This is a genomic window from Chryseobacterium sp. KACC 21268 (assembly GCA_028736075.1).
GTDB lineage: Bacteria > Bacteroidota > Bacteroidia > Flavobacteriales > Weeksellaceae > Epilithonimonas.
The window spans coordinates 3,056,591-3,171,933 of record CP117875.1; the positions used below are offsets into that span (position 1 = coordinate 3,056,591).

Sequence of the window (115,343 nt, forward strand, 5' to 3'; positions counted from 1 at the left end):
TAATTCGCAGAATAAATTTTAAAAAAAGGTTTATATCGATTTGAGCTAGCAAAAATACTCACAAAATGTCAAAAAAAATTATTTAGATAATAAACCTGCATAAACATATAAGCTGACTATGGAAACAATAATATACTAAGGTGGAGTCATATAATTAATATGTGTAAAAGCTTTTATTAACTTTAACCTGATTAACCCCACTAGTTAAAAAGGTTTTGTCTGATGATTAATCGGTAAGGACAATGAGAAAGAACATTGATGAAAGTTTAAACCAAGTATAAAAGAGACTACAAAAATTTGTCAGGCATTGGTATCTTACTTTTCTTCATAAACTCAACTAGTTCCTTATATTTGGTCTCATAATGGCCGCCACCGCATTGGCCATTGATACTGCATACATCCGATGGTTTAATTCTCAATATCGTAGAAATTTTATTCAAAATATCAAGGTTGATTTTGACCTTTGAATTCTCTATATCCGAATATGCTTTCTGGGAGATTCCCATTTCAAAAGCCATATATTCCTGGGTAAAATCTTTTTCCCTTCTAATTTTCCTGATGCTTTTGCCACATGAGTTCATTATCTGCGTTTTAGTAGTTTTCAGTATACTTTAGAACTTTATCTAATAGTATCAGACAAAGTTACCAAATACCTTTGTAAAAACATAGAAACCGACTACGATATTTAATACACTTTGGAAACCTTTAATCTGGTATATTCCATTGAGACAATATCATTTTTCAAGTTTTAAGAAAAAGGAATTATGGAGACACAAAAATTTAATTACGACAATCAAATTGTCAGGGCATTTCTCTATGCGACTGTTACATTTGGGATCATTGGTTTTATCTTGGGGCTTACCGCTGCTCTGATGCTGTTCTATCCGGAATTACCAGAATTTTTATTCGGGACAGATGACACGACCATTCAAAGTTTAAAAAGCGGCAATATACAAGGATTAATCAACTCGCAGGGAGCTATGGGCTTTGGCAGGATAAGAATGCTTCACACCAGTGCTGTGATTTTTGCATTTGTCTGCAATTCTTTTTTCTGTGGTGTGTACTACAGCATGCAGAGGCTGCTGAAAACCAGAATGTACAGCGACACGCTTTCCTGGATACATTTCTGGAGCTGGCAATTAATGATCATCGCTGTGGTGATAACATTTCTTATGGGTATCAATACTTCAAAAGAATATGCGGAACACGAATGGCCGATCGACATTCTGATTACTGTTTCTTGGGTTATCTTCGGGATCAATATGTTCGGAACGATTATGAAACGGCGTGTAAGACATCTGTATGTCGCCATTTGGTTCTACATTGCGACCTGGATCGCGGTGGCAATGCTTCATATTTTCAATAATCTGGAAGTTCCGCTTTCCTTCACCGGCTGGAAATCATATTCTGCTTACTCAGGTGTCAAAGATGCGCTGGTACAATGGTGGTACGGTCATAATGCGGTTGCATTTGTTCTTACAACACCGGTTTTAGGGCTAATGTATTATTTCCTTCCAAAAGCTGCGAATCGTCCCGTGTTTTCATATAAACTGTCCATCATCCATTTCTGGTCCTTGATCTTTGTTTATCTTTGGGCAGGGCCTCACCATCTGCAATATACCGCGTTGCCAGCTTGGGCGCAGGCCGTGGGAACCGGATTCTCGATTATGCTGATCGCGCCGTCCTGGGGTGGAATGCTCAACGGCCTGCTGACCTTGAGAGGTGCATGGGACAAAGTGCGGGAAGATCCTATCCTCAAATTTTTTGTTGTAGCAGTTACATGCTACGGTATGGCAACTTTTGAAGGTCCTTTGCTCGCCACAAAATCCCTGAACAAGATCGGACATTACACCGATTGGGTGATCGGCCACGTTCACCTGGGAGCACTTGGATGGAATGGTTTGATGGCATTTGGAGTTATTTACTACTTAGTTCCTGTAATGTGGAGAACAAAAATATGGTCCATCAAACTTGCAAACTGGCACTTCTGGCTGGGAACTATGGGAATTATCTTTTATGCCGTACCGATGTACATTGCAGGCTTTACCCAAGGACTGATGTGGAAGCAGTTCAACGCGGATGGAACATTGGTCTACAAAAACTGGCTGGATACGGTTACTGCCATTCTACCCTACTTCAAAATGCGGTTCTTAGGTGGATTATTCTATCTTAGTGGTGCCATAATTATGGTAGTCAACATTTATAAAACGATCAAGGCCGGTTCTTTTCAAAAAGATGTTCCTGCCGAGGCTGTGGCTTTAGCCAACGTCGGAAACTCCAGAAGACAGGGAGAAGGATGGCATATTTGGCTGGAAAGAACACCACACCTTTTATCTGCCCTTGCATTTGTTGCAATAGCAATCGGCGGATTTGTAGAGATTGTTCCTACACTGACCATAAAAAGCAATGTAACTCAGCTGGCATCTGTGAAACCCTATTCGCCCTTAGAGTTGGAAGGCAGAGACCTTTACATAAGAGAGGGATGTAATTCCTGCCATTCACAGATGATCCGCCCTTTCCGGGATGAAGTAATGAGGTTTGACAGTAAGAACGGGCAATACTCCAAAGCTGGAGAATTTATTTATGACCGGCCTTTCCTTTGGGGTTCAAAAAGAACCGGGCCCGATCTTCAGCGGGAAGGCCAAAAGAATCCCGATTCCTGGCATTTCAAACATATGTACAACCCAAGGATCACTTCCGCAGGATCCATAATGCCCCGTTTTCCGTGGTTGATAGCGAACACATTGAATCGCAGTCAAATGGTTGAAAAGGTCAAATTGATGAAAAATACTTTTGATATGCCTTACACAAAATCAGAAATTGATTCTGCTGATCAGTGGGCAAACAATCAATCAAAAGCCATTGTTAAAAGGATTTATTCTGAAGCCGCAGACCTGAAAGATCAGATGGAAAAAGAAAAAATCTCAAAAGGAAACGCTTTTGTTCCACTTGAGAAACGGGAGATCATTGCTTTGATTGCCTATCTGCAAAGACTTGGTACAGATATCAGAACGACAGAAATTAAAACTGCTTCCATCAAATAATTAACCTTGAAATCTCAACAGAAAAATGAAAACGAGAACACCGATTTCAATTTACATTACCCTTACTGTGGTATTAATGTTTGCCAGCTTCCAGATGTTCGCTGCTGAAGGCTACTTAAAAACCCCATTTTTCTAGGGACTGCTTGTAGTCGTCTCCCTTCTTCTGCTCATCATGAATTCCATCGGAGACTTAGTGGAAAACGCCAAATTCAAACTTTTGTCTGCCGAGGAGAAACAGTCTTATTTGAATGACAAAGCCATTCCCTATTTCCAGAAATTGTGGAATTCCGCTTTCAGAAAACAGTCACCTACCGAGGAAAAGCAACTGCTGATAGACCATGGTTTCGATGGCATCACGGAACTGGACAATGCTTTGCCGAAATGGTGGCTCGGATTGTTTTATTTCACGATCGGTTCCTGCGCATTGTATCTGATTGCCTTCGCTTTTACAGATTATGCGCATCCTGAAGCGGAATATCAGAACGAAAGCAGAATGCAATTAGCATCAATTAAGGATTATGAAAAGACCGCACCACCAATAGATCTGGAAACAGCTACCTACAATTCTGAAAACATTGCAGAGGGTGAGCAGATCTTTAAAACCAACTGTATCTCATGCCATTCTGAATCTGGAAAGGGCGGAATCGGTCCGAATCTGACAGATAAGCAGTGGATCAACATCAAACAAAAAACACTTTTTAAAAACGTTTTCTGGATGTTGGAAAACGGATCTCCAAACAATCCCGCTATGCGCCCGTTTATTAAGGAAGGTACAATTTCCGGCAGAGAAGCAGAGAAAGTAGCAGCCTACATTTATCATATCAATCAGGAAAAAGCTACCATCACAGAGGCGCAAGGTGGTGCTGCACCTCAGGGTGAGACAGCAAATTGGCAACAGTAATCCATAATAATACATTGACCCATATAATTCTAATAGAATGAACAATAGATCTATACACAATTTTCATATCCCCGTAATGGGCATCGCTTTTACGATAGATACTCCTATCCGTGTGGCGCAGTTTGGAATTTCCTCGGTCATATCAATCATAGATGACGAGATCACTGAAAAGATGCGGAAATTCTACAGCCAGAAATTCAGTTTGAGCTTTACAGAAATCTCAATTAAAGCTGAGGACCATCGCGCAAAAAGAATCACGGCATATCTGAATATGGTAGACGATATCGTCTCTGAAAAATTTAAAGCATTCAAGGAAGAACTTGTTAGTCAGAAGCAGTCTTTGATCGATTTTACAGACATGCTTCCAAATACTTCAAAACTGAGATCCGAACTGAAGAATTTTCTTTCTGCCAGACAAAATACAGAATTAAGTTTGCCAGATTATCTTGACCGCCACCTATCGCCGGGGAACATTGATGTCAATATAATGACCAAGATTGATAAAGATAATTATAGGAATAAGGAAAAATTACCTATCATTTACAACGATGCCCACGCATCCCTGCGCGGATTTGCACAAAGTAAACTTTCCTCCTCCGTCGTACTTTCTGCAGGTATGAATCCCAGATTATACAGCTACATTGAGCAGTTTGAAGATTTCTATCCTGATTCCGAAAATCAACTTAAGAAGAAGATTATTCTAAAGGTCAGCGACTTTCGTTCTGCGATGATCCAAGGTCAGTTTTTGGCTAAAAAAGGGCTTTGGGTTTCGGAATACAGAATCGAGTCCGGTTTGAATTGCGGAGGACATGCTTTCGCCACAGAAGGACATCTGTTGGGACCTATCTTAGAAGAATTCAAAAGAAGAAAAAATGAATTGACAGACAGTGCCCATGATCTTATGATTGCTGCTTTAAAAAAGAGGTTGAGAACTGTTCCATTAAAACCATATGAAATCAAGATCACAGTTCAGGGCGGCGTCGGAACATCTGAGGAACATCAGTTTCTTATAAGTCGTTATGGTATAGATAGTGTTGGATGGGGATCACCTTTCCTGCTGGTTCCCGAAGCAACATCCTTAGATCCAGAAACAAGGCAATTGCTCGCAGGATCTGAAGAATCAGATTTTTATTTGAGCAACCTATCACCATTGGGTACGCTATTCAATACGATCAAAGGAACTTCCAATGAAAGAATTAGGAGATCAAAGCCAGACGACAAGCACTCCGGGAGCTCCTGTCCTAAAAAGTTTTTGGCATTGAACAAAGAATTTTCTTCTGATGGCCTATGTACAGCATCTGCAAAATACCAGACTTTGAAGTTCGAAAAATTAACCAAGGATAAAATGGCATTGGGTTCTTCCCAATCAAGGACAAAAGAAAATGTGATCAGCGAAAAAGCTTGTTTGTGCGTGGGATTGGCAAATTCAGCTTATATTGAAAACAAAATAGAGGTCAAAGGAGTGGATCAGGGTGTCATTATTTGTCCAGGACCAAATCTTGCGTATTTCGACAAGGAGATATCGTTATCAAAAATGGTGAAACATATTTATGGATATATAAATGTGCTCTCAAATAGCTACCGACCAAATATGTTCATCAATGAACTTAAAATGTACGTAGAGTTTCTTAAAACGGGTATGTTAGAATCCCATAAAGATACGACGGTCGCCAACCAGAAAAAATGGGAAGTATTCCGACAAAATCTCGTGAACGGGATAGCCTACTACGAGGATCTTTTTATGGAGCCATCATTTCCTCAACTAAATATTTTAAAAAATAGTCATAACCTTCAACGATCTAAGTCGTCATTGATATTATAATTTTCTTTAAAGAAAAGATTGATGGAAGTTTTTTGAATCTTTACTAATAATTCTGTAGTAACTAAAATAAAAGGTTTGCAAGATCCTATATTTGTAAAAGAAGATGCATTGAGATCTTTTAGAAAAAATATGAAGGAAATGAGGTTGATTAGGTCATCGACCACGTTAGAAAAAAGAGCAAAATATTAACTCATTGATCAATACTAATCTGATCTTAACGATCGCATACCAATATTGTAGCTAATAATCATCAGAAACAGGATCTGTAAATCCTCACACTTACTATTCATCTATTCTTGAATAGTTGGAATGCTTATAACTACAAATTCTACTATCACTAAACATCCGTTTCCACTACGTAGAGAGCACATAATATCAGCTTTAGCAAGCATCATTAATATAGTATTACTTGACTTTTGATAAAAGAATATTCATTAAAACATAATGCTAATCTAACACAAAGTTTTGTTTCAATGCTTTCGTCATCCACTAATAAAAAAGGTGATAAGAATTCATTCAATTTTTGAATAAAAAAGTTGCCTAACTTGTTGTTGAGCAACGCATATGAAAAAGTAAATTTCACTAGCAAAATTACTTTTTATGTTAAATGATAAGATTAAACTTTTACTTTATCACACTTTTTATGCTTGAAAGTAAGCTATCCAGATCAAAAGGCTTTGGAATAAGCTCGTCCGGCTGGCATTGATCTGCCAGCGTCTGTAAATTGGCGTGCGCACTCATTATGATCACAGGGATATCTTCACTTTTGGTATCTTTTTTTATCTGATTGCATAATTCAACACCTGACCCGTCAGGGAGGTTGACATCAAATAAATATATGTCAGGTGTGACATTTCTATCTCTTTCTCCGAACTGTTTTATGGATAAAAAAGAATACACCTCAAAATTTTCAAGATTGAGAAAAATCTCAAGAACTTCCATAATATTATTATCGTCTTCAACTATGTAAATCTTTCGCATATATACGTTTAGCAATTATAGCACCAACTTTCAGTCAGTTCATTGTTATTTTTATGACTCAAAAAAAATCTTTACAATGGAAGGGTAAACCAGAATGCAGTACCAATTCCCAATTCACTGTCTACACCGATCTTTCCTCCGTGATTCTTTATAATATCGGAACTTATGTAAAGCCCAAGCCCAAGTCCAGTGAACTTCTGTCCCTGATAGTTTGTGCGATAGTAGCGGTCGAACAGATGAGTAAGCTTGTCCTTGGGAATTCCAGGGCCTGAATCGTGGACGCTGATCATCATTTCATTACCATCTGTCTTCTTAGCTTCTATCCTGATGTCTGAATCCGGAGCGTATTTTATGGCATTGGTGATGAAGTTGACCATCACCTGCCCGATCTGCATATTGTCAGCCTCAACGATCTGACCGGTATCACCTTCGAAGATAATTCTCTTTCCTGAAGGGTGTGTCAGGCTTGAACAGCAGTCGTCAAAAAGTTCAGCAACAGAAAATGTGCTTTTCTCGATCTTCAGCTGCCCCTGTTCCAGTCTGCTGGTATCCAAGAGGTCGTTGATCAGACGGGTAAGTTTGTCGAGGGTGCCGACAGATTGGTCCAGCAGTCTGTTCCTGGTCTCGTTCGTCAACCTGTCGCTTGACCTTTGGAGGAGTTGCAATGTTGCCTTGAGAGATGTTACAGGCGTCTTTAATTCGTGACTTGCGATACTAATGAAGTCATCCTTGCCTTGGGAGATCATCCTTCTGGCGGTCACGTCCATAAATGTACCGATGCCCCCGGACAGATTTCCATCATCATCGAAAAGAGGTGCTGCGTTGATCGATATATACATCCTATCCCTGCCAGGTGGTTGCACGCCTATCTCGCGGTCGAAGACTGGCTTTTGGGTTGTCATCATTATAGACATCGGGTGTTCCTCGGAAGGAAGTGGTGAGCCATCCAATCGAAGGTTCTGCCATTGAGGATCATCGTATGTCCTGTCCTTTATCCTACTCTCGCTGAGGCCAAGTATTTGCTGTGCCATAGGGTTTGCATAGACCAGGTTCCCCTCTGCATCCGTTACGCCGACACCCTCTGCCATCGTTTCAAGGATACTGCGCAGACGCTGTTCACTGTTCCGGATGGTCTTTTCCAACTCGCTTTTTTCTATAATGGTCTCTTCTTTTTCCTGGATCGCCAAGACCTGGGATGTGACCTCCACTGCAATATCGATGACCCCTACCACTTTTCCGTCTTCAATGTAGGGAGTATAGCTGAAGTTGAAAAATCCTTTTTCCAGATTTCCGTTGCGATTGAGCGTAACCGGGTTGGAAAGATCAGAGTTGAATTTTCCCTTCTCATAGGTCTCGATGAGCAGATCAGCAGCATTTTGTCCCCTTAGTTCAGGGATCTCCTCGAACAGAGGCTTACCAATTACGCTCTCATCCTTGCCGAGAAGTTCCAGCATCGATGAATTGATCATACTAATAATAAAATCATCGCCTTTGACCAACAACATCGCTACAGGCGACTGCGAAACGATATTGCTGAAGCTAACCTCCCTGTCGTACAATTTTCCATTGAGCCGGGTTATGGTGTCATTAAGTTCCTTTAATTCCGTGTTGCGTGATTCAAGATCTTTATTCGAGCTGGTCAGGCCTCTAATATCGCCTTTGAATCCACTATTTTCAGAATTTAATTGTGCATTGTCCTTATTAAGCTGCTCATTGAGAAGGTCTATCTTTTGATTCGCCGTCTCTAAATAATCATTGGTGGCTGAATACTCTTCGTTGAGCGCTCCCAGTTCTTCATTGGCACTTTGGATCTCCTCATTGAGTGCCGTCAGCTCCTCGGAGTATTCTTGCGCTCTTTTTTCACTGGCCTCCAGGGCTTTTCTGGAATTGACATTCTCTGTCACATCCACAGTAGTTGCCATCACCGCATCAACATTTCCTTCATTATTTAGTAAAGCGTGGAAATTGATATCAATGTATTTGTCAATGATCTGTCCGTCAAGATATGATCTGAATGATACGGACTCAAAATTAACCGTCTTTCCAGAATCAAATACCTGATCGAGCTGATCTGAAAATACCTGTCCCTTTAAAAGTGGGAAGACCTCCAACAGTGGTCTGCCTTGAGCGCTGTCCTCACTTTCTCCCCATATCTCCAACATCTCGGGATTGGCGGTCTCAACGATCATATCAGCACCTCTCAGGAGTGATAATCCTATAGGGGTTGTCCTGAGCACCTCATGCATCCTGCTCTCTGTCATTTCCAGTTTTTGGAAAGTTTTTGTCAGAAGAGAATTTGTCTCGTTCAATTCTTCATTCGTTGCCCTGTACTCTTCATTTGCGGCCGCAAGCTCCTCATTGATCTTTTGTTCAAGTGCTTCCTTTTCACGGATAAGTTCCCAGGCCTTTACCTTTTCAGTCACGTCGGTCGCAGTGTGGAGAATGCAATATATCTTACCATCTGCGTCAATGATGGGTCTGTAGATGAAATCAAAATAGGAGGTGACCATTTCCCCATCGATCTCCAAGGTTGCCTGAGTGTTTGTGGCCTCATAGACCTTTCCTGTTGTCCAAACATCCTTGAGAAGCTGTGTAAATGGCTGGCCTTTCATCTCAGGCAGTGCATCCTCAAATCTCCATCCCTTGATCGAGTCATCTTTGCCCCATATCTTGAGCATTGCATCGTTGACAAATTGGATATTCAGGTCAGGTCCGGTATAGATGGCTGTAGCATCACTGGATTGTTTAAGGATCCCGAAGATGGCCTCAGTACCTAATGCCGAAAAGTAATTGATCATATTGTAAAAGCTGATTAAATGTGATCATCCGCTCATAGGAAAGAGAAATACTGACAGCCAGCTTAATATTTACTATAGCAACAGATCTAGAGTATATTGTTGTTGGAGTTTAAAAAACTAAATTATTTTAAAATAACCGGAATGATCTACAGGACATATCTATTGATGGTAGACACAAGCTCGTCAAGATCGAACGGTTTCTTGATGTGATCTTCAGCTTCACAATCATTTTGCAATGAAGCAATATGATTGCTGGCGCTGATCAGGAGAACGGGTATGTTCTTAAATTCTCCGTTGTCCTTTAGCAATTTGATTGCAGCAACACCGCCGATATCAGGAATTTGATTGTCCATTAAAATAAGATCGGGCAGAAAAACTGAAACCCTCTCTAAGATATCGTGTGAGGTCTTTGAGATCTCAATATCGAAACCACTATCGATGAGGATGATCTGGATAACTTCAAGTATCGCTTCATCGTCATCGAAGATCAAGATTTTTTTCTTTGGCATTAATTATTTATCATTCAAAATTATACGAGATACTTTTTGACAATTGCCATAATCAGATCCATTAAATGATGATGCAAATATACTATATTTTAATTACTAATTACGATGAAAATCTGTCCTCTAAGATACCTATCCGGTCAGCAGCTATCCTTTAATAATACAACCTTAAAATCTGAATCCAATGTGTCTAAAAATCTTCAATATTAGTTTTTGTACATGTGTAAAAAAATGATCTTCTGATCACAATATTTTTGAAGTTTACATTACCTAAAATATTGTTATACGGAATATGCACCATACTACATTTTGAACGTGTAAATAATATTAATAATAATAATAATAATATATTTCATATCAAAATGACGGATTAATATCAATTCATCTTCTAATGAATCAGAGAGCAGTACATTTATTTTAATTATAAAGATTAAAAATTTTTGTATTATGAAACAACCCAAATATCACAGGTGGATAAAAATTATTCTCCATGACAATAGAATAAGTATAGATGCAACAAAAAGATAGATATTGGTGCACTTATAAATATTTTTATTCCTTCTGTTAAGATGTTGTAACATAAGAACAATAACAGAACTTACAATTATATTGATATTGTGGTCCCTTAACAAAATAACATTTACATTAGCACTTGGGTTAAATATTAATCCCTTTAAAAAAAATAGAAGGTAAATAATCCACGAGGAAAAGAATATATTCAGATATTTAATCAGATCTAATTCTCCGAATATTGACGTTTTTTGTTGGAGGAACATCAAAATTAAAAAATTCAGACAAAAACCGATAACGATTATTGTAAATCCTACAAAAGGAGTTTTGCCCAATAAAATTTTATTCAACAAAAAATTAGTGGCAATAACAAAAGTTGCAACTGCAAGCAACTGTGAGATGGAAATGATGAAATTTCTCATTTTGGGATTAGTTTTTTTGTTAAAATACATCTTGATCAATACTCTTTGAAGTAGAACACATAGCAGGATCAAAGATTATGACAATTTACTAATAATATTTCAATATTTTTTATGATTTGAATCACATACTATATTTTTGTTGAAAATTTAATAATGATTAAACCATAAAAAATAAAAAAAATCGCTTACAATAAGTGTTTAAAAAAAACAGTTGCTGTCGTCTGAATGTAGAAATTCTAAGGATGATATTCTTTGAATTGGTGTCTATAATAATTATAATATCGTAAAAATAAACTTTTAAAACGGCGATCTAATTAATTTTTAATATTAATTACTTTAATTATCAGATTAACAAAAAAGAGTTTTAAATATTTTTTTAATATAAAGATTATGACTGCAAGTAATAAATAAAAACTTGCAACAATTAGAAAACCAAAGGATAATTTATTCAACTCTTCGCCTATCCAAAAGGCTATTCCAAGATTTAACAAGAGGAAGAAAAAAGATATAAATGTACCAGCAACTGCAATTATTATCACTGAACCAGCTGTATGAGCTGATTTTTCAATAACTTCAATTTTGATAAGTTCAATTTTTTTTGAAATATATCGCTTTACTAAATCTATCATAGTCTTTCTATTGGGTTATTAAGATGAAAGATCCACATTTTTATTAACTTGCTTCACTCTCATCCAATACGTTTCATAGAAAAATAGGAGAACCATAATTGGTACTCCTAGATTTCAAGATAAAACTTGTTTATAATAAGGATTAAATGATTATTTTGATTGATCAAAAACTTTGCCAATTAGGAATCAATGAGCGATAGAAAAATAAAACATTAGATATCACTTAATTATAAGTAATTATAATTATAAGATGTGGTGTGATATCTTAAATATGTGTGATCGTGCGATTATTATGGATAATCGTGCTATTTAATTACTCCTATTTGGGCGTAATTTAGCCTTGTCAGAAATCTTCATTAGGGGATAAAAGATAGGTAGTTGTATAATTGATAATTTTTTCATTTAAATAATTATGTTTTTTAAGAAGGTTTACAATTCTTTGTAACGACGAGATAAAAATCAATTAAATATTATATTATGATTCCAAAAACAATGAAAGCGGCAGTTGTACATGGTTATGGACAGCCATTAAAAATCATGGAAGTTCCTGTGAAAACACCGGGACGATATGAGGTTTTAGTAAAAGTTATCGCTTGCGGGGTCTGCCATACTGATCTTCATGCTGTTGATGGTGATTGGCCTGCGAAACCAAAGATGCCCCTGATCCCGGGACACGAAGGTGTTGGGATTGTTGTAGCGTGCGGACCGGAAGCAATGGTAAAAGAAGGTGATGCGGTAGGTGTTCCATGGCTTTATTCGGCTTGCGGATGTTGTGACTACTGTATCACAGGATGGGAAACGCTTTGTGAAGTACAGCAAAACGGAGGTTATAGTGTCGATGGTGGATTTGCAGAGTATGTTATTGCAGATTCACGTTATGTGGGACATCTTAAATCCAATGTCAATTTTATTGAGATAGCTCCGATCCTATGCGCTGGTGTAACTGTTTACAAGGGGCTGAAGGAAACTGAGACAAAACCTGGAGAATGGGTTGCCATTTCAGGAATCGGGGGATTAGGTCACGTAGCTGTACAGTATGCAAAGGCTATGGGCATGCATGTTGCAGCGATCGATGTATCAGATGACAAATTAGCGATGGCGAAAAAGCTGGGCGCAGATCTCGTTGTAAATGCAAAGGACACCGATCCGGGACAATACCTTCATAAGGAAGTCGGAGGAATGCACGGTTCACTTATCACTGCTGTATCTCCCATTGCATTCAAACAAGGAATAGATGTATTGAGGAGAAAAGGAACCATTGCACTAAACGGCCTTCCTCCAGGATCTTTCCCACTACCAATATTTGAAACAGTTATAAAAAGAATTACAGTGAGAGGTTCCATCGTCGGAACCAGAAAAGATCTGCAGGAAGCACTGGACTTCGCCAATGAAGGTTTGGTAAAAGCAACTGTCACATCTGCAAAACTAGAAGATATCAATGATGTTTTTGATAAAATGAAAGCTGGTCAGATCGATGGAAGGATTGTTTTAGATATAGCAAGTGCTTAAATCAACAAATAAAATTTCACTATTTTTATTTAGTTCGTAAGAACGAAAAATATTAACAAATGATGGAAAAATTAATATTTCGAGGTATTACTCATTAGAGTGAGATGGGTAATACTAAAAAATTTTAGTTGCTAGCTTGAAGCTGTCGACGCGAATACTGTACGTGGATTAGAAAAAAATTGATCGACTTGCTGACCAAACCATATCTTCAATAATTTACGATATTAAATATCAACTTGACCATTGATAGGTAAATGAATAAAATTTAACTGTTGATGGTGTGACAGCAGAACCCAGTTACTCCGTTTGGATATTGCTGTTGTTGCATTAGCTGCAAAGAAAGAACTACGTCATCCCAACTTAGTGTTTTTCAATCTTATTCATAGAAAAGATAACAAAAATTAGAAATGGATCGTATACTGGAAAACCAATAAACTATCTAGATTGAGATAACTATATATTGCGTGGACAACAGCATCAATATTAACAATAAAAAAAAAAATAATGTTTATTTTGGTGAACATTATTTTACTATTTTAGGCATAATAGTTGATGTGATTTTTGTACCAGACTATAGATTATACAAATCACAAAATAATAATGACTGAAAAAATCCCCTTCATTTAATGAAACCGGGGATATTCTAGTTAACAATACCATGAATTACAAACTTGAACTCAATGTACAGCCCAACGGCACCAAAACTATTTTTAATTCGATAACGTTTGCAACCTTTAAGATCAATATCATCGATAGGTATAAAGGAAACATGATACAGAATCCTATTCATTTGGAAACAATATTCAAAGTAAGAACATCGGACAACCAGCTTATAGAGAACAAAAGGGGAAATACCAGAGTCTTTTTAAAAGATACCGATCTGGAGCACTACAGAAAACTTATAAATACAATCAATTCTCATCAATACAAAACAAAAAAAATTGATCAGATTATTGCAGATGAGAAATATGTAAACTTTATGATAAGTTTGTTGTTAAGCAACTACAATCTAAACTAAATTTTAAGAAATTTGTCAGCAAAAATGTACCTCCAGAGAATAGTATGATCTTAAATATATAAAATCTAGTATTCTGCCACTTTGGTTATTTTAGCAGGGTCTATTAAACTAATATGGTCTGAAATGAGCAAAAAAAAGATTTGGCCAATGTCGTTTGTTAAGATAATTTAAAAGTGCTGCATTGCAATTATTCAATTGGAATAGTACATTGCTTGCAATCGTAAAGAATGCATCGCTATTAGTGCGTAGGTATAATGTAACTTTCTCAATATTTCTATTCAGCACTAAACAATTAATCTAGTGATTTTTGTCATTTTTAGAATTAAAATTTACAGCGTAATACAATTAATAAAATTATTTGCTATTAATTTGTCTACCATTATTCATTGATGGAATGAACTATAACTACTAGACCTAAATTATGATGCTGTCTGAATTCATTTTGATTCTTTCAATTGCAACAAAATATGCACTATCCTTCCAAAAAAAACATATCCTTTTTGAACATTCTGAAACTAAGATCTCCAAAGAGATCGTGCTGGAAAGTGATGACAAAACATTTTATTATAGGAATTCACCAGGAAGAGGCAAAAGGAGGAATTATCGAGTATCAAGATAAAGATCAATACAATTTAAAGTGTAATGTGATCTTAAAAATGCTTTAGATTTTAGTATGACTGCTCGGTATCACATATTAAATAATCTATTTGATCGTGCGACTTCTGGGATTTTACCATTTCTGACCCCAGTTGTGCAGATCCAAAATCAGCTTCAAAAGCTCCTTACCTTTTGCACTTGTCTCATAATGTACCTATGGAGGAATCCCATCATCGATATTTCTGGAAATAATCAATGACTCATCCTACAGCACCTTCAAACGTCTTCCCAGAAACTGATCAGAGAGCGTAGGAAATTCCCTTTTCAATTTGCTGAACAGTGCGATGTCATTGTCGATACAATATAAGATCTGCATTTTCCAGCGCAGGGAGATATTGGCAGGGATCTCGTTCACATCACAAGCTTCTGCAAGTTTCTCCTTGTTTTCTGTATTGGATGACAGTGTTTTTCTAATTGCTCCCATAATATCATCATCTGTAGACTCACCTTAGGGTGAGTCATTGCAGTCTTTAGGGTCTATCATTACTTTTGACCCATCGTTAACAATACAAATTTAACTTGTTGAATCGATTCTATAATTTTGATTACATCTTTTGTTTTCAAGCTTTCCGATATAGTAAATATTTATCAGCGTATTGTAGGATTTGTTAAATTAAATGCGAAATTTGCAGACTATCTATTTTTTAATAATCCTGCCCCAAACATCGAATAGCTTATGCGTACAATAGAGTGTCATGAAGAAAAGATCCATCTCTGTGGAAACATCCAGGACCTGGGCTATCTGATTGTATTCGATGATTACAGTTGTATTGCTGCAAGCGAAAATATATCCGAGATCACATCTTTCACAGCCGCGACAATCGTTGGAAATTTTTTGGAGGATATCCTAAATGATATAGTGCCAAAACTTGAACTCACCCATGCGGTCATTGAGAAGGAAATTTCAGGAAACTTGTTCTATCGTTATGTTGAAAGGATCCTCCTTAACGAACAACACTACTACATCAGCATATACAGACACAATAACAAGTTATATGTAGAGATCGAACTCGCTCATAGGGAGCAAATCAAAAGTACAAGCCTTTATTATTACGCAAAATTTATAGAAGATAGAGAACTGGAAAGTACTTGGCAGTCCCTGACGCATCTGATAAGAGAGATTATCGGTTTTGACCGTGTCCTGGTCTACCAATTTCTTGAAGATAAAGGAGGAAAGGTCGTAGCCGAATCCAAGAATGACAATATAGAATCTTTGATGGGATTTCGCTACCCGGAATTTGACATTCCGAAGCAGGCCCGCGAACTTTACAAGATCTTCCATGCAAGGCATACGGCAGACGTAGATGCTCCAGTATTCAAGATATTAGGGCGTTCAGCAGAAGAGATCGACCTGACCAGGTGCAGTATCAGGGCACTCTCTCCCACCCATCTTCAATACATTAGGAATTCAGGCATGCGGGCAAGCGCTAGCTTTTCAATTATTGTGGAGGGCGAGCTATGGGGAATGGTTACTTGTCAGCATCATACGCCTATACACGTAGACCTGTCTCAAAGACATCTATGTGTATTTCTGACACAGTATGCAGTCAACTACTATCTGGCGGAATTTCAGAAAGAAAAGCTTATTTCCCAGACGGTAATGGGCATTTTGGAAAGAGACTTGAAGGCAGAACTGCTGATCACGAGGGACAAATATGGAGTACTGGAAAGATTTGGCGGTCAGATCATGGAGATCATATCTGCTAATGGTCTGGTAATTAAGCACGATTATGGTAAGTACACGTTCGGACAGATCCCAGATGATGAGAAATTACAGGAAATTGAAAAATTTATTTCAGAAAGATTGTATGAAACTATTTATTTCACGGATGCCTATGATCAGGTCAGCAGAGTATCTATAGATGATAAAAATCCATTTCTCCCAGGAATTTTGAGACTTGACCTTATGCCAGCAACAGGGTGGTATCTGTATGCTTTCAGAAAAGAAAGGATCGTGCAGGAGACCTGGGCCGGAAAACCCGAAAAGGTAATCCGATATGATCCGCATAATAATGTGAACTATGCTTCCCCAAGAAATTCGTTTCAAGCTTGGATCGAGATCACAAAAGGGAAAGCAGAAGCCTGGAAACACTCGGACATTCAATTCTTAAAAGATGTAGCAAACATTGTCCAGCATTCCATTGCTCAGCGTGGAGGAGAGATCGAAGAGCTAAACAAAGAACTAATCCGCTCGAATAACGCCTTGGAAACTTTCGGGTACACCTTAACCCATGATCTTAAAAATCCATTGACATCGATTCAGCTCTCAGCTCAGATGTTCATTCGTAAAAAGGACATGCCAGATGCGCTGAGATTAAAGCTGGCAGAAAATATCATTGAAAGTTCTAAACTGATCAATGACATGATGGACAAGGTCTACAAAATGTCTCAGGTAACGAATATTGAGTTTGAGCTTGAGTTGATCGATCCCACACCTAAGATAGAAGCTATTGCGGAAAACTCGAAATATCAGTATGAGGTCACAAATCTTCTATTCGATCTAGGTCCTTGCTTGCCTATCTGGGGTGAGAGAACACTTATATATCAGCTATTTTTAAATATCGTCGGAAACGCTATCAAATATAGTAGCAAAAACCAGTCACCGAAAGTAGAAGTATACAGCAAAAATGAGGGGGAGGGTAAGATTATTTATTATATAAAAGATAATGGTATCGGTATGGACCTGAGCGATCAATCCAATATTTTCGAGATTTTCAAGAGGATGCCTAATACTCAAGGTTTTGAAGGTTCGGGGATTGGTCTTTCTATTGTGAAGAGAATAGCAGATAAGCTTGGTGCAAAAATATTTGTAGAAAGTGAGCTTAATATTGGTACGGTATTTATGATCGAGTTTTCTGAAAGTATTTCTTTGCAGCTTTAAGGATTGAAACTGCTTTAACTATACGATGATCTTGATTTGTCATCATAAAGTCAAATGATATTCATTGCATCTTATAAATTAATGCTGAAAACTATATCTGTATTTCACTCACAACTTTAATGATAAAGTCCTGGAATAGAGAAATTGGCGCTAGCAAGAATAGCTGTCTCAGTACCCAGATCGCGCGCTCATCTCCATTTTAAATCGACCTTAGTTCTAATATTATTGTTGTTTTTAAAAAGGATAGCCGATCGCAATATTCAATATCAAATTATCCTTTCTCCAAGCGCTATCTCCGAATTTCACTCTATCCAGCACCCAACGGTCACCTTTTTCGTAGTAAGGAACCTTCAAAGGCATTGCAAGATCCAATCTCAAAACCAAGATCGAGAAATCCAATCGCAAACCGACTCCAGCGCCGACTGCTACTTCACTCAAGAAATCTTTGGAGAATTTTCCGCCAGGTCTGGTATTGACGCCTTGTTCATTGATATCATCATTCACCAACCAGATATTTCCTGCATCTACGAAGGCCGCTACATTTAGGAATTTGTAGATATTGGCTCTGTATTCTGCATTCATTTCTAGTTTGATGTCACCTGACTGGTCAAAGTAGAAACTTGCATTCTGAACTCTCGGATCATAACTTCCCGGTCCTAACGTTCTGGCTCGGAAAGCTCGAATACTATTACTTCCGCCGACAAAGAACTGTCTGGAGTAAGGCACAAACTCTGAGTTTCCATATGGATAGGCAATTCCGGCAATGATTCGGGAAGCAAAATTTGTCTTCTCATTGAACTTATGATAGAACCTGAAATCGTGTTCCATCTTCGCATATTGACTGAATGGAACGCCGAAAATATTTTTCTGATCACCTTTTTTCGCATTCGCTCCGGTTACAAGTCCAGTGATATTTCCTGCCAGATCCAACATTCCACGGTAATAGATCGTGTTGGTCTTTGGCGAAGTTGTATTGGTATAAGTATAAGTGTAAGTTGGTCCAAAGATCAATTGTTTGTCCACTACCCTTTGTAAAGTTGGATTCGCAGGAATTCCATTTTCAGGGTCTCCGTTGATTTGTTGGCGGTATTTATCGGTTATCGTTTGAGGCGCGACCATCGTGATATCAATGACCTTCAGATCGTGTTCTTTTCTGACGTTCTCTTTCCAAACGTAACCAAATGACGCATTGAAGTTGTGAAGCGTGTACAATTCCGTACGGCTTTGATATTCATATCCAAGGTTGATGTTGGTCCTAGGAACGAATGCACTGGAAGAATTAAATCTAAAAGGCGCCACAATTCTCGGAATGGAAAGTTGGGTGTTCGCCCCAACTCGGATGATGTTGTTCGCATCTTTTGGTCCACCCAACTGAACATCGAAAGCACCATATACAGCCGCTTTGAACTGCTCAGCGCCTCGGAAGAAGTTTCTGTGCGTCCAGTTCAGGTTCACCTCGCCTCCACCATAATTGGCCGAGTTGGTTCGTCCCAAAGTTTCCAAACGCAACGACTGGATCTGTCTTGGTGTCAATAAGTAATAGGCATCGAATTTATGATTCAAAGAATCTGAAACGACAAATTCATTTTTCACAAATTTGAAAACGCCTAAACTGATCAATCTGCTCAAAGTCAAGTTGTGGTCTTTACGGTTGTAGACATCGCCTTTTTTAAAGTACAAAGCGCGGTCAAAGATCCTTGGTTTGAATTTATGATCCGGGTCGATCACGTAGATATCTTCGTAAGCATATTTGGAAAGGGAATCTGCGTTCATCGGAACAGTGTATTTGCCGTCTTTCACATCACGAATGTTGTAATTGGGGAAAACCACCACTTTATCAATGGAAAATTGCTGCGTTGCAAGGTCTGGCGTTTGTTCTTTCAGTTTGACATTCAGTTCCACCTTGTGATTTTTTGCCACGGTGCTGTCTGCCTGGACGATGATATTATCTGGATGAAAATAGTAGAAACCTTTCTCCTTTAGTCCATTGTCGATCCTTTCCCGTTCGGCTTTGATGACGCCGAGATCAAATGGATTTCCGACTTTCAAAAGAGATTTGTCTTTCAAATTTTGAATTTCCTGATTGACCAAAGTCGAATCTTCCTGGAATTTGACCTGACTGATCAAATACTGATTTCCAGGTCTTACCGTGTAAATGACCTGTGCTTTTTTATTCTTCGAAACCGTGTCGTACTTCGCTTGCGCATTGAAATAGCCTTTGTTCTCAGAATAATTGACCAAGATATCTTTGTTGAATTCCTTATCGACATCGCCCAACAAGACAGGTTTTTCACCAAATTTATACTTCAACCAATAGTTGAATCCTTTCTCCTTCTTAGGTTCTTTGGCAATATTGTACGCATATAATTTTGGTCTCAGACCAAGAAAACTTGAGTTGGGTTTTGGCGTCAGATTTTCTTCGAGTTCAGCCTTTAAAGCTTTCCTTTGCTTCTTCGGAATGCTGTCGTTTTCGATCTTAACTTCGGCGCCTGTGTAAAGCATTTGTCCATCTTTCAGAAATTTGGTATTGCTGCAAGATGAGATGATCGCGATGGACGACAAGGCAATGACTGGCTTAAAATGGATTGGAAATCGGCTCTTCATTATTATTTAAAATCTACTACTTGGTTATTGTTTTTTTGTCTTTCTAATTTTCTTTTCTCACGCTTGGAACTCTGGAAAATCTCACGGAATTTATCATAATCCAAAGTGATGATGAAACCAACGCCTGTTTCCACGATCTGTCCTTGCAAAGCGACTTGATATTCGTTCTTACGGTAAGCTCTCAACATATATCTGCCATCTCTGGAGAGGCTGTAGTCGATTGTGACATCACCTGCGATATTGGTCGTATTCTCGTTTTGTCTGGCATCGCCTTCCAATCCGAAGTTACTTCCTACAGATACTTTCAATCGGTCATTCAGTAGTTTTTTGCTTAAGCCGACATTCAGGTCTGTTCTGGTGTTTTGAGCTCCTGTGGAATAATCTTCGGAGGATTCCAGATCGAAATTAAGGTCAACACCTTTTATCAAATCGGAAGCCAAATTATTCAATTGTTGCGATAGGATCTTGCTCACACTTTGTCTCGCCAAAGTTTCGGTGGAAAGTCCCGCACTATTTTCAAACGGATTTTCACCGATAAATCTATTTAATAAAAGCAATGCGAAAACCTGCTTATTCATTTCGTTTTCTTCCGTTCTTAGTTGTGCTAATTTTTGATCCACAACATCTTTTACGTTGGAAGAAATAGAGTTATTTTTTTCATCCGTCGTAATATCAAACGTGATGACCGGTTTCAACAGTTCGCCTTTCATTTGAAGCAAAGTATTGAATTCCATTCTCTGTTTATACTGATTGAGCATTGCGGCACTTTCTCCACTGATCTGCTGTTCCACAAGATCCAGCGGCGCGGTTTGGGTTTTATAAACTGCCGTGATGTCAAGCGTTGCTGCGGTCGGTTCGCCCGTCCAGGTGATTGTACTTCCTTTTTGGATCTCGAATTTACGTTTCAGAAGGCTCACGGTCATATCGTAGCTTCCCTGCTCTACTTCGTAAACGCCGACCAAAGTGGTTTTTCCGGATGGGTCGATTCCGCCGGTCAATTCTGCTTCACCTTGAAGTTTCACAAAATCACCGTTGGCTTTGTCTATGACCACAGACATTTTGGCTTCTTTGCTCACTTCAATATTGACACTCACGTCCATTCCTTTGATCTGGTTTTTGGCAGCCAAAGAATCTGTAACGATGGTTTTGTTCAATGCGATCTGGTCTTGGTCAATGAATTCTACAATGCCGTCTCTTTCCTGCAACGATGGACTTGATTGAGGCAACACAAATGTAAAATCTGTATCATCCGAAACCGCCAGTCTACCATCGACTTTTGGAAGGTCTAGGTTTCCTCTTACCTTCAAAGCAGCGTCGATAGACAAGATCCCGTACATCAAAGCGTCATTTGATTTTTCTGAATTCACGACTTTGAAATCTTTGGCATTGATGTCAAGATTGAAGGCAAAATCCCTGTAGGTCTGAGTCAAAACCTGACCGTCGATCTTAAGCGAATTTCCGTCCTTATCATTGATTTTGAAATCATCAAACTCGATTCCTCGGTTGGTGAACGCGATTTTATCATTGATCTTTCTGAAATCACTTCCAGTTTGCGCAATCATCAATCCGACATTATTCATTTTCACATCGCCGAGAATTTTCGGTTCAGTCGTTGTGCCTGTAATTTTCAGATCACCTGAGAGATAACCTTCTGTGTTGGTGATTGCATTCATAGAAAAGCCTTGTAGCGTTTTCATCTGAAGTTGATTCATCGCCAGATTCAGGTCAAAACTACTTGCTGCAGTGTTGTAATTTCCAGTGATCTTCACATCATTTTCGTTTCCGGAAAGCGCAATATCTGCATTGATGATATCGGCCGAAGTATTATTGGCCTTCAAAGCTAGATTCCCAACTGGACTTCCGTAAACAAAAAGGTCGGAAACATTGATGTCTGCATTGAAATTCATTTTTTTGTTCAAGTCTCTCAACTGCGCTGTTCCGTTGATCGTTCCTTTTGCCAACAGCGAATCTTTCTTGATGATCTCTGTAATGGTTTCGATTTTGAAATCTTTCAAAGTGACATTCAAAGGACTGTTTGGCGACGTGTTTTCTGATTGAACCAAGATCTCGCTTCCAGAATTTGACAGTCTGAAATTATCCGCAAAAATCCCCTGACTTCCGATCTGGATCTTGTTACCGTCAGCAACGGCCCAATCCATATAATTCAACTTCAAACCATTCGGGTTCAAAGAGATCTCTGTAATGTCATTCATCGATTTGGCGTTACCAGCAATCAGGAATTGTGTAGCGTCTTTATCGTCTTTGGTCGTGATGTTATAATTAATGATATTATCGGCGACATCACCATTGATATTGACTTTGTTCAAAGCAAAACTTTCGCTCTTCAAAGCTGCAACATCCAGATTATATTGTAGAGCTTGATTTTCGTTGGTTATCTTCAGGTTTGTATTTTCAAGCGAATTGGTGCCATACAAAACCTGCGGGATTTTTGCATCGAGTTCTATTTTTTGAGAATCAGCGTTGTAGTTTCCAGTGATATTGATGGTTTCAAAGCTTTTCAATTCCGGAACGAACTTTCTGATCAAGTCGTCGTTTTTGATCGTAGCATTGACCGTGAAATATTGTCCAGCATCGATTTTCGCTGCCTTTCCTGGTTTTTGGAATTGATAATATTGATTCATCGTTTGCGACAAAGCCCCGAAGATTTGGGTCAATTTGTATTTTCCATTCAGTTCCACATCCGCAATCTGAGAATTGAATTTGATCTGCGTTGAATCCGCTGTAGAAACGGCCAACAAATTCACTTCCTGGATCGGATAAACTTCCTTCGTATCAGAAATTGCGAAGTTTTTCAGATTCAAATAACCATTCAGATTATCCGGATCAAGGCTTTTAAAATCACCATCGATTGCGCCAGCCAAGATCATTGGCGAACTGTAAAAACCAAGTTTGTTCAAATCTAATTTATTGATATTCCCATTGACTTTCACCGTTGGATTCTTGTCGTCGTAAACACCAGAAGCTGTCAGTTTAAGATTCGCATTTGGGTCTTTGGAATTGAGAACAATGTTGTAAGCGCCACGATTGATCTTGCCTACCAAATTCATATTTTGATAACGATAACCTTTGTAAGTCGCCGATTGCACGTTTCCTACAAGGTTCGCATTTGCATTTTTGAAATCAAAACTTTCACCTTTCGCAGAGATCTGCGCCGTAATTGCACCCAGATCTTTGTTCTGAATGAACTTCCCGATCTGTAGATTTTGCAAGTTGGCTTTCAAATCGTACAACTCACGGTTTTTTCTACGCATATCAACTTGCGCTTTGATTCCCGCGTTTCCGAGTGTGGAATACAAACTAAGATTAGTATTCACAACTTTCGTCGTGCCTTTCGCAAAGCCTTTGATGCTGAAATGCGAAGGCAAAGAAATATTGGATGGAATCGTGCCTTTTGGAACCAAATTGAAAATTGTTCTTCCAGATGAAGCCAGTTCGCCAATCTTCAAATCGTAATACAGATTGTCAGGATTCATCGCATTTCTGATTCTACCTGAGGCATTGACGCGCAATTGATCCAGACCAGAAACTCTCAGTTCGTTGATCAAAAGGTCATTTACCAAACCTTTTACGTTGGCATTAACGGACAGAATTGCGTTTGGATATTTGTTGAATGGCGCGGTATTTCTAAGCGTAGGAACCAAATTCAGAATATCAGCAAAACCAATTTTGGAATCTTTGATATTTGCAGAGATCTTGACGGCGCCAGGATTTGCAGATAATTGCTCGATGGAATTATAATTAAGGACAACCTCATTTCGCAAAATGGTTTTCGAAGTCTGAAGATAAAGGTCTTTCAAGTAAGCTTCTTTGTCCGAGTAAACAAAATCCGTATTGAATTTTTGAATATCCAAACCTCGCGCTTCCTGGATCTCAGCCGATCTCACACTTCCTGCAAAACCATTGTTTTCCATTTTGAAATCACGAACGTCGACATTCAGTTTTCCAAAATTAAGATGGTTGAAATCCATTCCAGTTTTGGTTGGCGCCACCGCTGTATTGTTGTAAGTGACTTTCACGTCATTGAAAATCAACTTTCCGAGAAGGACTTTCATCGCTTTTTCCTGCGCACTATTTTTTGAAACTTCAGGCGTTTTTTCCTCTTTCGGATTCGCATTTGAAGCTGGAAGGAACAAGTTGGCATTGATGTTTGCGCCTGTCAAATAAACATTTCCAACATCATAAGCATTATTTTGAAGGTCGAGATTGTTGACTTTGGTGCTCAATTCCTTAAATAAAACCTTCGCGAAAGTTTTAGAATTATCGTCACCGTAATCGATATTGAAATTCGTCAGTTTGATTCCGCTCAAGCCCAACTGCATTGGTTTTTTCTGATTGAGAGAATCCACTTTTTCCTCCACATTTTTGGAAACTTCTTCGATCAGATCTTGTTTCAATTTTAATTTTAAACCATCCAGATTGATATCGTTGACCGCGTATTTGTTATTTTGAAGGTCGAAAGTTTTCACCCGCGTATCAAATGAATTGAAGTAGACCTTGATGTCATTTTTCGACTGTTGGTCGTTGAATGTAACACCGATATCTTTAAGATTAATTTTATCAAGAGAAATAATAAAAGGCTTGGATGGACTTTCCTCTTTTTCCGAAGTCGCAAACGCATCCATTATGTAATCAAAGTTGAATTTCCCTTGCGGATCACGCACCACATTGGCACGAACACCTTCCAGATCAATTGAAGTCAGATCCGCTTTTGATTTGATCAATTGCCACATATCCAATCCGACATCGAATTTTCTCACCGCCAAAAGTGTATCAACCTTTTGACCTTTCAAGTATAGATTTTCGATGACCAAGCTGTTTGGGAAACCGATGTAAACCTTTTCCAGACTTACTTTGGTCTTGATCTTACCTTCAAGGTAGACAATCAATTTATCTTTAATAAAATTCTGAACGAATGGCAGCCTTAAACTAAATATGAGCAACACAAAAAAAACCACAATCGCAATGATGGTTCTGATGATACGTCTAAATAGTTTTCCTTTATTGAGTTTTTTCAAATCTTAAAATTTAAAATTTAATTTCTTGAAAGAATGTAGTATGGCGTGTGAAGTTCATTATACTAAAAAAAAACAATTTAATCAATATATAAACTACAAATTTTTTAACATCATCTGATAATAGAAGTTAATCACACTCTGCAATATTAGCTACGTAATATTGTGATAAAATCTATGCTAGAGTTATCACAACAGTTTTCACTATGATAATAAGGATTTTCTAATAATCATAAACTCACAAATGTAACATAAAATGGTCTAAAATTGATCTTGGAATGTTAAATTTCATTCCATGATTGAGCAAAAAAAAAAGACTGCCACGAGTGACAGCCTTCGAATATAGAATTGTAAAATTTATTTTGCTTTAAAATACACTCTTCTATTAGCTTTGTTTTTCCATTCAGGACATTTTGAAGCAGGATCACATTCTGGATATTTCAGATCTGTTTTTCCATTTCCAATGGCATCCAATTTTGAAGAGCTTGCGCCATTCGTAATTAAATATTGTTTTACATTGTCCGCTCTTCTTTGAGAAAGTGCTTGGTTATAAGCCTCTGTTCCTCTCGTATCAGTTGCTCCTACAACAGTGTAAGAACCGCTGGTAGAATTGATGTAACTGATGGCGCTGTTAAGAATCGGCGTGTTGTTTGGCAAGATTCTGTCTGAGTTAAGATCGAATTCGATTGCACTCATTGCAGTTTCGTCAGATGATACCATACCATTGTCTGAATTCGTTACAGGACAACCATTGTTTTCTACCGGACCTGGAACTGTTACACATTTATCATTAAGATCGATTACACCATCCATATCAACGTCCAATGCTACACCTGCACCATCCACTCTAGCACCTGCCGGAGTATCAAGCTGTCTGTCCCAGTCGTCGCAAACTCCATCATTGTCAGCATCTCCTGTTTTACACAATTTGATGTTATCGATTTTTGTTTCAAGTTCGTCAATTTTTGTGTAAGCCTCATCCAATGGGTCATGCCACATTAGGTTTGGTCTGTTTTTGCCCAAGTTGATGGTAAGACCCAACGTCGGGTTGAAGAAGTTATCAGAAGTATGAGAACTGATTCTGTTCACAGCACTGTATTGATCACTTCCACCACCGTCAAATGCTTCGTCTCCGGTTACAACGTACATTACTCTACCTTCGATATCAACTCTATTACTGATTTTATATTTCAAACCAACACCAGCCTGTCCGAATAGTGAGTTGAACTTAAATGGTTTGTTTTCTGTCATTAATCTTTGTCCAGTTTCATCTTTTTGGTAAGCTCTGTAAGCTAATACACCTACACCAGCATATCCGTGGATTGCCCATCTGTAGTCTGCATTGCTATCAACTCTTCTAAGAAGGTTTGAGAAATTGATGTCTCCCAAGAGTGAGATTGCATCATATTGTGTTCTTGCTCCAACTTGTAAAGAAATTGATGCATTGGCAGGTGCTGCATCTTTAGTATTGAAATAACCTTGTCTTGTCTCACCACGGTCGTATTGTAACTTCAAACCAAATGAATGCGAAAGAGCCTTGTCTATACTGAAATAAGCTGAATAGCCTACAAGCGTGTTACCACTTTGGATAGATTTCAAATCTGCGTTTTGCATCAATGGAATACCACCACCAAATGAAACAGACCAGCTGTTGAATCTTGTAGAGTCTGATTTTAAAGTAGTTCTTTCAACAGAGTTAGTGTTTGTGGTTGTCTGCATCATTTCTTGCGAGAACATCACTGCCGGGCACGCAAAGGCCAACGACAAAATGGTTAATTTTGATTTCATAAAATATAATTTTAAATTGTTTTATTAAAATTGAATGTAAGTTTTGGAAGTAATAGATACTTCCTCAGAAAAGGAAATTTCTACCAGGTGCGTCCTAGTAAACAACAATTATACCAGATATGATTTATAAATAATTATTTAGAAGCTGTAAGGGGTTGCTCTTTATATTTGGCAGTGCACCCTCAAATCTCAATCCCTTGATCGAGTCACCTTTGCCCCATATTGAGCACTGCATCGTTAACAAATTGGATATTCAGATCTCGTCCGATACAGATCACTGTAGGATTATTGGATTGTTTAAGGATCCCGAAGATCGCCTCAGTACCTAATGCCGAAAAGTAATTGATCATAATGTAAAAGCTGATTAAATGTGATCATCCGCTCGTAGGAAAGAGAAATGCTGAAAGCCAGCTCAATATTTACTATAACAACAGATCTAGAAGATATTGTTGCTGGAGGTAAAAAACTGACTTATTTTAAAATAACCGGAATGATCTACAGGACATATTTATTAACGGAACACACAAGCTCCTTAAGATCGAACGGTTTCTTGATGTGATCCTCAGCTTCACAATCACTTTGAAGGGAAGCAATATGATTGCTGGCACTGATCAGGAGAACGGGTATGTTCTTAAATTCTTCGATGCCTTTTTGCAATTTAATTGCAACTGTTACATCAGATCTGATTATTTTGATAAGGCTTTTAAGATCCAAACCATCAATTATGTATAAAACAGTTCTCACAGTATGTATCTCATATATCAACTCCAATAAATTCGGACGAAAAAGAAACTGTTCTTTGGGTTGTAATTCTTAAATAATACTTTAAAAGAAGTTGACATACAGCAAATTAATTAACTTACAACTATTTGTAAACTAAAAGCTTTCATTTTTTACAAAAGAAAGGACTATCTTTTTAAGACAGCCCCAACTTAATTATATAATAAACAAAAAATTAATCTTTAATAATTTTTTGTATATGGACTTTGCCATCATTGGCCTTAACTCGAAGAATGTAATTACCTTTTATCAAATTGGACACATTTATAGAAGACACCAATCTAGAGTTTTTCACATTTAACTGTTTACCTGAAAGATCATAAATTTCAACGGATTCCACTTTCAATCCGTCAGATAATTTGAAGTTCAAAATATCCTTAACTGGATTCGGATAAATCTGCAATTGTCTGGAATTGACAACATCAATCGTTCCAAGTGTGGCATTTACCCCAGTTATGCTCATCACCCATCGAGCCGTTGCAAAAGCTGCAAGCCCTCCGGTTCCAGTTGCTGTGGGAGTAGTAATGCCACAGGTTTCCGAAGACAAATAAGAAGGCCCTGTTTGAGATGCAGTATTGGTTCCCATGTAGAATGCCTGAGGAGGAGTTACATCGCCATCATGATAAATTTCAACAACAAATGTTGAACCTGCTGTTACAGTAGTACTTAAGTTTGTACCTGTACTTACAACTGTTACTGCGCTCGATGCGGTGAGATCAACATTTGATGTACCGAGTAACGTAGCGTTACCGGTAGGAAATCCACCCCCTGTCCAATTGTAAATGTTGACTTCTACCGGGAATGAAGAATTTACTGTCTGAACACCAAATGAAACATTAGTAATCTTATAGTCGTTCGCTATACCATAATCTGATAATTTAAAAACTCTAATATAAGAATTATCGGCAGTGTAGCCGTTAGCCTGGCTACCACAGGCAACGGATCCCGTAGGTGAAACAGTCTGGGATCCACTCTGAGTAATAACTTGTCCAAAGGAGTTGGTTGCAACTATAGCAACTCCTAACAAAGTAAAGATTTTTTTCATAAGATAAAATTTTAATAATTAAAATACGACAAATATGTCATAAATTTAATGATAATGAATTATGCTTGACAAATAAAAACAATATTTAATATTTCGAAAAGCTTAAACGAAAACTCTTACGCTTTAATTCCATTTTGCAAAGTCAGCAAGCTTTTTCTACTGCTTAATAGGCAACATCAAGTGATTAGCCATTTCAAGGAAAGCAATTCCGTAATATAAAGTTGGCAAAATCTAAATTGTTTGGAGGTTCAAGAAGATAATTTTTATCTCAAGGAACTGAGAAAACTAAAATATTGTCAAAATTATTATTACTTCCAGTGATTATGATCATCGATAAGATAGTGTTGATGCTTAACTACGTAAATCGATTTTACAAACGCCAGTTAATAAGTTAAAAATCTGTCAATGGTGACATTGTTGCGAGGCTGCAAAATTTACTGGATCATCATCTCAATTAGAAAATGCAATAACGTATTCTGACGGTACAATATCTATCCGATTGTTTGAATATTTCGTAAACTTACTTATGAGATTTACGCTAAATCTCTAGTAAAACATAGAGCAATATATCTATCGAAAACTCATTGAAAAGCAAAAGAAAGATCATATTAGTAGAAAATAATAGTAAAGGTAGATCGCCTATGACTGGGTTATTAATATTCGCGCTCGGTGAGTAAATTTTTTAAAGCAAAGATCAAAACTGCTTACTTGAAATGTAAATTTCTTTCATTTTAAATGAATTCGACAAGATGTATTAAGATTTGGACCATCGAGCTTAAAGCTCGTTTTCCTTAAATTCCATTAACTGGTTGATGAAAGTCTTACCTTTCATATCATTAAATACAGCAATAAATAGTATCTCAAGAATTTAATAAAATTAGAATAGTCATAAACATAAATGTTATAAATTATCAAAAATGTGTATTTTGAAGCTGTGTTTTATTATAATATATCGTGAAAATACTTGTAGAATTATAATCGGTTTATCCCAATAATATAAAACATATGGTTGCAAGTGTAGCCCCAAAAAAAACCAGTAAAGTTTAAAATTATAAATTTATTAACTTTAATTGAAAAAAGGATATGGAAAGAGCAGATTCGGTACGGAGCAGATTGCAAAGATAGTGAAGAACTACGATGGACGTAGAATTGTGCCGGGTAAACGGTACCTGTCGCCAGGCTTTCTATATATTGCGGAGTAAATCCGGTCGGATAATTCGGGGGGGCTAAAACGATACAAACAATTGAAAGAAGAGAAAGTGAAGATGAAGAATGTACGCGTACCCTGCCTTTGACTGAGAAGCTATGCTGTATATTATCGAATATAAGGCTTTAAAACCGGCTACAAAAGAAGTTTAATAAAGAAATACAAAAGAAATTAGAATTGTTATTAGCAAGGCGCTCCTACAATTTAGGATCAGCAGAATTTCTATGGCTTACAAAAGTCCGTGAGAATGCGGTGCTTTACAGCCTGCTGCTATCATTGACGGAAGCTTCTGCCTGCGTTGGAATGTTACCACCAACTTCGCAACTAAGGTGATAGAAGCTGATCATTCCATTAAAACAGACGTGGGGTTTGAATTCTCAAAAATTGATAAACCATTACGGAATATCAAAAAGCATAAGAATGGACAACAGACTGGTATTTATCTTTCACGTAATTCAGAACTGGCGTTTATTAGACGATATTATGTTTGCTTACAACCATCCGATAAAGCATACGCATAACTTTCTGATTAAAAAGTATAATTAAAATCATCATCCGCACGATGAGTTGTATGGTTTAGCATCGGTGAGAAAAAAAACAGCAAGCTAAAGCATTCGAGTGTTTTTTCGTGACCACTTTCCCATACTAGAAACAGCAAACTATTAATAGAAATTACCACTTTTGACTCGTACATAAAATTGTGGGCCTATAAAAATACAGCACCATGCTTTATTTGTAATAGAATTTCCTCATAAGAATAATTTTAATCTTTAAAACTTTTACAACAGTTTACGATCTCTATGATAAAGCTCCCCTTAAATCTTTATTTTTTAGTCAGATCTTCACCAGGGGAACAGGTTATTATGTTATTCTCCATCAGCTTATCAAAAAGGACTTGCCTGCAATGTACATCGTATGTCCTATATATATTACTTATATGATATTTGACCGTGGAAACCTCGATGCAGAGAGACTCCGCAATCTGCTTATTTCCTAATCCATCAAGCATGAGTGTCAAAACTTCCCGCTGCCTTCGATTCAGATTCTGATCATCTTCAATTACCGCCCTATCAAATATCGAAAAACCTCGAATCTCATTATATTGTTGAATATGCTTTTGCAAGTCCCCGATCAACTGCTTTTTTCTTGATGCCCTCTTTTTAAAGGAGATCATCTCCATATAAAAATATACGCTCAGGCAAAAGAAAAATAATGTGGCAATACCATTTGCCAGCCCAATGTTTAATGAAAAGTCCACTATTTTTGTTTTTATTTAGATCTTAATAATTAACGACGAAGAGAAAGACATATATTAAGTCCGTAGTAAATTTTTATGCCAACTAATTATGCTGTATATCGATTAATCGAAGATAAGTTATCACGATGGAAAATCTCAGGTTATATTCTATAAATATATTTATTTATCGCAGACAAAAGTTCGTTTAATCGAACAGTTTCTTTAAGTGATCCTCTGCTTTACAATTATATTGTAATGAAACAATATGATAATTGGTAATATACGGCAAAAGGGGGAATATGTTCTTAAAATTTTCATTTTTCTTTACAAATTTATTGCAGCAACACCACAAATATCAGCGATTGGATCTTTCATTAAAATAAGATTAGGCAAAATTCCGATGCCTTTTCCAGATATCATTTGAGTTCTTTGAGATTAACACGATCCATTAGAATGATATCAATAACCTCTAGTATGTCTTATCGTCATTAAAAATATTTCTTTCTTTTTTTGTATTAATTATTTATGATTCAAAAAATTATACAGTATTATTTTCATAATTAAATCGCTTAGTAATGCAAATAATATGTCATTTAATATAGCTTCACGTATTGTAACTTTAATTAATAAAAAGAAGCTATCTTATAAAAAAGACAGCTTCATTTTGAAAATTATTGTAGTCTTCTAACAGACATTACAAAGTTAATACAAATATTGTATACTTGTACAACTTATTCATCATAAGTTAGAAGTACATCTTTAAGGAGAGCATTTATTTGTTCTCCTTTTTTAGGTTTGTTATGGGAATATCGTTAAATTAAAACTAAATGCAAAGCAGATTAGTACATTCAAATTAACGTTGTGAAATTAGATAATCCTCTTTTAAACATTACTTTACACTGGCATATTATGTTATCTATCAAACTCAACTAATTCTAAGCTTTCTGTTACATAAATTTATAGAGACTCGGATGTGGGTTCATATTTATATCTTTGGAAAATCTCATATTATCGAATGTCAATAGATAATAAACTAATAAATAATTAGGATTCGCCAGGTTAAGATTGTTTTGTTCTAGTTTGAACAATTCTAGAATAAATTAATATAAAATATAGTTATTAATTTGTTATATACAAAATACTTTCAAATCGAAATCTAGCTTATCTAAAAGTTTTATTAGCGAACTGCTTTAACATTAAAATTTTAAATTTACATGAAATTTTAATGGTAAAAAAACTTATCAAATTAGTCATAATAATACCTTTTGCAAATGCTCTTTCCTAATTTATTTTTGATGAAGCAGTGTAAAATTTGTTTTACGAAAAAAATATAACCTCCTATGTTTTAGTAACTAATACATATTCCTAACCGAAATAAAATTATATTTAAATTATTCACTCCGATCGACACTAAAATATGTAAATTTTAATTTTTCAAATATTAAAAAAAATAAGCCTTGAAAATTGTTAAGTAGAGATATAAGCCCCTAACATTTTACGCCAACGCAATTGTGATCGTGCTTGTACTTAGGTAAAATATATAATTTTCTGAATACTAATTGGTAAGATTACTTTAATACAACCTTACCAATTATTTAGATTCTTCATTGTAACACAATATATATAGTCACTAGTATTTCCTCCCCGACTAATAGCAAAACCTGTAGAAATCAACATCTTTAATTCAAAGATTTCTATAATAAGAGCATGTTGAATGATGAATCAAGTTGCATTCTATTATAACGAATATTTATATTTAACGGTAGATGTTATTCAAATAACCATATTTGCAAGACAAAACTTTTCCCGATAAAATAATATATCATCTTATCACAAAAATTATACAATTTTATCATTTCTAGGTTCGGCACCAGATACTATATTCTCCGAATCTTCCATAGATGCTAACTGAGGGCTCCACTTAGCATGCTTTGACGGCTTTATTGCATGCCCCATTTTCTTAGCGTATACCTTTGTAAATTCAACACCAAAGAAAATGATCTGGCAGGTATAATTAATCCATAACAATAGTAATATGATTGTGCCAGCAGTTCCAAATGCAGAACTAGGATTAAACTTGTCAAAATAAAATGTCAAAAGATATTTTCCTAAAGTAAAAAGTCCTGCTGTGACAACTGCTCCGAACCACACTGACCTCCACTCTATTTCTACATCTGGGAGTATTTTGAACATTGCTGCGAAAAGGAAGAATGTTATTAAAAATCCAACTAATATGTTAATGATGTTTACAATAACAAGCGTTTCAAGACTGAAACGACGAATTACCCAATCATTAGCTAAACCGATGAAAGAACTCAACATCAATGTGATCAATAAAAGAAAAGCTATAACTATAATCATTCCAAGCGAATTTGCACGATCTAATAAATATTTCTCCCAAGCTTTTTTGGGTGCTGCGATAACATCCCATAATTTATTCAATGACTTTTGAAATTGAAAGAATAGAGATGTAGCACCGAACACTAAGGTGACCACACCAACTATTTTCATAATTACGTTTTCTTTATCAACCATACCACCAATTACCATTTCCTCAAGGCTTTTGCCAACATCTTTCCCCATCATACTACCAATTACCTTTGTTATTTCGCCTCTTACAGCCTCTTCACCAAAGAAAATTCCTGTGATCCAAATAATGATAATAAGAAGGCCAGGAATTGAAAAAATTGCACTGTATGCTAAACTCGCAGCCTCTGTACCGAGATCTCTTGCACTCCAGTCTCTGTAAGTATCTTTGAGTATATCCCAAAAGTTGATAAGTTTTTTCATAGTTTATTAGAAAATAATGGTGATATTATTAAATTCAAAATTCATACCTTCTTACAGAGATATGCAAAAAATATTCTTGTGCTCTTTCAATAATATTATATTTAGATTACAAACACAGAGTATAAAGTAACGATGTAAAAATAAGATTAGTTTACATATATTCGCAATTTATATAAGTAATTGAAATAAAAAATATATTCTTGCCCACTCTACAATTTTGTAAAAACCAATACTAGAAATTGATCGTATATAGTGTGGCTTTGACTGAAATATTAATTACCTATTTATAACAAGGCCTTATTTAATAATTATATTATGAAGAAAATTTTATCTTTATGTTGTTTTACCATAACATTGTCTGCATATTGCCAGATGGGCATCAATACTACTGCACCACAAGCAGTATTGGATATTACAGGTATGGACATATCAAATCCTACAAATATGGATGGTCTTTTAATACCAAGGATCAATCAATTTCCAGCCATAAATCCTACTGCAACGCAAAACAGTATGCTTGTTTATCTATCGATTCCTACACCAGCGGCATCTACATTTGGTATCAACGATACAGGATTCTATTACTGGAATTATTCACAGCTAAAATGGATAGGTCTGGACTCTTCAAAAACAACTTGGCTATTAAGTGGAAATGGCTCAACAGTCGATGGTATCAATTATATTGGTACTTCAGATGACGTACCACTTAGCTTCAGGATCAATAGCCAGAAAGCCGGCAGGCTATCTTCTACTGAAACTTTTTATGGATACAAGGCAGGAAATAGCAATGTGGGAAATTTTAACACGGCCATCGGAGAGAGTTCATTATTTTCAAACTCAACTGGTAATCATATTGTAGCCATAGGATCGAATTCAATGCACTCCAATTTGACAGGTACTGAGAATACTGCAGTTGGGGCAAATGCTATGCATGATAACACGACGGCCTCCGCAAACACAGCCATTGGTTATGAGGCATTATATTCAAATACTAAGTCAGGCGAAAATGTCGCTGTAGGATATCAGGCTCTCAAAAGCAATCAAAAGGATTCCAATACTGGTGTAGGCTACCAATCCTTATTTTCCAATACTAACGGTGACTCCAATACAGGGATAGGTAAAGAATCATTGAGAAATTCAACCACCGGCAATGCCAATACCGGCCTTGGAAGGGAGGCGCTAAGAATGAATACATCCGGAAATAATAACAGTGGTTTTGGAACAAATTCTCTGCGCAACAACACAATAGGAAATGACAATACGGCAGGTGGTTACATTTCATTATTTTCAAATGAGGTGGGATCAGGTAATTCGGCCTACGGTATCAATTCTTTATTCCATAATTTGTCTGGAAACTTTAATGCGGGATTCGGTAAAGAGACGCTATATAATAATACGACTGGAAATCATAATGTTGCAATGGGTTTTGCCTCACTGTATTCCAATACAACCGGAGACCAAAACATCGCAATAGGAATGGAAGCTGCACGGGATAACATTTCAGGCACAGGTAACATCATCATTGGCAATGAAGCCTCGCGGACTAATCAGACAGGGAACAATAATGTTGCAATTGGAAATTCAGCGCTATACAACAATAATAGTGGTAGCAATAACACAGCGATAGGTCACCAGGCAGATGTTTTGTATGGAAACCTGACCAATTCAATGGCATTGGGAAATGGTGCTCAAGTAAATCAGTCCAACAAAGTAAGAATTGGAAACAATGACATCACCATTATCGAGGGCTTCGTCGCTATGACTGTCGCTTCTGACAGAAGATATAAGAAAAATATAAAAACGATCTCACTGGGGTTAGATTTTATCAATCGTCTGAATCCGGTTGAATATATAAAGACTAATAATTCTGAAAAAACCAAAGAATGGGGACTGATAGCACAGGAACTTCAAGAAACGCTTAAATCTGTTGATTACAACAATGCAGGGTTAATTAGCAGTGATAAAACAAAGGAAAATTTTCTGTCAGTACGATATACTGATCTGCTGGCACCGATGATCAGAAGTATCCAGGAGCTATCTGAGATGTATAAAATTAATGAGACGTTACAAAAAACTATAAAAGATCAGCAAAGAAAAATAGACGAATTGTGTATTAAACTTGAAGACCTGGAAAATAGATTAAATGCTCTATCCTCATCGAAATAATAAAATAGAGAATCTTATCATTATGTGGGAAGAGACAGCATCAGGGAAACATCGGTTATATTATTACAGCTATTAGCCGAAAGAATTAGGTATAAAATGAAGCATTGATTGACTTGGTTATCAATCGATGCTTTATAAATTACTAATAATTCCCTATCGTTAACATTAACAAATGTTGAGATAATCTTTTGTTTTAAATTCCCCTTTATTGAACTTCCAAATTTCAATCCGAGACCACCCTTTATAATATTATTATTAAGCATGTTTTAATCGGGGGAAAATCGACCTTCTAAGGATATATGGGCAACCTCTTCGAAGATCTTAACCAAATTTTTATATAAATAGATCGTTATAGTTTATATAAAGATTTTATAATTTTAGTAGTTTTTGTAGTCTAAATATCTAATTTCGTAGGTTTATTGTATATTTGCATAGTATTTATCTGAATTAATTGATTGACAATAATTAATATTTTAATTCTCGACGATTATTCACAATACTAATTATAATATTTTTTATGCAATAATCTTTTGGTTTTAAACATAATTATTTATGCTCAAGACAATGGAAAAATTATCAAAGTTATTGTGCTGTAATATGCTTATATTATCAAGCATTATATTAGCACAGACACCTTCAGGCTTTACTGTAGTGAACAGTTCGGCAGCGGTTCAGCAAAATTTTACGCGAAGAGGCGTTAGGGATTTTCCTGCAGCTAATAATTACATTTTACATTTTGGGCAGATAAGCTCAGGGAATGGCACATCCGTTCCTGTCCTTTCTGGCTTCAATTATAATTCACAACATTTCATTCCTTACAATCATTCAAGCACAACACCATATACTCGCATTAAATTAAATAGGATAGCCAATGCGAATGTTAGAAATCTTAATAGATTTACAGGTTTTTTCGAGCGCTCTTTGCCTACAGGTACAGGTAATTCTGGTACCTTGGAAAGATATTATAAAGCAGAATATATTGACAATTTAGAAAGTCTAATAAATAGCTATGGTATTAACAGAGGTGTTGACAATTTGTTTGCTAATGCTGGAGGAACAGTGAACAACGTAGAAAGAATAGATTTAATTATTGATAATGGTGTTACTGTTCCAGTTGGTATTTCACTTGCTAAAATAGGAACTATGATTTTGGAGAGAGGCGGTAATGACAGATATAAGGTAGCCTTAATTACATCATTAGATTCAGCTGGAAATGTTGCAAGTCTCGGAAATTTAGTATCAAGAGCAACTTCAAATTTTGGTGCTACCGGTTACTCAATGGAGTCGGATGTCTTTCAGAATTCCAGTGCTGTACCTACCACTGCAGATGATAGCATAATAAAACCTGCAACAATAATCCCTTCACAATCTGTTTCTGGGGACTTTGTAGATTTTTCCACACTTGGGGCAAGCAATGGACAAGTCGTATATGGAATTTGTCTGTTTCCAGGAGATGTTACAGCGAGTATGGATTTGATTGGTCTTAGTGACGTACCGACGAATACTGATGATACAACCAACGGTGGACTTGATCTAATGGGTGGAGGAACTTTCTTTTTAGCAGACGATATTGTTCCAGGCCAGGTAAGCGGAAATGTTTTTATTGATAGGGACGGTAATTCTATTATCAATGGCACTGGCATTGGTTCAATAAAAGGAAATCCTTTATTTGCTTACTTAATCAGAATTACAACAGGTGAAATACTTGCAAAAACAACAGTCAATAGTAACGGTGTCTATAATATTCCGTCAACTATTCTAGATGCTGGCGAAACCAATTATCGTATAATTGTTGACACAAGAAATATTAGTACAAATTATAATTTTACATCATCAAATATTCCGTCCGGATGGACTTTAGTAGGCGAAGATTTTGGTGTTGGAAATTTAGCAGGGTCTGGTGTCGAAACGGGTACTGCTGACCTGAGAATTCCTGCGAGATTTAATGCTAGCAATCCTATAATTACGAATGTTAACTTTGGAGTTGCACCTCCTGTATGTGTAAAACCAGGAGCTTCAGGAACTCCCACTGTATTCACAAAAGTGGGAATTTTGACTAAGCAATCTATCACCAACTCGAATGCTCAAAACGTTCGATGGCCAGAGAATGTCCCCAATGGACATATTGTGATGGATAGTGATAGTAAAGGATTTGTAATAACACATATGACTACTGCACAAAGAAATCTATTGGTTCCAGTTGTCGGTATGTTAATTTATAACACTGACTTAAAGTGTGTCCAACTTTATCGCGGTACAAGCCCAAGTGTGGATTCGACAAGAACAGGATGGAACTGTCTAGAAAGAGGTTGTAACGAGGATTAAAATCAGAAGCTATCGAAGTTGTTAATAAATATGAAATGAATAGAATTATTAAGCTTATACTTGTTGTTTTAGTGTTCTCTAAAGCAAGTTTTTTAAGTGCTCAATTAGCTATTGGTAAAACATCAGTTACAAACAGTAGTGTCTTGATAGAGTTTTCTAATGAAAATAAAGGAATTATTATTCCACAGATCGCTACTCCTAATGCTTCATCCGGTGGGACATTTGTATACAACTCATCCGAGAGAAGTGTTGAGGTCTGGGAGGGAAGAACTAACAATGATGCTGGAGGTTGGGTAAGTCTGACAAAAAACGGGACGCCTGGTGTAAATCATACCTTCACAAATTTGGGATCTGATGTAAATACAAATACTGGTGCTGTAATAGGTGCAGCAAATAGTAGTAAAATAGGAATATTGGTTTTGGAATCCACTACTAGAGCACTCGTTTTACCTAATGTCGCTAATCCTCAATTGAATATGAGAGGAACTATAGCAGGTACTTTGGTTTATGACAGTATATCCAATACATTTGCCATCTATGACGGCGTAAACTGGAGTTACTGGAAATAATTGTATCGATTTTTATCAGCATTAGTAAAGCTAGCACAAGATAAATGATAATTAAATTTTTCATTGTAAGCTTTATTAGCAAACAATTCCTTTACTCTTAATATGTTAGAACAAAAAAGTTAAAAAGGTTCAGTTTAGTGGGTAACAATTTAGGTGCTCTTGAAGTAAGTAGAAATGTCTACTCGTTAACTCATTAATTTGGGATCTGAAAGAAAGTTTATATAAAAGAAGATAAATTTTTTATGGCAGGCGAAAAGACTGATGAAAAACATATAACTTTTGATCCCTTTAGAAAGAACTTTAAGGGCAACTCAGGAATTAAGAGTTGTTAAGCTTGAAAGTGATTCTTTGAAAGCCGGTTAGATTTACGGGTAAAATTTAGTTTATTCCTAATTCAGAGTAATTATAAACAAAATACCGACTTGTATCTATATAACTGACTTTTACAACTTTGGAAAAGTAGACGTTTTAGCATATTTTTTACCAACCACCCTCTGGTCTATAATTACTGCAGGTATTTTTTTGGAGACATTCTATATCTTATTAGAAAATTACTTTCTAGTACCTCATAGGTTTAAATCAGATAAGTATTGTTGGTCATGAGAATTATATTATTAAAGGTATAGTACTTGATCTAAGTGGCTTGAGGTTATTTTTATGAAAACATTCGCAAAATAATCAATAGTTGAAAAATCCCTCTTCAGGTGATGAATCAGGAGGCTTTTCAGTCATCCGCTGGACATTGAGCGTATTTAATATCCATAAACGCTGCCCCTATATTTGATAGTGAGGGGCAACTAACCGGTGGCATCGGAACATTTATGGATGTAACGGCAAGAAGAATGATCACCCAGGGAAAGGATGATTTTATCAGTATTGCCAGCCATGAGCTTAAGACACCAGTTACTGCCCTTAAGATAGCACTTCAGCTTCTTGAAAGGTCACATGAGAAATTGTCTTCAGAGGTGAGAGGCAAATTAATTGACCAGTCTGTAAAAAGCCTCGATAAGCTTTTCAAACTGATCGACGAACTGCTTGATACCAGTCGAATGGAGCAAGGCCATATGAAACTTCACAAAACCATTTTTTCATTAGCTGAATTATTTGATGAATGCTTATCGATTTTATCCCAAAAAACTGATCGAAAAATCACTTTCGAAGGTGATACATCCATAATGGTAGAAGCAGACAATCAGCAAATCGGACAGGTCTTAATAAATTTCATTTCTAATGCGATCAAATACGCGCCTGCTTCGAATGTAACTGTGAGAGTACAAATATTAAATAATGATAAGCTCAAAATAACCATAAAACATAATGGGCCGGGAATTCCTGAAGAAAAAATTGGAAATTTATTTGAAAGGTATTACAGGACCGATTATAAGGGACAAAAATTTACCGGTCTTGGACTGGGACTATATATCAGTGCAGAAATTATCAGAAATCACGGTGGAAATATCGGGGTTGAAAGTCAATTACGGAAAGGGAGTGAGTTTTGGTTTACTCTGCCTCTACAATGATCCCTTCATTTTAATTTTTGAATCATAATTTTTGGTCTTTTTTTACAGTGGTTCTGTAATTGCTAAGTGTAAGTATGAGAAAAATTATTTTGGTAGAAGACGATCAGGCAATTAGAGAATTTTTAGTAATTTTCTTGGAATCAGAAAATTATACAGTGAGGTCTTTTTCAACAGTAAATGAATTTTTAAATCGTGATCAGAATGATTTACCAGACCTTTACCTTTTCGATGTGATGCTACCCGATGGGTCAGGAATCGATCTTTGTAAAGAAATAAAAAGAAGCGATAACAATAACGGTATCCCAGTCATTATTATGAGTGCCCATGCACAGCTGAGTCAGTTAGAAGACTTTTGTGATCCTAAGCATTTTATCGCCAAACCTTTTGATATTGATGTGGTTCTCAATAGGATAAAAGTTGCAATCAAAAAGTAATTTAAAAAAAATCTTGAACTGTTAACATAAAAGCTTTGATCAGGCTCGTCTTAAAGAATATAAAATTAAAAATCTATGTGCTTCGAGGACATCACTTCGCAGTACCCTGTCAAGGGTCATTTTATAAGTTCATTTACATCGTCAATTAAGGCAACTACACTGTTTCAACATACATATTGATGAACTATCAAAGATAGAAATGCAGTACCATATCATTTTGGTATATTTGCAATTACCTCTAAAAATGGCATATTCTAATTAAGATCCGCGCATCAATCAAAGCGACTAAAACCAGTGAACATCCATAACAAAAAAAGATACATAAGCTTTCTCAAGTTCAAGAGAGATTTTCAACAGTATGGCCTTGAAAAAGCCCGCAGTTATGAATTGATTCTCCACTGGCTTAACAACAGGCTTAGTAGGAGCCAATTTCTTCTTCTCTCCGGAATTCTTGTGGGTTGTACGGCTGGTATGGCGGGTGTTTTATTGAAAACGATCGTACATAGTATTCATTTTTTTATAACCAATAACATTCATTTTGAATATCAGATACTCTTCTATATTGTTTTCCCATTTTTGGGTATCGTCTTAACAACCACAATAGTGTTGACAATATTTAAGGGTCAGGATAGAAAAGGGATTGGTGCAATATTATATGAGATTGCTCAAAATTCGAGTATTGTTTCATCGGTCAAAACCTATTCTCAGATCGTTCAAAGCGCAGTTACCGTAGGCCTTGGAGGATCTGCGGGTCTTGAGAGCCCAATTGCCGTGACCGGCGCCGCTATTGGTTCAAACTTTGCCCAAACTTATCGGCTCAATTATAAGGAAAGAACTCTTCTACTGGCTGCTGGTGCCACGGCGGGCGTAGCCTCGGCTTTTAACGCGCCTGTAGCAGGTGTAATGTTTGCCTTTGAAATTCTGCTGACAGGAGTGGTTTTTACAGATTTTATCCCACTGGTAGTTGCTGCAGTATGTGGAAGTCTTTTGTCAAGGATTTTGCTTCAGGAAGATATTCTCTTTAGGTTTCACACCAGAGAGGCTTTTAATTACCGGAATGTACCTTACTATCTTGTTTTAGGTATTGTGACAGGGCTGTATGCAAGGTATTTCCTGATCATTTCCCACCAAGTTGAACATTTTATCAAAGGACTGAAAATATCGCGGCTGCGTAAAGCAATGCTTGGTGGTGCCGTATTGTCATTGCTGTGCGTGCTTTTTCCACCGCTATTCGGAGAAGGATATGAAACCGTAAAAGCTTATACCAATGGCAATACAAATTCTATTATAGAAAATAGCCTTTTTAGGTATGTAGACATTAAGGAATGGACAATTATAGTCTTTTTGGTTTTGGTTTGTCTTTTAAAGGCATTTGCCACTTCATTTACCATTTTCAGTGGGGGTAATGGTGGTAATTTTGCACCTTCGCTATTTGCAGGTGGAAGCGTTGGGTTTCTATTCGCTATTATCTGTCAACAGATCGGGTTTAAGCAAGTTCCTGTGTCCAACTTAGTTCTTGTAGGAATGGCCGGTGCTATGAGCGGTATTTTATATGCACCACTTACTGCAATATTCCTGATCGCCGAGTCCAGTTTTGGATATGATCTTTTCATACCTTTAATGATCGTTTCTGTAATTTCCTATCTGATAGCCAAGTGGTTTTCACCTATATCTCCTGAACTGAAATCTTTGGCCGACCAAGGTAAGATCTTTACGAATGGGCATGACAAAAATCTGCTTTTCTCGCTTCATACAGAAGACTTTATTGATAAATATTCCCAAACGATTAATCAGAACGCTTCGATAACAGAACTGTCTGATATAGTGAAAAAAGGAAATAAGAATATTTTTGCAGTTATTGATGATGACAAGAAGTTGAGAGGTATTCTTACTTTGGATGATATCAGACCATACTTTTTCCTTAATGACAATGACCTGGCGCCTTCAATAACAAAAATAATGAAGGCTCCTGCTGCGTTTATCCATCCCGATGATAAGCCTAGAGACATCCTTCAGATCTTTGACAATACCGGTACCTGGAGTTTGCCTGTGGTTGATCAAATGAATGTATTTATTGGCTTTATTTCTAAATCATCGATCCTGACGAGCTACAGACAACTGCTGAAAGATTATTCTGACTGATCATAATATTCGCTAAAATACTACTAAAAAGTAAGTACCATTGACTTCTGGAGATAGTAATTTAGGTTTCAATAAAGTTAAGAATAATCCTCAATCTGAACTTCTAAAATCAGAACGACTTATCCATGATTCTGCTTTTATAAACAAGACTGATAACTAGTTAATTAGATTAATAAAATCTTCGAGCTTTTAACCCGCATTTTTTTCCAATGCACAAATCTTAGAAATTTTAAATAATATCATTCAGTTTAAAATTATATCAACCGAATCTTATCGTCTAATCAAATCAGCATTTAATTATTTCTCATTTCACCTTTTAAGATATACTTGAAAACTGAAATTTCGTGAATTAAGTTTGTTCAAATAAGTTTTAATCAATTATCTATGACATCGCAAGATTATTTTTTTCTAAAATAATTGTTTACTTTTGTCAAATTAAATATTTTGTCAAAGATAATGTCGTTAATATATATAAAATTAATGCGAGGAAAAATAATAACTTGTTCATTCCTTTTATTTACAATGCTTTTTTGTTGTGAATCAAATGCGCAAACCCCAGCTACTGAAGCATATGGTTTCTGTCCAAAGTGTACTACAAATATGGATGACGCTCCTCCTATTTACCTAACGGACGGATATTGGTTCTCCAATAATAATACCAATAACTCCAGAATCGCAAATGCAACCAATCAGCTAATTGGATTTAAGACAAATACTACAGTATATTCTACGGGTGTTAATGATGCTCTGCTTACTTCCAAGAGTGTTTCCTATTCTGCTCAGAACTATAAAGCTTTTCCGATACGAGTAAACACAACGACATCTAGTAATCATTTCATAGGTCTTCCGAAATGGGATGAAAACGGAGTATATCGGACCAGCTATAATGTCGGTGGTGTAAATACAACTTTTGGGTCCTCCCCACCTTGCAATGTTCCAAGAGAGAATTATATGAGGGATGGAACAAACGGTTTGGATATAAGTACATTGCTCTTTAATATTCCTTCTCAGGAGATGACCTTCAACGTTGACGTCCTTGCTGACATCAATCCTTCCTGCATCAGCGATGACATACCAGATATCGTTGTAACACAAATGGGAGCACCACCTACTGGCACTGGTCAGGATAAGTTTAAATTCACAGATGCCTTAGGAAATTTAGTTGGCACAGAGATAACAGTCACTCTTAGCGGTGTATTCCAAGTAGGAAGAGGGCGATATGCACTCTACAACACGGATGGGTTATGTAGCTCTCCAACAGGAAATTATTCATTCAATACAGGTTATGAACCGTGGACAGAGAGACCTGCACCTAACAATACACAGAGAAACAGTACTGCATCCTCGGGTAATGGTGATGTCCGCGATACTAGAATTTTAACCTTTAAGCTCAGTGATTTTGGAATAAACGTTATACCCTCATCTTCTGGTTATTATGCAAAAGCAGTAAAATTTGTACATGTCTTGTCGGGTGACAGCGATCCTGCTTTTACCGCATATAATACAGGATCGCTCAACGTCTATTGCTATGAGGACCCTACCACATTAGGAATTGAATTGGATACCAATATGGGAATTAGTGCGATGGGACGAGCTGGAAATGCAGATGCTGACAACTGGCCAATGGAAAGAAAAGGTGGTTGGATAGCATTGGAATCAAATAAAAAACCGATGGTCATAACACGGGCTACGACCACTGAGATCAACAACATCACTAATCCCGTAGAAGGAATGCTAATATTTGACACTGTAGAACACTGCTTAAAAATGTATGTGAATTCGACAACGGGATGGCGTTGCTTTAATCGAAAAACCTGCCCTTAATGAAAAATATAATTTTATGCCTATTCACAGCTGTTTCAAATGTATTATTTTCTCAAGTTATCATAGGCGATAATGTAGGAACAGCGACAAACAAAACATCCGTATTAATGGAATTTTCATCAACCCAGAGAAAAGGTATTATCTTACCTTATCTTACAGATATAAGTGATGTAAATACTCCAGGTAGCATATTTTTGAGAATATCAAATCCTACTACCGCGCCAATAGCAAAAATCGTATACTACGATTATGATGGTACGTTCAAAGATTTGTCTCCAGAAGCAAGTGGCATCGGTGCGAAGCTGAAACTAAACATTCAGCCTATTCTTAAAGAAAATAGTAACTCCAAAGTGATTATAGGGGATGAATCATCTACAGCCAACGGTATATTGGTACTAGAATCTAAAACCAAAGCGATGGTTTTGCCAACGGTTTCATCTTACAAAGAAATTGTCAATCCTGCTCCCGGAATGATGGTATTGACAGGGGTTGGAGAGAAAACATTAGCGTTTTTCAATGGATCAAAGTGGAGCTTTTGGTCTTATTGAAATATGCTTTTATATAAAAAGAGATTAGATGAGATATCTCTTTTTGAAAATCTCTCAGCCGATTGGTAAAATAATCTTCCATTGTCATAAAATTTTTTCTAGAAACGGTAACAGTAATGAATGTGAGATTTCTTTTGGAGAGATACAGCCCAGCCAGTAAGTGGGAGATAATTATTGCTAATAAGTTTTTAGGACTGTTATCTCATATAACATTATCCCGTAAATAATTTAGATTTATAAGTGTAATATTTAATTCTCCCAAAACTTCAGTTTTGTAGCCTTTAAAAAGAGATTTTATTGCCTCATTTTCTTTTATTGCAAGATGACTTTTTTTCTTGACACAATCTTTGTGCTCTTCACATATTTGTAGCTTTTAATTCTTTTGGTTCTATAAAATTTACTCTGACTTTATCTTCGGTATTTCCGCACGCTTTGCTTAATAATGCAATATTTTGAATTGTCAGAGAAATGTCGCTATTATTATATACTGTTTTCCTATTTTAAAAAATAAAATTTTACTGCCAACAGAATGTTCTAAAAATTTTCAATCAGATCAAGCTCCTCAATCGCACATTCTTCCTCTGCATAAACAGAGTGCTCTACAAATCTAAAAAAACAATTAATTCCAGATTTTTTTCCAAATCACATTTTTTGACGGTGATTTTTATTCTCGTTTTCTGTTATATGAATCGACAAATTAAGGTTTTCCACTGCCTTCTCTTTTTAAATTTGGTTGGATAAGAATGTAGATTGCGTCTAAATATATAGCCACCATAAACTGCGATCGGAGGCTCTTTCCAAAATTTGGTTTAGGGAATCTAGACTTCCTTTTTATATCATTTAGTATCCTATCTTTTATGGACAGGAGCCAGTCATAGATTTACTGATTGTTTTGCGAGAATACATTTTTGCAACACAGTAGCAAAATGTTCATTAGATAAAAATTGATAGTTTTCATGTGTTGTATTTTTTGTTAAATTTAAATATTTAAATTTAAGCCATTCATTTTCAACATTTGATAAGCGTACACTAAAGAATAATTTGACCTCATAACATCCCCACTAAGGGTATATTATAATCCATATTTTTTTAATTGACCATATAATTCGATGGAAACAATTTTATCCTTACGGGCGGACTTTCTTGCTGATTTGGATAATTTTGGTGAAATCTTCAATCCAAATATGTTCAAACTGTCAAATGGACGACTTAATCACGATGGTGGATTTATATTCTATAAATCCGTGATTTTTTTTAAGAACAAATAACTGCATAACAAATTATGGCCGATGATAATTGAGCTGGAAAGCTTTTATTTCGCCTACTTTAAAAATTCAGTATTTTTACTTAATCACGGCTTAGTACACAATTATAAATTTGGTTAAAAATCAATGTTATGTTTTTATCAAGTTTTATGGGATTTGAATTCATTATTATATGCTTATTTTCGCTGTTGCTAGCATTTTTAATAGCACACGGGAGAAAAAAATAATTTTCCTATCATTTTATCTCCTAATTAGAGTATATGATTAAAATTGTACAACGGCATACTGAACTGTTGAATTTTTGATAGGACAAATAAGCCCTGCAGAGCAAATATGAATTACATATGGAAAACATATATGTCAATTAAAACTTTGTATATCTTCGGTGAGTCTTTTACCCAAATATTTGATTTAATCTTTCTGAATAACTATCCTTTGAATTAACAATTTGATGTCCTTTTTTTATTTGCTACACAAAACTTCCGGTATTTAATTTCAGCGGCTACACTTGGTATGTAAAAGATTGCTTGATCATATTTACATTTTATTATAATGTTTATATGAGCCATTTTCGGGAAAATGGACTGTATCATTTGCCCAAATTATGACACTCAAACCTAAACGTGTATTTAATCTATTAACTTTGAATCATAATTAAAGCCTATGATTTTTAAATTGATAAAAACGTATAATTTATTGCTTCTTATTACACTTTTAGCATTGATTTTATCGTCAGAAAATCTTTTAGCACAAAGTCCGGAAGCATATAATAAGATTTATACAAAAGCTTATCTGGAGATTTCTCAGAAAGATTTTCCAAGAGCTATCCAAATTGCAGATTCTCTTTATAATATTTCCGAATCTCCGCGTTACAAAGCAAAGAGCCTAATGCTATCAGCGACCCTTATGCAGCAGTCCGGAGAAATAAAGAATGCCGTGGAATATGCTTTGAATGCAGACCAGATACTTTTAGGAAGTGATGAATATATATGGAAAGCAAAAATTTCCGGCTTTTTAGCTTCCCAATACAGAAATCTTCAACTTTATAATGAATCCAAAAAATATATTGATCAAACTATAGAGACTGTTTCTCAGATTAATGATCCCAGAATGGTTAACCAAACGATGGGTTTTATTATGCAGGAAAAAGCTTATTACGAAATTGACCAGAAGAATTATAATCAGTCTGTCATCAATATCGCCGAATCTGAAAACTATTTTAAACTCAGTGGACAAACTAATGACTTTCTTACCGCTAACAATGAACAGCTGTTAGGATTAAGTTATTTTCATCTGAAGGATTACAGTAAAGCACTTTTTTACTATCAGCATTCTCTGGATAAATTAGGGAAAATGTCAGATAATTTTCTCAAGGCACTTGTGCTGAATGGACTGGCAAAAACATACTTGGCTAAAAAAGATCCGTCCAATGCAAAAATATTTATAGAAGAAGCTCAGAAATTAGCTGATGAATCAAATTATCTTAATCTCAAAAATGAAATATACCAAACTTCTCAAAAATACTTTGCTCTAATAAAAGATCTTGATAATTTGGAATTAAACAAAGCCAAACAGGATTCTGTTCAGGAAAAGATTTCAGTAAAGTCCTCTGCCTTTATCAATGACTCCTACTCAGGTCTTAAAAAAAAGAATGATGAGCTGGCAAGAGATTCAAACGCAAAAAATATGTTACTACTTACTACAATTCTGGTACTGTTATCTGGCTGTGCTTATTTTATATTTTACAAGCAACGCCAAAAAAGAAGCCTTAATAAGGTAAAGCAAATTCTTAAAGATTTTGAACAGATAAAAAAAGACACAGTTGAGGATGTTACTACAGATATAGTAGGCTCTGAAAAGGATGCCGTTAGTCCTGAAAATATCGGGTTACCAATATCAGAACCATCCACCTTGATGACGGATATTACAGAGAAAAAAATACTTTATAATTTAGAAAAGTTTGAAGAATCTTTGCTGTTCACCCAGAATACCATTTCCCTACCGTATGTAGCAGCATACTGTGGCACTAACACCAAATATCTGTCTTACGTAGTCAATACGCATAAAAAGAAAGACTTTAAAAATTACATTAATGAATTACGTGTACGGTACATCATCCTAAAATTGAAAAATAACAGCAATTACCAGAAATACAAAATTTCAACATTGGCAGAGGAAGCAGGCTTCTCTTCCCAAAGCAAATTTGCAGCAGCATTTAAAAAAATAACCAGTGTAAACCCGTCTGAATTTCTGGATCACTTAAAATCTCAGCAGCTAAATTCACTATAATCATCCGGGGCTGATTATCCAATCCTATCTGATCAACTCATTCATTTCGAAATTTCTTGTCTTTCAAATTAAACTGCTTTCTCATCACAAAAATGCCATCCGCATCATCTAATATTCTTAATAGATGAGATCGTCCGTTTAATAATTTCTAATTAGCTAGATAACAAAACCCATTGAATATCAGTACGCTAAATCAACTGTATAAATAAAATCATAGTTCATTTTCCCGAATTCGAACCTTCATCTTCTTGTGAAACTGTTTTAAGAGCAGGTATTTTGCACAAAATTAAAACGATAGAAAATAAGTACAAATGATGAAAATGGGATGCTTTTCCCGTGTAATTATCGGGAGAAGTATTTTTTGGATCCAGTCCATAATGTAGTTTAGATAGAGAAAAGCAAAATGTAATTTTTTTCGGAACATTAAGATTACGTTGAAACCTTCTCCCCCATTTATGACACTTGTTCTGTTCTGTGCCTTTGATTTATAAATCAGTTAATAATCCTGATATATTTATACGACACAAGATGATACAAAAATTTCTTAACTTTCTAAATGATGGAAAGCTTTTAATTAGCTTATTCTGTCTTCTTAACAGCACACCTCTTTTAGCCGACGGATCAAGAAATCTATACCCTGCCGGCACATTAGGTGGCCGTGCATTTTTGTACAGTAACTCCTACAGTGGAAGCAATGGGGTTACATTGGCTTCCTGGCCATTTAAGTCGCGAGGTACCCACTATGCGTACCTGAAAGCAGGGGAAATCTTACACACCGCCTCAAGCGCACAAGGGATTGGTAATGGGAGAATTGTTATGACAGCGCCTGATGGAAGCATCTATACCTCTGGCAATAATACCACAGGACAGATTAGCAGCCGAACAGCTGAAAATGCAGGACCTAGGTTTTTGTCACAAGCGGCAGGCTCCAACCGTTACATTACATTCAACCGCACCGCTTCTTTAAATCAGGCAGGAATATGGAAGATTGAATTCTTACCCACAGGGGATATCAATTCTTCAAGCACACCAACAGTAACCAATATTGCAGCGGATTCGAATTGGACCCAGCCAACGGATTCTGAATTGATAGCAGCCTGGGATGTGGCTGTAGAATCATCCGGCTCTTGGATTCAGGGACGTGTTTATTCGACCGTCTTTAATCTGCACCTCAGCAGCAGTCAGACTGCTGGTTTTAACGGACAGGTGTATGCATTGACTAAGGATGGCTACATTTACAGGGTTAATAACAATGGTAATAATGGCGTAGGTTTTACTTTTTTTGTGAATAATCGAGGATTTATTACAAATAATGAGTCTACTTATAAAAGCATTAACTATTCTAGCGGCATCTCTTCTTCTGTTCACTCACCCTTATTAGCAGACACGTCTCAAGATATTACCCATAAAATCTTCTATGCTACTCCTGCCACTGACATGCCCGCCAATGCTAATGGCAGTGTTCCCGGGAATAATACGTGGTTACGTAACAATGTGATAACGCCTAATGTACTCAATGTAAATCTGGTGGGAGCAGAAACTACGCCTTCTCAGGTCAGTACATTAAAAGGTGGATACGTAAAGTTTAATGCAGCCGTACAAGGTGCGTACACAATAACAATAGAAAGTGCCTCGAATCCTGCAACTTTTGTTACCAGGGTACTGACAGGAATAGCCAGTGCTGGAGACAACAGTGTTTTTTGGAACGGTAAAGATGGAAACGGCAATAATTTACCAGAGGGTAATCAGCCTATAAGGCTGAAAGTGCAGCTTCGCGGGGCTGAAGTGCATTTTCCTTTTATTGATATGGAAATTAATCCTAATGGGATGATACTAGAACTTTTAAATGGTGCTGATACCAGCATAGAACGCTATAGGGTTTATTGGGATGATACAGATATCACAAGAACAGCCACCAATAATCAAGGTAAGGCCTCCACACCAGCTAACGCCAGTATTTCTGGATCATTAAGTGGACCTAGTGGAACAGGCGGCCACATGTGGGGGCAGCAGAATAATAATTCCAGCCCATTATCAAGTACAAATCTTGCAAGTGGCTTTGCAAATGAAAAGTCGATTGACACCTGGTCTTATATCAAAGGACCTGAAGCACAATCACAAACCTCAATAGTTGTAAAAACTGCGGACTTACAAGTGACTTCCATTACAGCAGATAAAAACAGTTTGTCCATTGCTGAACAGATCACTTATACCGTTAAAGTTAGGAATAACGGTCCAAGCAGTGCTGAAAATGCCCCCTTCCGTTTTCTTGTTCCAGCAGGATTTGATTCAGTCTCGATTAGTTTCTCAGGTAACAGCTGTGGGAGCCAATCCACTCCTGTAACCTACGATCCTGTAAATCACGTTTATGTATCAAAGATTGACATTCCGGCTGGCTGTGAAATTACGTACATATTTACAATGCTGGTTACAAGCGCTGCCAATGCAGGAAATATTCAGGTCGAAGCCAGCATTCTGCGCCCAAATGATGTAACAGATCCTGACGCTACAAATACAACACCAGGAGTTCCTCCGACTGATGCTCATTATGAGTGTACTAACAATGGGTCTGGCGGAAACTGCAACAATATTTTAACCTACAGCAATGTGACATTTACACCTGTTGAAATCTGTACAGAACCTGTGGACGGTAATGCCTTCCAATGGAGCATTGAGAATTCTTCAAGTCCTGTAGTCACTCAAAATATAACGCAACCATCATCTAATTACGGATTTGTCTTTGACATCTATGAGCTGGATAACTCATTCAACCTAAACATCAACGGAACTCTGATAGCCGCTCAAGAACTTCAGTTTCAGTCGTCGGGAACTTCAGGCATTAATGTGAGATTTGCCGATGGTTCCCAATACGAAACTGATACAACACATAACGGAACTAGAGCTGACATCTGGCAGATGAGAGGTAATGCTGCCAATCCGCTGATTCGTATTTCAATAAGTCCCTCAGGCGTTATCTCACTGTTTGGAAGCAAGGCATCATATGGTCCTCTGCAACCTCTAGTTCTGATGAATGGCAATACGCTGAACTCCATCTCTTGGAACCACACTTCCACAAATAATATAACAGTGACACAAAATGTCGTGGGCTTAACTATAATGAATGGCTATGGCTATGGTCTTAATATCACACAGTGTGCCTGCTATAGACCGGCTATGTTAACGGGTACTGGACTGGATACAAAAATGGGAATCACACTCTTACAAAGAGCAGGCAGTCAGACTGCGGATAATTGGCCAATGGGAAGAAAATCAGGGCATTTGGCACTTGAATCTAATACAAAAGGTTTTGTAATAACGCGTATGTCGACTGTTGAAATACAGGGTCAGATGACTCCTTTAGTTATTGCACCTAAAATTACAAGTCCCCAGGAAGGAATGATGATCTATGACACGACAGCCAGATGTTTAAAAATCTACCATGATGCGGTCTGGAGCTGCTTTAACAAACAAGCCTGTCCTTAATACATTATAATCAATTTTAAACTTTTTATGAAAAACATAATTTGTACGCTAAGTCTTCTGATTTTCAACCCAGTTTTTGCTCAGGTGATTATTGGTAATACAATTGGTACGGTACCGTCCGGACAAAAAGAATCAGTGCTTCTCGAATTTGCATCTGGACAAAATAAAGGGATTATACTTCCGTATGTTAGAATAGTACCCTCAGGAAGCAGGTTGTCTGAAGGGACAATGGTGCTGGATGCCACAGATCCTCAAAGGGCTAAAATCATATATTATAATGGTGTGATTGATATGAATTCATCTGATGGCTGGTTCGATCTCAGTAACGGAGACACTGCAGATCTTACTTCAATAATGGGAACACAGCCAAGTCCAGCAGCTGTCACTGAATTTTCAGAATCTAAAATGATCATCGGTTCAAACAGTTCTTCATCTGATGGTGTTTTAGTTTTGGAATCACAGAGCAAAGCAATGGTTTTACCAATGGTTACTAATACAGACGATATCCCTGATCCAGCTCCCGGAATGTTGGTGTACATTAACAAAGAGGGGGCAAAAAGGCTTGCGGTTTATAATGGGAATGCATGGACATATTGGAAACCTAACGATTAATAATTGAGCTCCCAACATCAAGCACTAAACTTAATCATATTTATGTCGGGCAGTTGTTTTAGTTAAGTTCAATGACCAAAATTTGTGTTTTTTCTGCCCGGCTTTAATAAAAACCATGATAGTAAGTAATCAAAAGCAGTATTCGAAAAATAACAATTCAAAGAAATCTTTGGAAACTATTATTTATCTTAATAACATCTAGTAATTGTATATTATATATATCAATAATTAATTATACCCAATTTTATAGCAACAGAAACTACCTGTGCTGTTGTTGTCACATTAAGTTTAAAAAAAATGTTTTTGCGATGTGTTTCGACAGTATTGATACTTATATGCAGTAACTTTGAGATTTCAGAACTTGAGTAGCCCTTACCAATTGCACTTACAATTTCTTTTTCTCTTGTACTTAAAATGTTCTTTTTGACAATGATATCCTGGAATTCAATAGTATCTGAATAATAGTATTTTTCATTTTTGTAGTGAAGATCATTAATAACTTTTATCAGCTTTTCTTTAGATGTATTCTTAAGCAAATAAGCATCAATGGTATGCCTGTTTCCCATATCACGAAAACTGCTCATTACTATTATTTTAATTTTCGGCACGTCCTGCTTTACTCGCTGTATCAACTCCAAACCATTCATTTCAGGCATTGAAATATCTGTGATGAGAATATCTACGGATTGATTTTGAAGGTAATGCAAAGCACTTTTAGCATTATCTGCAATGAAAACCACATTAAGATTTTCTTGTAGAGATAAAATTGAATTAATACCATCAAGAAATAATTGATGATCATCTACAATCCCTATATTTATCATAATGTGAAAGTTATAGTTATTGTAGTTCCGTTATTTGGATATGAATCTATTTCCATATTGGCATCAAATATTTTTAATCTTTCGCGAATATTTTTCAGTCCAATTCCTGCCTGGTTATTTAAACAAAAGCCCTTTCCGTCGTCTTCAATCATTATACATACTGATTTTTCTTGATGTGTAACGCTTATCTCTACTGTATTAGCATTAGCATGTTTACGGATATTGTTAACCAGCTCTTGTACAATTCTGTAAAGGTTAGTTTTCAATTCCCCCTCAATTTTTTCCAAAGCATTTTGAGGAAAAAATATTATTTCCGTAGAGAAGATACCTTTTTCTTCGTTTTGCTCGGCAAGATGCTGCACGAGTTGATAAAATGTTTTTTCTTCCAGAAAACGGCTACTAAGATTGTGGGAAATTTCGCGTATTTCCTCCTGTACAGTACTGATCTGTTCCTGAATCCTAAATATGCCACTGCTATTAAAATTGACATTCTCTTTGTCAAGCATAAAATTAATACCTGCTAAACTCCCTGAAACGCCATCATGAAGTTCTTTCGCTAAACGATTTCGCTCTAAAGTCTGTCCATCAAGACTAGCCTTTGCTTTGTTTAGTTCCTGCTGTTTAATATTTAGTCTTTCTTGAGATTTTAATTTATTTTGATAAAATAGAAAGCCCAGAATCAATAAGAAAAATACAAATACCAAAACATAGTACATTCTTGCCTTTTTTACTTTCTGCAACTGATTTTCTTTGCCAAGCAACTGTATTTGGCTATTTTTCTTCTCTACCTCAAATTTAGCCAATAGTCTGCTATAATTATTTTCCTTCTCAATGGTAAAAAGACTGTCTTTAAGTTTATAAAACAGATTTTGATACTCAAAAGTCTTCTTGTAATCCTGTGTTTTTTTGTAAATGCCACTTAGATTTTTCAGAATATCTAACTTTTGTTTTATTGGTACCGTATTTTGATCATAAAATTTGTAAGCTAGTTCATAATATTTAATAGCATTTTGATCATCATTTATATTCATACAATAAGCCCCATAATTGAAGTTAATATAGAAATATAAACTTTTATCGCCCAGCTGCTTAGCTATATCTTCTGCTTTTTGTAAATAACCTAAAGCCTTTTTATTGCTTAATGCGTTTTTAGAGTCTAAAAAATTGCCACTTTGATTAATCCGAATATTAAATTGTTCCCGTTTATCATGGGTCAATTTGGCTAGATTAAACGCCTTCTCATAATAACGATGTGCTTTTTTTATATTCTTTTTTTTAAATGTATTGGCTATAAGAAAATATGCAGCCATCTGTCTAGCAGTATCTTTTGCCAACATTGAATATCTGGGAATAAGTTCGTAGTTTTTTACTGCCGAAACAGTGTCGCCTTTGGCTATTAACAGATTTCCTAAATTTAAATGTATAATGCCAAAATATTTATTATCAGGTTTTTTCTCTAGATATTGCTTTGTTTTCTGATATTCATTGAAAGCTTTATCATATTCATTAGCTTCAAAAAAGATGACACCCCGTAAGTTGTAAATGCGATATAACGCATCTACGTTGTTGGTTCTTTTTGCTAATAAAAGTGCCTTGTCATTATATTCTCCAGATTTCAAATTATTATTAATATTATAATAATAAAGCGCGTATAAAAAAAAACATCGCGACTTATAAAAGTCATTACCAATTTTTTCGTTAAGCTGCTCAGCTTGTCTGCAGTAGTAGTAGGCTGAATCGGTATCTTTATAAATAACAGATGTGAATTTATCAAAAAGCTGTTCTAATTTTTCTATTCTATTTTGAGAATAGAAAAATGAGCAATTAAAGATAATTAGGCAGATTAAAAGTATTTTTCTCATTTAAAAAATCACGGCATTATGTGATAAATTTTTTTCATTGCTCCAATATCTTTGCTAAAGATAATAAAAGCTTTTATGAAAACAAATTTCTCTGTTGTGATGTTAATATTGTTTCCTCTATTGAAAGCGCAGTCAAATTGTAATTATTCAGAAAGCAACCCTATCTCACACGGTTACAACTGCGAAGAAAGTATCTTGATTTTCACTAGTTCAGTAGATACAATTGTAAAAGGTAGCATATCTGCAGCAGACCAAATTTTCATAATTCCGACACAAAATTACAGCATTTTAATATTGCCTTCAGACCCCTGTTTCAGTTGTACCGAACCTGATAATACCACTACGGTGGGTACAAAAAAAGGAGGTGGAAGAATTTATAACAGACAGAGAGAAACTCCAAAAGCAGATCAAGGGAATGAGATTGTTATTAGAAGAAATCCAGTAGGTAATATCTTGGAGCTTTCTTTGAAAGACGGAAGCTTGAAAAAAATAATGATTTTTAATGCTATGGGGGAAGAAATTGTAAATACAGATTACGTTGGAAAAACAACAGAGCTGAACGTTTCTAATTTTACAAAAGGTATTTACTGGGTAAAAGCTATAACCAATGAAAACAAGATAATTACAAAAGAATTTATAAAAAAATAACAACAAAAATTTAAACTATGAAAAAAGTATTTTTACTCAGCTTTCTAGCACTTGCAGGTATTGCTAATGCACAGAATTGGTCATTAACAGGAAATTCAGGAACTACCGAAGGTGTAAATTTCCTAGGCACAACTGATAACAAAAGCCTTGTATTTAAAACAAATAATATCGAATGGCTAAAACTAACTCCAAAAGGACGATTGGTATTTCAAAATATTGATAATGGTTTAGGGTGGTCTAATAATTTATTCATTGCAGGTGGGAACGATACTGGAAGTGGAATTGGAAATACTTCTGTGGGATTGGGATCTTTGGTATCAATTACAACAGGAGCTTCTAATATTGCGTTGGGTTCAAATTCATTAAGAAGTAATACAACCGGTACTAATAATACAGCTATAGGAGCTAATGCTATAATGGGCAATACTGTTGGCGGCGGAAATACTGCGATCGGTGTCAATTCTTTAGCTGGGTTAGGAACACTGAACGAAAATACAGCTGTTGGGACTAATTCTATGTCAAGAGGGAATGCTACAGCGAGCGATGTTGCCAATTATAATTCAGCCTTTGGCCTAGCCTCTTTAGGAAATATAAATAGTGGTAATTACAATACGGCTTTAGGTAGAAGAGCTTTAAGAGCATTACTCAACGGATCTAATAATATTGGAATTGGAGAAAATGCAGCGGCCAATCTTATTACAGGAAATAATAATATAATTATTGGTAACGAGCTCACTACAAGCTCTTCAAGCGCAAGCAATCAATTAAATATTGGAAATTGGATCAGAGGGAATAACGGAACCATAGGAATAGGACAATTTACAAGTGTTTTACCGTCAGATGGAATAGCTTCCGATGGAAAAAAATATAAGTTATTCGTTAAAGACGGAATTAAAACAGAAAAAATAAAGGTCGATATCTCAACTGAAAATGGTTGGGCAGATTACGTGTTTAAAAAAGATTACAAATTAATGTCCCTAAAAGATGTTGAAATGTATATCAGTATAAATGGACATCTGCCAGAAGTACCATCTACCAAACAAGCGATAAGTAATGGAATAGAACTGAAGGAAATGAATATTCTGCTTCTTAAAAAAGTGGAGGAACTTACCTTACATCTTATTGATCTTAGCAAAAAGCTGGAAAAGCAAAATGAGCAAATAAAAATATTAGAATCTTCTAAATAGAAATATTATGAAAAGATTTATTAATGTTTTTATTATGCTCTGTATAACAGTATTATACAAGGCGCAAAATAATCCTTTTCCAATAGTTTGCTTGCATGAGGATATTTCTGCTCACGGAGATAATCACAATAATAATATTGCTGCAGGCACCAATTGTGGAAATACATCTCCATACTTCAACAACAACAGTTTATATCTGCCTAAAATTTCTGATGATGTAATTTATATTAAGCTAAATTTTATTTTTCTGACAAAACCAGATGGAACAGGTAATTATGAACAAAATAATTTGGAACACACTCAGTTTTTGGATGATATAATAAGTGGAATAAATTATAGATTAGCCAATTTAGGTAGTCCAACGTCAGAGTGTGAAGGCTATGGAAATGTCAACTTGACAGATACCAGGGTGAGAGTACTTGTAAACAAAATATGGAAAGTAGATCCAGCCTGGGATTTACTACAAACCGGTTACAATCCCAACAATGGGCCTTTAGGTGGAACAATGCCTCTATATCCTCCATCTCAAAATTATTATTATACTTATCTTGATAATGATGCTTCAATTCCTGAAGGTATAAATATAGTATTTTCAAATAATGGGGAGACATATAATGACTTTATGAATGGACTATATAGCAATTACCCAACCGGACCAAAAGATCAGTGGGCGGCCTCAGAATCTCCTAATAACTACAATTTGAGTAGTAAACTTAGACAATATTTTCCTGACTTTTATAATAAATATTTGTGGATGAAACATTTTGTTGTGGGAAATCCAACTTGGGGAAGTCCAACTTGGGAAACAGTAAGATCTTGGGGACTTGGTTCCAGTGGCGGATTCTTGCATGAATTAGGTCATAATTTTGATTTGCCTGCACATTATGGTGTATGTGGCTCTAATATTATGAGCTACTATCAGGGAACTCGTGATTATCTTAGCAATTCAAATATCTCGCAGCTTTATAGAATGGCTTCGATCTCCAATGTAAGACAGTATTTTACTAAAGATTCCTTTAAAAATACGAGTATTGCTGTAACAAATAATCAGACATGGGATTTGAACTTCAGATTGTATTCAAATGTTCAGATTGACAGTAATTCGAGCTTAAGAGCGACCTGCAAAATTATAATGGCTCCAGAAAGCAGATTTGTTGTAAGAAATGGCAGCAACTTTATAATTGAAGCGGCAGAAATTGCATCAGCAAACAATTTATCGTGGAACGGGATAAAGCTGGAAGGAAGTGGCTATCTTCTAATAAATCCAAATACACTAATTGATACCAATAATTTTTATGCCTATGCAGATAATAGTTTTTTCCAAACCGGAGAAATAGCCGATCTTCAGTCGGGAAGATCAGAAAAAGTATTAACTGAAAATGCCATCGTGGACAAAAATTATAAAATTTACCCTAATCCAACAGGGGATTTTATCAACATTGAGACGCAAAGCAAAATATCAAAAGTTGAGGTCTATAATTTATTAAACAGAGTGTTTTATCCTAGTTACAATGGTAATAAAGTAGATGTAAGGAGCTTGCCAGCAGGTAACTATGTCCTTAGAATATATACTGGTTCAGAGGTGAAAACCGTAAATTTTATTAAAAAATAATTAAACTAAAAAACTAATCACTTCTATATATATTTAAACCACCGATTTCTCGGTGGTTTTTATTTTTAGCTGATCATAATATGCTTCCCTACAAAAAATCAAAGAGACTATGATAGGAGTCTAATAATGCATGAGACTTAATAATTCCAAAAACTCCACTGGTTGCCATTATAAACAGCAAGTGTCTTAATACCCCCGTTATTAATCAATACCATCATTCCCGGAGCAGGATTGACAATATCCTGATAAGATGATACTATGGGTAAAACCATAGCCTTGGTTGAGGACTCAAGAACGAGAATCCCATCTGCTGGAGAGCTTGGGCTTCCTATGACTACTTTTGCGTTGGCATTTTCTTTGGCAATGAGTTGTAATGCAAGGTATGACGATACATCGGCTGTCTGAACACTTAGGTCAACCCAAGCACTTCCATTGTAATATTCTATTTTTGCAGCGGTCGGTACTGTTGCATTCAGTATGAGGCTACCAGGCGTTGTCAGTCCTGTTTTGTCTGTGATGTAAGGCAGAATCAAGCCTTTGTTTCCTGCATTCGCAAACTCCATCAGTACAGAGGTTTTATCTGTTGCGGTTCCCACATTATCGCCGAAAATAACCTGACCGTTAATGGAATTACCTAATAATAGATATAGGGGTAGTAATAAGAATTTTCTCATTTTAAGGACATGATTTTTTATTGTAACATCTCCACCCAATGCTGGCATTGACAAAGATTTTTAAACAGTTTTCGGTTGTGTCATAAACCATCATCCCTTCTACAGGATTGGTGATATTAACAAGAAAAGTATTTTTGGAACATACTTTTATTCTAAATCAATTGAATGCATTAAATGACTATATCTAATCAAGTACCATGGCGAATTATAACTCAGACAATAAGATAGTACAGATCCATATGCTCACCGGAGCTTACTCTTATTTTATTCTCATTTATCAATTCCTGAAGTATAGGTCTTAAGATCGGTCCTTTTATTTTAGTGCCATAAATGATGTCAGATACTGTTGCACCAGTTCCTAACCCATAATATTCAAAATGAATCTTCATAAAATTAAGCACTTTTTCCTTCATTCATCGCTACTGTTGAAAGCTAATTTATCATATTTTTACAATTTTATCAAACGATTTTAATCGATTGACAAAACGGTATTGCACTCACGTGATCTTTCTAGTCTGCAGTGTGAATCCATGACTAGATCATTTTCAAATTATAATTATAAAAAATGTCAAAAAAACCTCACTTCAAAGCTATAATCACTTACCTCGCAACACAGGAAGGAATTAAAACGCCAGTATCATCCGGCTTTAGAACGGTGATCAGATTCCCGTATGACGAACGGGATTTTATTGCCGAACAAAATTTTTTGGAATCAGAAATTGTTTTTCCCGGCGACACTGCCAATGTCGATATTATACTATTAAAATCGGAAGACAAGGTAGAACAAATATACAAAGGATTGGGCTTTGATCTTCTGATTAATGAAATGATCATTGGCAGTGGATCAATAACTGATGTTTACAATGACAAGTAGATTGGTCCCAAATCATTAACATCTGGATTTACACTTGTACAGATTGGCACTGGTTATGAATTACATACCAAAATATGAGCTCATTAACATTAAACTTAGATATTATGGGAATCAAACCTGGACCAAAAAAACTGCAGAATCCACAGGTAAGCTAGACAAACGGCAACACGACAATAAGGAGACGTCAAAGAATAAGTCTTCTCTTAAAAAACACAATCATAAAAAGGGTGACTGAAAATATGATTGCCAGTAAAAAATCCCGAGAGATTGGGATTTTAAATTGATTTAGTCGCGATACTTTACTTGATCTATTTCTACTTATAACTCGTCAACCTTATTAAATTTTTAGACAGTAAGAATTATCACATCTTGAAGGATCCTCTTATTGAAACTGATTTTGTACGGTATTTGATAGGTTTCTTACTTAACCAAATACATTATTTATATGCAGTTTATAGATTTTAAGAAGGAGCACTTTTCAAAAAGTGAAGTAAATGGAGATTACTATATTGAAATTCCCAAAGAAGAATTAGGATTCGGCGATATAGAAGTCCACGAAAAGAAGGACGGTGGTCACTATTCGAAAGCTGACTACAGTTTAGATGAAGATATCAATAAGGTGACCGTTAAAATGAAACAGCCTAATGATATCAGGGTGAATTTTTAATCTTTAAAAGGTTATATTTTCCACATCATAAGATGCATTGCATTATCAAACTATCTAAACGCATCCGCTTAGATAGTTTTTTTTAATTTTTCAATTACAGCATTGACGATGCTTCAAGATGATTAAGTAGGTTTATTTATATTTAGCCATATTACAGATAGACCTGCTGAAATCTTTTTTATATTCCGTTTCTGGTCAGTAGTGAGATCTTATATGCTTCATCCCGCAATTTTTGAATTCTTCCTACAGGTTTTAGAGCGGAAATACTTTCAAATGGATTAAAGGACATCTGCTCCACTACCCTATCATCTTTATCAATTAAGTCGTTTATTTTAATTCGTCCAATGGAGATAAAATCAGAATCTTTCCACATCTTATTTAAGCGATTGACAGGCTGGTCATTTAAGTTGTAACAATACTGACCATCAGTTCGAGTTCGTAATTATGATTGGATAAATAATCTTCTATGGACTGATCTATAGTATTCTCTGTTGATTGCGAAGGTACTGATAAAGGAACCAGTTTATATTTCACAATGTGCTCACCTAGTCTATAAGCACCAATACTGTGATAATTGAATGAAAGAATGAAACGTTTCCACTGTATGATAAATCTGATCGCCTCTGTTATAAATGAGGGATGGAAAAAACCTGGTCTTACTGCAATTGTGTTTTTTAGAATTTTTACAGATTGCCAAAATTTCTGTAGAAAACCACCTGAAAAAAAATGATTGAGCGCTGTAAATATTTTTAGAAATCGCGAAATATTAACGATTGGGAACAATGGGAAATTGACCATAGGCAAATTTAGAATCGTCTCTTGATTATTGAAAATCTTAAGTGAAAATCCGTAAGTAGGGATTGTTCTTTTTTGCGACACCAGCTTCATATGGGGATTGGAAATCCTTATGATGCAGTCTGTTGACCCGATTGGAAAAAGATTATGTTCCTCAAAATTATTATATACTGAAAAGGTTCCAAGCAAAGAACAGTAAGGTGTTGCATGTGCATCTCTGGTTCGATAATTCGTGTGATTGATAATGGTCGATTTTTCTACAAATGTTTTTATAGAATTACTTGCGCGTTCAAGAAGCTTTATTTCATCGGAGCTTAGTTTATCCATACTAGGATCGTAGTTGAGTTTTCTTTTCATACCCACTACCAAATCCAAAAGCAAGCCACCCGTGATCAATCATTGTTCAACTACAATGAAAGTTTAATGCCGATAGTTTTTAAATAGATCTGACTATTAATTATATAGTGATAATGCGATAGTAAGCGCAGAACTAGCTATGATATAGCTCCTTTTCTTGTCGGATATTAATCAACAGAATGACGCCTTCTTAAAAACAAAAGACCACCAAATATTATCGTGCGCTTCACCGCCTCAATATAATTATCTTCATTTAATATAGAGTAAAAACAGAAAGTACTGTCAATAAATTTTACTGTCCAAGGATCCAAAATAAATGACTAGGCACCTCATTTGTTTATCTATTTTAATGAGTAATGACAAACCAAATTATCTGGATTTTAAATCTGAAGATTATTTCTGGAAGCCCGGTATTGATTACCGCAAGTATCCGGAAAAATACAGGGTTGGCAAAGGAGAACAGGGGGTCTTGATCTGCGAACCTTATAAATCGGAAATGGGTAAATACTGGCGTTTTAAGAATTCAGAGATCGCTGCAGAAAGTTCTGAGAAAATTTTTGATCAATTTCTAACATACCTTGAACAGAACGATTTTGTAGGAGCTGATATGGCTAGAAAATATCTTCAAATGGGCTTTACAAGAGCAAGACGTTATTTCAATTACAAAGGCGGTAAAAAGTATGATGCCGACAATGATTACAAACTTAAAGAACGAGGTACCGGAGATCCTGAAAAAGCCAAAGCTGCTGAGATATTTTATAAAAAGTGGAAAGAGGCAGAAGAAAATCCAGTTTACGCAGAGATGAAGGTCCAGTGGAAAAAAGATCTGGGATGAAATTAAAATTTACTACGACTGCTGTATAAATCATCTGGAACAGTTTTGGTAAATCTACGATTTACAAATACTTAATAGCCGTAAACAAATAACTATATACTGAACCTATGAAAAGAGATGGACTAAATAAAAGCTTCTGGGAAATATCTTCGGAAACTGAAATACAACCAACGGTTAACAGAACAGATTACGACACCGTTATTGTCGGCGCCGGAATTACCGGAATTACTTTAGCTAAAGAATTGCAAAACCGTGGACGCAGCTGTCTTCTAATAGAAAAGGAAAACCCAGGTTTTGGAACTACTGGCGGCACCACTGCACACATCAACAATTTTTTTGACGCATCCTATGATGAGATCATTTCAGATTTCGGTAAGGAATCTGCCATACTTTTGGCAGACGCTGCTAAGGAATCTATGCTGCATATTAAGCAAAACATCATCAGATACCATATCTCATGTGAATACAACGATTGCAGTTCATTTTTGTTCAGCGCCGAGGACAATCAAATGGAAAAGCTGGAAAAGATATTGGAGTCACATCAACAGGTAGGGATTGAAACAACACAGACTTATTCCATTCCCTTCGGACTGGAATTCAAAAAAGCGATTGAAATAAAAGGTCAGGCACAATTCCATCCTTTGCGATATATCAATAAACTGTTAAAAGAATATGTTAAACGTGGCGGTGCTGTTGCAACTGGCAGTCAGGTGACGGATCACCAGAACAAAGATGGTGTAATAACCATCAGAACAGATAATCATTCCACATATACTGCTAAAAATCTGGTGTGGGCAACACATATTCCACCAGGAAACAACCGTTTTAGTGTGATGCTGGCTCCCTACCGCAGCTATGTCGTTACTGTTAAACTTTCCAATCCGGTCCATTCTATGGCGCAGGCAGCCGACCTTTATGATCCCTATCATTATATGAGATACCACAAATCAAATGATGATCATTATCTGATTGTCGGGGGCTTTGACCACAAGACAGGCGATGAAGATGACACCGAAAAACCTTTCCAAGACCTGATGGCTTACGTAAATGATAACTTTACATACCAGGAAGTTGCCGCAAAATGGTCTTCGCAATTTTATCAGCCCGCCGACGGATTGCCATACATCGGCAGAATGCCCGGAGAAGACAATATTTACATAGCAACCGGCTTTACGGGTAACGGGATGACATTTGGCACGATGACATCACTGATCATTCCGGACCTGCTTGATGATAAGGAATCGGAACTTGCGAAGCTTTTATCTCCAGCACGTATCAAACCGTTAGCAAGCGCAGCCGGTTTATTTGATGAAGTTTTCAATGCCTCGGTACATTTTATCAAAGATAAATTCTCAGCTGATAAAATAGAGGAACTTAAAGAAATCAAAGCAGGGACTGGCAGAATCGTCAAGTTTGAAGGCAAAACTTATGCAGCTTACCGGGATCAAAAAGCAGCAATACACCTTCTAAGCCCCATATGTCCCCATACTGGCTGTACAGTTAAGTGGAATCCCTCTGAGGTATCGTGGGACTGCCCTTGCCATGGGTCACGATTCGATATCAATGGTAAACTGCTGAATGGTCCAGCACTTAAAGGTCTTACACCACTAACTGATCAGAGAGAGTGATGTGAAACACTTACGTATCCGCTTTGATTAGATTGAAAAAAAATGAAAATAATATTCAAGTAAATTCAATAAATAAAAGGAGAGGCCAGATATCTGGTCTCTCCTTTTATTTATTGGGAATCTTTCTGCGTAAAAAAAAGACATTGCCGCCCAACGAAAATCTAAAAATAAGAAAATGTATTCCTTAATTATAGTATAATATAAATCATTTCCATTGACCACTGTGGTCTAATCAGCTTATTTGACAGCCGATTTTGTTTTTTCGGACTCCATTAAATGGTGTTCCAAAGCGGGAACAGTCTTTGTAGCAAATGATTTTAGGGATGCTTCACTACCCTCCGTAGATTCTTTCTTAAATGCTGCTAAAACTTTTTTGTGATCGTTAACCATTACATCCGCGAACATACGGTCAAACTCAGCGCCTTTTTTAGTTTTTAGCTCATCATAGGTCTTCTGTTGTTCAGCATTGACTGAGCTTGGTAATGTATATCCTGTTGCCGAAGCCCAGCTTTTGAGTTCCTCATTAGCTTTGCCGTGGTCCTTTGCCATCATAGCACCTAAAGATTTTACCGAAGCGTGGGTTCCACTTGATGAGGAAAGCTCCCCAAGCATCACTTCTGCCATCCCACCCTGTGCAGCTGCATCAGCAAATTTTTTGTCCTGAGCTGTTAAGTTAGAACTGCTCTGGTTAGTTGTGGGAGGTACCGCTGTGGAATCGGTCATCGTAACGGTGGTATCAGCAGTTACCGCTGAACTGTCAACTGAACTGTTTGCATTTGTTGTTTCTTTCTTTTCGCAAGATATAATTGCGATCAGTGCCATAAAAGTTAAAATTGATTTTTTCATAATAATAATATTTTTTGATTGGTTAGTGATTGATATTGTTCTCTTTACAAAAATTAAGCCTAGAAATAATTATGAGTGAGCGCGCCATCAGAAAATGTGTTTTTCCATCTCTAAAAAAAATATCAGAATGATTTATTACTAAATCCATCTTAATTCTTTTAATTATGGTTTAAAAAAAATGAGATGGTAAGTTAAAAAAATAGGGAGAAACAAATTGAAATGCTACTCCCTATGGTATATGAATGAAACATGGTTTTTCAAAACGGGGACAGAATTGGCCATCATCCAAAGATCTGTTAAACTATGAAATTGATCTTTCTTAAAAGGTCGATATCAAATTTTTCGCCAGTAATAATTATTATCACTGTTATAATCTGCCGGGCACGCGGCACAGGCTTTGAATAACTAGACCCAATATGATTGCATCAAAATATTGACAATAGTATGAATAATAAGGTAATCCTAAACAAAGCCAGTAAGGCTATTTCTGAAGGTGACTATGACATATTCATTAATTTTTTAACAGACAATTTCACGTTGAATTTTGTAGGTGAATACTTTATCACATTATCTTTATGAACAAAAAATGGGCGTATTTTACCGCAACCTTCGCAGCAACGGTTTCTCTGATTTATATTTCAGGATACGGTTATATTTTTAAAGCGATCATTACCAACTTTAAGCGGGGATCTCTAACTCCTTCCAATGATGATGGTGAAAAGTTCCCTGCTCACCCTGTTACAAATCAGCAAGCCCAAGCTTTTGCAAAGGATGATAGTTATAATTCCACTGTGCTCTCAGAAAATCTGCTGAAGGATCTGAGAAAAACAGGAACATCTTCACTGGTTATGATCCGGAATAACAAAATTGTTATTGAACGGTACTGGAAAGATCATCAGGCATTCTGTCCTCAAAATTCTTTTTCAATGGCTAAAGGTATTCTTGCAATGCTTGTAGGCTGTGCAATTGATGATGGATATATTACATCTGAGAATCAGCTTATATCTGAATTTCTTCCAAACTATAAGCACAGTACTTATGGGAAATATCTGACAATCAAGCACCTTTTGACGATGCAGGCTGGGATGGACTGGGATGAGGAGTACCACCACCCTTTTGCGCCCAACTCCAAACAGTATTTTGTTGACGATCTTTCAGAGCAGACTTTAAGTGTAAAAGTTAAAGAGATGCCTGGAAAAAAATATGATTATCAAAGTGTTTCTGCACAATTATTAGGGCTGGCTTTGAAAAAAGCTATAGGACAAGAGCTGGCAGATTACCTCTCCAAAAAAATATGGCAGCCGCTAGGAATGGAATTTCCCGCAAAATGGAGTATAGACGAGAAAGGTCTCGAAAAAGCGTTTTGTTGCATCCATGCTTCTCCTGTGGATTTTGCAAAGATAGGTCAATTGGTATTGCAGGATGGAAATTGGAAGGGCATACAGATCATTAGCAAAAGTTATCTTCAAAGGATGCTCACACCTACAAACGAAAATGACGCTTTTTGTTATTCTGTCTGGGCAGATGATGACCACAAATTAAAACACCGTTTCTTTTATGGATTCCTGGGTCAATTCATTATTATAGTCCCCGAAACGAAGATGGTCATTGTGAAAACCGGTCTGTCTAATCAGTTAAAATTTGATCAGAAGCTGCGACCCTGTCAGGTGCGTCTATTGATTGATGAACTGAAGGATGTGATATAGTCACTTAAATAAATAATTATAACAGGTACTACTGAAAGGCAGACTGTTTATAGTTGATCAAAGATTAACACAACGGCTTATTCGATAGCAATTCTTTTGATTAAATTAATTTCATTAGCACTAAAAGGTCGCATAATCCAAAAGTCATACTTAGAGTAACCACTGTATCAAAATGATCCCTGTGAAGACAGGGATCTGTAAAATAAAATCTGATACTATTTTGGAATTATTTTGGAAGAGGCATTAGTCTCGCATGCTGTATTGCGAATTTTTTAGAGGGAACGTTTGTGCTGTCCGTGAGCTCGGAAAACTTGGCATTCATTATCCAAACCTTATCTCTTGCTTTTGTAGCAGTGGATGGATATGTAAATCGGTCTGCTCCTAATGTCGAAGCTGACACCTTTGCAGATGACCAGTTGTCCGTCGAACTCAGTTCATAGATCTTATCACTACCTCCATTTTGTACCACCACAAGTTTGTCATCAGCAGTAAGCAATAATCCATCACCATTCATAAAAAATTGGTCAGTGCTCACCTTTGTAATATTTTTCGGCTTACTGAGGTCAATCTTGTATATGTTTCCTGTGCCACCACTAATAACTAGTAAATAACCGGAAGGATGATAGACAATACCATTCAAACCCACACCTTCTGTTTTGAACATCGGACTTTCTGCAAAGACGGACGCTTTTCCAGCCGGGGTTACCTTATAAATCACATTGGCAAAGCTATCAGTGATGTAGGCATTTTGCTGACCGTCAAAAGTCAGGTCATTGGGAAAGTGATTTCCGGGAACTAAATTTGCCAGATTTACATCATCTGTTTTCTTCCCTGTTGACATATCTATACCGACCAGACGGGCCATTTTTTTCTTGGTTTCAGGCGTGCTGAATTTGCTGTAATTGGCATCACCAATACATGCGAATACACGCTTTCCGTCTGGATGTACTTTAACGCCGTAGCTCGATTTAAATGTCGGATCTGTTATGACGGTACTGTATAAGCCTGCAGGCGTAACTTTACCAATGTTTCCCAGCCTAGCTGAAGAAACGAAATACACATCAGAAATACTGTCGTAAGCAATACCTTCAGGATATGTTTCGGGTGCATTGAATTCTATTCTGGCAGTCGGCTGATCCGGTATGGCAACTGTACAGCCAGCCAAAAGGATGCATGATACTATTTTTTTCATAATGTTATTTTTGTTTGATACTATACAAAACGCCATTGGCGTCATCCGAAATAAACACTGTTCCTGTCTGCGTTATGGCAAGACCAGCAGGTCTTCCAAATCTCGTTTTTCCTTGAAGAAAACCAGTAAGAAAATCTTCTGCCGCCACTGGCTGACCATTCGAAAATTTTATCTTCTGTACTTTAAAGCCGACCGATTTACTTCTGTTCCACGATCCATGCCAATTGACAAGCGCATAACCACTATATGACGAACCGGCAGGAAAAAACTGAAATCCGAGTGGTGCCATATGGGCTTGAAATTCCATAACTGATGACTCGGTTGTTTCCACCCACTTTTCCTTGCTGTTACCAGCCGGATCTTCTCGGGACTTATCGACTTCTTTTTTGGCGTAGGCAAAGGGATAGCCATAATTTTTACCTTCTTTGATGTTGTTAAGCTCTTCAGGCGGCCAGTCGTCTCCCTTCGCATCACCGCCGTTGTCCACGCCCCACAATTCGTTGTTTGCTGGACTCCAGTCAAAACCAATTGTATTTCTGAGACCTGATGCAAAAATGCTGCGTTTCCACGTTAAAGGATCGACCTGTATCATAGTTGCTGCCTCTTTATCGGATTCTTTACAATCATTACATAGCGATCCGATTGAAATATAAAGTTTACCATCCGGTCCAAAATCCATCGTTCTGTTAGGATGCTGTCCTGCACTTGGCATATCTTTAAAGAGCATCTGGCTCAAACCTAATGTTCCATCAGCATTCATTTGATACCGTCGTAATTCATTATTATTGCATAGATAGAGCCAACCATCTTTCATCGTAATACCATGAACACCTTTGAATTCTGCTACAACAGTTTTTATCTCTTCGAACTGGCCATCCCCGTTGGGATCCTTTAAAAGAAGGACATCACCTGTATCACGTCTTGTAATATAAAGATCACCATTAGGTGTGTAATAAAGCATTCGCGGCTTGCCGAGACCTGATGCTGCAATTGAAACTTTCCAGCCACTAGGTACTTTTAAAAGGCTGACCATTTCCGGAAGAAAATCCAAATGCTCCGCATAGTTTGTAGAGTGCGTAATTGTTGTCACTTCTTTTGGGGGAACGCCGCGCTGGGCTGATATATTCGAAAATACAAAAGCACCAACAAAGGGCATCATTTTTAAAATAGTTTTATTTTTCATACTTTCTGATTTATTTATTTTCAACTTTACAAATATCAGACCCGAATTGACAAATTGATAAAATTTTAAGTAAATAATAGTAATAATCTAAATAAAATCGATTTCCATTGATACATTTAAAAAATATAACAGCAATTTAATAACATTATGATCTTAATCATAACTCTATTAAAATAATATTGTTTATTACGGCTTTAAAAACAACGCCTTATCTCCAAAATTCGTTGTACATATAATACTTAAAACCTATGCGTTGTGGTATAACTCGTCGCCATGCCTATTTAATACATTCAGATTTAAAATAATAAAGACTGAATTCAATTATAATTCTTTGCACAGCGAACTCTCATTGAATTAACTTTTGAAAAATGAATATTGCCTAAAATGTGGGTAACTGCTATAATAAATATTGAAATCGATCGGAATATTTCAAAAAAAAAGACCGTAAAAAACGGTCCTTTTTTTCTGATAATTCAAAAATTATTATCCTAATCTATGATGGATTATTCCTTTCCATTTCCAATTCCCAAACTCTATGATTTGCTACAGCATTTATAAAAGTTTCATCAGAACTTTTACTGCCGGAAATGATGATGGCCGGATCTTCGTGAGTTTTTTTGCTTACCTGGCTTGCTTTATATATTTCGTCTGTGTCCGTTCCAAAATAAATAGCCTTACAATGCTTGTATGCTTCATTTACAAATAGAATCGTTCCTGGTTTATTATCTTCATTCAATAAATTTTCAGCAGATTTTTTACCGCTGCAAACATATAGCGCATCAAAACAAACGCTTGCAGTGCTTGTCAAAGAATGTTTTGGGGTGAAACTACTGCCATCATCTCCTGTAACCGGTGATAAACTTCCAGCTATAACCTGGATCATAGCACCTTTCGATTCTAATTTCGATTTTAAAGAGTTGACTTCCGCAGCACTGACACCATCTTCCATAATGAAACCAATCACTCTGCTTTTTATTGAGTCCTTAACCGTATTTTTCATACTTAAAGCATCAGAGCTCTTTGTTAACGGTTCTTTCTCGGCGCTTTGAAGCGTTTTTGGATCTGCATCTGCTGGAATACTTCCATTAGGCTGTTTTAGTTTTGTAACTCCAACACCTACTTTTTTGGCTACCAAAGCTGCTAAATCTTTATTAATAAAAGCTAATTGCCCGACTACTCTTTCACGGATTGCAGGAATGGTCACTTTTGACAATTCAAATATCAGGGCATTTTGAAGGTGCTTTTTTTCCGGAGCAGACTGGCTGTTATAAAATAATTTTGCTTGAGAGTAATGATCTACAAAACTCTCGCTTCTTGCCCTTACCTTATGTCCGTCTACTCTTTCTTCCTGAGATGCAAACCCGCCGTCTTTCCACATCGCTTGAAATGGACAGCCGCCTCCTATTGAGTTCGGTTCATAGCTTACTTTACCCTTCGAAATCTGCTGACGCATATGGCCATCGCGTTGATTGTTGTGAACTGTATTGATTGATCTGTTGATCGGAATCTCGTGGAAATTTGGCGATCCCAATCTAGACAGCTGTGTATCGGTATAAGAAAATAATCTGCCCTGCAACAATGGATCATTACTGAAATCAATCCCTGGAACCAAATGTCCCGGATGGAAAGCGATCTGCTCAGTTTCTGCAAAAAAATTATCCGGATTTCTATTCAACGTGAGTGTTCCCACCAGCTCAACCGGTACCTCCTCTTCAGGAATCAGTTTGGTTGGATCCAGAAGATCAAAATCAAATTTGTGTTCATCTTCTTCTGGAATGATCTGCACGCCAAAGTCCCATTCCGGAAAAGCACCATTTTCAATCGCATCCCAAAGATCTCTTCTATGGAAATCCGGATCTTTTCCAGAAATCTTCGTTGCTTCATCCCAAGCCACAGAGTGAACACCTAATTTTGGTTTAAAATGGAATTTCACAAAGTGCATCTTGCCTGCTTCGTTGATAAATTTAAAAGTATGGACTCCAAAACCTTCCATCATCCTGTAGCTTCTCGGAATTGCCCTGTCACTCATCGCCCACATAATCATATGCATACTTTCCGGCATCAATGAAATAAAATCCCAAAACGTATCGTGAGCTGATGCGGCCTGTGGAATAGCATTATCTGGTTCAGGTTTTACAGCATGAACCAAGTCGGGAAATTTCATTGCATCCTGTATGAAAAATACAGGAATATTATTTCCGACGAGATCATAATTACCTTCTTCCGTATAAAATTTTATAGCAAAACCCCTCACGTCTCTAGCAAGATCTGTACTCCCTGCACTTCCTGCAACGGTAGAAAAACGGACAAAAACCGGTGTTTCTTTCCCTTCTTCTGACAAGAATTTAGCTTTCGTATATTTTGCAAGACTTTTATTAAGTTTAAAAGTTCCGTGCGCTCCTGAACCTCTTGCGTGAACAATTCTTTCAGGAATTCTTTCGTGGTCAAAATGGGTAATTTTTTCTCTTAGGATAAAATCTTCCAACAGACTTGGACCTCTTTCTCCAGACTTTAAAGAGTCTTGATTATTGCTAATCTTTAGACCTTGATTGGTGGTCAGCGCCTGATCAGAATTATCTGTCGTATGATTCTCGAGCTGATGTAACTTTTCATCGGAAAAATCCTTTTTTTTCATAATATTAATATTTGGGTGTTTGCTAAATTTAATCATGATTTAACAAATACTGTACCTGTGATAAACTATAAATACTATCAATAATGGGTATAAATAATCAAAACAGATTGGATGATATAATGTACTATAGTAGATGAGCTTATAACCGCTTATCTAGTGGAAGGCTCAATTTAACTTATATTTGATGAAGGAGGACAATTAAATAAAATTCTTCTTTATATGTTTGTACTAATGCTAGGATTATTCTGCGTCTTTTTAGATAGCACAAAAATTTTTAGCAAAAAATATTAAGTAAAAAAAGGTAACAGAATATAAATATTACCATATTAGATCAAATACACAAATAAATCAACTGCAAAGCATAATGTTTTCACAAAATATCTAAACCACTTTATGAGGCACCATTCTTGTAAAACTATTGATACACTAAATAAAAATATTATGAACAATGACAAAACAATTTCAGTACTCAACGATTTACTGAATATTACGAATGACAGAATTGCAGGCTTTTCAAAAGTAGAAGATAAAGTTTGGGAAACACACTCTGATTTAAAATCAGCTTACGATGATTTAAAATCAGCTTACGATGATATGGTTTCAAGATCTACAGATATGAAAAACGATCTAATCAACCTTATCAATACAAAAGGTGGAGAAGCTGATAACTCAACAAGTGTGTCTGGGGCTTTTCACAGAGCTTGGATCGATGTTAAAAATACCTTTGCAACCGATAAAGATGAATCAACACTTGAGAATGTAGTATTTGGAGAAAAAGCAGCAATAGATGCTTACCAGGACGCGTTGGACAGTGGAGACCTATGCCCTGAAAGTACCACACTAATCTTAGACCAGCTCCATCACCTTAAGGCTTCCTATGCTAAATTTGAAACTTTGGAAAGCATCAGCTAAAGTTTTGTGAATACTGATTTTATTGATTAGTATCAAACAAAAGGAGATAAAAATAATTTAACTTATTTTTATCTCCTTTTTAGTTTGAACTTACAGGTAAATAATTATTGTGAGAGTAATAATTTATTCACTACCAATTTTTTTCTGAAATGCACTGATACCAGCAAGCTTATCAGTGCTTATCTGATAAACAACTTCGACACAAAAGGATGACATTTCGTACAATACGAATTTCAACATATCTGTACTGGTTTCACTGATGACTTTTCCTTGAATTATTACCAGCTCATATTGAGACTGATTGGTAAGATTCTTAAAATCATAATATGAAATAGCCATAATATTAAGTGTTATTTTTTTGTTTACTTGTAGATTTACAGATCACGGATCAAACGAAATGTCAGATTAATTCTCTCTTTCATAAGTATTGTAGATTTAGCGATCCGATGTTCCCAATGTTCCTGCAGATCACCTTTCATAATGAGAAGGGATCCGTTTGTAAGTGGCAGGCTGTATTTGCTCTGATGATGTTCCTTTTTTCTGAAATCAAAGTTTCTTGTTTCGCCTAAACTGATAGAGGCGATCACTGGGCGCTTTCCATACCTGCTCTCTTTATCCCGGTGCCAGGCAACTGAATCATTGTTGTCACGATAAAGATTTAATAGAACACCATTAAACCGGTAACCGAATTCTTTTTCTATTCTTTCTTTTAAAGTTATCAACTCCGGGGTCCAGGAGTTGGTGTTTGATGTATTATTATCTGCTGACTCGTTGTCTTTTGAATCCCCGTACCAAGCTGTTAACCTTGGCGTTATAACCATCTTATCATACATTTTCTGAATACGTTGTTCCCAGGGCACGGTCTGAAGCAGATGGTCTTTTAATCCATCAGCCTCTTCCCGCTCAGGAAATTCTCTTTGTATTCCAAAAGGTCTTTTGGAAATTCGTAGAATTCTGCGGGATCAAATAAACTCAATTGTCCCATTGTGATTTTAAATAAAATATTTATTTTTGTTTAATCCCGTTCAATGGGATTAATTTTTTTTCATCATTTGTGTTTTTAGCTTCCCTTCGGGGAAGTTTTCTGAATAACTAAGTTCTAAATAAGCTTTTCGAAATAGATTTAACCCTAATCTACAATTTTTGATTTGATTTGCTTTATATCGGTTTTGATCTCTTTGATAAAATTTTGAATATGATGTTCTGAGAATTCATCAGGCTCATATTCTTTTGTATTGATACTGCATGCAAATTCCCAGATCTCTTTGATCTCAGGCAATGGAATTTTGTACGGCTCATAAAATTGATTGTCAGCCTTAACCCAAATACCATCTGCTTCGTGAAACTGAAATCTTTTGTAACTGATACCATCATTGGTTGTGATGAAAACATAAGTTCTGTCTGTTTTCAGATCCGAAAGATTTTCGACATACTTCCCTACGATGTAGGTTCCATTCTTATAGGGTGGCATTGAATCTCCGTCAGCGGGGAATGCCCTGAACTTACCACCTTTCAAGAATGGTAACGATATGGTCTCCAGACTTTCTATGTATTCCGGATCTCCATAGCCGTTTAAGTAACCCATAGAAGCTTTTTGTGGAATAATCTCAATCTGATCATTTCCATCCTGATCAACTCTAATAGGAAGAACGATTCTATTATCGGGAAGTTCTATAATTTCGTCTATAGAAAATTTTCTGACATCTACCGTTAACAAAAGGTCGATGCTGATATTATAGAATTTTGAAATTCTAATCAATATTTCACTCGGAGGTTCTGATCTTCCATATTCATACGCGACATATCTGGATCGGGTTAGAATTAACAGATCCGCCAGCTCTTGCTGCGTCATATTTTTCTTACCTCTCAAAAACGTGATATTATCAGAGAATTTCGACATTGTTACAATTTTAGACAACAAAAATACAAAATTTGTTTCAAAACGTAACTAAGCTTGTACAATGAAAAGAGCAATTGCAAATATGGACCTAGATACTTTCTTTGTCTCCTGTGAACCGCTGAGAAACTCCGAATTGGAGAAAAAGCATGTGATCATAGGAGGTAGAGACCGTGGTGTGGTGGCATCATGCTCATATGAGGTCAGGAAATTCGGAGTACGGTTTGCGATGCCTATCAAGATGGCACTGCGATTATGTCCGGAAGCAAAAGTGATCAAGGTTAATATTTACGTATTTGCAAACCTCTTGCAGGATCTAATAGTTGAAAATCCTGGGCTTAATTATTTGCGCGAAGTTATATACGCAATTTTAGTTAGGCGTGATTTCAACATATTTGCAATATTTGATTTCATAAGGGGGGCTGTAATATTAGATAAGCTATTTTCAGGAGCAGAACTATTACAGTTAGCAACTAGTTTTACTGTATTTGGTTATCGTCTATCTGAAAACATCGATTTGGCAAGCAATCAAGAAGGAGTAAAGACTGAAGTAAAAAGTCAGGTACAGGCAATGGATAAACAGCTTTTAAAATATCAGAACGAACTCAACAAAATACTATCAAAGCGAAAGAAACGATGCTAAAATCAGTAGATGCTTATCTCAAAATAAATAATGCTAATAAGCATTTAGATAGTTTTGTGAGATTTTAAAAGTAATTATTAACTCTTTGGGTATTGCCGAAGTGGGGCATTTGAAACCGTCAGTAAAAATATAGTGCAAAGGCTGATATAAGTAACAATTGTTGATGAGCTCCGTCAGCCCCCATTATGGAAATACCTTGTTACAGGCAGTGTTTTTAGTTTCCTTAGTATTCACCGTCTTTTACCAAGGACAACTTGCAGGTTCTGGAAAGTATTCTTCGCTAATAAACTTTCCTGTTGGTCCCTTTTCGTCAATCATAGCATATTTAGCAATTCGTTTTCCTGCTAGTTCAGGAGTACTTGTACCTTGATGTCCTGTAAAATCAGTTTGGGTATAACCTGGGCAAACCATATTTATTTTAAATTTACTACTGTCACGAAGTTCATACGCAAGATTTACAGTGTACATATTTAATGCTGCTTTACTTGATTGATATACCGATGTTTTAAATTCATTTGTGGGACTTTCTGGATTAGAAGCAATTGTAATTGAAGCCATAGCAGTACTTACATTTACAATTCGAGGTTGTTCTGATTTTTTTAGTAACTCAACAAATATTTGCGTTACACTTACTACTCCAAATAGATTAGTTGCAAATACTGAATAGAATTGTTCCAATGTGGCAGTAAGTGCTGATTGTGGAAAACCACCAGAAATTCCTGCATTATTTATCAAAACATCTAATTTACCTTGTTCCTTTTCAATGATGTTTTTAGCTGATAAAATAGATTTTGAATTGGTAACATCTAATTCAATAGCTTTTATATTTCCAAACCCACTTGCTAATAGATCATTTACTGCTACTTCTCCTTTCTGAATATCTCTACAACCAATGTAAACAAAATATTCATTTTGTAATAACTCTCTTGCTGTGGCTAAACCAATACCTTTATTAGCCCCTGTGATTAATGCTGATTTCATTTTTTATTCTTTTTTAAATTAATAATGCAAAATTGCAATGAATAAAAATGAGCTGATTTACCATTTGGTAAAAAATCTAACGTATATTTTTTCTAATTCTGCTTAATGATTGTTGAGTAACTCCTAAATAAGATGCAATATAAGTTAAAGGTATTCTATTGATAAGGGATGGATGATTATTCATAAATTCAAGATACCGAGTAGTAGCATCTTCTGAAATTACAGGACTTTTTCTCGATTTTTGATAAAGGCATTTTTGAACCATTTTGTTTTTGATATTATCCCAACCCACAATGGTATGAGTAAGCTCATCCCAATCATCGTTTGAAAATAAGATCAGTTTACAATCAGTACAAGCCTGCAAATATTCAGTAGATACTGTATTAGCTTTAAAATTAATATAGTCAGCTATAAGGCTATTTTCAGTTATGAAACATCGGGTAATTTCTTCACCTTTGTTATTGTAATAACAACCACGAACAACGCCGTCCACAAGGAAACCGACTTGTCGGGGAATTTTTCCCGCTTCGGAAAAATAGTTTTCTTTCGAAAGTTTTAACTCTTTAGCTTTGCCTGCAATAAGGTCAATTTGCTGTTTGTTCAAGTTGCCAAATTGCAAAATATATTCTATCAATTCTTCCATTGTCGCAAAGTTAGCAAATAGCTACGTCTGTCATTTACCAATTGGTAAAAAGCAGGTTGTGATGTCAAATTATTTTAATTGGCTTGGGTGTCCTAACATTGCCTGTAACTTTTATATAACCGCTGTATTTACAGCGCGTATCTATCCATATTCGACTGAATATGCGATAAAATACACGCTTTTATCTTTTTTCAGTTTATTATTACCTAACAAAAAAAAGAGCCATTACATTTGCAATGGCTCTTTTTAGAATAATTTTATTAAATTATTATTTCTTAACAAACTTGATTGTTTGTACACCCTTATCTGTAAAGATGTTAATCAGATAAGTTCCTTGAATCAATGTGTGGACGTTTAGTTTCCTTTCGTTCGACATTGTTCTCTCAGAGATTTTCTTACCATCAATAGACATAATCACAATCTTAGTAATTTTATCTTCACCACTGAAATGTAATATATCATTAACTGGGTTTGGATAAATTTGAAGCTTGATATTACTGCTCGGATTATTCACTCCTAAAGTATCATTATAAGCCAAAACAGCTAGCGACGTTTTAGACTCGCATCCACCAATTGTCTGAGTAGCGTAATAAGATTTATTATTTACTATTAAAGTAGTCATCGGTAAAGCATTGATGTGATCTGTCGCATCAGTAGCTGTTGCATACCATTTAATTCCCTGACCATTAACAATCAGTACACTCAGTGTATCTCCCGAATTGAAAGTTTGTGTTGTAATACCAGTCGGCGCATTCACCACATCTGCTTGGGTGATTGTAAATGATTGAGTTGTCTGACAACCATTGGCATCTGTTACAGTGACTAGGTATGGTCCTGCTGCAAGGCCGTTTGCGGTAGCTGCTGTTCCTCCACTTGGTGACCAACTGTAAGAGTATAATCCAGTTCCGCCAGTAACATTCACTGTTGCGGAACCAGTTGCACTACCATTACAAGACACATTGGTTTGTGATCCTGCTGTTGCTACCAATGCTGTTGGTTCTGTTATTGTTACAGATACATTTCCTGTACATCCATTGGCATCTTTTACAGTTACAGTATAAGTTCCCGCTGTTAATCCCGCTCTGTCCTTTGTAAGGATACCACCGCCCCAGTTATATGTGTACGGCGCAGTTCCGCCAGATGGAGTGAGTGTAATTGATCCATTGGATCCGCCATTACAGCTTACATTATTTTTAGTTGCAGATGCACTAACTGATGATACTGTCAAAGCTACACTGTTGGATGTTGCTGTAGGTGCACAAACCCCTGATGCAACAACTCTATATAAGTAACCATTTAATCCCGCTGTTGCTCCTGTTATTGTTAATGTAGAGGATGTAGCTCCTGAATATGGTGCTCCATTGCTGATATTGATAAAACCCGCTCCCTGATCTACTTGCCATTGGTAACCTGTAGCATTGCTTGCTGTTGCTGTAAAAGTAGTTGTTGCTCCTGCGCAGATGGTACCTGCACTTGGCTGGGATGTTATCGCAGGTGCTGAATTTACTGTCAGTGTTGCACTGTTGGATGTTGCCGCAGGCGAACAAGCTCCAGTAGCTACAACTCTGTAAGCATAACCATTTAATCCCGCTGTTGCTTCTGTTATAGTCAATGTTCCTGTGGTAGCTCCTGAATATAGTGTTCCATTGCTGATATTGATAAATCCTGCTCCCTGATCAACTTGCCATTGGTAACCCGTAGCATTGCTAAATACTGCCGAGAAAGTTGTGTTAGATCCCGCACAAACAGTTCTTGCACTTGGCTGGGATGTTATCGCAGGTGCTGAATTTACTGTCAGTGTTGCACTGTTGGATGTTGCCGCAGGCGAACAAGATCCAGTAGCTACAACTCTGTAAGCGTAACCATTCAAAGCAGATGTTGCTCCTGTTATCGTTAATGTAGAGGATGTAGCTCCAGAATATGGTGCTACATTGCTGATATTGATAAAACCCGCTCCCTGATCAACTTGCCATTGATAACCTGTAGCATTGTTAAATACTGCAGAGAAAGTTGTGTTAGATCCCGCACAAATAGTTCTTGCACTTGGCTGAGAAGCTATCGCAGGTACTGAATTTACTGTCAATGTTGCACTGTTGGATGTTGCCGCAGGCGAACAAGCTCCAGTAGCTACAACTCTGTAAGCGTAACCATTCAAAGCAGATGTTGCTCCTGTTATAGTTAATGTTCCTGTGGTGGCTCCTGAATATGGTGCTCCATTGCTGATATTGATAAATCCTGCTCCCTGATCAACTTGCCATTGGTAACCTGTAGCATTGCTAAATACTGCCGAGAAAGTTGTGTTAGATCCCGCACAAACAGTTCTTGCACTTGGCTGGGATGTTATCGCAGGTGCTGAATTTACTGTCAGTGTTGCACTGTTGGATGTTGCCGCAGGCGAACAAGATCCAGTAGCTACAACTCTGTAAGCGTAACCATTCAAAGCAGATGTTGCTCCTGTTATTGTTAATGTAGAGGATGTAGCTCCTGAATATGGTGCTCCATTGCTGATATTGATAAAACCCGCTCCCTGATCTACTTGCCATTGGTAACCTGTAGCATTGCTTGCTGTTGCTGTAAAAGTAGTTGTTGCTCCTGCGCAGATGGTACCTGCACTTGGCTGGGATGTTATCGCAGGTGCTGAATTTACTGTCAGTGTTGCACTGTTGGATGTTGCCGCAGGCGAACAAGATCCAGTAGCTACAACTCTGTATGCATAACCATTCAAAGCAGCTGTTGCTCCTGTTATAGTCAATGTTGCTGTGGTGGCTCCTGAATATGGTGTTTCATTACTGATATTGATAAATCCTGCTCCCTGATCTACTTGCCATTGATAACCTGTAGCATTGCTAAATACTGCAGAGAAAGTTGTGTTAGATCCTGCACAAATAGTTTTTGAACTTGGCTGCGAATTAACAGATGGCGAAGAATTAACCGTCAAAGTCGCTCCATTGGATACAGCTACCGGTGCACAAGTGCCTGTTGCTATTAATCTATATATATAACCATTAAAAGCAGCTGTTGCTCCTGTTATAGTTAATGTAGCTGTTGTAGTTCCTGAATATTGTGAATTATTACTGATATTGATAAATCCTGCTCCCTGGTCAACTTGCCATTGGTAACCAGTAGCATTATTTGCAGCAACAGTAAAAGTAGTAGTTACTCCTGCGCAAATTGTACTTGCGCTTGGCTGGGATGTTATCGCAGGTGCTGTACAAGCAGAATAAAAAGAATATCCCGTAGGTACATTAACAACTGTAGGATCATCATATTTCAAAGCAGTCCAATTGTTTCTATTTAATATAGCTGCCTTTAAAGCTGCCAGAGAAGAAAATGGAGCTCCAGCACCATTGAACTGTCCTTTCGTATAATTCTGAATATTGGTAGCAGGTGGTGTTGGCTTAAAGAAGCCCACCCAAAATGCACTGCTGGCATTTAAGCCAGGCGGCATATTGGAAGAACTTGGTCCTGCAGAACAAGCTGAATTAATCCCTATTGTATCCCATGAAGTATCAGTTGTATGTACTGAATAATAATCAATTGGGCAGTAATTCCAATGAAAACCCCCAATCATAGTTACTCCACTTGCTGCCGGGTTTCCTGCGCCACCCTGAAACGCTATAATTTGATCTCCAGATGGTGATGATAATGACAGACCATTGGCATTACTTCCCGCAATGGAAGCTACTGTGCCTTTTGCAACATTATTGACTTTGGCACTTAAACTTTGAATAACCACCTCTGTACCAGCTGTCACATTATCACTTCCCAAAGACCAGGAAATTGAGCCTTCAGTTCCGCCATTAGCGGACTGCCAAGTATTATTTCCGAAATACCCTCTGTCGGTAAAATAAATAACTGTATTAGGTTGAAGATCTTTTAAAGCTACAAAGGAAAACTTATCGTCAGTAACTGTTTTAGTTGCATCAAAGGAAGTGATTAAAATATCTCCAGCTGATAGCGTTGTCTGAGATTTTACAATGCCGGTTCCACTAAGCACCATTATAAAAATCATTAAATAGAAAGATTGTACTTTCTGCGATTTAATTTTTATAAGTTCAGGACCTGAAAAAAGATGACAGATAAGTCGCCGTAGTCCTGAAAAAATAAAATCCATTTTTAGTGTAGGATAAAATTTTCTCATGTTTATTTATTTTTTGTTTGTTCATGGTAGTTTTAGAAAAATCACAATTATAATTAATTATTAATCAATGATTTTCACAAAACTAATTATTTTTTTACAATTTCAAAATTAAATTATCGTTTTTACATACAATTGCGTATAAATACCTAATCGATCATTTGGCTCGATCCTTATTAATATAGTTTCTTCAAAGAACGCATCGATAAGACTTGATTAAATGATTGCAGTGGTTTTTCAATCGAAATGAAAATAATTTGAAAATTCTGAAATTTGAAATCTGCAGGAGAAATAATTGAAATAGATCAAAATTAGCAGTTATCATTGACCTATGATATTCGATGGATAAGGATAAATCCCCTGAGATCAAGAGGCATTCGGGAGATTGTAAGTATAACTTCCCGTGATCCATATCCGTAATAACATGAAATTGGAATATTTAAAAAAAATGATATAATTGACTTTGCATTTTTTCCATGGCAACAAATCAAAAATAATTGATAGTCATAATTTGCGATCTATTATGTGATCAATCTAAAAAGAACATCTAAAATAAGCTATCACCTTTAAAAATTCGCTGACCATATTTGCCTCGTCATTATTATATTACATCAACCTAAAAGCTCCTATATTACATCATTTACTGAAATTATGAATTATTATTGATCATTGAGCAACTATAACTATATTAATGGCACATTATTGGTTATTTTCCGAGCATAAAATTTAAAATATGAAAAACAACATTACAAATTGGTCATTGGCAATATTTTCATTAACAATGACAATATCCTGCTCAAAAAATGAATCTTCAAAATCTGTTGATTCCAAATCCGGAGATACACTAAATATCTCTACTCTAAAACCATCCGGACCAGCACCGGAATGGGGAAAAACGATCAAACCTGAAATGCAGGCTGTCATCGAAAAGCTAGCCAGCTATGGCGACAAACCCATTGAAACTCTTACTCCTGAAGAAGCTCGAAAAAACCATACGCCCACAAATGCTGTTATGGATCTTGTAAAAGAAAATAATATTGCCGTTCCAGCACCTAAGGTTGATACAACAGGAGTTAATATAAAAATTGCAGGCGGTAAAATTCACGCAAGAGTTTATACACCGAAAACCGGCAGAGAATCATACCCAATTATCGTTTACTATCATGGTGGAGGCTTCGTCATTGCGGATCTTGATGTTTACAATGCATCAGCTCAGGGATTAGCAGAGCAGACTGAATCAGTAGTGGTATCTGTTGCTTATCGTTTAGCTCCGGAAAATAAATTTCCAACAGCACATAATGATGCTTTTGCAGCCTACGAATGGGTAATTAAAAATGCCGCAACAATTAAAGGTGATCCTAAAAAAATTGCGGTGGTTGGTGAAAGTGCAGGAGGAAATCTTGCCACTAATGTATCAATTATGGCAAGAGACAAAAAAATTATGACTCCACTACATCAGGTTCTTATCTATCCGATTGCACAATCTGACATGAATACTACATCATATACCAAATACGCTGGTGCAAAACCTCTGAACAAACCGATGATGGAATGGTTTACAAAACATTACCTCAATAATATGAATGAAGCGAAAGACCCGAGGATTTCCCTAATTAATGCAAATCTAAAAGGTCTTCCCCCAACAACGATTATTACCGCGGAGATCGACCCGCTACATGATGACGGAACGATGTTGGCTGACAAGCTTTCTGCTGCAGGAGTAAAGGTGAACAGCAAAAACTACGAAGGTGTCACTCACGAATTTTACGGAATGGCGATCGTGGTACCACAGGCAAAAGAAGCTCAGGCTTATGCTGCTGAACAACTGAAAGCTGCTCTTAAATAATATCGCAACTTTATTTAAAATTTGAAACTATAAAATCCCCATTATAAGACTGGGGATTTATTTTTAGGATAATAAAAAATTTAATAATACCAAATCAATCCACAATATGAATCAGCAAGAAAAAGATAACATTAAAAATTATGTTAGATATTCAGACGAGATCGAAGTTAAGCAACCCAACGAAGATGAAGACAGTCGCGCAGTGGTAGAATCAATGGCGAGAGTCAATAAAATCATGTTTGAGAGGTATCGCCACGCCGTGCGTGATGCCCACGCCAAAAATCATGGAATTCTTCGCGGAGAATTAGAAATCTATGACAATCTGCCTGAACATCTGGCTCAAGGTCTTTTTAAAAAACCGTGGAAGTACCCAGTGATCATCCGTTTTTCTACAGCATCTGGAATGATAGAACCCGATAAAAAATCTTCTCAGCGGGGAATGGCCATTAAAGTGATCGGTGTTGAAGGCGAAAAGTTTTTAGCCGAAGATAAAGATGCTCTGACCCAGGATTTTCTTTTAGTCAATTACCCGATCATCCCAACAGGAACAGTCAAAGATTATCTTGATCAACAGAAAAAAGTCGAGGAATATATTAACACACCCGAACTTTTTCAGAGTGTTCAGGGAGCGATGCTCGTTGCGGGAAGAAAAATTAAAAATTTAATTGGAAAAGAAGAAGACCCCAATCATTTCAGTATACCCGGATCACATATTTTAGGTGACCGTTACTTCAGTATGGCAGCAATACGATACGGAGATTATGTTGCTAAAATTTCCATTGCTCCGAAATCAGAAAATGTCGCTAGCCTCCACGGGAAAGATATGGATGAAAATTTAATTAAGAATGAACCTGAAAGTTTTCTGACCACCATCGTAAAAAACTTTTTTGAAAATCAGACTGCTGTCTACGAACTCTCTGCACAGTTGTGTACTGATCTTGAAAAAATGCCGGTTGAAGATGGTTCCGTTCAATGGATGGAAGATGTCAGTCCGTTTCAGACAATAGCAAGTTTGACTATCAGTCCGCAAAACACGTTCAGCCCGGAACGAAGAGTGTATGGTGATGATGTTCTGAGTTTCAACCCTTTCCATTGTCTTTTAGAACACAGACCACTCGGTAACATCATGCGTGTAAGAAAACTCGCCTATGAAACCTCATCCAAATATCGTCATCATATGAATGCTGCACCACGCGTGGAGCCTAAAAGTATTGATGAATTGCCCGATTAACTATCTGAGCAATGTATAAAAAAAAGAAATCCTAATTCGATCAGGATTTCTTTTTTGATTAAAAATAATGTATATCTGTTTTTTTGTTAATCGATTTTTTTAAGTCGTATTTGACTGCAAGACATCACTCAAATTTAATTTAAAGTCCACTTTCATTACACAGTATAGATCACTTCAAAAATCTTAAAAACACATTATTTATTTCGCCATATCAATGACATAACGAAAACGTACATCTTCATTTTTTATCTTATCAAAAGCATCGTTGATCTCTTCGATTTTAATCAATTCTACTTCCGGCGCAATACCATTTTCTGCACAAAAATCCAAAACTTCCTGCGTCTCTTTAATGCCGCCGATCAATGATCCTCCGACAGATCTACCAAATTTAGAGACTTCCATATTATTGATTGGCTTATCATATTCTCCCAAAAGTCCTACCGTTACAAGTGAACCTTTTACACCCAAAAGTGGAACATAGAGATTAATATCAAAACCATAAGGAATTGTGATCAGGATAAAATCAAAAGCTAATTCATGAGCTTCCATATCTTTTTTGTCTTCTGAAATAATGACTTGATCAGCACCCAACTTCATTGCCTCTTCACGCTTTTCTTCCTTGGTGGTAATGGCAGTTACATTCGCACCCATAGCTTTTGCAATCTGCACAGCCATGTGACCCAAACCACCAATTCCTACAATTGCCACTTTAGAGCCATCTTTAATATCCGCTTTTTTAAGAGGACTGTAAGTAGTTATGCCTGCGCATAGGATAGGGGCTGCATTGGAAAGTTCAAGTTTATCGGAGATTGTCAACAAAAATCCTTTGTTAACAACAATATGGCTGGAATAACCTCCAAATGTGTTATAATCAGATTCAGGATCGTTAAAGTAACCGTTGTAAGTCATTGTAGCGCCATGCTCCCCCAGACAAAACTGCTCTTCTCCATTTTTACACGATTCGCAACTCTGGCAACTATCGATCATACAGCCAACACCTACGATCTGACCTTCGTAAAAGTCTGAGACTTCTGATCCTTTTTCAATAATTTTTCCGATCACCTCGTGACCCGGAACGCTAGGATATCTAGTATTTTTCCAATCGTTGTTTACCTGATGGATATCACTGTGACAAACTCCGCAATAAAGAACTTCGATAAGCACCTCATCCGTCTTAGGCTTATCGCGGACAACTTCCATTTCTTTTAGTGTTTTACCGTTGATCAGATCTCCGGACGCACCATAACCCTTTACAATAAACTGGTAGTCATTATTTACAATACTTTTTTCCATAATTGATAATATTTTGATTGGTTCCACATCTGAAATTAGTATCGTAAGCCAACCTTCAGATATTCTGACATCACAATTTTCAGACCAACTGCTCTTATTACGGTATTCTTATAATTTTATCGTTGCTTAAAAAGTTTTTTTTACTTTAATATAAGGTTGACTAATGTGGTTAAAAGATTTTGTTTATTTCTGCCAATATTTTTCAGTACGATATAAACAAAGTAAATAATAGGCATAAAAGAATTATACACTTCTCTGTATTAAAAGTTTTTCACAAAGCCAACCCCTACACTTTTATTCTGATAAAAAGGCATAATGATAGTCGCTGACTTTTGATTTTTCCCTCCTATCAAATGATTGATTTTAGGATATAACCAATAGGCTAATTCTGTCGAAAGGATACCAAAACCTGCTCCCCCGACAACATCGCCGAACCAATGTTTGTCATTCAGCATTCTGTAGACTCCTGTGAAAACAGCTAAAGAATATCCCGAAATTCCCAAGAAGAAATTGGTGTCCTTGTATTCCCTGAACATAAACTGGGCAGATGCAAATGCGATCGCAGTATGCCCTGAAGGAAACGAAAGATTGTGGGACTGATCCGGCCTCTCTTCTTTCACGATATGTTTTAAAGGCACTACAATAGCTGATGTTATCAACATAGAAGTTCCGTAAATAATGCTTCTATCTCTAAAATTATGCTTTCCCTGCACTCCAAAAGCATTTAAACCGTACACCAAAGCAGCAGGGGCAAACTGGGTATAATTATCCAGTCTGATATGATCCGGTTTGTGCTCGTTGATCTCATCTCTGGTAGAGAAATTCAGTTGTTTAAGACCATTCACACTTATACTCGCAACACCATAACCAATCAATGCAGTGGGAATGATCAGTTTTTTATAATTTAAAGTATTCTTTTCGGTATTTAAAACTACTGTACTGTCTATTTTTATTTCCTGAGCCTTGATTGTATCATTATTTTGAGCTTTTCCGAAGACCGATACTAATATGAAAAGGCAGCCTGCAGTTTTATGAAGATAATTGGACATTTCTTTTTTTGTGTATTAAAATTTGTTAGGATAATTACTGAACCGGACATTCACCTCTTTAAATTTCGAAAGGATATTTTGTCCGTATGGTGTAAAATATTGATGATTTGAAAAGAAATCATTGTTCTTCCTCACCCATTCTTCATCGGTAAAAATGAGCCAAAGGTATTTTTCGAACTCCAGTCTTAAAGCTTTTTCATATTGATAATAGATGGTTTTTGTTAAATGGACCATATCTGCATCACACATCACCTGATCAGTTAAGAATGTCGGATGCTGGGGGTATTTTGTGGAATCAATGCATTGCAAAACTTGATTGACAAAACTATTTTCACAACCGAAGTTTTCTAAAAATGTTTTAGCAATTCTCATGCTCTCCTCCTCATGACCTTTGTAACAGGAAGCATACCCGCAATCGTGAAACCAAGCTGCAACTTGTACAATGCACATCTCATAGTCAGAAAGATGGGTTTGTAAACCAATCTCCCGCACCGCATCAACAACATCACATGTATGTTTTATATTGTGAAATGTAAGCTGGTCCGAAAGATTTTCCGACAAAAATAATTTCACATAATTGCTTACAGCTTCAACTAAATTATTCATATCCATTCTTAAGTTCTCAATTAAAATTTGTAACTATAGCCTAGTCTCAACACTTGTGTTTCGTAATAATCATCGCTTGAGTAAGCAAATCCATTTCCCTGGATATTTTTCTTAATGGCCATTGTATTCAGCAGATCGCCGGCATTAAGGAATATTTCTCCTTTTCCGTTTTGGATTGATATTTTTATGCCCAGGTCAATTGATAATCTCGACCCGATCTTTCCCTGCGGAATAATATCCGGAGCCAGATAAACGGCGGTTAACTGGACATCAAAACCTTTGGAGATCTTAAAAACATTGTTCAATTTTACATTTCCGGAAATGGCTGTTTCGCGATTGGCAGAAAATATATTGGGTTGCGGATAAAGGTTCTCTACCGAAAATGCATCGATCTGATTCCTGTAAATATTTCCATTGATATTAAAAGAATAGGCCTTTGAAACCTTCTGATTCAGGATCATTTCAAGCCCTGAATTATAACTTTTTCCCGCATTTTGAAATACAGCATAGATCAATGTGCTTCCAGGAACAATACTGGAGATCCTTGTAATCGTTCCGTTTGCAAAACGGTGATATAATGCTGAATATAAATAACCACTATCCCAATTATATTTATGCCCCATCTCGACGGAATTGGTAAATTTCGGTCTTAGCTGTGGATTTCCTACCTTTATAATTTCAGCGTCATCGTATTTTGGAAATACTCGAATATCAACTTCATTCGGCCGGTCTACTCTCCTATTGTAAAATATTGATATCTTGTTATGGTCGTTTAATTTATAAGCCAATCTCAGGTTTGGAAAAGGCTGCGTATAATGATAGCTGTCACTTTTATAAGTCGGATGATCGGAGTTGACATCATACTGAATTTTTACATATTCCAGTCTTACTCCCAATTCGGCTTCCCATTTTTCATTTTCAAAAATGTAATTCCCGTAAACCGCAGGAATTAGTTCTTTATAAGTCGCCCAACCTCCCGCGTTGACATCTAATACCGAATTTACACCCGGAATAAAATTCATATCCGTAGGAATGCTTCTGTTTCTCAGCTTGATCCCTGTTTCAAATCGTCCGTATTTCAGAGATTTTACATAATCAATATTAAGATCATAAACCTGCTCATCCGACAATAATTTAAAAGCATCCGTCCCGGTCGAAAACGGCAAATAATTATCATAGAAATATTTTTCGTCTTCTCTGTGGAAAGTATAATTGAATCCAACATTCAGTAAATGCCCGGCATCTTTGAATTTATGCTGATAAGAAGCCGTTCCCATAATTGTGGTTTTCAGCTCATCCTCCAAAAACTGCCAAAGACGAAGACGCTGAGAAAAATCTGCGTTAAAAAATGGCTGATCCCCGCGATCAATGATCTTTTCACTTCCATACAATCCTGAAATGGTCAATGTATTTTGAGCATCGATATTCCAGTCGATTCCTGCTTTTGAGGTGAGATAATTTGTATTTCTATTTCTTTTTAATTGTGAATTAATGATCGCCCCGTTGTCGTATGTTCGGGTTACAAATTCATTTTTATTCAATGTCTCCGTATATAAATTATCTGCCTGAAGGAAAATATTGACCTTATCCTTTCTGTAGTTAAGAAAAACCGAAGGATTGATTTTTGGCGTGATCGTACATTGAGGTCTGATCGTAGGAAGATTTTCTTTTCTCACCCAATATGAGCCTGTTCCATACGTGAAATCAACTTTGCCGTTCCAGCCGTTTTTATTATTTTTCTTCATAATAATATTGATGATTCCGGCATTTCCGTTGGCATCATATTTTGAAGACGGATTGTTGATGATTTCAATTTTATGAATCGCAGAAGCAGGGATATTATCCAGTCCACTTTGACTTCCGAAACCTGTAAGAGCGGTCTGTTTACCGTCAATAAGAACTGTTACTTTATTAGATTAACAAAAAATAAATATGTACCTATTCCCTTAGAAATAAATATTATTAAGTTTGGCAAAAAGGTATTAAAAAGATCAAAATGTTAATTTTCGATCTTTTCAATACCTTTTTATATAAATTAAACTGCTGTACTTATATTACAGTTTTTAATCAGTTCCTAACCTGTCCCCCATCTGCCGCAATGGTCTGACCAGTCACAAACGATGAGTCTTTGGAAACCAGAAATGACACAACACCAACCAGATCTTCCGGCTCGATTACTTTTGGGATGGCCTGCATTTTCGGCAGATAATCAAATATTTCTGAGTTTTCACTCTTCATAGATTTGGTATTGGTAAGTCCGGGAGCGATCACGTTAACAGTAATCCCATCAGCTCCCACTTCACTCGCCAATGCTCTGGTGAAACCGATAACCCCACCTTTGCTGGCAATATACGCCGTCATTTGTGGTGCGTTGAGAAAGAAAGTTGTACTTGCAACATTGACGATACGACCATACTTATTTTCTCTCATATAAGGTACAAATGCTTTGCTCATAAGGAAAGGACCATCCAAATTAACGCTGATCACCTTGCGCCATGTCTCATAGTCTGTATCCTCAAAACTTTTCCAAGGATAGATCCCGGCATTGTTGACCAATGCCGTAATCGTACCCAACTTTGCCTGGACCTGTGCGGCAAAAGCTAAAGTTGCTTCAGGAGAAGTTACATCTACGACCGCTGAAAAGAATTTTGCACCTTCTGCTTCTACCAGTTCTTTTGTTTGTACCGCTTCTACTACATCTGCTACCGCAATATCGAAACCGTCTTTTGCAAGTCTTACGGCGTAAGCCTGCCCTATTCCGTTAGCTGCACCAGTGATGACAGCTGTTCCTTTGTTTGACATAATTCTGTTTTTTAATATTTATATATTGATGTTAAGCTTCAGCTAGTGAAGGATAATCCACATATCCTTCTGCACCGCCGCCGTACATTGTTGATTGGTCTGGTTGATTAAGTTCTGCATTCAATTCAAAGCGCTTTGGAAGATCCGGATTCGCCAGAAAAAGCCCACCATATGAGATCACTTTTGCAATTCCTTTTTCAAGTTCTGCTTCGCCGGTCTCTCTGTTGTAGCCACCGTTGGCAATGACTGTGTTATTAGACAATCTGCCGAAGGTCTCCATAACATTGTTCGGGTAATGTGGTAATTTATCCAAAGGGAAAAGACCGTTCATAAGATGAACATAAGATAATGAAAATGAATTCAGACCTTCGATCAAAGCGGTAAACTGTGTTTTTGGATCGTCATTAAGAATGCTGTTGTAAGGAATTGTTGGTGATAGTTTGATTCCTACTTTTTCTCCACCTACTGCATTTACCATTTCTGTCATTACTTCAAGTACGAAACGGTTACGGTTTTCTGTACTTCCTCCATATTCGTCTGTTCTTTGGTTAGAGCTTTCTGCAAGAAATTGGTTTGGAAGATATCCAAAAGCAGCGTGCAGTTCTACCCCATCAAAACCAGCCTCTAATGCATTAATCGCAGCCTGTATGTAATCTTGTACGATTTGTTTTACTTCTTCATTGCTTAACTCTTTTGGCGTTTCATAATCTGCCATTCCCTGACCTGTAAAGTGTTGTTGCCCAACAATTGGTAATGCTGATGGAGCCACCGGCAACTCACCATTTTTAACGGTGGAATGCCCCACACGTCCTGTATGCCAAAGCTGAGCATAAATAACACCACCTTCGTCGTGAACTGCTTTTGTCACATTTTTCCAGGCATCGATCTGTTCCTGTGTAAACAATCCCGGCGTGTATGGACTTCCTTTAGCCTGCTCAGAGATGTTAATCCCCTCTGCAATGATCAAACCCGCACTGGCTCTCTGTTTGTAATATAGAACCGTAAGATCGCCCACCACTCCATTCTCATCTGCACGGCTTCTTGTCATTGGTGCCATTGCTATTGAATTTTTCAACGTTTGATTCCCTACCGTAACTTCTTGTAATAATTTCATTTTTTTTTATATTATTTATTAATATTTAAACCATTGTATTTCATTTTTCTAATGGCTGAATCTGTTTATTTTAAATTGATCTACGAGAAATATTGTTGATTTCCACTGTACATCCCACCTTTATAAGATTCTGCATTCTCATCGGTAATGAAAAGCACCAGTTCTGAATCTACATCTGCCTTTATGACGATCGTTTCATCCTTGATGATCAGACCCTCTTTCTTTTTCAAGACGATATCTTCACTGACCTTCACAATCCCTTTAAAAACATAAAGAAGACAGGTTAGTCCTTCTCTGTCCAGTTTCGGAAGTTCGATGTTCGCATCCTGTAAAAGTTTGGTATCGTACAGCCAGGTCTGACTGCTGAACTGGAAATTGGTCTCATCCGTCGGAGAACCTAATAATCTCCATTTGTTCTCGCTATGGATCTCCTCCAGTTCACGGAAAATCACTTCCGGATCCAGATCTTTTTTCCCAGGACGGATAAAGATCTGCAATCCTTCCATCGGTTCTCCTTCGCCTATGATCTGTTCTTCGTGGTGAAACATTTTTCCTGCTTTCATCAGCATCAACGTATTTTTGCCGATGGTCTTTTCAAAGCCTTCGGAATCCTTATGTTCTGCTTTACCCGTTCTGAAATAAGACAAGATCTCATCATTAACGTGCGGATGCATCTTGATGATAGTATTTCCGTGGATCTCGGGATGGTCTATTCTACCAATACTTCCAATTCCAGTGTCCATTTTTGAAATGGCTAATCCGGGATATAAGATCTTGATCGGACCGTGGCCTCTGAACAATGTTTCATTTATTTTGGTAAGCATATTTAATTTTTTTTAAGAATTTATACTACAAATTTAAATCCTTTACTGTACTTTTGCAAGTAGTTACACAAATGTACAGTAGTAACATATTGTAAAGCATTTAATATAATAGGGTATTAATGGAAGCAAGAAAATTGAAAAAAGTTGAAAAGGTTGAACATAAATGTACTTTAAAAGATGTTTTAGATATTGTTGGCGGTAAATGGTCGATCCCAATTATCTATACTTTGGCCGATGGAACAATGAGATTTAAAGAATTGGAACGCGCAGTTCATAACATCAATACCCGAATGCTGGTCAAGGAACTTAAGAGTCTTGAAGAAAACCGTATAATCACTAGAAAAGCATATGCAACCGTTCCGCCTACAGTTGAATACACATTAACTTTAAAGGGAGAGAAACTGCGTCCTATAATTGATGACCTCCACAAATGGGGAGAAGAATACGTCGATCTGTAAAGTTAGTTCTATACTATTTTTGCACTTATTTTAAATCATTTTATAAACTACCAGTCCCAAACTGGATCACATATATTTAGATTAGCACAAATCGGTATTTATTTACTTTTTTTAATTGTACGGTAACAAAAGATCGGATTACCAAGACTTAAAAACAAGCTAAATCACAGATATTAGAATATATTATTTTTTTATCTAAATGAAATAATTAGATTTCAATCGCCGGCTTCTGCCTATGGTGCAGAATTGTTAAGATATGCTCGTCGTTGCCAGCGACAAGATTATTTTTTTTCTAAAATTTCAGAAATTCTCGTTAAATCTTCTATCAAATAGTTCGATATTTCTTCGGTTATGGGTCCAAGACCGGAGTTATATTTATATAAAAATTATAATTATTTAAGTCCATTGATTAAATAATTAGATGCCAAAACTTTGTTGAAATCACATTCCCCTTTTCAACCCAACGCCTGTACTAATTAATGCTAATTCTTATGGTGTGTATCAAGTTCCAACCTTCACATACTATAATACCTGTATACTTTTCTATCAAAAATAATGATTTTTAAAGTTAAAAATAGAATTCTACTATAGCCATTTAACAGTCAGAAATTTTTTATTCTTGCATTACTTTTGTTTACTCATACGATTTACAATCGCAGTTGCAGAAATATCAATATCATTTAAAGTTTTTTTTCTACCATCTTTTATCCAATCCAATAATTCATTTCTAGAAAAATAAAGACGATTTCCTTGTTTGTAAAACGGAATCTCTCGTTTACAGACCTTTGAATAGACTGTTGATAAGGTAAATTTTAACAAGGCCGATGCAGCTTTTGCACTTATATAATCTTCGTCAGAAATTTCAGGTCGAAATGTTTTATTAAGCAGTTCCTCCATCCTCTCTAATCTTTCATCAATGTTTTTCATAAAAGCGGGGAGCTGATCAAAAGTGTAATTTTTCATAATATTTTTTACAATGATATTGAGTAGAAGTCAAGCCTTTGCAAGATGGCGAAGTGCGGAACTCTTTGACCATTTTTGACCTCAAGAAACAAAATTTTCTACTTCTATATTGCATGTACTGTGTAGATCAGAATTTAAATTTTCACCTATATTAAATATGCTAAGTTTAATTTTTTCAGAAGCTTCCTTTTTAAGGCTGTCTACAATTTTGGCGTAGATCTCTGTGGTTGAAATATTTTTATGTCCAAGCAATTTTGAGACTGTGTAAATCGAAGTTCCTGCAGCAAGTTGCAATGTTGCGAACGTATGCCGAAAACCATGAAAAGTAAAATGTTTTTGTACTCCTGCATTTACAAGCCATTTTTTTAATTCTATCACAACATGTCCATATTTTAAACCTTCGAAAACGCGAGAATCTGGATCGCCGGCCTGGCCTAACAATTGAACAATTTGATCAGATACTGGAAAATATTCTGCACTGTCCGTTTTTTCCTGACTGTACAAGATGTAATAATTTCCCTCATTACCCTGGAGTTCTTTCCAGAGAAGTGTTACAACATCAGAATAACGAAATCCGGTCATTGCGGAAAAGAGTCCTGCTTTTTTTACTATTTCAGAATCACAATGTGCAGAAGCCATTTTTTCCAGCTCGTGCATAAATAAGAATTCACGATGCGTATCTTCAGGTGTAATACTATCTACAATATGACCCAGGTCGATTGGTAAATATCTTTTTTTAAAGGCTTCTTTTAGAGTTTTTTTAAATTTAGCGAAATAGCTTACTGCGGTATTCGTTTTTATTTTTCTTTTGGCACGTCCTATTCCTGGTGAGGAGAGAAGAAAATCAGCATACTCTTCACAAAAGCTTTCATTTAAATGTGTGAATGGCAAAAATTCTCCTGCAAAAGCTTTGAAGTAATTAATAGACATTCGCCAGTTATGACTACCCTCTCTTTTAGAAGCCTCCTCTTCAAAAAAATCGATGAAGTTTGATCTCAATTTAGAATCTGATAGAAAATCAAAACGTCTGTTTTGAACATCCAATTGGCGTTTTGCTCTTATATACTCTCCTAGACTTAACGTTTCTTTGTTATGGTCCTTTTCTAAATTATTTTTGGGACGTGTATAGATGTAAATTTTTAAATAATATTTTCTCTGTAGTTTGCCTGTTTCCAAATTTGGAATAGGTGGATATATATCTAAAAACAAACTATGTTTTCCCCCAGCAATTGGTTTTTTCCTTAAAGTAACTTTTGACATGACACTAACTTTTAATTAATATAGAAATTTGATTGGCACAGTGTTACAGGATTGGTCGCTATTGGCGTCCTATTTCATTAGCTAGCGTAACACAATGAATTATTTCAGTTAGTATCTGATATGAAATCTTTTAAGTATTGGATCAATTGCCTGCTTTTTAATATACACAAACTTGCCCTCTCTATATTTAGGGATATTGTTTCTGCATATAATTTTTCTTAATGTTACCTCAGCAAGGCTGTACTTTGCCAAGATCTGTCCGACTGTGTAGCAGTCTTTGATTGGTGGGCGTTTGTCTTCAACTTGCACTTCATTGTGAATGTCAACTTCCTGAATTTGATTACTGAACATCCCGTCAAGATCTTTTTTGAGAATTCTGGTTTTTCTAATTGATAAATTGATGGCATTGAGTCTTCCTGATTTTATCATGTGGTGAACTGTTCTGCGATCACATTTCAGCATTGAGGCAACATCATTAACGGTCAAATACTCTAATGTTTTTGCAGCAATAGAAGGAAGTTGCCTTCTATTTTGCGTTTCAACCTCGCTTGCCTCGATCTTTTGTTTTTTAATTCTTGCTTTATATGCCCTTTTAGCACAGTTGTCTCCACAGTACCTCGTAACGGTAGTTTGTGCTATAAATTCCTGCCCGCAATGTTGACAAATCCGAGCAATTTTAATGTTTGAACTCATAAAATTAATTTTATGGGTTATTAAAACACATTAAGGTACTTTAAGATACAATAAGGTTCATTAAGGTACATTAAGCGAAGTAATCTCTCCCTTGTTAGTAAAAAATTAATTATTATGGGTTTGAGGGACAAATGGGGGACAAATTTTGCAAAAACGGATCAAAATATGACAGATCAAAATAAAATGAATTTTGACTAATCATTTAATAATCAGCTATTTAATTTGTTTTAGTTTGATTGAATTTGTGCGTCTATTTGCCGATACAAAACTTCGAAAAAATATTCCCCAACACCTCGTCATTGCTAAACTCCCCAGAAATCTCACCCAGATGTTCCAGTGCATTTCGCAACTCATAAGCCAAAAGCTCGGTTGTGATTTTAGAACTCACGGCCTCCTCCACTTTTTCTACCGAATCCAGCGACTTCTTCAAAGCTTCAAAGTGGCGTTGGTTGGTAATGATAACATTCCCTTCTTCGGATTTCAATTGCTCTACAAAAGAAGACAACTCGTTTTTAAGGTCCTGAATATTCTGATTCTCAACCGCCGAAATCTTTATAAAATCAAAATCAGTCTCAATCTCTTTTCGGAAAGCTTCTTCCACAAGTTCATACTTCGTAGGAAGCACTTCATCGATTTTTGTAGCACAGATGATTAGTTTCAAATCCTCTCGCAACAAAGGTTTCAAAATTTCAAAATCCTCAGAAAAATCCTCTGTTGACGCATCGGCCAAATACACCAAAACATCCGCAGAATCCACTTTTTCCTTGGCCTTCTTCACGCCAATTGCCTCAATCTCATCCACAGTTTCACGAAGTCCAGCCGTATCAATTAATCTAAAAGCATTGCCTTTGATGTGCAAAATCTCCTCAATTGTATCGCGCGTCGTCCCAGCAATATTACTCACAATCGCTCTTTCTTCTTTCAGCAAAGCGTTTAGCAAGGTAGATTTTCCTGCATTTGGTTTCCCGATAATCGCAACCGCAGTTCCATTTTTGATCGCATTTCCATACTGGAAACTGTCAATCAAAGAACTCAATTTAACTTCAATCCTATTAAGCAATTGATTAAGAGCCGATCTGTCCGCAAATTCCACATCTTCCTCTGCAAAATCAAGTTCCAGTTCTATCAGTGATGTGAAATTCAAAAGATCTCCTCTAAGAATCGAAATCTCCTGAGAAATCCCACCTTTCAGTTGATTCAGAGCTACTTTTCGGGACGCTTCGTTGTCAGACGCAATCAGGTCGGCGATAGATTCTGCCTGGGAAAGATCGATCCTTCCATTCATAAAAGCACGCATCGTAAACTCCCCAGCCTTGGCCATTCTTGCGCCATTTTGAATCAAAACTTCCAGAATTCTTTTGGCAATATAGGGTGAACCGTGAAAAGAAATTTCCACAGAGTCCTCCGTCGTAAACGTCTTTGGAGCGCGGAAAACCGAGATCATCACCTCATCTATCACTTCATCTACTTCTTTTATAAAACCGTAATGCACAGTATGAGAATCCGCTTTTTCCAGATTTTTACCTTCAAATATTTTATTCACGATTTCAAAAGATTGCTCTCCAGAAACCCGTATAATTCCAATTGCCCCAATTCCGTTGGCAGTTGCCAGTGCGCAGATAGTATCCTGATTCATACTGCAAAGTTACGTGTTTTTGATCATATTTTTAGGAGCCGGGAACCTGCTGTCCGCTATATCTTTTTTATTTTTTTCAGCATTTTACGTTTAGATCAGCAGAACATCAAAAAATAAAAAAGGATGCCGCTACCATCAGGGCTAGGGCATTGGTCTGTCAATCAAATTTCCACAAAGAATTCAGCACTTTATCGACCTGCATTAATCAAAAAAAATCCGCCTCAAAAAGAAACGGACTTAAGATAAAGTGGTTAGTTAGTAAGTTTTATTCTGTAAAAGACTATAATTTTCGGAACCGCTCTCCGACTACAATAGCGTAACCTTGGTCAAAGGCCATCGTCACATCTATTCTGTCATATTTGCCTGTATTTGCGCCTTTCCATCCACTTTCGCCATTACTGCCATATTTCAGGATCAAGACCACTTGATAATTGCTGTTCGTTTCACTTTTTCTTTTCTGAATATTTCCTTCAGCGTCCGTTTCTATCCAATACTCTACAGGATAAGCCTTCACATCGTGCACCTGAAAATAGCCTGTTCCATCAGCATTGATTTCCACAATCGGCTCTTTCGTTTTTTCATACAGATATTTCCCTGTAATTTCTGCCGGTATGGCTTTAGTCCCATAATAGATATGATTCGCAACAGTAAATTTTTCTACCTGTGCAGACAGAAAATTTGTAAAGAGTAGTAGAACTAGGAAAGTAATAGTTGATCTCATAACAGCATCATTTATTTTACCCAAAGTTAAACCAGTTGGACAACCGAAACAATACGCCAAAAGGAGTATTTTTCAATCGACAGCAACATTACACTTCAAATCCTTATCTTTGCACGAAATTTTTTAAGACAATGAACGCATTTATAGAAGAACTGAAATGGCGCGGACTTTTTTCCGATATGACGCCGGGAACGGAAGAACAACTGGATAAGGAACTCACGAAAGCCTATATCGGATTTGACCCGACCGCAGATTCTTTGCATATCGGAAGTCTTATTCAAATTAAAATCTTAGCACATTTCCAACAGCACGGTCATCAGCCTATTGCTTTGGTTGGTGGCGCAACAGGAATGATTGGTGATCCTTCGGGAAAATCTGCCGAGCGTAACCTTTTGAGCGAAGAGACACTACTCCACTATGTAGATTGTCTTAAAAATCAACTGTCAAGATTCCTGGAATTTGATGGCGATGGTGACAACAAGGCGATTCTTGTCAACAATTACGATTGGATGAAGAATTTCACGTTTTTGGATTTTGCTAAGAATATCGGAAAACACATCACTGTGAACTATATGATGGCCAAGGATTCTGTGAAAAAACGTTTTTCTGGCGATTCTGGTGTGGACGGAATGAGTTTTACGGAATTTACTTACCAACTTTTGCAAGGTTACGATTACCTTCACCTGTTTCAAAATGAAGGTGTTAAGCTTCAAATGGGCGGATCTGACCAGTGGGGAAACATCACGACCGGAACAGAACTCATTAGAAGAAAAGCGCGTGGTGAAGCATTTGCCTTGACTGTTCCATTGATCACAAAAGCAGACGGATCCAAATTCGGCAAGTCAGAAAGTGGAGAAAATTATTGGTTGGATGCAAAAAAAACTTCGCCTTACAAATTCTACCAATTCTGGTTAAATGCGACCGATACGGACGCTGAAAGATTCATCAAGTTCTACACTTTCCTACCAAAAGAAGAAATCGAAGCGCTGATCGAAGAACATAAAACGGCGCCTCACGAAAGAAAACTTCAAAGAAAATTGGCAGAAGAAGTAACAATTTGGGTGCACGGAAACGAAGAATACGAAAAAGCCTTGAAAGCTTCCAACATTCTTTTCGGACAATCCACTGCAGAGGATCTTGTGAGCTTGAATGAGGAGCTTTTCCTTCAGGTTTTTGATGGCGTTCCTCAAAAAGAATTGTCAAAATCAGAAGTGATCGGCACCAATATCATTGATTTAATTTCTGAAAAAACAGGTTTCCTCAAATCCAAAGGTGAGGCTAAAAGAGAATTGGCAGGAAACTCGATCTCAATCAATAAAACCAAGGTTGGTGAAGATTATTCCGTTTCAGAAAATGACCTTATTGATGGAAAATTCCTGTTGATCCAAAAAGGGAAAAAGAATTATTTCATTGTAAAAGCAGTTTAGGAATTCGACAAATTATACTTAACATAAACCACTTTCGAGTGGTTTTTTTGTGGTCAAATTTCAGCTATCATTGAGAATTAATGTTATCTTAGTTTTTAAAAGACAAAGGATGCATCCATTTTCTGTAACATTTCAAACCAGTGAACATTTAGTATTTAAAATAATTTCTGGGTTATTAGCTTTATTCATTGTTGGAACGTGGCTTTACAATTCTAAAGATGTCAAATTACTTTTACGCTTACTTGGCGCTGTAATTGGTGGTTTTGTAAGTTATTATATCGCCGTGCTTTTCTTTGGGATTTTACAATTTTCTTTTATCACGGTGAAAGACAATTTCAATCCAAATAAACAATTCGCAACGATAATAAGATACGAAAAGCATATTAGCAAAATCACCAGGAATAGAAATGCTTCTAGCAGACGGACACAAAATACTTTTTACAAACCACTACTGGAATATAAAGATGACGACGGCAATATCAAAAACACATTCGGCGATGTCTCATTCAGCGAAAATAATAAGAAAGCGATTGGCGATCAAATCGATGTGATCGTAGAAACTGGACAGGTAAGAATGATTACGCCAATAAAGAATTTTACTTTTGTAGTGAACATTCTGTCGGTTTGCTTTCTCCTGATCTTCTATTGTATTTTTTATAATTATGCCAGAAAACAATCCTTTGAGAACGTTGGAACATTCGCACTTTCGATATTTGGTTTTGTAATTTTCCCGATTGCTTTTGGCTTGTTGATCTATCTTTTCTTAAATATCGGCTACGAATATTTTTTCCAGAATAAGAGATTCGTGAGCAAAAACGTGGCTATTCTATTATCTGGTTTAGGGATTTTTCTGGCGTTATGCTTCATTGGCTATATCAGAATTCTCATTGAAAATGTCTTTCTTAAAAAAGGAAGGAAGAAGAAAAAAAGGAAAAGAAAAATTCTGAGTTAATGGTAGAATCATAGACTTTTGAACTCAGATTTTATTTCAAAAATTTCGAACTATTTCCGAGATTGGTTATCTTTGTTTTATGGATTTACAATACCTCGTAAGAGAACCTCAAAATATCACTTCAGAAACACCAATTTTATTTTTAATTCACGGCTATGGAAGCAACGAACAAGACCTTTTCAGCTTCGTTCCGACTTTGCCGGAAGATTGGTTGGTCGTAAGTTTCCGCGCTCCAAGAGATGCTAACAATGGCGGCTACGCCTGGTTTGACATCGACTTTATGAGTGAGGAGAATTTCTTAGATGTGCCTCAAGCCGAAGACGCTGTAAAACAAGTCTTGGAAAGCATTCTGAAAGTCTCTAACCATTATGGATTGACTAACAACAAAACTCATCTTTGCGGTTTCAGTCAAGGCGGAATGATCGTTTATTCTTTGGCGTTGCATTATCCGGAATTGTTCTCAAAAATAGCATTGCTAAGCACTTTCCCAGAAGATAGATTGTTGAAAGATATCGTGAAGGACAAAAAGAAATTGGAACACTTGAGATTCTTCGTTTCTCACGGTACAGACGACGCTGCAATCCCGCTGGAATGGGCAAAGAAAGGTGCAGAATTACTGTACGACCTCAGCGCCTATTTCTCTTTCCGAGAATATATGGCTGGACACGGCGTGAATCAGAAAAATTACATCGACCTGATGGATTTCTTCAAGAAATAAATTGCTTGTTACATTTAGCTTATGATATTTAGCTTATAAATAAAAATCCCGATCAAGTAACAATGATCGGGATTTTTTATTTTAAAGTTGAATTTTGAAATTCTAATTTTTCGCTTAAGAATTCATCAAGTCTTCGATCTCCTCAACGGTGATTGGAATATTTGCCATCAAGTTGAAAGGCTTTCCAGACGCTTGAATCACATAATCATCCTCGATTCTCACACCGAATCCTTCAGCCGGAATGTAGAATCCGGGCTCATTGGTGAAAACCATATTTTCCACAAAATCATCGGTCAAGATGCCGTAATCGTGCGTGTCCAATCCCATATGGTGAGAGGTTCCGTGCATCATAAACTTCTTGTAAGCCGGCCACTTTGGATCCTCGTTTTGAACATCAGCTTTGTCGATCAAACCTAACTGCAGTAATTCCGCAGTGTAAACTTCGCCCATTTCTTTGTGGAATCTGTACCAATTATTTCCTGCAACCAAGCGTTGTTCTGCTTCTACTTTACATCTTAGAACAGAATTATAAACTTCTTTTTGCCTGTCAGAATATCTTCCGTTTACAGGAATCGTTCTTGTTAAATCGCTGGAGTAATTTCCATATTCTGCACCAACATCCAAAAGGATCACATCACCATCTTTGCACTGCATATTGTTTGCGATGTAGTGAAGGACATTCGCATTGTTTCCGCTGGCGATGATTGGAGTGTAGGCAAATCCTTTACTTCTGTTTCTTATAAATTCGTGGATCAATTCTGCTTCAATTTCGTATTCCCAAACATTTGGTTTTATGAAACTTAACAATCTTCTGATTCCTTTCTCCGTAATATTACAAGCATTTTGAATTAATGCTAATTCTTCTGGTTCCTTGATGCTTCTCAATCGCTGGAGAATCGGATTGCTTCTTTTGTAGTTGTGCATCGGAAAATCAGTTTTTACTTTTTTAATAAAACGATCTTCGCGGATTTCGGTCTCTACAGAGCTTCTGTAATGTTCATTTTTATTAAGATAAACATTCTCAGCTTCGTACATCAACGTCTTGAAAACCTTATCAAAATCACTCAACCAATAAACAGTTTTGATTCCCGAAGTTTCAAAAGCTTGATCTTTATCCAACTTCTCACCTTCCCAAACGGCGATATGTTCGTTGGTCTCTCTTAAGAACAAAATTTCACGATTCTCCTCCAGATAAGCGTCCGGGAAGATCACCAAAATACTTTCTTCCTGATCCACACCACTCAGATAAAAAATATCGCGATGCTGCTGAAAGGGCATTGTAGAATCGGCGCTGATAGGATAAATGTCGTTTGAATTGAAAACTGCCAAAGATTTTGGTAATAATAATTCAGCAAATTTCTTTCTGTTTTTTACGAATAATGAGCTTGGAATCTTTTCGTATTTTGTAGTCATTTTTAAATTTTATTTAATTAAGTATTTCCGCTTGCGAAAAGAGGAAATGCTAAAAAAGAGTTCCAAATTTACAAAACCTAAAAGGATTACATTTAAAAGCAGAACTTAAATTTTTCATAAATTACGATTTAACATAATATTGAACTTTTATTTATTTATATTTGAGATTCCATAAGCCTTTAGATGAAGACTACCTACAAAATCGTACTTGTTTTTTCTCTGATTTTCCTGAGTATCCTAAGCTACAAACTCAGTTCAAAAAAGATTAAATCTGATATTAATTTACCGGAGCCAAAGCTAGAATTCAACTTCCACAACGATATTGAGTACAAAAACAACTCTTTGAAACTCGATATTTATCAGCCAAAGATAATTAGCAAAGTAAAATCCCCCGTTGTAGTTTACGTTCACGGTGGCGCATGGAACAAAGGCGACAAAACGATGATTAGAAAAAACTTCAGAGAATACATCTTGGAAGAACTTCTAAACAATAATTATACAGTCATCAGCATAGACTACACGCTTCTTGATAAAAACACGCATCTGGAAAAGCCTTTGCAGGACACAAAAGATGCTTTGAAATGGATCCAGGAAAACGCAGAAAAGTACAACCTGGACACGAAAAATATGGGAATCTGGGGCGGTTCTGCAGGTGCACATATTGCTTTGCTAACGGCTTACAATCAGGATATTAAGAAAAATAATTCAGATCTAATCTACCCAAATTTGAAATATGTTGTAGATTTTTATGGTCCAACAGATCTTAATGAATTGTTCAAGACTGAAGCCAATGGAGTTTCACTTAGTTTTTTCAAACTTTACGCACCGGAACGCTTCAAAATTAGACACGAAAAAATAACACAGCTGACAGGTTTTGACATTAATACTAATCTACAAGAAGTCGTTAAAAAATCGACAGAATATTCTCCAGTAAAATACGTTTCCACATCTACCGTTCCCACTTTGATTTTCCACGGAACCGAAGACACAATTGTGAATTTTGCGCAGTCGCAACAATTGGAAGAGGCACTGAAGAAAAACAAAATCCCACATCAGTTACACACTGTGGAAAATGCCAAACATACTTTTGGAAACATCTCTTTGAATGAAGCCAAAGATGTGTCTAGAAAAACAGTAGATTTCATCAAATCTCATACAACCTATGAAAACTAATCACTTTATTTTCGGAAGATTATCACTAATAGTTTCGGTTTTGATATTTTCATTAATGAGTTCGCAGATTACTTTTAAAATCATTGAAAGTCCTGTTGAAAATAAGAAAGATCAAAAGATTTTCCTTGCATCAAATCTTAATAATTGGAATCCAAATGATAGTCAATTTGAATTCAAACAAAACGATCAAGGTTTTTATATCCTTACCATCCCTTCCAACACTCAAAAAATTGAATATAAAATAACACAGGGAAGCTGGGATTTTGCCGAGACCGATAAAGATGGCAATGGAATTCCCAACAGAATCTTAGAAAATCCTGACAAAGCTCAAACTGTTGAATTACAGATTGCAGGTTGGAGTTCACCGAAAGAGAAAAAACATACAACCGTTTTCAACGTCAAGGTATTGAGTGAGAATTTCAATATTCCTCAACTCAATACGACAAGAAAAATCTGGATCTATCTCCCACCCGATTATGGAACTTCGAAAAGGGAATATCCTGTCATTTATATGCACGACGGCCAAAATCTCTTTGATGATTTTACGAGTTTTTCTGGAGAATGGAGTGTAGATGAAACATTGAATCAGATTTTTAAAGAAACCGGAAAATCTGCCATCGTCATCGGAATTGACAATGGCGGCGACAAGCGATTGTCCGAATATTCGCCGTGGAATAATGAAAAATATAAAACAACTGGCGAAGGAGACCTTTACGTAGAATTTCTAGCGAAAACGTTAAAACCATATATCGATAAAACCTACAGAACCGAGAAACAAGCTTCCAAAACTTTGATCGTGGGAAGCTCGATGGGTGGACTGATCTCGCTGTATGCTTCTGCAAAATATCCGACTGTTTTTGGAAAAGCTGGAATTTTCAGTCCTGCGTTTTGGTTTGTTTCTGAAGATTTGAAGAAATATTTGAATATTAATAAAAACAATCTGAAGAATTCCAAATTCTATTTTGTGGCCGGAAAAAACGAGGATGAGACGATGGCGCCAGAAATCGAAAATGTTGAAAAATTATTATTAAAAAAATCTATTCCGGCTAAGAATATCGTAGTGAAAATAGATGACGACGGCACACATTCTGAGAGCTACTGGAAACGAGAATTGAAAGCTAGTTTGATTTGGTTGTTGAATTAAATGATCATTAATTATGAGTCTAATGTAATTTCACGTTTGCTTTAGAATGACAAAATTTAATTCTGATAACAAATCGTGTTTTGTGTAGAATCTGCAGCCCGACTTGAGTGGAAATCCTTTTTTGTGGGTGGAAAAGCTAAGGCAAAAAGATTGGGAACGGAAGGCGGATAAAGCTGCCCTAATAAATATTAATCTTCAAAGCTTACTTGCAACGCCAAAATTGCTTCCCAAAAATCCAAACAAAAACACTAAATTTGCAGCATTTATGGAAAGTAACAGACAACGCAAAGTAGCACAGATCATTCAGGAAGATATGGCGGAGATCTTCCGCAAGCAGGCATCAGAAAGCAAACAGAGCTTTTTGGTTTCGGTTTCTGACGTGAAAGTGACAGCCGATCTCAGCATCGCAAAAATATACCTCAGCATTTTCCCTGCAGAATTGAGACAGCCAATTATGAAGGAGATCAATACGAACAACGCTTACTACAGGAATTACATCGGGCAAAAGATGGCCAAGCAAGTGCGTATCATTCCGCAATTGGCATTCTACATCGATACAAGTCTTGATGATGTTGAACGCATCGAAAAAGAGTTGAAAGGCGAAGGTGATAATCCAATTCTTTAATTTTTCAGACGATTGAAAAATGCTTTTTACATAGCATCACGCTACCTTATTTCTAAAAAAGGAAGTACGGCGGTCACGTTTATCACGTGGCTCGCGGCATTTGCTATGGTGGCTGCAGTGGCTGCGATGTTTATCATCATTTCGGTTTTTTCTGGTTTGGAGGAACTGAATAAAGATATGATCGCCAATCTGCACGCAGACCTCACCATAAAAAGCAGATCGGGAAAAGTCCTTCCTGACATCGATAAATTGGAAAGATCACTCAGAAGTAATTCTGATGTTGCCAATTTCTCCAAAGTGATCGAGGAAAAAGTTTATCTAGGCTATAAGGACAACGGCGAAATTGCTTATCTGCGAGGTGTGGATTCTGCTTACATCCACGTGAACCCTATCAATGAAAGTATTTTTTACGGGAAATATCCGGACTTCAAATATAACAATGAAGTCATTATGGAAAATGGTCTGGACAACAGACTTTCGCTTCCTGTGAACTCCAGTCAGGATTTTGCGACAATACTGATGCCGAAACCCGGGAAAGGAATCATCCAACAGGAAAATGATATCTTCAACAAAAAAGACATCTACGTCAGCGGTATTTTCCCTGGAAATGACCAACTTGATAACTACATCATAGCGCCTATCGAACTTGCTCAGGAACTTCTCGGGCTTCCAAAGTCGGCTTGTTATCAGATTGTCATCAAACTAAAAAAATCTGTCAATCCGGAATTGGTAAAGGCCGACCTCATTAAAGCATTTGGTGATAAGATTGTTGTCAATACCAAATCTGAAGAAAATGCGGCATTTTGGAAAATGATCAACACCGAAAAACTGATGATCTATTTGATCTTTGGATTAGTGATCTTTATTACAACCTTCAACTTGGCTGGCGCGATCACGATCCTTCAGCTTGATAAGAAAGAACAGGCAAAAGCCTTGATCGCTTTGGGATTCAATAAGACAGACCTTAGATTGACCTATTTCTTCACCGGATTATTGATTGTGTTTTTCGGTGTGGTTTGTGGATTGCTGATTGGCTCCGCTATCTGTTTTACACAGATCCAGACAGGTTTCTTCAAAGCGAGTGAGAATTTAGCTTTCCCAGTGAGGATTGAAATGTTCAATTATATTGTGGTTTCAGCGGTTGCTTTATTTTTCGGCCTTATTATTTCTTTGTTATTTTCTAAAGTCAACAAGCGTTACCTTATTGAAAAATAGTGAGATCTTTATTACATTCAGTCTTCTGTATCCAGCTGTGAAATACGATTTGAAGCATCTTACACTTTTGTCGATTATTCCTACTAAGTCCATAATTTAATTGACAAAAATTTGCTTAATCTTAAATTTTACTTAAAATTTAAATAAAGGATTACAAATCAAAAAAAATAAATATAACTTTACGCCCTAATTTTTTGAAATGAAAAAATCTATCCTTATTCTATTTGTTGGTATTTTTGGGTTTGCAAATGCCCAGGAGCCAGCAGGTTATTACAGTACCGCAAACGGACTTACCGGATATGCGCTTAAAACAAAACTGGGAGAAATCATTACCGCTGGTTATCAAACCAAAAGTTATGACGCGCTTTACACAGCTTACCCGACGACTGACACAGACAAATTTTACGAAAATGACGGTTCTGTTTTGGACATCTATTCTGAAAATCCTGCCGGCGCAGATCCTTACAACTATCAGCACGGTGTGAAAAAATGTGGAAACTACTCAAACGAAGGTGATTGCTACAACAGAGAGCACACTGTTCCTCAGAGTCTTTTCAATGAAGCTAGTCCAATGGTTTCTGACGTACTTCACATCTTGCCAACGGACGGTAAAGTCAATGGAATGAGAAGCAATTATCCTTTTGGGAAAGTGACCAACCCATCTTGGACTTCCAAAAATGGTTCTAAGGTAGGAAGCAATACTGTAGGAAGTTATTCTGGTACTGTTTTCGAGCCAATCAATGAGTTCAAAGGTGATATTGCGAGATGTCTTTTGTATTTTGTCACAAGATATCAAACAAGATTATCAGGTTTCTCTAGCGGCAATATTCTTAATACAAGCAATGTCAACCAAGGATTGCAAACTTGGGAACTGAATCTTCTTCTACTTTGGCACCAGCAAGATCCGGTTTCTGAAAGAGAAATCGTGAGAAACAACGGTGCATACGCGCATCAGAAAAACAGAAATCCATTTGTAGATCATCCAGAATGGGTAACTGCAATTTGGGGTAGCTCTCCTCTAGCTGTAGATGACGCGAATTTTTCTAAAAATCTAAGCATCGCTCCAAATCCTGTGAAAGGAAATGTGATCAACATTACTGGTGATAAGGATCTGAAGAAATTCAAAACAGCAATGATCTATAATATGGTTGGTCAAAATGTTCAGACGGTTGAGAATCCTTTCCAAAACGGAAATACAATTACTTTGAACAATTTACCTAAGGGCGTTTACATCCTAAAAACAGGAGAATTAAACACCAAGTTCATTATAGAATAATTAACATAAAGATATTATACTTAAAAGACAGGAATTATTTTCTGTCTTTTTTTTATTTACGATTACAAAACTCTGTTTATAATTCATAATTCGAAAATAATATTTCTTTGACTATTATTTTAACTTTCGTGTTAAAAACTTATTGTTTTGTGTTTTAATATATTTAATACCTTTGCCATCCTAATTAATTTTAATGAAAAAAATAACTCTTCTTTTAGGACTTGCGATTTCCTCTTTAGGATTTTCCCAAGCTCCAACCGGCTACTACGACGGAACTACAGGACTTACCGGTTTTGCATTGAAAACCAAGATAAGCCAGATCATCACTTCCGGACATCAGGACAAAGGCTACAATTGGACTGTATTTGCTTCTGCTGACAGAGATAAATATTATGAGAATGACAACAGTGTTTTGGATATCTATTCCGAAAATCCAACTGGTGTAGATCCTTATAAATATACTATTGGGACCAACCAATGTGGAAACTACAGTGGTGAGGCGTCTTGCTACAACAGAGAGCACACGATCCCAAAATCTACTTTTGATGACAAAACACCGATGCACAACGATTACAACCACTTGTTACCAACAGATGGCTATGTAAATGGGAAAAGAAGTAACTATCCTTACGGAGAAGTTGGAACGGCGAGCTGGACTTCAAAAAATGGTTCAAAGTTAGGTTCAAGCAAATTGAATGGTTATGGCGGAACAGTTTTCGAGCCGATCAATGAGTTCAAAGGTGATATTGCGAGAATCTATTTCTACTTTGCAACACGTTACGAAAACAACATCCAAAGTTTTGTTTATGATATGTATGACGGATCTAAGACCAAAGTGTTTGCAGAGCCTTTCTTAGCAATGCTTTTGAAATGGAATCAGCAAGATCCAGTTTCTCAAAAGGAAATCGACAGAAACACTGCTGTTTATAATTACCAAGGAAACAGAAATCCATACATCGATCATCCTGAGTGGATTACAACAATCTGGGGTGCTGCACCATTGGCTGTAGATGATGCTTCTTTCTCCAAAAATCTTACCATTGCACCAAATCCTGTAAAAGGAAATGTAATCGCTGTGACTGGAGACAAAGATTTGAAACAATTCAAAAAAGCGATGATCTACAATATGGTTGGACAAAATGTTCAGACCATAGATAATCCTTTCCAAAATGGAAACACGATCACGCTAAATAATTTGCCTAAAGGAATTTATATCCTTAAAACTGGCGAATTGAACACGAAATTTATTGTCGATTAAGACTCTTAATAAATTATAAAGTTCAGAAAACAGTTGTCATTGGCAACTGTTTTTTTGTACCTTGAAATCTCAAAACAATTATATAATGAGACCTAATCGATTATTCAAATTTTTATTCTTAGCCTTCATTTTCAACTCTCTCCTATTCTTTAGTCAGGACAAACCATATTGGAAAGAGATCCAGGAATTCAAACAACTTGATCAGAAAAACGGAATTCCGAAGAAACCAATCCTGTTGGTAGGCAGTTCATCTTTCACAAAATGGACTGACGTCAGCGATTATTTCCCAGGAAAAACAATTGTTAACAGAGCGTTTGGTGGATCAAGATTATTGGACCTCAATAATTATTCTAATGAATTACTGGATCCATACAAACCAAAACAGATCATCATATATTGTGGTGAAAATGACGTTGCAATGGATAATCCAACTGCTGAAGAAGTTTTCGGAAGATTCAAAACATTCTTTGAAACAATCAGAGCAAAATATCCGAAAGTTCCGGTAGCTTATGTTTCCATCAAATATTCACCAAGCCGAGAACAATTTTGGCCAATCTTAACAGAAGTGAATCAACTAATAGAATCTTATCTTAAAACTCAAAAAAGAACCGATTACATTGACATTACAAAAGTGATGAACGACGAAAACGGAAAAGTTAGAACAGATATTTTCTTAGAAGATATGTTGCATATGAAACCGGAAGGCTACAAACTTTGGACAAAAGTAATGGCGCCTTATCTAAAATAGCCTTCGAGAATCTCAACTGTAATTCTAAATGCTTCGAGAGCCTCAGACTGACAAATTAGAATGTCACGCTGAGGCTCTCGAAGCATTTGTTAAATTTTTATTTTCTATTTGTATTTATTCTAAATTAATTTATATTTGCAGATATGAATCAGCCAGTTATCGCATTTAGAATTGCACCTCTCGCACCAGCATTTGGAAATACAGAAGAGATGTATTGTGGAAAAAAGACCTGTTGTAAGAAATTCAAAAAAGGAAAACGCTGCAAAAAGTGTCCTGGCCGCGAAAAAATCAGTTAAGCATCAGCCAGATGATCATAGCAGCCAATGCTAAAAATATAATCAAGGAAACCAATCTTTTAGATTTGGTTTCTTTTTTTTGCGCTTTCGGGAAAGATTCGGATGGATTGCTCAATGATTCTTTTTGGTCAGGATTTGATTCGTTTTCTGCCAATTCTGTAATGGTAATCCCTTGAACAATTGTTTTGTGAAGGATTGTGTTTGTTGCGTGAAGTAAGATCTGAAATTTACCATTAGAATCAAATTCCTTAATTCTAATGGTTCGTTCACCATTCGGTTTTTCCAATCCGAAAGGGACGATTTTCACCAGGTCCGCATCATACGTATTCCAATAGATCGTGATTTCCTCATCTTTCTGAGCGCGGATCTTACTGGCAGAAAAGTTCTTGATCTTCGGAGGCAAAATACTTTTGACATTGCGTTGCTGGCTATTAAGATTCTGGTCGTAAATTCTCTTTCTCTGAGGATCAGTAAGCGTTTCGTAAGCTTCCTTCACTTCCTTGAAACGATCGGAGAAGTAGTCATCGTTCTCATTTTTGTCCGGATGGTATTTCAAAGACAATTTCCGATAGGCTTTTTTGATGTCTTCAGCAGAGGCATTTTGAGGAATCCCGAGAAAGTAATAATAGTCCTTCACAAAACAAATTTAACGATTTCGACCGTTCAAAAACAAAAAACGGAAAGCATAACTTCCCGTTTTTTCTAACAATTTAATTTAATTTCCTAAAAATTGCTCCGCTTCCGCAGTTCTGCGCTGGCAGCAACCTCTTCCGAATTGCGTTCTCACTTTCTCTTTCAGCGAGTTGTACTCCTCGTCGTTCATCGTTCTGATCCTGTCTGCGAATCCGAATGGTGTTCTTTCCTTCACATCATATTCGTCAAAAATCCCTCTTACGAATGCTTTTCTTTTCTGTGCTTTTTTTGCGATGATGGCGATGGCGGCCAAACCTGCGATCGCTAAAATTCCTTTTTTCATTTTATTTAAAATTTTACGTTTTACATTTAGGAAGACGCAAAGTGACTTTGTTTACCTTAAATACTTTTTTGGGAGCCTTTATACATCTTCCACTCCCGCTTTTTTCTGATTGCGAAAGAAACGAACCATTCAATTGAACATCTCAAAAATCGCAATCACAAAAAGAGCTCCGTTCAAGCCGGGGCGCGCTTCGCAGAGTTGAAGGTTTTGTCGTAGATTTGAGAGTTTAATTTATTTAGATTTGAATTCGCGAAACTTTAATCATATGAAAATAATTTCATCCATTATCATAGTACTTTTTAATACTATTAGTAATAACCTTTTTTCGCAAAACTTAAGACTTTTTGAACCAATATTAATAGCGAATGCTAAGGACACAGTAATTGATGGTAATAGAATTAATAAAGTAATTGCAGATTATTACAATCCAGATTTTAAAAAGATGAATAAAGAATATCTGAGATATAATTCCAAATCTCAAATTGTCGAAATCTATGATAAAAAATCAAGTGCTTTCAAATCTTTCATCAATCTAAATTTCCAAGGTGAAACTAAAGAAAATTATTTTGGTGTTTTTAAATATTTTAAAATAACTCAGAGAATAGATAATGAATTTAAAATCTCTCCAACGAGTGGTAATTTCCCTAATCACTTTCAAAAAATTAATTCTATTGATATTTTACAAAAAGAGAAAAACTACATCATTGTAAAATTTAACTATTCAGATATATATGGTTTCAAAGGTTATGGAGTTCTGAACTTAACAGATTTTCAATAAAATTACAAAAACAAAAAAGCTTTGCAATTGCAAAGCTTTTATTCTAATTCGTTTTCATAAAGTCGAAAGCGCCTTTTCGCAGATGAATTCCATATTCCAGCCAGGCTTTCATGCAGGCGAGGAAATTGGACCAACCTTCGGTTTGTCCGATTGCCCATTTTACGCCCTTCTCATCCATTTCGTGACCTTCTTCTGACACTTTTATAACGGTATCATTTTCAGAAAGTTTCTGTAGTTCTATGGTTACAACAGACTTTGGATCCCAGACAAAAACAATCTTTTCATTTGCGATGATTTCCTTTGTTGTCAATGGATAAGAACCTTCAAACTCTGGAAATGCCCAGAAAATTTCTTTTCCAACTTCCATTCTTGCGGAACCTTTGGAAATGAAATAATTCTGCATTTTCTCAGGATCAATGATTGCTTCAAAAATTTCTGAAACAGCTTTCTGAATTCCGATGGATGCTTTCGCAGTGAGTTTTTCCATAAAGCTAAATTTTATCCTTCGTAGCCAGAATCTTTACTGAAATTTACCATCCAGTAAACTCCGAATTTATCTTTGAAGCTTCCGAAATAATCGCCCCAAAACTGGTCTTCCATAGGCATTTCTACTTCACCACCAGCTGACAGTGAATTGAAAATACGGTCTGCTTCTTCCCTGCTATCCGGAAAAATAGAAATGTAATTTCCATTGCCTTGATTGAGCTTGTGTCCCATAGACGGAACAATATCAGAAGCCATTAATAAGTCTTTTCCGATTGGCAACGCAATATGCATCACCCGGTTTTTCTCGTCCTCAGATAGGTTTTCAGTTCCGGGTGCATTTCCCATTTTCATCACGCCGCCGATGAATTCGCCACCGAAAACGGATTGATAAAATTTGAACGCTTCCTCAGCCGTTCCATCAAAATTGAGGTATGGATTTAATTTTGGCATAACTTGAATTAATTATTAGTAATTATTAATCTGTAATTAAAAAATGTTTGTAAATTTTAATAAAGAAAAAAGTCTCGCAGATCAAGCTGATTTTGCAGATTTATTTCAAAAAATCTGTTTAATCGGCGAAATTAGCAAGTGAAATCTTTAATGTGCCTGAGTCTTCTCTGGATCGTCATAATTTATCATCCATTGGATTCCGAATTTGTCTTCCCACATCCCAAAATAAGCACCCCAGAAAGTATCCTGAAGTTCCATTGTCACTTTACCGCCTTCGGAAAGTTTTGAGAAAAGATTCAAGGCTTCTTCTCTGGAATCGGTATTGATGGAGACAGAAAAGTCGTTTCCGTTTTTATATTCACCCATTCCAGGAAGTGAATCGCTGCCCATTAAAGTTGTTTCCTTAGAAATCGGAAGTGAGACGTGCATTATTTGGTTTTTGTACTCATCTGCCAAAGGCGGCATCCCTTCCGTCGGTGGCATATCGCCAAATCTTCCCCAAAAAGGAACTTTGGCCCCAAATGCAGATTCATAAAATTTAAAAGCTTCTTCGCACTGGCCGTGGAAAGTAAGATAAGGATTGACTGTTGCCATTTATATAGTTTTTTTTAAGTTTAATTTTTAATATTTCAAATCTGTATCGAAGTCGTATTTCATTCCTTCGTACCCGAGAATTTTTCTCATCAACCCGATTTGCCCGCAGAGATAATCTTCTCTTCCGATGCACATTCCTACGAAATTGAGAACGTTTTCCGGAAAGAAATCGATGTTCATTCCCATCTGGAAATCTTTATCTAAATCCTCATCCGTCATTTCCAAAAGTCTTTTGTAAACCAATGGCGAGATGTGATGAAAACTATCTTTCAGTTCTTCCAAAGTTGGATAGATAAAATTTTCGTCCAGTGCCTTTCCCTGAAAGAAGAGTTCGCCTTGGGGATTTTTCTCATCCAATCCGAGCACATTTCCCAATGCGTACCGCATATCCAGAAAATTACCCGCCATCCACACCACGTGATTGGTTTTTCCTTCGATCCTTTTCTTTGCATCCTCTTCCGAAATACCATCCAAAACCAGTAAAAAGTTTTGAGAATGACCACGAAATGCAGGAATGATAATGTCAAGTTTCTTTGATTTTGGTGTATCCATTATTGGTGTTTTAATTTTTCTCTGACAATTCTTTGATGATTTCCAGGCCTTTTTTGAAGCCGTTGTCAAACATATCTTTGAAGCTGTCATCAGAATCCACTTCTATTTTCAATGTGATTTTTCCGTTGTTTTCTTCCAGATAATAAGCTTCTTTTCCTCCACTCCAGACTTTAACCTTTTCACTTTCGGTGTCTTCTACTCCATCTTTGATCTCACCCAGGTGTTTGAAAACTAAAAATTTATTTTCTTCGATCTTATCAATTGTACTTACCATTCCGTTCTTTTTACTGGAATCTGTAAAATAAGTTTTACCACCAACTTGCCAATCTGTTACCATATTGGAATCCGGACTGAAGAAGTATGTCCATTTGGAATAAGTATTTTCATTCCACAAAACATCCCAGACTTTTTCTGCAGATGCATTAATTTCTGTTTGATACTTTAATGTTTCCATAACTTTTTTGATTTTAAGAATTTGCGGCGTCTTCGATTTCTTGGATGATGATCTTTTTCATCTTCAGCATTGCATCGAAGGCTTTTTTATTTTTTTCAGGATTATCGGTATTCGTAAGTTCAATCAATCGTTTTGGCGTGATCTGCCAGCTGAATCCGTATTGATCCTTTAGCCAACCGCACATACTTTCTTCGCCATCTGCCGTGAGCTTGTTCCAATAAAAATCGGTTTCAT

Annotated in this window: 89 protein-coding genes and 1 pseudogene (2 of these 90 running past the window's edge); 41 read left to right on the forward strand and 49 right to left on the reverse strand. The window is 36.5% G+C overall.

Features of this window, described 5'->3' with window-relative positions:
• Position 1, reverse strand: a 1-nt sliver of a protein-coding gene (locus PQ459_14040) for a response regulator (protein ID WDF46018.1). It extends 1,469 nt beyond the left edge of the window; only 1 of the gene's 1,470 nt is visible here; its start codon straddles the left edge of the window (only 1 of its three bases is visible, at position 1); its stop codon lies beyond the left edge, outside the window.
• Between the two features lie 286 nt (positions 2-287).
• Positions 288-581, reverse strand: coding sequence for a helix-turn-helix transcriptional regulator (locus tag PQ459_14045; protein ID WDF46019.1), 294 nt, complete (start codon positions 579-581; stop codon positions 288-290).
• Positions 582-764: 183 nt separating this feature from the next.
• On the opposite strand from PQ459_14045, the gene ccoN reads away from it, so the two are divergent.
• The 3 genes from ccoN (at position 765) to PQ459_14060 (ending at position 5,767) form a co-directional block, all read left to right on the forward strand.
• Positions 765-3,044, forward strand: coding sequence for a cytochrome-c oxidase, cbb3-type subunit I (ccoN, locus tag PQ459_14050; protein WDF46020.1), 2,280 nt, complete (start codon positions 765-767; stop codon positions 3,042-3,044).
• A 139-nt stretch (positions 3,045-3,183) separates the two neighbouring features.
• Positions 3,184-3,945 (forward strand): cbb3-type cytochrome c oxidase N-terminal domain-containing protein, encoded by a 762-nt coding sequence (locus PQ459_14055; protein ID WDF48729.1) that lies wholly within the window; start codon positions 3,184-3,186, stop codon positions 3,943-3,945.
• A 37-nt stretch (positions 3,946-3,982) separates the two neighbouring features.
• Entirely contained in the window at positions 3,983-5,767 is a 1,785-nt protein-coding gene (locus tag PQ459_14060; protein WDF46021.1) for a hypothetical protein, read from the forward strand.
• Positions 5,768-6,391: 624 nt separating this feature from the next.
• Here the strand turns inward: PQ459_14060 and PQ459_14065 are convergent.
• The 4 genes from PQ459_14065 to PQ459_14080 form a co-directional block, all read right to left on the reverse strand.
• The gene (locus PQ459_14065) at positions 6,392-6,748 is read right to left on the reverse strand and encodes a response regulator (GenBank protein ID WDF46022.1); all 357 of its coding nucleotides are present in this window, start codon (positions 6,746-6,748) and stop codon (positions 6,392-6,394) included.
• A gap of 71 nt (positions 6,749-6,819) precedes the next feature.
• The gene (locus PQ459_14070; protein ID WDF46023.1) at positions 6,820-9,546 is read right to left on the reverse strand and encodes a PAS domain-containing protein; all 2,727 of its coding nucleotides are present in this window, start codon (positions 9,544-9,546) and stop codon (positions 6,820-6,822) included.
• A 146-nt stretch (positions 9,547-9,692) separates the two neighbouring features.
• The gene (locus tag PQ459_14075; GenBank protein WDF46024.1) at positions 9,693-10,055 is read right to left on the reverse strand and encodes a response regulator; all 363 of its coding nucleotides are present in this window, start codon (positions 10,053-10,055) and stop codon (positions 9,693-9,695) included.
• Between the two features lie 1,243 nt (positions 10,056-11,298).
• Positions 11,299-11,613 (reverse strand): phage holin family protein, encoded by a 315-nt coding sequence (locus tag PQ459_14080; protein ID WDF46025.1) that lies wholly within the window; start codon positions 11,611-11,613, stop codon positions 11,299-11,301.
• A 492-nt stretch (positions 11,614-12,105) separates the two neighbouring features.
• On the opposite strand from PQ459_14080, the gene adhP reads away from it, so the two are divergent.
• Entirely contained in the window at positions 12,106-13,122 is a 1,017-nt protein-coding gene (adhP, locus tag PQ459_14085) for an alcohol dehydrogenase AdhP (protein ID WDF48730.1), read from the forward strand.
• A gap of 658 nt (positions 13,123-13,780) precedes the next feature.
• Positions 13,781-14,140 (forward strand): prevent-host-death protein, encoded by a 360-nt coding sequence (locus PQ459_14090; GenBank protein WDF46026.1) that lies wholly within the window; start codon positions 13,781-13,783, stop codon positions 14,138-14,140.
• An 862-nt stretch (positions 14,141-15,002) separates the two neighbouring features.
• Here the strand turns inward: PQ459_14090 and PQ459_14095 are convergent.
• Positions 15,003-15,221 carry a winged helix-turn-helix transcriptional regulator gene (locus tag PQ459_14095; GenBank protein ID WDF46027.1) on the reverse strand — a complete coding sequence of 73 codons (219 nt, stop codon included), beginning with the start codon at positions 15,219-15,221 and terminating at the stop codon, positions 15,003-15,005.
• Between the two features lie 252 nt (positions 15,222-15,473).
• On the opposite strand from PQ459_14095, the gene PQ459_14100 reads away from it, so the two are divergent.
• Entirely contained in the window at positions 15,474-17,678 is a 2,205-nt protein-coding gene (locus PQ459_14100; GenBank protein WDF46028.1) for an ATP-binding protein, read from the forward strand.
• Between the two features lie 234 nt (positions 17,679-17,912).
• On the opposite strand, the gene PQ459_14105 is transcribed toward PQ459_14100, so the two are convergent.
• The 7 genes from PQ459_14105 to PQ459_14135 all read right to left on the reverse strand — a co-directional run bounded on the left by PQ459_14105 (position 17,913) and on the right by PQ459_14135 (position 34,162).
• Positions 17,913-20,282, reverse strand: coding sequence for a BamA/TamA family outer membrane protein (locus PQ459_14105; GenBank protein ID WDF46029.1), 2,370 nt, complete (start codon positions 20,280-20,282; stop codon positions 17,913-17,915).
• Positions 20,283-20,284: 2 nt separating this feature from the next.
• Complete coding sequence (locus PQ459_14110) at positions 20,285-25,318, reverse strand: translocation/assembly module TamB (GenBank protein WDF46030.1); 5,034 nt, start codon at positions 25,316-25,318, stop codon at positions 20,285-20,287.
• A 354-nt stretch (positions 25,319-25,672) separates the two neighbouring features.
• A complete protein-coding gene (locus PQ459_14115; protein WDF46031.1) occupies positions 25,673-27,103 on the reverse strand; it encodes an OmpA family protein in 1,431 nt (476 codons plus the stop codon).
• Between the two features lie 206 nt (positions 27,104-27,309).
• Positions 27,310-27,453 (reverse strand): hypothetical protein, encoded by a 144-nt coding sequence (locus PQ459_14120; protein WDF46032.1) that lies wholly within the window; start codon positions 27,451-27,453, stop codon positions 27,310-27,312.
• Positions 27,454-28,058: 605 nt separating this feature from the next.
• Positions 28,059-28,928 carry a T9SS type A sorting domain-containing protein gene (locus PQ459_14125; GenBank protein ID WDF46033.1) on the reverse strand — a complete coding sequence of 290 codons (870 nt, stop codon included), beginning with the start codon at positions 28,926-28,928 and terminating at the stop codon, positions 28,059-28,061.
• Positions 28,929-30,958: 2,030 nt separating this feature from the next.
• Positions 30,959-31,393, reverse strand: coding sequence for a LuxR C-terminal-related transcriptional regulator (locus PQ459_14130; protein WDF46034.1), 435 nt, complete (start codon positions 31,391-31,393; stop codon positions 30,959-30,961).
• A gap of 1,818 nt (positions 31,394-33,211) precedes the next feature.
• Positions 33,212-34,162 (reverse strand): YihY/virulence factor BrkB family protein, encoded by a 951-nt coding sequence (locus PQ459_14135; protein ID WDF46035.1) that lies wholly within the window; start codon positions 34,160-34,162, stop codon positions 33,212-33,214.
• Between the two features lie 354 nt (positions 34,163-34,516).
• Here PQ459_14135 and PQ459_14140 point away from each other — a divergent pair, with 354 nt between their 5' ends.
• From PQ459_14140 to PQ459_14190, 11 genes are all read left to right on the forward strand, one after another.
• Positions 34,517-36,328 carry a tail fiber domain-containing protein gene (locus tag PQ459_14140; protein ID WDF46036.1) on the forward strand — a complete coding sequence of 604 codons (1,812 nt, stop codon included), beginning with the start codon at positions 34,517-34,519 and terminating at the stop codon, positions 36,326-36,328.
• 564 nt (positions 36,329-36,892) lie between these two features.
• Positions 36,893-38,653: a hypothetical protein gene (locus PQ459_14145; protein ID WDF46037.1), complete on the forward strand. Its 1,761-nt coding sequence runs from the start codon at positions 36,893-36,895 to the stop codon at positions 38,651-38,653.
• 143 nt (positions 38,654-38,796) lie between these two features.
• The gene (locus PQ459_14150) at positions 38,797-39,222 is read left to right on the forward strand and encodes a hypothetical protein (GenBank protein WDF46038.1); all 426 of its coding nucleotides are present in this window, start codon (positions 38,797-38,799) and stop codon (positions 39,220-39,222) included.
• Positions 39,223-40,043: 821 nt separating this feature from the next.
• Positions 40,044-40,742, forward strand: a complete 699-nt coding sequence (locus tag PQ459_14155; GenBank protein ID WDF46039.1) for a HAMP domain-containing sensor histidine kinase — start codon at positions 40,044-40,046, stop codon at positions 40,740-40,742.
• Positions 40,743-40,816: 74 nt separating this feature from the next.
• Positions 40,817-41,176, forward strand: a complete 360-nt coding sequence (locus PQ459_14160; protein ID WDF46040.1) for a response regulator — start codon at positions 40,817-40,819, stop codon at positions 41,174-41,176.
• A gap of 603 nt (positions 41,177-41,779) precedes the next feature.
• On the forward strand, positions 41,780-43,318 hold the full coding sequence (locus PQ459_14165) for a chloride channel protein (protein WDF46041.1): 1,539 nt from the start codon (positions 41,780-41,782) through the stop codon (positions 43,316-43,318).
• A gap of 444 nt (positions 43,319-43,762) precedes the next feature.
• Entirely contained in the window at positions 43,763-45,142 is a 1,380-nt protein-coding gene (locus PQ459_14170) for a hypothetical protein (GenBank protein ID WDF46042.1), read from the forward strand.
• Positions 45,142-45,690 carry a hypothetical protein gene (locus PQ459_14175; protein ID WDF46043.1) on the forward strand — a complete coding sequence of 183 codons (549 nt, stop codon included), beginning with the start codon at positions 45,142-45,144 and terminating at the stop codon, positions 45,688-45,690. Before PQ459_14170 ends, PQ459_14175 begins: the two co-directional genes overlap by 1 nt.
• Before the next feature lie 1,961 nt (positions 45,691-47,651).
• On the forward strand, positions 47,652-49,244 hold the full coding sequence (locus PQ459_14180; protein ID WDF46044.1) for a helix-turn-helix domain-containing protein: 1,593 nt from the start codon (positions 47,652-47,654) through the stop codon (positions 49,242-49,244).
• 528 nt (positions 49,245-49,772) lie between these two features.
• A complete protein-coding gene (locus tag PQ459_14185; GenBank protein WDF46045.1) occupies positions 49,773-52,727 on the forward strand; it encodes a hypothetical protein in 2,955 nt (984 codons plus the stop codon).
• 27 nt (positions 52,728-52,754) lie between these two features.
• Entirely contained in the window at positions 52,755-53,339 is a 585-nt protein-coding gene (locus PQ459_14190) for a hypothetical protein (GenBank protein WDF46046.1), read from the forward strand.
• A 221-nt stretch (positions 53,340-53,560) separates the two neighbouring features.
• On the opposite strand, the gene PQ459_14195 is transcribed toward PQ459_14190, so the two are convergent.
• Positions 53,561-54,163, reverse strand: coding sequence for a response regulator transcription factor (locus PQ459_14195; GenBank protein WDF46047.1), 603 nt, complete (start codon positions 54,161-54,163; stop codon positions 53,561-53,563).
• Positions 54,160-56,025 (reverse strand): histidine kinase, encoded by a 1,866-nt coding sequence (locus tag PQ459_14200; GenBank protein WDF46048.1) that lies wholly within the window; start codon positions 56,023-56,025, stop codon positions 54,160-54,162. Before PQ459_14200 ends, PQ459_14195 begins: the two co-directional genes overlap by 4 nt.
• Before the next feature lie 75 nt (positions 56,026-56,100).
• Here PQ459_14200 and PQ459_14205 point away from each other — a divergent pair, with 75 nt between their 5' ends.
• The 3 genes from PQ459_14205 to PQ459_14215 are packed head-to-tail and all read left to right on the forward strand — an operon-like array spanning position 56,101 to position 59,472.
• Positions 56,101-56,673 (forward strand): T9SS type A sorting domain-containing protein, encoded by a 573-nt coding sequence (locus PQ459_14205; protein ID WDF46049.1) that lies wholly within the window; start codon positions 56,101-56,103, stop codon positions 56,671-56,673.
• Between the two features lie 17 nt (positions 56,674-56,690).
• Complete coding sequence (locus PQ459_14210; GenBank protein WDF46050.1) at positions 56,691-57,860, forward strand: hypothetical protein; 1,170 nt, start codon at positions 56,691-56,693, stop codon at positions 57,858-57,860.
• 7 nt (positions 57,861-57,867) lie between these two features.
• A complete protein-coding gene (locus PQ459_14215; GenBank protein ID WDF46051.1) occupies positions 57,868-59,472 on the forward strand; it encodes a T9SS type A sorting domain-containing protein in 1,605 nt (534 codons plus the stop codon).
• Positions 59,473-59,609: 137 nt separating this feature from the next.
• Here PQ459_14215 and PQ459_14220 read toward each other — a convergent pair whose 3' ends face one another.
• Positions 59,610-60,146 carry a hypothetical protein gene (locus PQ459_14220; GenBank protein ID WDF46052.1) on the reverse strand — a complete coding sequence of 179 codons (537 nt, stop codon included), beginning with the start codon at positions 60,144-60,146 and terminating at the stop codon, positions 59,610-59,612.
• A gap of 565 nt (positions 60,147-60,711) precedes the next feature.
• Here PQ459_14220 and PQ459_14225 point away from each other — a divergent pair.
• Complete coding sequence (locus PQ459_14225) at positions 60,712-61,020, forward strand: hypothetical protein (protein WDF46053.1); 309 nt, start codon at positions 60,712-60,714, stop codon at positions 61,018-61,020.
• Between the two features lie 445 nt (positions 61,021-61,465).
• On the forward strand, positions 61,466-61,687 hold the full coding sequence (locus tag PQ459_14230) for a hypothetical protein (protein ID WDF46054.1): 222 nt from the start codon (positions 61,466-61,468) through the stop codon (positions 61,685-61,687).
• A gap of 402 nt (positions 61,688-62,089) precedes the next feature.
• On the opposite strand, the gene PQ459_14235 is transcribed toward PQ459_14230, so the two are convergent.
• Entirely contained in the window at positions 62,090-62,839 is a 750-nt protein-coding gene (locus tag PQ459_14235; protein ID WDF46055.1) for a hypothetical protein, read from the reverse strand.
• Positions 62,840-63,188: 349 nt separating this feature from the next.
• On the opposite strand from PQ459_14235, the gene PQ459_14240 reads away from it, so the two are divergent.
• Both PQ459_14240 and PQ459_14245 read left to right on the forward strand, forming a co-directional pair.
• Positions 63,189-63,674 (forward strand): DUF4385 domain-containing protein, encoded by a 486-nt coding sequence (locus PQ459_14240; protein WDF46056.1) that lies wholly within the window; start codon positions 63,189-63,191, stop codon positions 63,672-63,674.
• 107 nt (positions 63,675-63,781) lie between these two features.
• The gene (locus PQ459_14245) at positions 63,782-65,302 is read left to right on the forward strand and encodes an FAD-dependent oxidoreductase (protein ID WDF46057.1); all 1,521 of its coding nucleotides are present in this window, start codon (positions 63,782-63,784) and stop codon (positions 65,300-65,302) included.
• A gap of 237 nt (positions 65,303-65,539) precedes the next feature.
• On the opposite strand, the gene PQ459_14250 is transcribed toward PQ459_14245, so the two are convergent.
• Positions 65,540-66,124 (reverse strand): DUF4142 domain-containing protein, encoded by a 585-nt coding sequence (locus tag PQ459_14250; protein WDF46058.1) that lies wholly within the window; start codon positions 66,122-66,124, stop codon positions 65,540-65,542.
• A gap of 599 nt (positions 66,125-66,723) precedes the next feature.
• Between PQ459_14250 and PQ459_14255 the strand changes: the two genes are divergently transcribed.
• Positions 66,724-67,854 (forward strand): serine hydrolase, encoded by a 1,131-nt coding sequence (locus PQ459_14255; protein ID WDF46059.1) that lies wholly within the window; start codon positions 66,724-66,726, stop codon positions 67,852-67,854.
• Positions 67,855-68,080: 226 nt separating this feature from the next.
• On the opposite strand, the gene PQ459_14260 is transcribed toward PQ459_14255, so the two are convergent.
• The 3 genes from PQ459_14260 to PQ459_14270 form a co-directional block, all read right to left on the reverse strand.
• On the reverse strand, positions 68,081-69,082 hold the full coding sequence (locus PQ459_14260) for a gluconolaconase (protein ID WDF46060.1): 1,002 nt from the start codon (positions 69,080-69,082) through the stop codon (positions 68,081-68,083).
• A complete protein-coding gene (locus PQ459_14265; GenBank protein WDF46061.1) occupies positions 69,051-70,229 on the reverse strand; it encodes a PQQ-dependent sugar dehydrogenase in 1,179 nt (392 codons plus the stop codon). Before PQ459_14265 ends, PQ459_14260 begins: the two co-directional genes overlap by 32 nt.
• Positions 70,230-70,722: 493 nt before the next feature.
• The gene (locus PQ459_14270) at positions 70,723-72,864 is read right to left on the reverse strand and encodes a catalase (GenBank protein ID WDF46062.1); all 2,142 of its coding nucleotides are present in this window, start codon (positions 72,862-72,864) and stop codon (positions 70,723-70,725) included.
• A gap of 441 nt (positions 72,865-73,305) precedes the next feature.
• On the opposite strand from PQ459_14270, the gene PQ459_14275 reads away from it, so the two are divergent.
• The gene (locus PQ459_14275; protein ID WDF46063.1) at positions 73,306-73,776 is read left to right on the forward strand and encodes a PA2169 family four-helix-bundle protein; all 471 of its coding nucleotides are present in this window, start codon (positions 73,306-73,308) and stop codon (positions 73,774-73,776) included.
• A 123-nt stretch (positions 73,777-73,899) separates the two neighbouring features.
• Here PQ459_14275 and PQ459_14280 read toward each other — a convergent pair whose 3' ends face one another.
• From PQ459_14280 to PQ459_14290, 3 genes are all read right to left on the reverse strand, one after another.
• Positions 73,900-74,115, reverse strand: a complete 216-nt coding sequence (locus tag PQ459_14280) for a hypothetical protein (GenBank protein WDF46064.1) — start codon at positions 74,113-74,115, stop codon at positions 73,900-73,902.
• Positions 74,116-74,150: 35 nt separating this feature from the next.
• The gene (locus tag PQ459_14285; GenBank protein ID WDF46065.1) at positions 74,151-74,636 is read right to left on the reverse strand and encodes an alpha-ketoglutarate-dependent dioxygenase AlkB; all 486 of its coding nucleotides are present in this window, start codon (positions 74,634-74,636) and stop codon (positions 74,151-74,153) included.
• A 269-nt stretch (positions 74,637-74,905) separates the two neighbouring features.
• The gene (locus tag PQ459_14290; protein ID WDF46066.1) at positions 74,906-75,676 is read right to left on the reverse strand and encodes a helix-turn-helix domain-containing protein; all 771 of its coding nucleotides are present in this window, start codon (positions 75,674-75,676) and stop codon (positions 74,906-74,908) included.
• 61 nt (positions 75,677-75,737) lie between these two features.
• Between PQ459_14290 and PQ459_14295 the strand changes: the two are divergent.
• A pseudogene (locus PQ459_14295) lies at positions 75,738-76,001 on the forward strand (DNA polymerase IV).
• A gap of 555 nt (positions 76,002-76,556) precedes the next feature.
• Here the strand turns inward: PQ459_14295 and PQ459_14300 are convergent.
• The 3 genes from PQ459_14300 to PQ459_14310 form a co-directional block, all read right to left on the reverse strand.
• Positions 76,557-77,297: an SDR family NAD(P)-dependent oxidoreductase gene (locus PQ459_14300; GenBank protein ID WDF46067.1), complete on the reverse strand. Its 741-nt coding sequence runs from the start codon at positions 77,295-77,297 to the stop codon at positions 76,557-76,559.
• A 76-nt stretch (positions 77,298-77,373) separates the two neighbouring features.
• Entirely contained in the window at positions 77,374-77,940 is a 567-nt protein-coding gene (locus tag PQ459_14305) for a Crp/Fnr family transcriptional regulator (GenBank protein WDF46068.1), read from the reverse strand.
• 268 nt (positions 77,941-78,208) lie between these two features.
• Entirely contained in the window at positions 78,209-81,952 is a 3,744-nt protein-coding gene (locus tag PQ459_14310) for a T9SS type A sorting domain-containing protein (GenBank protein WDF46069.1), read from the reverse strand.
• 907 nt (positions 81,953-82,859) lie between these two features.
• Here PQ459_14310 and PQ459_14315 point away from each other — a divergent pair.
• Together PQ459_14315 and PQ459_14320 are read left to right on the forward strand one after the other, a co-directional pair.
• Positions 82,860-83,924 (forward strand): alpha/beta hydrolase, encoded by a 1,065-nt coding sequence (locus PQ459_14315; GenBank protein WDF46070.1) that lies wholly within the window; start codon positions 82,860-82,862, stop codon positions 83,922-83,924.
• A 106-nt stretch (positions 83,925-84,030) separates the two neighbouring features.
• Positions 84,031-85,155, forward strand: a complete 1,125-nt coding sequence (locus PQ459_14320; protein WDF46071.1) for a catalase family protein — start codon at positions 84,031-84,033, stop codon at positions 85,153-85,155.
• A 198-nt stretch (positions 85,156-85,353) separates the two neighbouring features.
• Here the strand turns inward: PQ459_14320 and PQ459_14325 are convergent, their stop codons facing one another.
• The 7 genes from PQ459_14325 to PQ459_14355 all read right to left on the reverse strand — a co-directional run bounded on the left by PQ459_14325 (position 85,354) and on the right by PQ459_14355 (position 92,843).
• The gene (locus PQ459_14325; protein ID WDF46072.1) at positions 85,354-86,448 is read right to left on the reverse strand and encodes an NAD(P)-dependent alcohol dehydrogenase; all 1,095 of its coding nucleotides are present in this window, start codon (positions 86,446-86,448) and stop codon (positions 85,354-85,356) included.
• A 260-nt stretch (positions 86,449-86,708) separates the two neighbouring features.
• Positions 86,709-87,497, reverse strand: coding sequence for a phosphatase PAP2 family protein (locus PQ459_14330; GenBank protein WDF46073.1), 789 nt, complete (start codon positions 87,495-87,497; stop codon positions 86,709-86,711).
• 15 nt (positions 87,498-87,512) lie between these two features.
• Positions 87,513-88,103: a hypothetical protein gene (locus PQ459_14335; GenBank protein ID WDF46074.1), complete on the reverse strand. Its 591-nt coding sequence runs from the start codon at positions 88,101-88,103 to the stop codon at positions 87,513-87,515.
• A gap of 20 nt (positions 88,104-88,123) precedes the next feature.
• Positions 88,124-89,848, reverse strand: coding sequence for an outer membrane beta-barrel family protein (locus tag PQ459_14340; GenBank protein WDF46075.1), 1,725 nt, complete (start codon positions 89,846-89,848; stop codon positions 88,124-88,126).
• 322 nt (positions 89,849-90,170) lie between these two features.
• Positions 90,171-90,905, reverse strand: a complete 735-nt coding sequence (locus PQ459_14345) for an SDR family oxidoreductase (protein WDF46076.1) — start codon at positions 90,903-90,905, stop codon at positions 90,171-90,173.
• A gap of 31 nt (positions 90,906-90,936) precedes the next feature.
• Positions 90,937-92,019: an alkene reductase gene (locus PQ459_14350; protein ID WDF46077.1), complete on the reverse strand. Its 1,083-nt coding sequence runs from the start codon at positions 92,017-92,019 to the stop codon at positions 90,937-90,939.
• 80 nt (positions 92,020-92,099) lie between these two features.
• Positions 92,100-92,843 (reverse strand): pirin family protein, encoded by a 744-nt coding sequence (locus tag PQ459_14355; GenBank protein WDF46078.1) that lies wholly within the window; start codon positions 92,841-92,843, stop codon positions 92,100-92,102.
• Between the two features lie 119 nt (positions 92,844-92,962).
• Between PQ459_14355 and PQ459_14360 the strand changes: the two genes are divergently transcribed.
• The gene (locus PQ459_14360) at positions 92,963-93,301 is read left to right on the forward strand and encodes a winged helix-turn-helix transcriptional regulator (protein ID WDF46079.1); all 339 of its coding nucleotides are present in this window, start codon (positions 92,963-92,965) and stop codon (positions 93,299-93,301) included.
• 624 nt (positions 93,302-93,925) lie between these two features.
• Here PQ459_14360 and PQ459_14365 read toward each other — a convergent pair.
• The 5 genes from PQ459_14365 to PQ459_14385 form a co-directional block, all read right to left on the reverse strand.
• Positions 93,926-94,264, reverse strand: a complete 339-nt coding sequence (locus tag PQ459_14365) for a helix-turn-helix domain-containing protein (protein ID WDF46080.1) — start codon at positions 94,262-94,264, stop codon at positions 93,926-93,928.
• Between the two features lie 81 nt (positions 94,265-94,345).
• On the reverse strand, positions 94,346-95,524 hold the full coding sequence (locus tag PQ459_14370) for a site-specific integrase (GenBank protein ID WDF46081.1): 1,179 nt from the start codon (positions 95,522-95,524) through the stop codon (positions 94,346-94,348).
• 108 nt (positions 95,525-95,632) lie between these two features.
• A complete protein-coding gene (locus PQ459_14375) occupies positions 95,633-96,217 on the reverse strand; it encodes a helix-turn-helix domain-containing protein (GenBank protein ID WDF46082.1) in 585 nt (194 codons plus the stop codon).
• 250 nt (positions 96,218-96,467) lie between these two features.
• The gene (gene mnmE / locus PQ459_14380; protein WDF46083.1) at positions 96,468-97,853 is read right to left on the reverse strand and encodes a tRNA uridine-5-carboxymethylaminomethyl(34) synthesis GTPase MnmE; all 1,386 of its coding nucleotides are present in this window, start codon (positions 97,851-97,853) and stop codon (positions 96,468-96,470) included.
• Between the two features lie 280 nt (positions 97,854-98,133).
• Positions 98,134-98,574, reverse strand: coding sequence for a hypothetical protein (locus tag PQ459_14385; protein ID WDF46084.1), 441 nt, complete (start codon positions 98,572-98,574; stop codon positions 98,134-98,136).
• A 131-nt stretch (positions 98,575-98,705) separates the two neighbouring features.
• On the opposite strand from PQ459_14385, the gene tyrS reads away from it, so the two are divergent.
• The 3 genes from tyrS (at position 98,706) to PQ459_14400 (ending at position 101,671) form a co-directional block, all read left to right on the forward strand.
• Positions 98,706-100,001 carry a tyrosine--tRNA ligase gene (gene tyrS, locus PQ459_14390; protein WDF46085.1) on the forward strand — a complete coding sequence of 432 codons (1,296 nt, stop codon included), beginning with the start codon at positions 98,706-98,708 and terminating at the stop codon, positions 99,999-100,001.
• A gap of 109 nt (positions 100,002-100,110) precedes the next feature.
• Entirely contained in the window at positions 100,111-100,953 is an 843-nt protein-coding gene (locus PQ459_14395; protein WDF46086.1) for a hypothetical protein, read from the forward strand.
• Positions 100,954-101,032: 79 nt separating this feature from the next.
• A complete protein-coding gene (locus tag PQ459_14400; protein WDF46087.1) occupies positions 101,033-101,671 on the forward strand; it encodes an alpha/beta hydrolase-fold protein in 639 nt (212 codons plus the stop codon).
• Positions 101,672-101,785: 114 nt separating this feature from the next.
• On the opposite strand, the gene PQ459_14405 is transcribed toward PQ459_14400, so the two are convergent.
• Positions 101,786-103,084 carry a Xaa-Pro aminopeptidase gene (locus tag PQ459_14405; protein WDF46088.1) on the reverse strand — a complete coding sequence of 433 codons (1,299 nt, stop codon included), beginning with the start codon at positions 103,082-103,084 and terminating at the stop codon, positions 101,786-101,788.
• 183 nt (positions 103,085-103,267) lie between these two features.
• Between PQ459_14405 and PQ459_14410 the strand changes: the two genes are divergently transcribed.
• The 7 genes from PQ459_14410 (at position 103,268) to PQ459_14440 (ending at position 110,523) form a co-directional block, all read left to right on the forward strand.
• Positions 103,268-104,257, forward strand: a complete 990-nt coding sequence (locus PQ459_14410) for an alpha/beta hydrolase (protein WDF46089.1) — start codon at positions 103,268-103,270, stop codon at positions 104,255-104,257.
• The gene (locus tag PQ459_14415; protein ID WDF46090.1) at positions 104,247-105,401 is read left to right on the forward strand and encodes an alpha/beta hydrolase-fold protein; all 1,155 of its coding nucleotides are present in this window, start codon (positions 104,247-104,249) and stop codon (positions 105,399-105,401) included. The genes PQ459_14410 and PQ459_14415 overlap by 11 nt, the downstream gene beginning before the upstream one ends.
• A 265-nt stretch (positions 105,402-105,666) precedes the next feature.
• The gene (gene rbfA / locus PQ459_14420) at positions 105,667-106,026 is read left to right on the forward strand and encodes a 30S ribosome-binding factor RbfA (protein ID WDF48731.1); all 360 of its coding nucleotides are present in this window, start codon (positions 105,667-105,669) and stop codon (positions 106,024-106,026) included.
• Positions 106,027-106,038: 12 nt separating this feature from the next.
• A complete protein-coding gene (locus PQ459_14425) occupies positions 106,039-107,241 on the forward strand; it encodes an ABC transporter permease (GenBank protein WDF46091.1) in 1,203 nt (400 codons plus the stop codon).
• 199 nt (positions 107,242-107,440) lie between these two features.
• Entirely contained in the window at positions 107,441-108,517 is a 1,077-nt protein-coding gene (locus tag PQ459_14430) for an endonuclease (protein ID WDF46092.1), read from the forward strand.
• A 193-nt stretch (positions 108,518-108,710) separates the two neighbouring features.
• Positions 108,711-109,775 carry an endonuclease gene (locus PQ459_14435; GenBank protein ID WDF46093.1) on the forward strand — a complete coding sequence of 355 codons (1,065 nt, stop codon included), beginning with the start codon at positions 108,711-108,713 and terminating at the stop codon, positions 109,773-109,775.
• Between the two features lie 85 nt (positions 109,776-109,860).
• Positions 109,861-110,523 carry a GDSL-type esterase/lipase family protein gene (locus tag PQ459_14440; GenBank protein ID WDF46094.1) on the forward strand — a complete coding sequence of 221 codons (663 nt, stop codon included), beginning with the start codon at positions 109,861-109,863 and terminating at the stop codon, positions 110,521-110,523.
• 288 nt (positions 110,524-110,811) lie between these two features.
• On the opposite strand, the gene PQ459_14445 is transcribed toward PQ459_14440, so the two are convergent.
• On the reverse strand, positions 110,812-111,456 hold the full coding sequence (locus PQ459_14445) for a DnaJ domain-containing protein (protein WDF46095.1): 645 nt from the start codon (positions 111,454-111,456) through the stop codon (positions 110,812-110,814).
• Positions 111,457-111,534: 78 nt separating this feature from the next.
• Complete coding sequence (locus tag PQ459_14450) at positions 111,535-111,795, reverse strand: hypothetical protein (protein WDF46096.1); 261 nt, start codon at positions 111,793-111,795, stop codon at positions 111,535-111,537.
• A gap of 265 nt (positions 111,796-112,060) precedes the next feature.
• Between PQ459_14450 and PQ459_14455 the strand changes: the two genes are divergently transcribed.
• Positions 112,061-112,573 carry a hypothetical protein gene (locus PQ459_14455; GenBank protein ID WDF46097.1) on the forward strand — a complete coding sequence of 171 codons (513 nt, stop codon included), beginning with the start codon at positions 112,061-112,063 and terminating at the stop codon, positions 112,571-112,573.
• Between the two features lie 43 nt (positions 112,574-112,616).
• On the opposite strand, the gene PQ459_14460 is transcribed toward PQ459_14455, so the two are convergent.
• The 6 genes from PQ459_14460 to PQ459_14485 all read right to left on the reverse strand — a co-directional run.
• On the reverse strand, positions 112,617-113,060 hold the full coding sequence (locus PQ459_14460; protein ID WDF46098.1) for an SRPBCC domain-containing protein: 444 nt from the start codon (positions 113,058-113,060) through the stop codon (positions 112,617-112,619).
• An 11-nt stretch (positions 113,061-113,071) separates the two neighbouring features.
• Positions 113,072-113,509, reverse strand: a complete 438-nt coding sequence (locus PQ459_14465) for a VOC family protein (GenBank protein WDF46099.1) — start codon at positions 113,507-113,509, stop codon at positions 113,072-113,074.
• Positions 113,510-113,656: 147 nt separating this feature from the next.
• Positions 113,657-114,103 carry a VOC family protein gene (locus PQ459_14470; GenBank protein ID WDF46100.1) on the reverse strand — a complete coding sequence of 149 codons (447 nt, stop codon included), beginning with the start codon at positions 114,101-114,103 and terminating at the stop codon, positions 113,657-113,659.
• Positions 114,104-114,130: 27 nt separating this feature from the next.
• The gene (locus PQ459_14475; protein WDF46101.1) at positions 114,131-114,655 is read right to left on the reverse strand and encodes a DinB family protein; all 525 of its coding nucleotides are present in this window, start codon (positions 114,653-114,655) and stop codon (positions 114,131-114,133) included.
• Between the two features lie 10 nt (positions 114,656-114,665).
• The gene (locus PQ459_14480) at positions 114,666-115,109 is read right to left on the reverse strand and encodes an SRPBCC domain-containing protein (GenBank protein WDF46102.1); all 444 of its coding nucleotides are present in this window, start codon (positions 115,107-115,109) and stop codon (positions 114,666-114,668) included.
• Positions 115,110-115,122: 13 nt separating this feature from the next.
• Positions 115,123-115,343: the 3' portion of a VOC family protein gene (locus tag PQ459_14485; GenBank protein WDF46103.1), read on the reverse strand. It continues 631 nt past the right edge of the window; 221 of the gene's 852 nt are visible here — the last part of the coding sequence; the start codon falls outside the window, past its right edge; the stop codon is at positions 115,123-115,125.

What these genes read in the sequence shown, in the direction of transcription:
- PQ459_14475 (WDF46101.1), bottom strand. Translation starts at nt 114,655, where the DNA reads ATGGATACACCAAAATCAAAGAAACTTGACATTATCATTCCTGCATTT.
- PQ459_14135 (WDF46035.1), bottom strand. Translation starts at nt 34,162, where the DNA reads ATGAAAAAACTTATCAACTTTTGGGATATACTCAAAGATACTTACAGA.
- PQ459_14450 (WDF46096.1), bottom strand. Translation starts at nt 111,795, where the DNA reads ATGAAAAAAGGAATTTTAGCGATCGCAGGTTTGGCCGCCATCGCCATC.
- PQ459_14325 (WDF46072.1), bottom strand. Translation starts at nt 86,448, where the DNA reads ATGGAAAAAAGTATTGTAAATAATGACTACCAGTTTATTGTAAAGGGT.
- PQ459_14265 (WDF46061.1), bottom strand. Translation starts at nt 70,229, where the DNA reads ATGAAAAATAAAACTATTTTAAAAATGATGCCCTTTGTTGGTGCTTTT.
- PQ459_14385 (WDF46084.1), bottom strand. Translation starts at nt 98,574, where the DNA reads ATGAGATCAACTATTACTTTCCTAGTTCTACTACTCTTTACAAATTTT.
- PQ459_14455 (WDF46097.1), top strand. Translation starts at nt 112,061, where the DNA reads ATGAAAATAATTTCATCCATTATCATAGTACTTTTTAATACTATTAGT.
- PQ459_14440 (WDF46094.1), top strand. Translation starts at nt 109,861, where the DNA reads ATGAGACCTAATCGATTATTCAAATTTTTATTCTTAGCCTTCATTTTC.
- PQ459_14230 (WDF46054.1), top strand. Translation starts at nt 61,466, where the DNA reads ATGCAGTTTATAGATTTTAAGAAGGAGCACTTTTCAAAAAGTGAAGTA.
- rbfA (WDF48731.1), top strand. Translation starts at nt 105,667, where the DNA reads ATGGAAAGTAACAGACAACGCAAAGTAGCACAGATCATTCAGGAAGAT.
- PQ459_14045 (WDF46019.1), bottom strand. Translation starts at nt 581, where the DNA reads ATGAACTCATGTGGCAAAAGCATCAGGAAAATTAGAAGGGAAAAAGAT.
- ccoN (WDF46020.1), top strand. Translation starts at nt 765, where the DNA reads ATGGAGACACAAAAATTTAATTACGACAATCAAATTGTCAGGGCATTT.
- mnmE (WDF46083.1), bottom strand. Translation starts at nt 97,853, where the DNA reads ATGAATCAGGATACTATCTGCGCACTGGCAACTGCCAACGGAATTGGG.
- PQ459_14395 (WDF46086.1), top strand. Translation starts at nt 100,111, where the DNA reads ATGCATCCATTTTCTGTAACATTTCAAACCAGTGAACATTTAGTATTT.
- PQ459_14115 (WDF46031.1), bottom strand. Translation starts at nt 27,103, where the DNA reads ATGAAATCAAAATTAACCATTTTGTCGTTGGCCTTTGCGTGCCCGGCA.
- PQ459_14175 (WDF46043.1), top strand. Translation starts at nt 45,142, where the DNA reads ATGAAAAATATAATTTTATGCCTATTCACAGCTGTTTCAAATGTATTA.
- PQ459_14365 (WDF46080.1), bottom strand. Translation starts at nt 94,264, where the DNA reads ATGAAAAATTACACTTTTGATCAGCTCCCCGCTTTTATGAAAAACATT.
- PQ459_14245 (WDF46057.1), top strand. Translation starts at nt 63,782, where the DNA reads ATGAAAAGAGATGGACTAAATAAAAGCTTCTGGGAAATATCTTCGGAA.
- PQ459_14155 (WDF46039.1), top strand. Translation starts at nt 40,044, where the DNA reads ATGGATGTAACGGCAAGAAGAATGATCACCCAGGGAAAGGATGATTTT.
- PQ459_14280 (WDF46064.1), bottom strand. Translation starts at nt 74,115, where the DNA reads ATGGCTATTTCATATTATGATTTTAAGAATCTTACCAATCAGTCTCAA.
- PQ459_14100 (WDF46028.1), top strand. Translation starts at nt 15,474, where the DNA reads ATGCGTACAATAGAGTGTCATGAAGAAAAGATCCATCTCTGTGGAAAC.
- PQ459_14480 (WDF46102.1), bottom strand. Translation starts at nt 115,109, where the DNA reads ATGGAAACATTAAAGTATCAAACAGAAATTAATGCATCTGCAGAAAAA.
- PQ459_14225 (WDF46053.1), top strand. Translation starts at nt 60,712, where the DNA reads ATGTCAAAAAAACCTCACTTCAAAGCTATAATCACTTACCTCGCAACA.
- PQ459_14125 (WDF46033.1), bottom strand. Translation starts at nt 28,928, where the DNA reads ATGAAAAAAATCTTTACTTTGTTAGGAGTTGCTATAGTTGCAACCAAC.
- PQ459_14120 (WDF46032.1), bottom strand. Translation starts at nt 27,453, where the DNA reads ATGATCAATTACTTTTCGGCATTAGGTACTGAGGCGATCTTCGGGATC.
- PQ459_14200 (WDF46048.1), bottom strand. Translation starts at nt 56,025, where the DNA reads ATGAGAAAAATACTTTTAATCTGCCTAATTATCTTTAATTGCTCATTT.
- PQ459_14160 (WDF46040.1), top strand. Translation starts at nt 40,817, where the DNA reads ATGAGAAAAATTATTTTGGTAGAAGACGATCAGGCAATTAGAGAATTT.
- PQ459_14190 (WDF46046.1), top strand. Translation starts at nt 52,755, where the DNA reads ATGAAAAACATAATTTGTACGCTAAGTCTTCTGATTTTCAACCCAGTT.
- PQ459_14060 (WDF46021.1), top strand. Translation starts at nt 3,983, where the DNA reads ATGAACAATAGATCTATACACAATTTTCATATCCCCGTAATGGGCATC.
- PQ459_14260 (WDF46060.1), bottom strand. Translation starts at nt 69,082, where the DNA reads ATGGCGTTTTGTATAGTATCAAACAAAAATAACATTATGAAAAAAATA.
- PQ459_14460 (WDF46098.1), bottom strand. Translation starts at nt 113,060, where the DNA reads ATGGAAAAACTCACTGCGAAAGCATCCATCGGAATTCAGAAAGCTGTT.
- PQ459_14415 (WDF46090.1), top strand. Translation starts at nt 104,247, where the DNA reads ATGAAAACTAATCACTTTATTTTCGGAAGATTATCACTAATAGTTTCG.
- PQ459_14080 (WDF46025.1), bottom strand. Translation starts at nt 11,613, where the DNA reads ATGATAGATTTAGTAAAGCGATATATTTCAAAAAAAATTGAACTTATC.
- PQ459_14345 (WDF46076.1), bottom strand. Translation starts at nt 90,905, where the DNA reads ATGTCAAACAAAGGAACAGCTGTCATCACTGGTGCAGCTAACGGAATA.
- PQ459_14465 (WDF46099.1), bottom strand. Translation starts at nt 113,509, where the DNA reads ATGCCAAAATTAAATCCATACCTCAATTTTGATGGAACGGCTGAGGAA.
- PQ459_14090 (WDF46026.1), top strand. Translation starts at nt 13,781, where the DNA reads ATGAATTACAAACTTGAACTCAATGTACAGCCCAACGGCACCAAAACT.
- PQ459_14310 (WDF46069.1), bottom strand. Translation starts at nt 81,952, where the DNA reads ATGATTTTTATAATGGTGCTTAGTGGAACCGGCATTGTAAAATCTCAG.
- PQ459_14215 (WDF46051.1), top strand. Translation starts at nt 57,868, where the DNA reads ATGAAAAGATTTATTAATGTTTTTATTATGCTCTGTATAACAGTATTA.
- tyrS (WDF46085.1), top strand. Translation starts at nt 98,706, where the DNA reads ATGAACGCATTTATAGAAGAACTGAAATGGCGCGGACTTTTTTCCGAT.
- PQ459_14255 (WDF46059.1), top strand. Translation starts at nt 66,724, where the DNA reads ATGAACAAAAAATGGGCGTATTTTACCGCAACCTTCGCAGCAACGGTT.
- PQ459_14065 (WDF46022.1), bottom strand. Translation starts at nt 6,748, where the DNA reads ATGCGAAAGATTTACATAGTTGAAGACGATAATAATATTATGGAAGTT.
- PQ459_14410 (WDF46089.1), top strand. Translation starts at nt 103,268, where the DNA reads ATGAAGACTACCTACAAAATCGTACTTGTTTTTTCTCTGATTTTCCTG.
- PQ459_14370 (WDF46081.1), bottom strand. Translation starts at nt 95,524, where the DNA reads ATGTCAAAAGTTACTTTAAGGAAAAAACCAATTGCTGGGGGAAAACAT.
- adhP (WDF48730.1), top strand. Translation starts at nt 12,106, where the DNA reads ATGAAAGCGGCAGTTGTACATGGTTATGGACAGCCATTAAAAATCATG.
- PQ459_14105 (WDF46029.1), bottom strand. Translation starts at nt 20,282, where the DNA reads ATGAAGAGCCGATTTCCAATCCATTTTAAGCCAGTCATTGCCTTGTCG.
- PQ459_14350 (WDF46077.1), bottom strand. Translation starts at nt 92,019, where the DNA reads ATGAAATTATTACAAGAAGTTACGGTAGGGAATCAAACGTTGAAAAAT.
- PQ459_14375 (WDF46082.1), bottom strand. Translation starts at nt 96,217, where the DNA reads ATGAGTTCAAACATTAAAATTGCTCGGATTTGTCAACATTGCGGGCAG.
- PQ459_14360 (WDF46079.1), top strand. Translation starts at nt 92,963, where the DNA reads ATGGAAGCAAGAAAATTGAAAAAAGTTGAAAAGGTTGAACATAAATGT.
- PQ459_14095 (WDF46027.1), bottom strand. Translation starts at nt 15,221, where the DNA reads ATGGGAGCAATTAGAAAAACACTGTCATCCAATACAGAAAACAAGGAG.
- PQ459_14355 (WDF46078.1), bottom strand. Translation starts at nt 92,843, where the DNA reads ATGCTTACCAAAATAAATGAAACATTGTTCAGAGGCCACGGTCCGATC.
- PQ459_14405 (WDF46088.1), bottom strand. Translation starts at nt 103,084, where the DNA reads ATGACTACAAAATACGAAAAGATTCCAAGCTCATTATTCGTAAAAAAC.
- PQ459_14235 (WDF46055.1), bottom strand. Translation starts at nt 62,839, where the DNA reads ATGAAAAGAAAACTCAACTACGATCCTAGTATGGATAAACTAAGCTCC.
- PQ459_14220 (WDF46052.1), bottom strand. Translation starts at nt 60,146, where the DNA reads ATGAGAAAATTCTTATTACTACCCCTATATCTATTATTAGGTAATTCC.
- PQ459_14195 (WDF46047.1), bottom strand. Translation starts at nt 54,163, where the DNA reads ATGATAAATATAGGGATTGTAGATGATCATCAATTATTTCTTGATGGT.
- PQ459_14290 (WDF46066.1), bottom strand. Translation starts at nt 75,676, where the DNA reads ATGTCGAAATTCTCTGATAATATCACGTTTTTGAGAGGTAAGAAAAAT.
- PQ459_14145 (WDF46037.1), top strand. Translation starts at nt 36,893, where the DNA reads ATGGAAAAATTATCAAAGTTATTGTGCTGTAATATGCTTATATTATCA.
- PQ459_14075 (WDF46024.1), bottom strand. Translation starts at nt 10,055, where the DNA reads ATGCCAAAGAAAAAAATCTTGATCTTCGATGACGATGAAGCGATACTT.
- PQ459_14270 (WDF46062.1), bottom strand. Translation starts at nt 72,864, where the DNA reads ATGAAAAAAAAGGATTTTTCCGATGAAAAGTTACATCAGCTCGAGAAT.
- PQ459_14470 (WDF46100.1), bottom strand. Translation starts at nt 114,103, where the DNA reads ATGGCAACAGTCAATCCTTATCTTACTTTCCACGGCCAGTGCGAAGAA.
- PQ459_14305 (WDF46068.1), bottom strand. Translation starts at nt 77,940, where the DNA reads ATGGAAGAATTGATAGAATATATTTTGCAATTTGGCAACTTGAACAAA.
- PQ459_14330 (WDF46073.1), bottom strand. Translation starts at nt 87,497, where the DNA reads ATGTCCAATTATCTTCATAAAACTGCAGGCTGCCTTTTCATATTAGTA.
- PQ459_14205 (WDF46049.1), top strand. Translation starts at nt 56,101, where the DNA reads ATGAAAACAAATTTCTCTGTTGTGATGTTAATATTGTTTCCTCTATTG.
- PQ459_14300 (WDF46067.1), bottom strand. Translation starts at nt 77,297, where the DNA reads ATGAAATCAGCATTAATCACAGGGGCTAATAAAGGTATTGGTTTAGCC.
- PQ459_14340 (WDF46075.1), bottom strand. Translation starts at nt 89,848, where the DNA reads ATGAAGAAAAATAATAAAAACGGCTGGAACGGCAAAGTTGATTTCACG.
- PQ459_14210 (WDF46050.1), top strand. Translation starts at nt 56,691, where the DNA reads ATGAAAAAAGTATTTTTACTCAGCTTTCTAGCACTTGCAGGTATTGCT.
- PQ459_14320 (WDF46071.1), top strand. Translation starts at nt 84,031, where the DNA reads ATGAATCAGCAAGAAAAAGATAACATTAAAAATTATGTTAGATATTCA.
- PQ459_14430 (WDF46092.1), top strand. Translation starts at nt 107,441, where the DNA reads ATGAAAAAATCTATCCTTATTCTATTTGTTGGTATTTTTGGGTTTGCA.
- PQ459_14240 (WDF46056.1), top strand. Translation starts at nt 63,189, where the DNA reads ATGAGTAATGACAAACCAAATTATCTGGATTTTAAATCTGAAGATTAT.
- PQ459_14400 (WDF46087.1), top strand. Translation starts at nt 101,033, where the DNA reads ATGGATTTACAATACCTCGTAAGAGAACCTCAAAATATCACTTCAGAA.
- PQ459_14185 (WDF46045.1), top strand. Translation starts at nt 49,773, where the DNA reads ATGATACAAAAATTTCTTAACTTTCTAAATGATGGAAAGCTTTTAATT.
- PQ459_14435 (WDF46093.1), top strand. Translation starts at nt 108,711, where the DNA reads ATGAAAAAAATAACTCTTCTTTTAGGACTTGCGATTTCCTCTTTAGGA.
- PQ459_14250 (WDF46058.1), bottom strand. Translation starts at nt 66,124, where the DNA reads ATGGCACTGATCGCAATTATATCTTGCGAAAAGAAAGAAACAACAAAT.
- PQ459_14070 (WDF46023.1), bottom strand. Translation starts at nt 9,546, where the DNA reads ATGATCAATTACTTTTCGGCATTAGGTACTGAGGCCATCTTCGGGATC.
- PQ459_14335 (WDF46074.1), bottom strand. Translation starts at nt 88,103, where the DNA reads ATGAATAATTTAGTTGAAGCTGTAAGCAATTATGTGAAATTATTTTTG.
- PQ459_14315 (WDF46070.1), top strand. Translation starts at nt 82,860, where the DNA reads ATGACAATATCCTGCTCAAAAAATGAATCTTCAAAATCTGTTGATTCC.
- PQ459_14275 (WDF46063.1), top strand. Translation starts at nt 73,306, where the DNA reads ATGAACAATGACAAAACAATTTCAGTACTCAACGATTTACTGAATATT.